Origin of the sequence: Rhodococcus sp. P-2, from assembly GCF_016598535.1 — a bacterium.
Taxonomy (GTDB): Bacteria; Actinomycetota; Actinomycetes; order Mycobacteriales; family Mycobacteriaceae; genus Rhodococcus_F; species Rhodococcus_F baikonurensis.
On record NZ_CP066779.1, the window covers coordinates 4,284,340 to 4,399,682 of the forward strand.

96 protein-coding genes and 1 pseudogene (2 of these 97 only partly in view) are annotated in these 115,343 nt (G+C 63.0%); 61 read left to right on the forward strand and 36 right to left on the reverse strand.

Going from position 1 to position 115,343, the window contains the following annotated elements; genetic code table 11:
• The 19 genes from I7X09_RS20295 to I7X09_RS20385 all read left to right on the forward strand — a co-directional run.
• On the forward strand, positions 1-1,422 hold the 3' portion of the coding sequence (locus I7X09_RS20295) for a UDP-N-acetylmuramoyl-L-alanyl-D-glutamate--2,6-diaminopimelate ligase (RefSeq protein ID WP_124569357.1). The gene continues 213 nt to the left of window position 1, outside the view; 1,422 of the gene's 1,635 nt are visible here — the last part of the coding sequence; its start codon lies off the left edge, out of view; it ends in the stop codon at positions 1,420-1,422.
• Positions 1,419-2,987: a UDP-N-acetylmuramoyl-tripeptide--D-alanyl-D-alanine ligase gene (locus tag I7X09_RS20300; RefSeq protein ID WP_200313385.1), complete on the forward strand. Its 1,569-nt coding sequence runs from the start codon at positions 1,419-1,421 to the stop codon at positions 2,985-2,987. The genes I7X09_RS20295 and I7X09_RS20300 overlap by 4 nt, the downstream gene beginning before the upstream one ends.
• Entirely contained in the window at positions 2,984-4,066 is a 1,083-nt protein-coding gene (gene mraY / locus I7X09_RS20305; RefSeq protein WP_003941699.1) for a phospho-N-acetylmuramoyl-pentapeptide-transferase, read from the forward strand. The genes I7X09_RS20300 and mraY overlap by 4 nt, the downstream gene beginning before the upstream one ends.
• Positions 4,067-4,071: 5 nt before the next feature.
• Complete coding sequence (gene murD, locus I7X09_RS20310) at positions 4,072-5,595, forward strand: UDP-N-acetylmuramoyl-L-alanine--D-glutamate ligase (protein ID WP_200313386.1); 1,524 nt, start codon at positions 4,072-4,074, stop codon at positions 5,593-5,595.
• Positions 5,592-7,070: a putative lipid II flippase FtsW gene (ftsW, locus tag I7X09_RS20315; RefSeq protein ID WP_200313387.1), complete on the forward strand. Its 1,479-nt coding sequence runs from the start codon at positions 5,592-5,594 to the stop codon at positions 7,068-7,070. Before murD ends, ftsW begins: the two co-directional genes overlap by 4 nt.
• Positions 7,067-8,236 (forward strand): undecaprenyldiphospho-muramoylpentapeptide beta-N-acetylglucosaminyltransferase, encoded by a 1,170-nt coding sequence (gene murG, locus I7X09_RS20320; RefSeq protein ID WP_166810503.1) that lies wholly within the window; start codon positions 7,067-7,069, stop codon positions 8,234-8,236. Before ftsW ends, murG begins: the two co-directional genes overlap by 4 nt.
• Positions 8,233-9,741: a UDP-N-acetylmuramate--L-alanine ligase gene (gene murC, locus I7X09_RS20325; RefSeq protein WP_095969886.1), complete on the forward strand. Its 1,509-nt coding sequence runs from the start codon at positions 8,233-8,235 to the stop codon at positions 9,739-9,741. The genes murG and murC overlap by 4 nt, the downstream gene beginning before the upstream one ends.
• On the forward strand, positions 9,738-10,544 hold the full coding sequence (locus I7X09_RS20330; RefSeq protein ID WP_019748870.1) for a cell division protein FtsQ/DivIB: 807 nt from the start codon (positions 9,738-9,740) through the stop codon (positions 10,542-10,544). The genes murC and I7X09_RS20330 overlap by 4 nt, the downstream gene beginning before the upstream one ends.
• Before the next feature lie 258 nt (positions 10,545-10,802).
• Positions 10,803-11,990 (forward strand): cell division protein FtsZ, encoded by a 1,188-nt coding sequence (gene ftsZ / locus I7X09_RS20335; RefSeq protein WP_095969887.1) that lies wholly within the window; start codon positions 10,803-10,805, stop codon positions 11,988-11,990.
• A 108-nt stretch (positions 11,991-12,098) separates the two neighbouring features.
• Entirely contained in the window at positions 12,099-12,866 is a 768-nt protein-coding gene (gene pgeF, locus I7X09_RS20340; RefSeq protein WP_095969888.1) for a peptidoglycan editing factor PgeF, read from the forward strand.
• A gap of 6 nt (positions 12,867-12,872) precedes the next feature.
• Positions 12,873-13,622: a YggS family pyridoxal phosphate-dependent enzyme gene (locus I7X09_RS20345; RefSeq protein WP_166810502.1), complete on the forward strand. Its 750-nt coding sequence runs from the start codon at positions 12,873-12,875 to the stop codon at positions 13,620-13,622.
• A gap of 85 nt (positions 13,623-13,707) precedes the next feature.
• Positions 13,708-14,358 (forward strand): cell division protein SepF, encoded by a 651-nt coding sequence (locus I7X09_RS20350; protein ID WP_003941752.1) that lies wholly within the window; start codon positions 13,708-13,710, stop codon positions 14,356-14,358.
• A 189-nt stretch (positions 14,359-14,547) separates the two neighbouring features.
• Positions 14,548-14,826 carry a YggT family protein gene (locus I7X09_RS20355; protein WP_003941780.1) on the forward strand — a complete coding sequence of 93 codons (279 nt, stop codon included), beginning with the start codon at positions 14,548-14,550 and terminating at the stop codon, positions 14,824-14,826.
• A 126-nt stretch (positions 14,827-14,952) separates the two neighbouring features.
• Complete coding sequence (wag31, locus tag I7X09_RS20360; RefSeq protein ID WP_003941722.1) at positions 14,953-15,780, forward strand: DivIVA-like cell division protein Wag31; 828 nt, start codon at positions 14,953-14,955, stop codon at positions 15,778-15,780.
• Between the two features lie 49 nt (positions 15,781-15,829).
• Entirely contained in the window at positions 15,830-16,138 is a 309-nt protein-coding gene (locus I7X09_RS20365) for a hypothetical protein (RefSeq protein WP_124569363.1), read from the forward strand.
• A gap of 332 nt (positions 16,139-16,470) precedes the next feature.
• Positions 16,471-19,584: an isoleucine--tRNA ligase gene (gene ileS, locus I7X09_RS20370; protein ID WP_166810501.1), complete on the forward strand. Its 3,114-nt coding sequence runs from the start codon at positions 16,471-16,473 to the stop codon at positions 19,582-19,584.
• Positions 19,585-19,651: 67 nt separating this feature from the next.
• The gene (locus I7X09_RS20375; RefSeq protein WP_095969892.1) at positions 19,652-19,990 is read left to right on the forward strand and encodes a TfoX/Sxy family protein; all 339 of its coding nucleotides are present in this window, start codon (positions 19,652-19,654) and stop codon (positions 19,988-19,990) included.
• Positions 19,991-20,026: 36 nt separating this feature from the next.
• Complete coding sequence (locus tag I7X09_RS20380; protein ID WP_019748863.1) at positions 20,027-21,391, forward strand: DNA polymerase IV; 1,365 nt, start codon at positions 20,027-20,029, stop codon at positions 21,389-21,391.
• Between the two features lie 131 nt (positions 21,392-21,522).
• Positions 21,523-22,017: a hypothetical protein gene (locus tag I7X09_RS20385; RefSeq protein ID WP_240952285.1), complete on the forward strand. Its 495-nt coding sequence runs from the start codon at positions 21,523-21,525 to the stop codon at positions 22,015-22,017.
• An 83-nt stretch (positions 22,018-22,100) separates the two neighbouring features.
• Here the strand turns inward: I7X09_RS20385 and I7X09_RS20390 are convergent, their stop codons facing one another.
• From I7X09_RS20390 to I7X09_RS20400, 3 genes are all read right to left on the reverse strand, one after another.
• Entirely contained in the window at positions 22,101-23,492 is a 1,392-nt protein-coding gene (locus tag I7X09_RS20390; RefSeq protein ID WP_200313388.1) for a glutamate decarboxylase, read from the reverse strand.
• A 142-nt stretch (positions 23,493-23,634) separates the two neighbouring features.
• Positions 23,635-24,402, reverse strand: coding sequence for a sensor domain-containing protein (locus I7X09_RS20395; RefSeq protein WP_234036646.1), 768 nt, complete (start codon positions 24,400-24,402; stop codon positions 23,635-23,637).
• On the reverse strand, positions 24,399-25,325 hold the full coding sequence (locus tag I7X09_RS20400) for a hypothetical protein (RefSeq protein WP_200313390.1): 927 nt from the start codon (positions 25,323-25,325) through the stop codon (positions 24,399-24,401). The genes I7X09_RS20395 and I7X09_RS20400 overlap by 4 nt, the downstream gene beginning before the upstream one ends.
• Positions 25,326-25,393: 68 nt before the next feature.
• Between I7X09_RS20400 and lspA the strand changes: the two genes are divergently transcribed.
• The 5 genes from lspA (at position 25,394) to dnaE (ending at position 32,242) form a co-directional block, all read left to right on the forward strand.
• Positions 25,394-26,080: a signal peptidase II gene (lspA, locus tag I7X09_RS20405; RefSeq protein WP_021344550.1), complete on the forward strand. Its 687-nt coding sequence runs from the start codon at positions 25,394-25,396 to the stop codon at positions 26,078-26,080.
• Entirely contained in the window at positions 26,077-27,003 is a 927-nt protein-coding gene (locus I7X09_RS20410; protein WP_007733161.1) for an RluA family pseudouridine synthase, read from the forward strand. The genes lspA and I7X09_RS20410 overlap by 4 nt, the downstream gene beginning before the upstream one ends.
• Complete coding sequence (locus I7X09_RS20415; RefSeq protein WP_200313391.1) at positions 27,000-27,671, forward strand: hypothetical protein; 672 nt, start codon at positions 27,000-27,002, stop codon at positions 27,669-27,671. The genes I7X09_RS20410 and I7X09_RS20415 overlap by 4 nt, the downstream gene beginning before the upstream one ends.
• Positions 27,668-28,606, forward strand: a complete 939-nt coding sequence (gene rarD / locus I7X09_RS20420) for an EamA family transporter RarD (RefSeq protein WP_124569370.1) — start codon at positions 27,668-27,670, stop codon at positions 28,604-28,606. Before I7X09_RS20415 ends, rarD begins: the two co-directional genes overlap by 4 nt.
• Positions 28,607-28,705: 99 nt before the next feature.
• The gene (gene dnaE / locus I7X09_RS20425; protein ID WP_007733155.1) at positions 28,706-32,242 is read left to right on the forward strand and encodes a DNA polymerase III subunit alpha; all 3,537 of its coding nucleotides are present in this window, start codon (positions 28,706-28,708) and stop codon (positions 32,240-32,242) included.
• 95 nt (positions 32,243-32,337) lie between these two features.
• Here the strand turns inward: dnaE and I7X09_RS20430 are convergent, their stop codons facing one another.
• Positions 32,338-32,571 (reverse strand): hypothetical protein, encoded by a 234-nt coding sequence (locus I7X09_RS20430; protein ID WP_095969899.1) that lies wholly within the window; start codon positions 32,569-32,571, stop codon positions 32,338-32,340.
• A 234-nt stretch (positions 32,572-32,805) separates the two neighbouring features.
• Between I7X09_RS20430 and I7X09_RS20435 the strand changes: the two genes are divergently transcribed.
• From I7X09_RS20435 to ilvA, 3 genes are all read left to right on the forward strand, one after another.
• Positions 32,806-33,240, forward strand: coding sequence for a nitroreductase family deazaflavin-dependent oxidoreductase (locus I7X09_RS20435; RefSeq protein WP_065456581.1), 435 nt, complete (start codon positions 32,806-32,808; stop codon positions 33,238-33,240).
• A 114-nt stretch (positions 33,241-33,354) separates the two neighbouring features.
• The gene (locus I7X09_RS20440; protein WP_200313392.1) at positions 33,355-35,130 is read left to right on the forward strand and encodes a pyruvate dehydrogenase; all 1,776 of its coding nucleotides are present in this window, start codon (positions 33,355-33,357) and stop codon (positions 35,128-35,130) included.
• 78 nt (positions 35,131-35,208) lie between these two features.
• Positions 35,209-36,564, forward strand: coding sequence for a threonine ammonia-lyase IlvA (ilvA, locus tag I7X09_RS20445; protein WP_200313393.1), 1,356 nt, complete (start codon positions 35,209-35,211; stop codon positions 36,562-36,564).
• A 13-nt stretch (positions 36,565-36,577) separates the two neighbouring features.
• On the opposite strand, the gene I7X09_RS20450 is transcribed toward ilvA, so the two are convergent.
• Entirely contained in the window at positions 36,578-37,099 is a 522-nt protein-coding gene (locus I7X09_RS20450) for a TetR/AcrR family transcriptional regulator (protein ID WP_095969902.1), read from the reverse strand.
• Between the two features lie 128 nt (positions 37,100-37,227).
• On the opposite strand from I7X09_RS20450, the gene I7X09_RS20455 reads away from it, so the two are divergent.
• Positions 37,228-38,772, forward strand: a complete 1,545-nt coding sequence (locus I7X09_RS20455; protein WP_095969903.1) for an MFS transporter — start codon at positions 37,228-37,230, stop codon at positions 38,770-38,772.
• Between the two features lie 41 nt (positions 38,773-38,813).
• Here I7X09_RS20455 and treZ read toward each other — a convergent pair whose 3' ends face one another.
• Both treZ and I7X09_RS20465 read right to left on the reverse strand, forming a co-directional pair.
• Complete coding sequence (gene treZ / locus I7X09_RS20460; RefSeq protein WP_200313394.1) at positions 38,814-40,535, reverse strand: malto-oligosyltrehalose trehalohydrolase; 1,722 nt, start codon at positions 40,533-40,535, stop codon at positions 38,814-38,816.
• A 70-nt stretch (positions 40,536-40,605) separates the two neighbouring features.
• Complete coding sequence (locus I7X09_RS20465) at positions 40,606-41,967, reverse strand: NAD(P)-binding domain-containing protein (protein ID WP_124569373.1); 1,362 nt, start codon at positions 41,965-41,967, stop codon at positions 40,606-40,608.
• A gap of 94 nt (positions 41,968-42,061) precedes the next feature.
• On the opposite strand from I7X09_RS20465, the gene I7X09_RS20470 reads away from it, so the two are divergent.
• From I7X09_RS20470 to I7X09_RS20485, 4 genes are all read left to right on the forward strand, one after another.
• Entirely contained in the window at positions 42,062-42,946 is an 885-nt protein-coding gene (locus tag I7X09_RS20470) for a helix-turn-helix domain-containing GNAT family N-acetyltransferase (RefSeq protein ID WP_200313395.1), read from the forward strand.
• A gap of 67 nt (positions 42,947-43,013) precedes the next feature.
• Positions 43,014-43,400, forward strand: a complete 387-nt coding sequence (locus I7X09_RS20475; RefSeq protein WP_200313396.1) for an ArsR/SmtB family transcription factor — start codon at positions 43,014-43,016, stop codon at positions 43,398-43,400.
• On the forward strand, positions 43,397-44,497 hold the full coding sequence (gene arsB / locus I7X09_RS20480) for an ACR3 family arsenite efflux transporter (protein WP_200313397.1): 1,101 nt from the start codon (positions 43,397-43,399) through the stop codon (positions 44,495-44,497). Before I7X09_RS20475 ends, arsB begins: the two co-directional genes overlap by 4 nt.
• Complete coding sequence (locus I7X09_RS20485) at positions 44,494-44,898, forward strand: arsenate reductase ArsC (protein ID WP_095969909.1); 405 nt, start codon at positions 44,494-44,496, stop codon at positions 44,896-44,898. The genes arsB and I7X09_RS20485 overlap by 4 nt, the downstream gene beginning before the upstream one ends.
• On the opposite strand, the gene I7X09_RS20490 is transcribed toward I7X09_RS20485, so the two are convergent.
• Genes I7X09_RS20490 through I7X09_RS20500 form a run of 4 tightly spaced genes read right to left on the reverse strand, consistent with a single transcriptional unit; the run spans position 44,882 to position 48,074 of the window.
• Entirely contained in the window at positions 44,882-45,283 is a 402-nt protein-coding gene (locus I7X09_RS20490; RefSeq protein WP_095969910.1) for a VOC family protein, read from the reverse strand. The two genes, I7X09_RS20485 and I7X09_RS20490, sit on opposite strands and share 17 nt — an antisense overlap.
• Before the next feature lie 48 nt (positions 45,284-45,331).
• The gene (locus I7X09_RS29605) at positions 45,332-45,463 is read right to left on the reverse strand and encodes a hypothetical protein (RefSeq protein ID WP_260395768.1); all 132 of its coding nucleotides are present in this window, start codon (positions 45,461-45,463) and stop codon (positions 45,332-45,334) included.
• Positions 45,460-46,050 carry a TetR/AcrR family transcriptional regulator gene (locus I7X09_RS20495; protein ID WP_095970006.1) on the reverse strand — a complete coding sequence of 197 codons (591 nt, stop codon included), beginning with the start codon at positions 46,048-46,050 and terminating at the stop codon, positions 45,460-45,462. Before I7X09_RS20495 ends, I7X09_RS29605 begins: the two co-directional genes overlap by 4 nt.
• A gap of 11 nt (positions 46,051-46,061) precedes the next feature.
• On the reverse strand, positions 46,062-48,074 hold the full coding sequence (locus I7X09_RS20500) for an MFS transporter (RefSeq protein WP_200313398.1): 2,013 nt from the start codon (positions 48,072-48,074) through the stop codon (positions 46,062-46,064).
• A 180-nt stretch (positions 48,075-48,254) separates the two neighbouring features.
• Here I7X09_RS20500 and I7X09_RS20505 point away from each other — a divergent pair, with 180 nt between their 5' ends.
• Genes I7X09_RS20505 through I7X09_RS20515 form a run of 3 tightly spaced genes read left to right on the forward strand, consistent with a single transcriptional unit; the run spans position 48,255 to position 49,544 of the window.
• A complete protein-coding gene (locus I7X09_RS20505; protein ID WP_095969911.1) occupies positions 48,255-48,449 on the forward strand; it encodes a DUF1918 domain-containing protein in 195 nt (64 codons plus the stop codon).
• A gap of 57 nt (positions 48,450-48,506) precedes the next feature.
• Entirely contained in the window at positions 48,507-49,130 is a 624-nt protein-coding gene (locus I7X09_RS20510; RefSeq protein ID WP_095969912.1) for a TetR/AcrR family transcriptional regulator, read from the forward strand.
• A gap of 57 nt (positions 49,131-49,187) precedes the next feature.
• The gene (locus tag I7X09_RS20515) at positions 49,188-49,544 is read left to right on the forward strand and encodes a PLD nuclease N-terminal domain-containing protein (RefSeq protein WP_003941757.1); all 357 of its coding nucleotides are present in this window, start codon (positions 49,188-49,190) and stop codon (positions 49,542-49,544) included.
• 1 nt (position 49,545) lies between these two features.
• On the opposite strand, the gene I7X09_RS20520 is transcribed toward I7X09_RS20515, so the two are convergent.
• Positions 49,546-50,436 carry a LysR family transcriptional regulator gene (locus tag I7X09_RS20520; protein ID WP_166810486.1) on the reverse strand — a complete coding sequence of 297 codons (891 nt, stop codon included), beginning with the start codon at positions 50,434-50,436 and terminating at the stop codon, positions 49,546-49,548.
• Positions 50,437-50,519: 83 nt separating this feature from the next.
• Here I7X09_RS20520 and I7X09_RS20525 point away from each other — a divergent pair, with 83 nt between their 5' ends.
• Positions 50,520-51,416 carry an EamA family transporter gene (locus I7X09_RS20525; RefSeq protein WP_200313399.1) on the forward strand — a complete coding sequence of 299 codons (897 nt, stop codon included), beginning with the start codon at positions 50,520-50,522 and terminating at the stop codon, positions 51,414-51,416.
• A 19-nt stretch (positions 51,417-51,435) separates the two neighbouring features.
• Here I7X09_RS20525 and I7X09_RS20530 read toward each other — a convergent pair whose 3' ends face one another.
• On the reverse strand, positions 51,436-52,029 hold the full coding sequence (locus I7X09_RS20530; RefSeq protein ID WP_200313400.1) for a TetR/AcrR family transcriptional regulator: 594 nt from the start codon (positions 52,027-52,029) through the stop codon (positions 51,436-51,438).
• Positions 52,030-52,084: 55 nt separating this feature from the next.
• On the opposite strand from I7X09_RS20530, the gene I7X09_RS20535 reads away from it, so the two are divergent.
• Positions 52,085-52,531, forward strand: coding sequence for a PaaI family thioesterase (locus tag I7X09_RS20535; protein ID WP_234036647.1), 447 nt, complete (start codon positions 52,085-52,087; stop codon positions 52,529-52,531).
• Here the strand turns inward: I7X09_RS20535 and I7X09_RS20540 are convergent.
• The 5 genes from I7X09_RS20540 to I7X09_RS20560 form a co-directional block, all read right to left on the reverse strand.
• Positions 52,521-53,450, reverse strand: a complete 930-nt coding sequence (locus I7X09_RS20540) for an NADP-dependent oxidoreductase (protein WP_200313401.1) — start codon at positions 53,448-53,450, stop codon at positions 52,521-52,523. The genes I7X09_RS20535 and I7X09_RS20540 overlap by 11 nt on opposite strands.
• A 66-nt stretch (positions 53,451-53,516) precedes the next feature.
• Positions 53,517-54,329, reverse strand: a complete 813-nt coding sequence (locus I7X09_RS20545; protein WP_200313402.1) for a mycofactocin-coupled SDR family oxidoreductase — start codon at positions 54,327-54,329, stop codon at positions 53,517-53,519.
• 94 nt (positions 54,330-54,423) lie between these two features.
• Entirely contained in the window at positions 54,424-56,790 is a 2,367-nt protein-coding gene (gene treY, locus I7X09_RS20550; protein WP_200313403.1) for a malto-oligosyltrehalose synthase, read from the reverse strand.
• 13 nt (positions 56,791-56,803) lie between these two features.
• Entirely contained in the window at positions 56,804-59,155 is a 2,352-nt protein-coding gene (gene glgX / locus I7X09_RS20555) for a glycogen debranching protein GlgX (protein WP_200313404.1), read from the reverse strand.
• Between the two features lie 57 nt (positions 59,156-59,212).
• Entirely contained in the window at positions 59,213-60,505 is a 1,293-nt protein-coding gene (locus I7X09_RS20560; protein ID WP_200313405.1) for an adenosylmethionine--8-amino-7-oxononanoate transaminase, read from the reverse strand.
• Between the two features lie 38 nt (positions 60,506-60,543).
• On the opposite strand from I7X09_RS20560, the gene I7X09_RS20565 reads away from it, so the two are divergent.
• The 3 genes from I7X09_RS20565 (at position 60,544) to I7X09_RS20575 (ending at position 63,973) form a co-directional block, all read left to right on the forward strand.
• Positions 60,544-61,689: an 8-amino-7-oxononanoate synthase gene (locus I7X09_RS20565; protein ID WP_200313406.1), complete on the forward strand. Its 1,146-nt coding sequence runs from the start codon at positions 60,544-60,546 to the stop codon at positions 61,687-61,689.
• Positions 61,686-62,369: a dethiobiotin synthase gene (bioD, locus tag I7X09_RS20570; protein ID WP_200313407.1), complete on the forward strand. Its 684-nt coding sequence runs from the start codon at positions 61,686-61,688 to the stop codon at positions 62,367-62,369. The genes I7X09_RS20565 and bioD overlap by 4 nt, the downstream gene beginning before the upstream one ends.
• Positions 62,370-62,554: 185 nt before the next feature.
• A complete protein-coding gene (locus I7X09_RS20575; RefSeq protein WP_234036648.1) occupies positions 62,555-63,973 on the forward strand; it encodes a GGDEF domain-containing protein in 1,419 nt (472 codons plus the stop codon).
• 55 nt (positions 63,974-64,028) lie between these two features.
• On the opposite strand, the gene I7X09_RS20580 is transcribed toward I7X09_RS20575, so the two are convergent.
• The 7 genes from I7X09_RS20580 to I7X09_RS29610 all read right to left on the reverse strand — a co-directional run bounded on the left by I7X09_RS20580 (position 64,029) and on the right by I7X09_RS29610 (position 71,051).
• A complete protein-coding gene (locus tag I7X09_RS20580) occupies positions 64,029-65,411 on the reverse strand; it encodes a tripartite tricarboxylate transporter permease (protein WP_124569388.1) in 1,383 nt (460 codons plus the stop codon).
• On the reverse strand, positions 65,408-65,959 hold the full coding sequence (locus I7X09_RS20585) for a hypothetical protein (protein ID WP_234036649.1): 552 nt from the start codon (positions 65,957-65,959) through the stop codon (positions 65,408-65,410). Before I7X09_RS20585 ends, I7X09_RS20580 begins: the two co-directional genes overlap by 4 nt.
• Positions 65,960-66,037: 78 nt before the next feature.
• Complete coding sequence (locus I7X09_RS20590; protein WP_200313409.1) at positions 66,038-67,006, reverse strand: hydroxymethylglutaryl-CoA lyase; 969 nt, start codon at positions 67,004-67,006, stop codon at positions 66,038-66,040.
• A gap of 5 nt (positions 67,007-67,011) precedes the next feature.
• Positions 67,012-68,310 carry a hydroxymethylglutaryl-CoA reductase, degradative gene (locus tag I7X09_RS20595; protein ID WP_200317951.1) on the reverse strand — a complete coding sequence of 433 codons (1,299 nt, stop codon included), beginning with the start codon at positions 68,308-68,310 and terminating at the stop codon, positions 67,012-67,014.
• A 111-nt stretch (positions 68,311-68,421) separates the two neighbouring features.
• Entirely contained in the window at positions 68,422-70,395 is a 1,974-nt protein-coding gene (locus I7X09_RS20600) for a helix-turn-helix domain-containing protein (RefSeq protein ID WP_200313410.1), read from the reverse strand.
• A gap of 10 nt (positions 70,396-70,405) precedes the next feature.
• The gene (locus tag I7X09_RS20605; protein ID WP_234036650.1) at positions 70,406-70,939 is read right to left on the reverse strand and encodes a tail fiber domain-containing protein; all 534 of its coding nucleotides are present in this window, start codon (positions 70,937-70,939) and stop codon (positions 70,406-70,408) included.
• A complete protein-coding gene (locus I7X09_RS29610; protein WP_003941742.1) occupies positions 70,923-71,051 on the reverse strand; it encodes a hypothetical protein in 129 nt (42 codons plus the stop codon). The genes I7X09_RS20605 and I7X09_RS29610 overlap by 17 nt, the downstream gene beginning before the upstream one ends.
• A gap of 288 nt (positions 71,052-71,339) precedes the next feature.
• On the opposite strand from I7X09_RS29610, the gene I7X09_RS20610 reads away from it, so the two are divergent.
• Entirely contained in the window at positions 71,340-71,504 is a 165-nt protein-coding gene (locus I7X09_RS20610; RefSeq protein WP_166810477.1) for a hypothetical protein, read from the forward strand.
• A 5-nt stretch (positions 71,505-71,509) separates the two neighbouring features.
• On the opposite strand, the gene I7X09_RS20615 is transcribed toward I7X09_RS20610, so the two are convergent.
• The 3 genes from I7X09_RS20615 to I7X09_RS20625 all read right to left on the reverse strand — a co-directional run bounded on the left by I7X09_RS20615 (position 71,510) and on the right by I7X09_RS20625 (position 73,031).
• A complete protein-coding gene (locus I7X09_RS20615) occupies positions 71,510-71,884 on the reverse strand; it encodes a VOC family protein (protein ID WP_095969924.1) in 375 nt (124 codons plus the stop codon).
• 29 nt (positions 71,885-71,913) lie between these two features.
• A complete protein-coding gene (locus I7X09_RS20620; protein WP_095969925.1) occupies positions 71,914-72,327 on the reverse strand; it encodes a VOC family protein in 414 nt (137 codons plus the stop codon).
• Positions 72,328-72,428: 101 nt separating this feature from the next.
• The gene (locus I7X09_RS20625; protein WP_166810476.1) at positions 72,429-73,031 is read right to left on the reverse strand and encodes a helix-turn-helix domain-containing protein; all 603 of its coding nucleotides are present in this window, start codon (positions 73,029-73,031) and stop codon (positions 72,429-72,431) included.
• Between the two features lie 64 nt (positions 73,032-73,095).
• Between I7X09_RS20625 and I7X09_RS20630 the strand changes: the two genes are divergently transcribed.
• Together I7X09_RS20630 and I7X09_RS29485 are read left to right on the forward strand one after the other, a co-directional pair.
• Positions 73,096-73,791 carry an AzlC family ABC transporter permease gene (locus tag I7X09_RS20630; RefSeq protein WP_200313411.1) on the forward strand — a complete coding sequence of 232 codons (696 nt, stop codon included), beginning with the start codon at positions 73,096-73,098 and terminating at the stop codon, positions 73,789-73,791.
• Between the two features lie 123 nt (positions 73,792-73,914).
• A complete protein-coding gene (locus I7X09_RS29485; protein ID WP_234036651.1) occupies positions 73,915-74,100 on the forward strand; it encodes an AzlD domain-containing protein in 186 nt (61 codons plus the stop codon).
• Here I7X09_RS29485 and I7X09_RS20640 read toward each other — a convergent pair.
• Positions 74,086-74,742, reverse strand: coding sequence for a TetR/AcrR family transcriptional regulator C-terminal domain-containing protein (locus tag I7X09_RS20640; RefSeq protein ID WP_095969928.1), 657 nt, complete (start codon positions 74,740-74,742; stop codon positions 74,086-74,088). The two genes, I7X09_RS29485 and I7X09_RS20640, sit on opposite strands and share 15 nt — an antisense overlap.
• Positions 74,743-74,906: 164 nt before the next feature.
• Between I7X09_RS20640 and bioB the strand changes: the two genes are divergently transcribed.
• The 3 genes from bioB to I7X09_RS20655 are packed head-to-tail and all read left to right on the forward strand — an operon-like array spanning position 74,907 to position 76,728.
• Positions 74,907-75,920, forward strand: coding sequence for a biotin synthase BioB (gene bioB / locus I7X09_RS20645; protein ID WP_024487821.1), 1,014 nt, complete (start codon positions 74,907-74,909; stop codon positions 75,918-75,920).
• Entirely contained in the window at positions 75,917-76,141 is a 225-nt protein-coding gene (bsaP, locus tag I7X09_RS20650) for a biotin synthase auxiliary protein BsaP (RefSeq protein WP_095969929.1), read from the forward strand. Before bioB ends, bsaP begins: the two co-directional genes overlap by 4 nt.
• Before the next feature lie 11 nt (positions 76,142-76,152).
• Positions 76,153-76,728: a DUF2567 domain-containing protein gene (locus I7X09_RS20655; protein WP_200313412.1), complete on the forward strand. Its 576-nt coding sequence runs from the start codon at positions 76,153-76,155 to the stop codon at positions 76,726-76,728.
• An 11-nt stretch (positions 76,729-76,739) separates the two neighbouring features.
• On the opposite strand, the gene I7X09_RS20660 is transcribed toward I7X09_RS20655, so the two are convergent.
• On the reverse strand, positions 76,740-77,570 hold the full coding sequence (locus I7X09_RS20660; RefSeq protein WP_200313413.1) for an SDR family NAD(P)-dependent oxidoreductase: 831 nt from the start codon (positions 77,568-77,570) through the stop codon (positions 76,740-76,742).
• Between the two features lie 83 nt (positions 77,571-77,653).
• Here I7X09_RS20660 and I7X09_RS20665 point away from each other — a divergent pair, with 83 nt between their 5' ends.
• Positions 77,654-78,256, forward strand: coding sequence for a TetR/AcrR family transcriptional regulator (locus I7X09_RS20665; RefSeq protein WP_200313414.1), 603 nt, complete (start codon positions 77,654-77,656; stop codon positions 78,254-78,256).
• A gap of 115 nt (positions 78,257-78,371) precedes the next feature.
• Positions 78,372-78,704, forward strand: coding sequence for an SDR family NAD(P)-dependent oxidoreductase (locus I7X09_RS20670; RefSeq protein ID WP_200313415.1), 333 nt, complete (start codon positions 78,372-78,374; stop codon positions 78,702-78,704).
• 14 nt (positions 78,705-78,718) lie between these two features.
• Here the strand turns inward: I7X09_RS20670 and I7X09_RS20675 are convergent, their stop codons facing one another.
• The gene (locus tag I7X09_RS20675) at positions 78,719-79,447 is read right to left on the reverse strand and encodes an NUDIX hydrolase (RefSeq protein WP_325100591.1); all 729 of its coding nucleotides are present in this window, start codon (positions 79,445-79,447) and stop codon (positions 78,719-78,721) included.
• 102 nt (positions 79,448-79,549) lie between these two features.
• On the opposite strand from I7X09_RS20675, the gene nadA reads away from it, so the two are divergent.
• From nadA to nadC, 3 genes are read left to right on the forward strand one after another with little or no spacing between them, the layout of a single operon-like run.
• Positions 79,550-80,587 carry a quinolinate synthase NadA gene (gene nadA / locus I7X09_RS20680; protein WP_095970016.1) on the forward strand — a complete coding sequence of 346 codons (1,038 nt, stop codon included), beginning with the start codon at positions 79,550-79,552 and terminating at the stop codon, positions 80,585-80,587.
• On the forward strand, positions 80,584-82,155 hold the full coding sequence (locus tag I7X09_RS20685) for an L-aspartate oxidase (RefSeq protein ID WP_200313416.1): 1,572 nt from the start codon (positions 80,584-80,586) through the stop codon (positions 82,153-82,155). Before nadA ends, I7X09_RS20685 begins: the two co-directional genes overlap by 4 nt.
• Positions 82,155-83,027, forward strand: coding sequence for a carboxylating nicotinate-nucleotide diphosphorylase (nadC, locus tag I7X09_RS20690; RefSeq protein ID WP_200313417.1), 873 nt, complete (start codon positions 82,155-82,157; stop codon positions 83,025-83,027). The genes I7X09_RS20685 and nadC overlap by 1 nt, the downstream gene beginning before the upstream one ends.
• 6 nt (positions 83,028-83,033) lie before the next feature.
• Here nadC and I7X09_RS20695 read toward each other — a convergent pair whose 3' ends face one another.
• A complete protein-coding gene (locus I7X09_RS20695) occupies positions 83,034-83,942 on the reverse strand; it encodes a LysR substrate-binding domain-containing protein (protein WP_200313418.1) in 909 nt (302 codons plus the stop codon).
• 71 nt (positions 83,943-84,013) lie between these two features.
• Between I7X09_RS20695 and I7X09_RS20700 the strand changes: the two genes are divergently transcribed.
• The 6 genes and pseudogenes from I7X09_RS20700 to I7X09_RS20725 all read left to right on the forward strand — a co-directional run bounded on the left by I7X09_RS20700 (position 84,014) and on the right by I7X09_RS20725 (position 90,808).
• Complete coding sequence (locus I7X09_RS20700) at positions 84,014-84,907, forward strand: dihydrodipicolinate synthase family protein (protein WP_200313419.1); 894 nt, start codon at positions 84,014-84,016, stop codon at positions 84,905-84,907.
• Positions 84,908-84,954: 47 nt separating this feature from the next.
• Positions 84,955-86,250: pseudogene (locus I7X09_RS20705) on the forward strand (DUF222 domain-containing protein).
• Positions 86,251-86,371: 121 nt separating this feature from the next.
• Positions 86,372-86,884 (forward strand): GNAT family N-acetyltransferase, encoded by a 513-nt coding sequence (locus I7X09_RS20710; protein WP_200313420.1) that lies wholly within the window; start codon positions 86,372-86,374, stop codon positions 86,882-86,884.
• Between the two features lie 93 nt (positions 86,885-86,977).
• Positions 86,978-88,960 (forward strand): ArnT family glycosyltransferase, encoded by a 1,983-nt coding sequence (locus I7X09_RS20715; protein ID WP_200313421.1) that lies wholly within the window; start codon positions 86,978-86,980, stop codon positions 88,958-88,960.
• A gap of 31 nt (positions 88,961-88,991) precedes the next feature.
• Entirely contained in the window at positions 88,992-90,230 is a 1,239-nt protein-coding gene (locus tag I7X09_RS20720; RefSeq protein WP_200313422.1) for a hypothetical protein, read from the forward strand.
• Between the two features lie 74 nt (positions 90,231-90,304).
• Positions 90,305-90,808: a GbsR/MarR family transcriptional regulator gene (locus I7X09_RS20725; protein WP_003942377.1), complete on the forward strand. Its 504-nt coding sequence runs from the start codon at positions 90,305-90,307 to the stop codon at positions 90,806-90,808.
• 36 nt (positions 90,809-90,844) lie between these two features.
• Here I7X09_RS20725 and I7X09_RS20730 read toward each other — a convergent pair whose 3' ends face one another.
• Complete coding sequence (locus I7X09_RS20730) at positions 90,845-91,876, reverse strand: iron-siderophore ABC transporter substrate-binding protein (protein WP_200313423.1); 1,032 nt, start codon at positions 91,874-91,876, stop codon at positions 90,845-90,847.
• A gap of 182 nt (positions 91,877-92,058) precedes the next feature.
• Positions 92,059-93,918 (reverse strand): DUF4012 domain-containing protein, encoded by a 1,860-nt coding sequence (locus tag I7X09_RS20735; RefSeq protein WP_200313424.1) that lies wholly within the window; start codon positions 93,916-93,918, stop codon positions 92,059-92,061.
• 192 nt (positions 93,919-94,110) lie between these two features.
• Here I7X09_RS20735 and I7X09_RS20740 point away from each other — a divergent pair, with 192 nt between their 5' ends.
• On the forward strand, positions 94,111-110,307 hold the full coding sequence (locus tag I7X09_RS20740; protein ID WP_200313425.1) for a non-ribosomal peptide synthetase: 16,197 nt from the start codon (positions 94,111-94,113) through the stop codon (positions 110,305-110,307).
• Positions 110,308-110,657: 350 nt separating this feature from the next.
• Here the strand turns inward: I7X09_RS20740 and I7X09_RS20745 are convergent, their stop codons facing one another.
• Positions 110,658-111,227, reverse strand: a complete 570-nt coding sequence (locus I7X09_RS20745) for a DUF5655 domain-containing protein (RefSeq protein ID WP_200313426.1) — start codon at positions 111,225-111,227, stop codon at positions 110,658-110,660.
• A 41-nt stretch (positions 111,228-111,268) separates the two neighbouring features.
• Positions 111,269-111,922, reverse strand: coding sequence for a GNAT family N-acetyltransferase (locus I7X09_RS20750; protein ID WP_200313427.1), 654 nt, complete (start codon positions 111,920-111,922; stop codon positions 111,269-111,271).
• Between the two features lie 123 nt (positions 111,923-112,045).
• Here I7X09_RS20750 and I7X09_RS20755 point away from each other — a divergent pair, with 123 nt between their 5' ends.
• The 3 genes from I7X09_RS20755 to I7X09_RS20765 all read left to right on the forward strand — a co-directional run.
• A complete protein-coding gene (locus I7X09_RS20755) occupies positions 112,046-113,443 on the forward strand; it encodes an MFS transporter (RefSeq protein ID WP_200313428.1) in 1,398 nt (465 codons plus the stop codon).
• A complete protein-coding gene (locus I7X09_RS20760) occupies positions 113,440-115,005 on the forward strand; it encodes a pyridoxal phosphate-dependent decarboxylase family protein (protein WP_200313429.1) in 1,566 nt (521 codons plus the stop codon). The genes I7X09_RS20755 and I7X09_RS20760 overlap by 4 nt, the downstream gene beginning before the upstream one ends.
• A gap of 117 nt (positions 115,006-115,122) precedes the next feature.
• Positions 115,123-115,343, forward strand: partial view of an SAM-dependent methyltransferase gene (locus I7X09_RS20765; RefSeq protein ID WP_200313430.1) — the 5' end (the start) only. 1,111 nt of this gene lie beyond the right edge of the window; 221 of the gene's 1,332 nt are visible here — the first part of the coding sequence; it begins with the start codon at positions 115,123-115,125; its stop codon lies beyond the right edge, outside the window.

Consider the following 115,343-nt stretch of genomic DNA (forward strand, 5'->3'; position numbering starts at 1 on the left):
CCCGGCGCGAGGACCCACGGCGCTCAGTTCGCCGTCGACGCTCTGGGGCGTGGTGCGACCGCGATCTTGACCGACGAGGCCGGCCTCGAATTGATCGAGGCCGCTGACAAGGCGCCCGACCGGTCCGTCCCGGTTCTCGTTCATCCGAACCCGCGGGATGTGCTCGGTGAGATCTCAGCGGAGATCTACGGACGGCCCTCGGAGAAGATGCAGGTCGTCGGCATTACCGGCACATCCGGCAAGACCACGACGTCGTACTTGCTCGAAGCGGCGATTGCCGGAGCCGGCCGCAAGCCGGGGCTGGTTGGCACCATCGAGACTCGGATCGACGGCCGTCGGGTGCCCAGCGCTCTGACCACTCCGGAAGCTCCGCAACTCCATGCTCTGTTCGCCGTGATGGCAGAGCAGGGGATCGATACCGTCGTCATGGAGGTGTCCAGTCACGCGCTAGCTCTCGGACGCGTCGACGGCATCCGCTTCGACATCGGCGCGTTCACCAATCTTTCGCAGGATCACCTGGACTTCCATCGGGACTTCGAGGAGTACTTCCAGGCCAAGGCTCGGTTGTTCGATCCCGAGTCGACGGTGCGAGCCGAGCATGCCGTCGTCTGTGTCGACGACGTCTGGGGTCGACGGATGGCTGAGCTGGCCGCGACCGACGAGAGCGATGCGGTGACCACGGTCTCGACCTCGACGGCCGAGGCCGAGTGGAAGGTCGGCGCAGTCGAGGTTGCCGAGGACGGCTCGCAGACCTTCGAATTGGTCGGGCCGGACGGACAATCGTGGCCCGTCTCGCTTCGCCTCCCGGGTCGATACAACGTGGCCAACGCAGCCTTGGCGCTGACTGTCAGCTTCGCGGCCGGACTCGATCCGGACGCTGCTGTTCGAGCACTCGGAACGGTGGATGTCCCCGGACGCGTCCAGCGGATCGACCGCGGGCAGAGCTTCTTGGCGGTGGTCGACTACGCCCACAAACCGGCAGCGCTCGAAGCCGTGATCGCCACCCTGCGCAATCAGGTTCCCGGTCGAGTGGCTGTGGTCGTCGGTGCGGGCGGTGACCGCGACGCCGGCAAACGCACCCTCATGGGCGAAGCTGGTGCGAGGGGCGCAGACCTGCTGATCGTCACCGACGACAACCCGCGCACCGAGGATCCGGCGAAAATTCGCGCTTCGGTGATGCGAGGCGCCGTCGACGTTCCCGAATCCGAACGAGGCGAGGTTCGCGAAGTGGGGGACAGAGCGCTCGCGATCGAGCAGGCGGTTCGGTGGGCGCAGCCAGGCGACGTAGTTCTGGTCGCAGGCAAAGGCCACGAAGTGGGTCAAGAAATCGACGGGGTCAAACACCCATTCGACGACCGCGAGGTGTTGGGCGAAATGATCGGCCGATTCGCGATCAACACAGCACATGGAGGCAAGCAATGATCCCGATGACGCTCTCTCGGATCGCCGAGATCGTCGGAGGAACCCTGCATGACGTCGACGATCCGTCGACTCAGGTGACAGGAACCGTCGAATTCGATTCGCGCAAGGCTGGTCCAGGTGGACTGTTTCTCGCACTCCCCGGCGCACGCGTCGACGGTCACGACCATGCGGAAGCGGCGGTGGCAGCCGGTGCTGTGGCGGTGCTCGCGGCGCGGCCGGTCGGGGTTCCGGCGATAGTTGTCCCGTCGGTACCGAGCGACGGTCCGAGCGCGGTGATGTTGCTCGAACACGACACAGACGGATCGGGGGCTGCCGTCTTGCATGCCCTCGGCCTCCTGGCCAGGGCCGTGGTCGACGAACTGGCGGCAGAGGGGTCGGCTTCGGGGGGCGGGCTGACTCTGGTCGGTGTCACCGGTTCGGCAGGCAAGACCTCGACCAAGGACCTGATTGCGGCGCTGCTTCGCGAGCGCGGCGAGGTGGTCGCTCCACCAGGCTCGTTCAACAACGAACTGGGTCTGCCGTGGACCGTGCTCCGCGCCGACGAGAAGACCCGCTTCCTCGTCCTCGAGATGTCGGCCCGTGGAGTCGGTCACGTCGGCGAACTGACCAAGATCGCGCCGCCGAAGATCGGCGTCGTTCTCAACGTGGGTACCGCCCATCTCGGTGAGTTCGGTTCGCGTGAAGCGATCGCGGTCGCCAAAGGTGAACTGGTGGAAGCACTCCCGTCGGCAGCCGACGGTGGAGTTGCGGTGCTCAACGCCGACGATCGCATGGTCGCCGCAATGGCGAGTCGAACCAAGGCCCGGATCGTATTCGTCGGTCAGTCGGAAGACTGCGACGTTCGGGCGACCGACGTGGTTGTCGACGACCAGGCCAGGGCTTCCTTCACGCTGAACTGTTCACAGGGTTCTGCACGTATTCGATTGGCCGTTCACGGCGAACATCACGTGAGCAATGCTCTTGCCGCTGCGGCCGTCGCACTCGAGAACGGCCTCACGGTTGCCGACATCGCACGTGTCCTCGAGGGCACGAGGGCAGCGTCCGCGAGGCGGATGGAAGTCACCGAGCGCGCCGACGGCGTCACCGTCGTCAACGACAGTTACAACGCCAATCCCGATTCCATGCGCGCCGCCCTCAAGGCGTTGGTGTCCATGGCGCGATCGGATCGGCACTTCGGGCGCCGTAGCTGGGCTGTGCTCGGTGAGATGGGTGAGCTCGGACCGGAATCGGTTGTCGAGCACGACGCGATCGGTCGCCTTGCCGTCAGACTCGATGTGAGCAAGTTGATCGTCGTCGGAACGGGCCGCACTTCGCGTGCGATGCATCAAGGAGCGGTGATGGAGGGGTCGTGGGGTGACGAGTCCGTCGTCGTGCCCGACGCAGCTGCGGCAATCGCCATTCTCGAAGCGGAACTCGAACCGGGCGATCTCGTCCTGGTGAAGGCGTCCAAGTCGGTCGAACTGTGGACGGTCGCCGAAGCGATTCTGGCCGCAACACCCAGCGCCGACAGCGACAACACCGGTGATGAGAACAGCGATGGCGAGAACGGCGGGGATTCGCAGTGATCCAGATTCTTCTCGCCGCAGGCATCGCGCTGGCGGTCTCCATCATGCTCACGCCGATCCTGATCAAGGCGTTCTCGAAACAAGGTTTCGGGCAGGAAATCCGAACCGAAGGTCCAGCCAGTCACCAGGCCAAGCGCGGCACTCCGACAATGGGTGGCGTCGCGATCCTGACCGGAATCTGGGCCGGCTATCTCGGCTCACACCTCATCGGTCTCGGCATGGACAACGCGGAGGGGCCATCGGCGTCCGGCCTACTCGTTCTCGGTCTGACCACCGCGCTCGGTGGAGTCGGTTTCCTCGACGACTTCATCAAGATCCGCAAGCAGCGCAATCTCGGACTGAACAAGACAGCGAAGCTGGTCGGCCAGTTCGTCGCTGCCATTGCCTTCGGAATCTTGGCCCTTCAGTTCCGCGGTGACGACGGGCTGACTCCGGGCAGTGTTCATCTGTCGTACGTTCGCGACATCGCTACCGTCTCACTCGGGTCCGTGGTCTTCATCGCTTTCTGCTACCTACTGGTCAGCGCGTGGTCCAATGCCGTCAACCTGACCGACGGACTCGACGGACTGGCCGCCGGAGCAATGAGTTTCGTTCTCGGCGCCTACGTCATCATCACGTTCTGGCAGTTCCGCTACTCGTGTGAGACCAACCCCGGCAAGGGTTGCTACGACGTCCGAGATCCCCTCGATCTTGCGGTGCTCTGCGCGGCCGGCGCCGGCGCGTGCATCGGTTTCCTCTGGTGGAATGCCGCACCCGCCAAGATCTTCATGGGCGACACCGGTTCTCTTGCCCTCGGCGGCATGCTCGCCGGGTTGTCGATCACCACCAGCACGGAACTGTTGATGGTTGTCATCGGTGCGCTGTTCGTCGCGGAGGCCGCGTCGGTGGTGATCCAGGTAGCGGTGTTCCGGTCCAGCCGACGGCGGGTCTTCCGAATGGCGCCGTTCCATCACCACTTCGAACTCGCCGGGTGGGCTGAAACCACGGTGATCATCAGATTCTGGTTGCTGGCTGCTATTGCGTCGGCGATCGGATTGGCACTCTTCTACAGCGAATACCTCGCAGCGCTCGGAGGCTGAAAACCATGACCAGCTCAGCGGATTCCGAGAACGATCTGTCCTGGCTCCGCGGTACGCGAGTGCTGGTCGCCGGTGGGCGGGTGTCCGGTCAAGCGACCATCGAACCACTCGTCGCTCTCGGTGCTGTCGTGACAGTGGCCGATTCGACCTTGGACTTCGCGCAGCGCTGCGCCGAGCTCGGTGCGGACATGGTGACCACCACCTCGATCGAGGATGCCCCGGATTCGATCACCGAGTACGGGCTCGTCGTCACCAGTCCTGGCTTTCGGCCGGATGCACCGATCCTTGCAGCTGCCGCCGGTCACGGGATTCCCATCTGGGGAGACGTCGAGTTCTCGTGGCGCGTCGACCACAGCGGACACTTCGGCGGGCCCCGTAAATGGCTCGTGGTGACAGGGACGAACGGAAAGACCACGACGACGTCGATGCTGGCCTCGATTCTCGACGCCTCCGGAGTCGTCGGCCGAGCCTGCGGAAACATCGGACTGCCGATTCTCGACGCACTCGCCGAGACGTCGCCGCGCGTGGAGTACCTCGCTGTCGAACTGTCGTCTTTCCAATTGCACTGGGCACCTTCGGTGCGTCCGGATGCCGGCGTGGTCCTCAATGTCGCCGAGGATCACCTCGACTGGCACGGCGGAATGAGCGCGTACGCCGAGGCCAAGTCGCGGGCGCTGAGTGGAAAGGTTGCGGTGGTCGGCCTCGATGACGCAATCGCTTCCGAACTGGGAACTCGCGCAACGGCAGACATTGTCACCGGATTCAGATTGGGTGAACCGGGCGAAGGAGAACTGGGTGTCGAAGCGGGACACCTCGTGGACAACGCTTTCGGCGATCACGTCCGCTTGGCCGAAGCAGCTTCCATCGATCCGGCCGGCCCGGCAGGCGTCATGGACGCGCTTGCCGCTGCAGCCTTGGCGCGGGCACTCGGATTCGAAGCAGACGTCGTCGAACGCGGTCTGGCCGCACACAAGGTCGGCCCACACCGCGGCGCCCTGGTCGGCCGTGTCGGATCCGTTGTGTACATCGACGATTCCAAGGCCACCAACCCGCACGCAGCCAGACCGTCGATACTCGCGCACGACCGCGTCGTCTGGGTTGCAGGCGGTCTGCTCAAGGGAGCAAGCGTCGACCAGTTGGTGAGCGAAGTGGGACCGCGATTGTCCGGCGCTGTACTTCTCGGCCGTGATGCCGGTGTGATCGAGGACGCGCTGGCGCGACACGCGCCCGATGTTCCCGTGGTGCACATGCTGTCGGGGGACGATGAAGCGGTGAGCGAAACCAGCAGCAACTCGACTCTCACCATCCGACTGCCGTCGGGTGCCGACGCGGATGCCGTCATGGCGGCAGTGGTAGTCGAAGCTGCCGAGTTGGCGTCCCCCGGTGATGCGGTTGTACTCGCCCCGGCCGCCGCGTCGCTGGATATGTTCGCGAGCTACGGACATCGTGGTGACAGCTTCGCCGCCGCTGTAGCAGCATTACCCGATCCGTTCACCGATTCGCCTGGCGAAGCCGGGAACTTGCGATGACCAAGGGTCCCAAGACCCGAATCGGTGCCTGGTTGTCGCGGCCGTTGGCGTCGTTCCACCTGGTGGTGACGATTGCCACGATGTTGACCGTCTTGGGGCTCGTGATGGTTCTCTCGGCGTCGAGCGTCGAGCAGTACGTGTCCGGTGGATCGGCATATTCGCTGTTCACTCAGCAGTTGATCTTCGCGATTCTCGGGGCGGTGCTCTTCTACGTCGCGCTGCGCATCCCGGCGAGAGTGCTCCGGCAGTATTCGTTTCCGCTGTTCGTCGTCGTGCTCATCATGCTGGTACTCGTCCTGATTCCGGGCATCGGCACCGAAGCGCAGGGCGCGCGTCGCTGGTTCAACGTCGGTGGGTTCTCGGTGCAGCCGTCGGAAATCATGAAGGTCGCGCTGGCGATCTGGGGCGCACATCTGTTGGCCTCGAGGCGGCCGGACGACCGATCCGTGAAGTCGATCCTGATTCCGCTCGTGCCCGCTGCGATGCTGGTCTTCGCCCTGGTCGTCGCGCAGCCGAACCTCAGTACGACCATCGCATTGGGGATCATCGTCGGCGCCTTGCTGTGGTTCGGTGGGCTGCCACTGAAACTTTTCGGCTCGATAGCGGTGACGGGCGTCGTCGTGGCGGGCGTGCTGGCCATGACGGCTGGTTATCGTTCCGATCGAGTTCAGGCCTTCTTCAACAAGAGCGACGACCTGCAGGGCAACAACTATCAGGCCAAGCAGGCTTTGTATTCGCTCGCCGACGGGGGCTTTTTCGGACGCGGACTCGGTCAGAGCGTCGCAAAGTGGAACTACCTACCCAACGCGCACAACGACTTTATCTTCGCGATCATCGGCGAAGAGCTGGGATTTGTCGGCTGCGCGGTCGTGATCGGTTTGTTCGCCGTGTTCGTGTACACGGGATTGAGAATCGCAGCGCGCAGCATCGATCCGTTCTGGCGCCTCCTGTCGGCTACCGCGACTACCTGGATCGTCGGCCAGGCGATGATCAACATCGGTTACGTCATCGGACTGCTGCCGGTGACCGGACTCCAGTTGCCCTTGGTCTCCGCCGGTGGTTCGTCCCTGGCGATCACGCTGTTCATGTTCGGCGTCATCGCCAATGCAGCCCGACACGAGCCGGAAGCAGTTGCCGCTCTGAACTCCGGGCAGGACGGCAAGATCTCGAAGTTGCTCAGACTGCCCAAGCCGGTGTTGTACCACCCGCCGTCAGGGGGTCGGCCGATCCGTCGACCGAAGCCCGCACGGCAGATCGAACCGGCGCGCGGACGCGACGGCCGGCGCGCGATCGAGACGGGTGATCGACGCAAGCGGGCAGATCAAGGTGCTCGCACATCCGCGGATTCCACACGAGGTGCGGCCGCTGGGTCACGGAAGCGCACCGCGGGAGGGCAGAATGGTCAGCGTCGGCAGGCGCCGACACGTAGGGCACAAGATCCACGAGAAGTTCGAGAGCGAGGAATTCGTAGGTGAGCGGCAACAAATCGGCTCTGTCGGTAGTGGTGGCAGGGGGAGGCACGGCTGGTCATATCGAACCCGCACTTGCGGTCGCGGACGCGGTCAAGGCCGCTCAGCCCGATACCAGGATCACCGCACTCGGGACAGCGCGTGGTCTCGAAACCACCTTGGTTCCTGCTCGCGGGTACACCCTCGAACTCATTCCGCCGGTTCCGCTTCCCCGTAAGCCCACGATGGATCTGGTGAAACTGCCGACACGCATCCTGGCCTCGGTGCGCAGGACGCGCGAGGTACTCGATTCCGTCGACGCTGACGTGATCGTCGGTTTCGGCGGCTACGTCGCGCTTCCGGCCTACCTTGCCGCCCGCGGTGGTGTTCTTCGGCGCCGCCGCAAGATTCCGATCGTCATCCACGAGGCGAACGCCAGTGCCGGCATCGCGAACAAGATCGGTGCCCGCCTGGCGACGCGTGTGCTTGCTGCCGTTCCGGGGTCGGGTGTGAAGAACCGAGGCGATCAGGACGCCGAGATCGTCGGCATTCCGGTGCGGGCGTCGATCGCGAATTTCGATCGAGCAGGTCTCCGCTCGCAAGCGCGCGAGTACTTCGGACTGCCGCAGGACGGTCCCGTTCTGCTCGTCTTCGGTGGATCGCAGGGCGCGAAGTCGCTCAACGACGCGGTGTCCGGAGCAGCGGAAGAACTGGCCAAGGCCGGGATCTCGGTGCTGCACGCTCACGGTCCCAAGAACTCTCTCGAGGTCACGCAGTACTCGGAAACGGCACCGTACGTGGCTGTTCCTTATCTTTCACGGATGGATCTCGCGTACGCCGCAGCCGACGCGACCATTTGTCGTTCCGGCGCGATGACGGTTGCCGAGGTCTCTGCCGTCGGGCTTCCGGCTGTCTACGTTCCGCTGCCGCACGGCAATGGTGAGCAGGAGCTCAACGCGAAACCCGTTGTCGCAGCGGGCGGCGCGATCATCGTCTCCGACAACGAGCTCACGCCGACGTTCGTCGCCGGTACTGTCGTGCCGATGCTGAGCGACAGCGCGCGCCTCGACAAGATGAGCAGTGGCGCTGCCAATGTCGGACACCGCACGGCGGCAACCGAGATCGCACGGATAGTGCTCGACATCGCGGCAAAGGAAAACGCCGTCCAGGAAAACGCAAGGGGAAACCGATGACCGCGCTGCCCGCCCACCTCGAGCGAGTACACATGGTCGGAATCGGCGGTGCCGGTATGTCCGGCATCGCGCGAATTCTGCTTTCCCGCGGGGGCCTGGTATCGGGTTCGGACGCCAAGGAGAGCCGAGGGGTCCTGGCGCTTCGTGCACGCGGGGCGCAGGTTCGGATCGGCCACGACGCCGATGCTCTCGACCTGCTGCCCGGTGGTCCGACCGTCGTCGTCACGACGCACGCAGCCATCCCGAAGGACAACCCGGAACTCGTCGAGGCCGCTCGCCGCGGAATCCCGGTGATTCTTCGACCGGCTGTCCTTGCTTCGCTCATGCAGGGCAATCGCACGTTCCTGGTTTCGGGTACACACGGCAAGACGTCGACGACCTCGATGCTCGTGGTCGCCCTGCAGCACTGTGGTTTCGACCCGTCTTTCGCCGTCGGTGGCGAACTCAACGAGGCGGGAACGAACGCCCATCACGGTAGTGGTGACGTCTTCGTCGCCGAGGCGGACGAGAGCGACGGGTCACTGCTTCAGTACGACCCCAACGTGATCGTCGTGACCAACATCGAGGCCGATCACCTCGACTACTTCGGCAGCGTCGAAGCCTACGTGAAGGTGTTCGACGATTTTGTCGACAAGCTACGTCCGGGCGGACTCTTGATTGCCTGCCTCGACGATCCGGGATCTGCAGACCTCGCGAAGCGAATCGTGGCCTCGGGTCGTTCGGACATCCGGGTACTCGGTTACGGATCAGCAGACGCGCAGGAAGTGGAGGCGGGCACTGCCTTCGAGCCTGTCGACGGCGTCGAGGTCGGAGTCCGACTACTTGGCTTCCATGCACACGACGTCGGGGGAGTCCTGCAGTTCCAGCTCGCCGGCGAGAGCGCTGCGCGAACCGTGCGGATGGCAGTGCCGGGTCGTCACATGGCGCTCAATGCACTTGCCGCTCTGCTGGCCGCCCGTGACGCCGGCGCCGAGACGGAGGAAATCGTCGAGGGGCTCGCCGGATTCGGCGGCGTCCACCGCCGATTCCAGTTCACCGGCCGCGAGCGTGGTGTCCGCGTGTTCGACGACTACGCCCACCATCCGACCGAAGTTCGGGCGGTCCTCGGCGCGGCGGCGGATCTGGTTCGACCGGAAGACGATTCGTCGTCGACCAATTCGGCCGCCGGACGCGTGATCGTGGTCTTCCAACCTCATCTCTATTCGCGCACAGCCGCGTTTGCCGAGGAGTTCGCGCAGGCACTGGACTTGGCCGACGAGGTAGTGGTTCTCGACGTCTACGGCGCTCGCGAAGAGCCGATGCCGGGCGTCAGCGGTGCGCTGGTCGCTCAATCGGTCACCAAACCTGTTCACTATCAACCTGATCTGTCGCAGGCGCCGAAGCAGGTTGCGGCGTTGGCTCACCCCGGCGACATCGTCATCACGATGGGTGCCGGCGACGTCACCATGCTCGGCAAACAGATCCTCGATGCTTTGCGTTCGGCGCCGCATCCCGCGCCGCGATGACACCCGACGCACGAAGTCGGCGCGGGCGTCGAGACCCTCAAGCCAGACGCGCCACCAGCACGCGTCGGCGTAGTACTCGCACCGAATCGCGATACTCGACGCGGTCGACGGAGCCGGCTCCCGAACCCACACCGACTCGTAAGTGGTTCAAGCGACCGCTGATCGTGGCCCCGCTGGCAATCGTGCTGGTGGTGGGGATCGCGCTGACGGCCTGGTTGTCTCCGGTGCTCTCGGTCCGGGGCACCGAAGTTCTCGGTGCGACGACCGTCAGTGAGGAACAGATCCTTTCGCTCCTGGCCGTACCGACCGGTCAGCCGTTGATGCGGGTCGACACCGGCGCCGCCGCGGCACGTGTCGCGACGATTCCGAAGGTGGCCTCTGCTCGTGTGCAGCGGATGTATCCGTCGACCATCCGCGTCACCGTCACCGAACGGGTACCGGTTGTCTTCGTCGATTCACCTGAGGGCGCACACCTGCTGGACGAGAAGGGTGTCGATTTCGAGATGGGCGTCCCGCCGCCCGGGGTTCCGCGTCTGGTGACACCGACGCCCGGGTGGAACGACGAGCCGACGCTCGCTGCTCTCGAGGTGTTGTCGGTGTTGCCGCCGGATCTGAGATTTCAGGTGGGAGAGGTTGCCGCTCGGTCGATTTCGAGTGTCACGCTGACACTGCTCGACGGTCGCGTCGTAAACTGGGGCGGTGTCGAGCACTCGGATCGTAAGGCTGCCGTGACGCTTCCGCTGTTGACTCAGCCGGGGCAGACGTACGACGTGTCCAGTCCTGATCTGCCGACGGTCCGATAGCGCGCGGTGCACTCGTGCGTCGGTGCGTGGCAAATACTTCGGTGTGTCCCGGCGCGCCTAATGGCGGAACGCGACGACGGTGCATAGCGTTTCGTTTCAGATCGAATACTTGACATAACTCTAACCCTGTGGTTGAGGTTTAGAGTTTATCTCGAACACCAGCAGTAACAAAGACCCAGCAGTTACAAAGACAGCAGCAGTACCAAAGACAGCAGCACTGACAAGCAGCGTGAAACACGACACGGAAGGCGAGAGCCGATGACGCCCCCGCACAACTACCTCGCCGTAATCAAGGTCGTCGGCATCGGCGGCGGCGGCGTGAACGCAGTCAACCGCATGATCGAACAGGGACTCAAGGGAGTCGAGTTCATCGCGGTCAACACGGACGCGCAAGCCCTTCTGATGAGTGACGCCGACGTCAAGCTCGACGTCGGTCGTGAATTGACCCGTGGCCTCGGCGCCGGTGCTGACCCTGAAGTGGGTCGCAAGGCAGCCGAAGATCACAAGGACGAGATCGAAGAGGTCATCAAGGGCGCCGACATGGTGTTCGTGACCGCAGGCGAGGGTGGTGGCACCGGAACCGGTGGTGCCCCTGTCGTGGCAAGCATCGCCCGGAAGCTGGGCGCACTCACCGTCGGCGTCGTGACTCGGCCGTTCTCCTTCGAGGGCAAGCGTCGTGGGGGACAGGCGGATACCGGAATCCAGGCGCTCCGCGAGTCCTGCGACACGCTGATCGTCATTCCCAACGATCGCCTGCTCCAGCTGGGTGACGCGGCCGTCAGCCTCATGGATGCCTTCCGCAGCGCCGACGAGGTTCTCCTCAACGGCGTCCAGGGCATCACCGACCTCATCACCACCCCGGGCCTGATCAACGTCGACTTCGCGGACGTCAAGGGTGTCATGTCCGGCGCCGGCAGCGCTTTGATGGGCATCGGATCCTCACGTGGTGAGGGACGCGCTATCAAGGCGGCAGAATCCGCGATCAATTCCCCGCTCCTCGAAGCATCGATGGAAGGCGCCCGCGGCGTTCTCCTGTCGATCGCCGGCGGCAGCGATCTGGGTCTGTTCGAGATCAACGAGGCGGCTTCGCTGGTGCAGGAAGCTGCGCACATCGACGCCAACATCATCTTCGGAACGGTCATCGACGATTCACTCGGCGACGAGGTTCGTGTGACGGTCATCGCTGCAGGATTCGACGGAGGAGCTCCGGCTCGCCGTCCCGTGGAGTCGACCGCGCAGGGACGTGGGGCAATCGGTGCCGGGCGCGCAGGTGAGGTCGGCCGGTCACCGGTGGCCGCCGAACCTGCTGGCGAGCAGCCGATTTCCGCAGCGCGCGAGACCACCGGTTCGGGCAGCTTGCCTCCGATCGGTGGCCCACGCCATGCGCCGGTCCAGGAAGACGACGGCGACGACGACGTCGATGTGCCGGTCTTCATGCGTCGCTGACGTAGGGCTACAAACAGTTTCGCGAACAGGGTGCCCGGAATTTCTGGGTACCCTGTTCTTGACTGGATGTCCGGTCACGTCTGAGCCGGACGACAACTTTCGACGTTTGTGAGCACACATATCTTGAGTACCGAGAAGTCGACCACCCGCACCCGCATTCGCCGCGTCGTGACCAGCCGAGCCGGTGGTGTTTCCGCGTCACCGTACGAGTCGTTCAATCTCGGCGATCACGTCGGAGACGATCCGGCGGCCGTCGATGCGAATCGCCGTCGCCTGGCACGCGAAATAGGCGTCGAGCCTGACCATCTCGTGTGGATGGAACAAATCCACTCGCGCAACGTCACTGTCGTGACGGAACCGACCGACGAAGTGATTCCGGTGACGGACGCTCTGGTCACCACCGTTCCCGGCCTGGCGCTCGCCACTCTCAGTGCTGACTGTGTTCCCGTTCTGCTCTCCGACGAGGAGGCCGGTGTGATCGCGGCCGTTCATGCCGGACGGATCGGTGCCCGCATCGGTATCGTCCCGCGCGTCCTCGCGGAGATGGTGCGACAGGGCGCGGACGTCTCACGTATCGGCGCCTTCCTCGGTCCGGCAGCCAGCGGACGCCAGTACGAGGTTCCCGCCGCGATGCGCGCAGACGTGGAAAAGCACTTGCCGGGCAGCGCAACTCGCACCGAGAAGGGCACGCCGGGACTCGATCTACGTGCGGGACTGCGTAAGCAGTTGCTCGCCGCGGGTGTGTCCGGTGTCGCCGAGGACCCCCGGTGCACGATCGAGGATCGCGCGTTGTTCAGTCATCGCCGAGAATCTCTGACCGGGCGTCAAGCTGCAGTGATCTGGATGGAAGCGCCCGCAGCGCAGGAAACCGTCTAGGCAGAAATGCGCCAGACGGATATGCGGCTGACAGAAATATCGACGGCACTCGACTCGGTGAGGGCGCGACTGGCGGCCGCCTGCCTTGCCGCCGGTCGTGAAGTTTCCGACGTAGCACTGCTGCCAGTTACCAAATTCTTTCCGGCGTCCGACGCCCGAATCCTGTACGAACTGGGTTGCCGTGAATTCGGTGAGTCTCGTGAGCAGGAAGCAGTGGAGAAGGTTGCGGACTTCGACCGCGCTGCAGAGAGCGGCGCGATCGACGATCCGGTTCGCTGGCACATGATCGGGCAGTTGCAGCGCAACAAAGCGCGTTCGGTAGCGAAGTGGGCCTACGCAATTCACTCGGTGGACAGTGCGCGACTGGCCGATGCGCTCGATCGGGCGGCGCTCGGAGCTTTGTCCGACGGAGAGCGCACAGCGCCGCTGCGGGTGCTCATCCAGGTAAGTCTGGACGGCGACCCTGCGCGTGGCGGAGTTCCGACGGGAGAGCTAACCCCTCTTGCCGAGCGGATCGAATCAGCCGAAGGTCTCGAATTCGCGGGACTGATGGCCGTCCCGCCGCTTGGGTCAGAACCGGACGAGCAGTTCGAAATCCTCCGCAGGGCACATCTTTTGATTCTCGAATCGCATCCACGGGCAACCGAACTCTCGGCAGGAATGACCGGTGATCTGGAGGCCGCAGTGCGCCATGGATCAACCTGCGTGCGTGTCGGAACCGCACTGCTCGGCTCACGACCAGTAATCTCGAGGTGATCGCTCAGGTGATCGCCCAACCCGTCCACACCGCTGCGACCGGTCGCAGTCGGATTGATTCCGCCGCGCCAAGGAAGGTCGATCAATGAGCAACCTGCATAAGTTCAAGGCTTACTTCGGCATGGTTCCCCTCGATGACTACGAGGACGAATACGTGGAGGAGCCCGATCAGGCTCGCCGCGCACCCCGTCGTAGTCACGACGGCTATGCCGAGCGCGACGACCGCGAATTCGTCGAACCTGCCTTCTCGAAGGCGAGCTACGCGCCCAGTCGTCGTGACGAAGAGGACGCGGAGTTCGATCGCTACGATTCCCGGCCCCGCGTCGACACCGTTCCCAGTCGCAGTAGCCGCCCGGCGATGGCGCCGCGCCCGGCAAGCCGCGGCAACCTCGCGGTCGACGCTCGTGCAGAGCGTCCCGAAGCGCGACGTGCACCTGTTGTCGATGACGGCGGCCCGCTCGCCAAGATCACGACGCTGCGTCCGCAGAGCTACGCAGAGGCCCGCACCATCGGTGAGCGGTTCCGCGACGGCACTCCCGTCATCATGGATCTGGTCGACATGAGCAACGCCGACGCGAAGCGTCTGGTCGATTTCGCGGCCGGCCTGGCGTTCGCATTGCGTGGTTCTTTCGACAAGGTAGCCACCAAAGTGTTTCTTCTCTCACCGGCCGACATCGACGTTTCCGCTGAGGAACGCCGTCGGATCGCCGAGACGGGTTTCTACAGCCAGAAATGATGGTCTCGACCGCAGTCCGGCCCCTGAGCAGGGGTGACGTGAGCACATTCGAACGGCGGCCCGTCTCGGCGGGCGCCGCATTCGGACCCATCGCCGGCCGTTACAAGGCGGACGCGATGCGGACCGGTTCCGGAATTGCTGCGGTGTGTCTGTTTTGGACACAACGCAGAAGTCAGGCAGAGTGAGGGTGTGGACGCGCTTCTCTCTGTGATCTATCTGGTGCTGGTTGTCTTCTGGCTGTTGCTGATCGGCAGAGTGATCGTCGAGTTCGTTCGTTCGTTTGCCAGAGATTGGCGACCGACCGGATTGGTCGCTGTCATTCTCGAAACCATTTTTACGATCACCGATCCTCCGGTGAAACTGCTCCGCAGGTTGATCCCCCCGATCAACCTCGGTGGAGTTCGCTTGGATCTATCCATCATGGTCTTGCTTTTCATCGTCATCATCCTGATGTCGGTTGTTCGCTGAGCGCAGTCCGAGTGAGTGGTGTGCCAGAATGGAACCCATAACTCATACGGTGGTTCGCCACTACGTAGACTGTGTTGCAACTGAATGCTTGCTAGACCGCCAAATGACGCGTGAAGGGATCCTTCCATGCCGCAACTGACTCCAGCTGACGTGCACAACGTTGCGTTCAGCAAGCCGCCTATCGGCAAGCGTGGCTACAACGAGGACGAGGTCGACGCATTCCTCGACCTCGTCGAACAGGCGCTGTCGCAGCTCATCGAAGAGAATGCGGACCTGCGCCAGCGCGTAGGTGAGCTGGATCAGGAGCTCGCGGCTGCCAAGAAGTCGCCGGCACCGGCTCAGCAAGCGGCACCCGTCGCAGCGCAGCCCAAGCCGGAGCCCGCTCGGGTCGTCGAGCCGCCCAAGCCTGCACCTGTTGCAGCACCGGTTCCCGCCGCCGCTGCCGTCGCAGCGCCGCAGAGTGGCGACACCCACATGCAGGCCGCGAAGGTCCTCGGACTGGCTCAGGAGATGGCGGATCGTCTCACCAACGATGCGAAGACCGAGTCCGAGCAGCTGCTCGGCAGTGCTCGCACCAACTCCGAGCAGCTCATGAGCGAGGCTCGCAGCAAGGCCGACGGCATGATCGCGGATGCGCGCAACAAGTCGGAGGCAATGCTCACCGACGCTCAGACCCGCTCCGAGACCCAGCTTCGCCAGGCTCAGGAGAAGGCAGACGCTCTCAAGGCGGACGCCGAGAAGAAGCACACCGAAATCATGGCGACCATCAACCAGCAGCGTTCGGTCCTCGAAGGCCGTATCGAGCAGCTGAAGACGTTCGAACGTGAGTACCGGGTGCGCCTGAAGTCCTACCTGGAATCGCAGCTCGAAGAGCTCGAACAGCGTGGCTCGGCCGTTCCGGTCGACGGCGGACAGGATTCCTACAGCCCGTCCTTCGCCAAGGGGAACAGCTGACCGAGAGCGCCCCGTCGGCTCAGCTATCGGACCGGACAAAGGTTGATACGTGCTGGTCGTGACGTTGGTTCTCGCGGGAGTTGGCTTCGCACTCCTGATCGTTGCCCTGACCACAGGGTCGCTGATCTGGGCGTGGGCATGTATCGCGATTTGTGTAGCAGGTGCCGTCCTTCTGCTGGTCAGTGCGCTGACCAGCAGGAAGGCGGTTCCTTCGTTGGATGACCCGGTATCGGGCAGTGGCATGTCGTCGCCGTACGGTCGAGGCGAGAGTTCCTCGGATTCCTCGACCGGTGATGCAGCCACTGTCAACGACGACAATCCGGGAAACCATGGCGAAGCGTCGGGCGGCAAGACCTAAGCTCTACCGAAGTCCTAGGCTGTACCGAAGTCCTGGCCATACCGAAGTCCTGGGCAGTACCGACACGTCGTAGGACAAGTATTAGACTGTCGATCACGAATACCTGGCTTTGATCCGGCAATCACCGGGGAGCTTTCGGAAGAACGGTTCTTGCCGCTTCAGGCGACGAGAACTCAGTAGAACCGAACGGGTGAGCCCGTCACAGCTCGATCGAGTGGCACCTCGGGATCCAAGCGCGGATCGGCGGGGTGCAAACGGGGTGGTACCGCGGTGTCGGCGCACAAGCGCCACGTCGTCCCCGTGCCGAGTCCGACTGGCACGAGGAGATCGCCATGGCGAGTAACGGGTATCCCAAAGTCGACTACGGTGTCCCCGCCGACACCGGAGTCAAGTTCCCCGATCTGGAACAGAAAGTCCTGAAACAGTGGGACGACGACGACACCTTCCGTGCGTCGGTTGCCAATCGGGACGGTAACGAAGAGTTCGTTTTCTACGACGGACCGCCATTCGCAAACGGTTTGCCGCATTACGGTCACCTGCTGACGGGGTACGTCAAGGACCTGGTGCCGCGCTTCCAGACCATGCGTGGACGCAAGGTCGAGCGACGCTTCGGCTGGGATTGCCACGGCCTGCCCGCGGAACTCGAAGCGGAGAAGCAACTCGGCATCAAGGACAAGGCCGAGATCGAAGTCATGGGTCTGGCCAAGTTCAACGAGTACTGCAAGGCCTCGGTGCTCAAGTACACCGACGAGTGGCGTGACTACGTCACCCGCCAGGCACGTTGGGTCGACTTCGACAACGACTACAAGACCCTGGACGTCGACTTCATGGAGTCCGTCATGTGGGCCTTCAAGGAGCTGCACGACAAGGGCCTGATCTATCAGGGCTTCCGCGTGCTGCCGTACAGCTGGTACGAGCAGACTCCGCTGTCCAATCAGGAGACTCGCCTCGACGACGCGTACAAGATGCGTCAGGATCCCGCAGTCACGGTCGACATGCCGCTGGTCGCTCCGGGTTCACCCCTCGACGGCGCAAACGCGATCATCTGGACCACGACTCCGTGGACCCTGCCGTCCAACTTGGCGACTGCGGTGCATCCCGAGGTCGACTACGTTCAGGTGCTCGGTGAGGACGGAAAGCGGTATGTGCTCGCGGAAGCGCGGGTGGCTCATTACGCACGTGAGCTGGGGGAGGACCCCGAGGTCGTGTCCCGTCACAAGGGCACCGAGTTGGTCGGACTGTCTTACACGCCGCCGTTCGACTTCTTCCTCGGACATCCGAACGCACACGTCGTGCTCTCGGCCGACTACGTGACAACCGACTCCGGAACCGGAATCGTCCACCTCGCACCGGCTTTCGGTGAAGAGGATATGGATGTCGCCACGGCAAACGGCATCGAGGTCGTGCAGCCACTCGATCCAGGTGGAAAGTTCACCTCGATGGTTCCGCCGTACGAGGGCTTGATGGTCTTCGACGCCAACCCCGTCATCATCAAGGACCTCAAGGCTGCCGGAAAGCTGCTGCGGCACGAGACGATCGAGCACTCCTACCCGCACAGTTGGCGCAGTGGGCAGCCGCTCATCTACATGGCGGTTCCGTCGTGGTTCGTCGCGGTCACCAAGTTCCGCGACCGCATGGTCGAGCTGAACAAGGACATCACCTGGGTGCCCGAGCACATCCGTGACGGCCAGTTCGGCAAGTGGCTCGAAGGTGCCCGTGACTGGAACATCAGCCGAAACCGCTACTGGGGCAGCCCGATCCCGGTGTGGGTGTCGGACGATCCGCAGTACCCGCGTACGGACGTGTACGGATCGCTCGACCAGTTGGAGGCAGACTTCGGTGTGCGTCCGACCGATCTGCATCGGCCGATGATCGACGACCTGGTCCGCCCGAATCCGGACGATCCGACCGGGAAGTCGATGATGCGCCGTGTTCCCGAGGTGCTCGACTGCTGGTTCGAATCCGGTTCGATGCCGTATGCGCAGGTGCACTACCCATTCGAGAACCGTGAATGGTTCGAGGGCCATTTCCCGGGCGATTTCATCGTCGAGTACAACGGCCAGACTCGCGGCTGGTTCTACACGCTGCACGTGCTGGCCACCGCACTCTTCGATCGTCCGGCGTTCAAAACCGTTGCCGCGCACGGCATCGTGCTCGGCGACGACGGACTGAAGATGAGCAAGTCCAAGGGCAACTATCCGGACGTGAAGGAGGTGTTCAACCGCGACGGCAGCGATGCGATGCGATGGTTCCTGATGTCTTCGCCGATCCTGCGCGGGGGAAACCTCATCGTGACCGAGCAGGGCATCCGCGAAGGTGTGCGTCAGGCGTTGCTCCCGCTGTGGAACGCCTGGAGCTTCCTGCAGTTGTACGCGCCGGAATCCGGTGTGTGGCGTACCGATTCGGAGAACATCCTCGATCAGTACATCCTGGCCAAACTCGCGACCACCCGCGACGTGATCACCGAGGCCCTCGAGGTCAACGATATTGCCGGCGCGTGCGACGAGCTTCGGTTGTTCTGTGACGCGCTCACCAACTGGTATGTGCGACGTTCTCGTTCGCGGTTCTGGGACGAGGATCGCGACGCGATCGACACCTTGCACACCGTGCTCGAGGTCGTGACGCGTCTCGCCGCGCCGCTGTTGCCGTTGGTGTCCGAGGTGATCTGGCGCGGGCTGACCGGGGAGCGCTCGGTTCACCTGGCTGATTGGCCGGAGGCGTCGGAGCTCCCGGCGAACCCCGAGCTGGTAGCGGCGATGGACGACGTCCGGACCGTGTGCTCCACGGTGTTGAGCCTGCGCAAGGCACAGAATCTGCGTGTCCGCCTTCCGTTGCCTGAGGTCACGGTCGCGGCGCCCGACGCCGAGCGTCTGCGTCCGTTCCTCGGACTGATCGCCGACGAGGTCAACGTCAAGAAGGTCGATCTGACCGATGACGTCGACGTGCACGGGCGCTTCGAGATCGCAGTGAACGCGCGTGCTGCAGGACCGCGTCTGGGCAAGTCCGTACAGACCGTCATCAAGGCGGTCAAGGCGGGCGACTGGACCGAGAACGCGGACGGCGTCGTGGTTGCGGCGGGCATCGAACTGCTGCCAGAGGAGTACACGCAGAAACTGGTTGCAGCCGAGCCGGATTCGACGGCTGCACTGCCCGACGGTGCGGGACTGGTCGTACTCGACTCCGCTGTGACGGAGGAACTCGAAGCCGAGGGCTGGGCCAAGGACCGTATCCGTCAGTTGCAGGATGCGCGTCGTGCCGCCGGTTTGGATGTCTCGGACCGGATCAACGTCGTGCTCGAGGTTCCGCAGGACTGCAAGGAGTGGGCGGAGCGTCATCGCGAATTGATCGCCGGTGAGGTTCTGGCCACCTCGTTCTCGGTGGGTGAAGCAGGAGACGACGCCGTCGATCTCGGTGACGGTATCCGCGCCGCGATCACGAAGGTCTAGTACCGACGCGACTACTCCGGCTCCCGATGAATGTCTGTATGTCGGGGTGCCGGAGTAGTTTGCTCTCATGGGTACGAGCAAGGAAACCGTGGCGCGCATTCTCGAGCAGTTGGAACCGCTCGACGTGCGGGCAAGGGCGATGTTCGGCGAGTACGGATTGTATTGCGACGAGAAGATCGTGGGCTTGATCTGCGGAGACGTCTTGTTCGTCAAACCCACCGAGGTCAGTGCTGATTTCGGGTCAGAGGCCGATCTGGCTCCGCCGTACCCGGGGGCAAAGGATTACTACCGGGTGCCGGAGGAACGGCTGCAGGACCTCGATCACCTGCACGCCTTCATTCAACGGACTGCCGACGTACTACCCCTGCCGAAGAAGAAGTCGCCCAAGAAGAAGGCGCGGACGTAGATTCTGCACCTACTTTTGAGAGAACCGTAACGCCCGATGAATCAAGGTGATCCCACACGAAGTCGCAGGTGGGTGCTGCATCTCGACATGGATGCGTTTTTCGCTTCCGCCGAGCAGTTGACGCGTCCCACGCTGCGAGGTCGGCCGGTGCTGGTCGGCGGCTTGGGCGGGCGCGGAGTGGTGGCCGGGGCAAGTTACGAAGCGAGAGTTTTCGGTGCGCGTTCGGCAATGCCGATGCACCAAGCACGCCGGATGGTCGGTGGCGGAGCGGTGGTATTGCCACCGCGGATGTCGTTGTATTCGGTTCTGAGTAAACGCACCTTCGACGCGTTGCGCCTTCGTATGCCGATCCTCGAGCAATTGTCGGTGGACGAGGCCTTCGGCGAACCAGTGGAATTGGCCGGAGTCGGCGCCGACGAGGTCCGCGCGTTTTGCGAGGACCTGCGGGCGTTGATCAAAGCCGAGACCGGGTTGGTGGCCTCGATCGGTGCCGGCGCAGGTAAGCAGGTCGCCAAGATCGCGTCGGGACTGGCAAAGCCCGACGGCGTCGCAGTGATTCCTCCCGGGATGCAGCACGAGTTGCTCGATCCACTTCCGGTGCGAAAGCTGTGGGGGATCGGTCCTGTTGCCGAGGAAAAGCTCAAGCGTCTCGGCATCGAAACCATCGGAGGGTTTGCCCGCACTCCCATAGCCGAGGTGGCGTCGATACTCGGAACCACTGTCGGACCGGGGTTGCATCGGCTCGCGCAGGGGATCGACGATCGGCCGGTCGCCGAGCGTGCCGAATCCAAGCAGATCAGCGCGGAATCCACGTTCGCCGCGGACATCGTCACGATGGCGCAACTGCGCGCAGCCGTCGAAAGTAGTGGTCGTGCAGCATTTTCCAGGCTGGAGAAGGACGGAAGAGCTGCCCGCACCGTCGTACTGAAGCTCAAGAAGTCCGATATGAGTATCTTGACTCGATCCGTGACGCTGCCGTTTGCCACGATCGACCGCCAAATCCTTGTCGCGACCGCGCAGAAACAGGTCATCGATCCACAGGAATTGGGGCCGATTCGCCTGGTCGGTGTGGGATTCGCCGGTTTGTCCACCGTTCGGCAAGGATCACTTTTTCCCGAGTTGGATCAGGACGTTCCCGGCTATCCGGTCGAGACTCTCACGGGCGCCCTCGATGAGGCCGAACTCGACGTTCCGGTGGCCGCACGCGTGCCTCAGCGCTACTGGCACCCTGGTTTGGACGTGAAGCATCCAGAATACGGACACGGTTGGGTGCAGGGTGCCGGGCACGGAGTGGTGACAGTTCGCTTCGAAACCCGTTCCAGCGGAACGGGAATAGCCAAAACCTTCGCCGAATCGGATGAGGTGCTCGAGGTAGCAGATGCGGTCGACAGCCTTCTCTGAGGATGTCCTTAGACTTTTTCCGCTTACCGTTGGGTAATGTTGTCGACGATCCTCGAGCAAGCACGATGTTCGACTGACGCTCGAATGTGAACACCCGAATGGATAGGACTGAGAAGTTGAAGCTTCAGAAGATGACCGTTGCAGCCGTGGCGATCGCAGCAGCCCTGACGATGACCGCTTGTGGGTCGGATGACAAGACCGACTCACCCACAACGTCGTCCAAGACCACGACGACCACGACGGCCTCGGACTCGACAGATGCACCGGTCGCGTTGCCGACCGCCCCTGAGCTCAACGCGAAGGTCGCCCAGGCACTCGACGAGAGTGTTCCGGCCGCAGACAAGGTCAACCTCGTCCAGGGAGCTGAGGCTGATCCCGAGCTGATCAACCAGGTGGCCGCTGCCGCCAAGGCTGCCGGCGCGCAGGTCGAGATCCTCGACCCGGTCACCGACACGGGTAGCGAGACGGCCGCAGCTTCGCTGAACATCGTCGTCAACGGCCAGCCGCTGCAGCAGGGTCTGCAGGCTTCGTTCGTCTACGAGGACGGCGTCTGGAAGCTCTCGAAGACCACCGCTTGCCAGATCGTCGGCGTTGCAGGTCTGACCTCGCCTGCTTGCGCTGCTTGATCTCTGCGCAACACCTGAAACACCAGAGCGGCCGTCGACTCCCGAAAGGGAGTCGGCGGCCGCTCTTCATGCAGTGAGCGTCGTCAGTGATGGAATCCCTCGGTGACGCGTGGCCGCGGCATCGGGCTGTCGAGTTCGTCGAGGAACGCGGTTTCTTCTTCGATGATGCGCAGCAGATTGGCTGCCAGGTCCATGCTCAGTCCGTTACGAACCACGATGCGCTGCACTGTCAGATCCGCGAGATCGTCCGGCATGGGATAGGCCGGCACCAGCCATCCCTTGCCGCGTAGTCGGTCCGACAGGTCGTACAGCGTCCAGTTGGACGTGTGGCCCTCGGCGAGGCGCCACGCGAAGACCGGGATGTCGGAACCGTCGTTCCACAGTTCGAACGCGTCGAGCTTCCCGATCCCTTCGGCGAGGAATTTCGCCACGTCCTGTGAGGACTGCTGGATCGCGCGATAGCCGTCGTGGCCGAGACGCAGGAACAAGTAGAACTGCAGGATCACCTGAGCACCGGGTCGCGAGAAGTTCAGTGCGAAGGTGGGCATACTGCCGCCGAGGTAGCTCACCTTGAAGACGAGGTCGTCGGGAAGTAGATCCTGAGACCGCCACACCACCCATCCGAGGCCCGGGTAGACGAGCCCGTACTTGTGCGCCGAGGTGTTGATGGAGTGCACGCGCGGGAGGCGGAAATCCCATTCGAGTTCGGGCTGGAGGAACGGGGCGATCATTGCACCGGAAGCGCCGTCGACGTGTATGGGGACATCGAGGCCCGTCTTCTCCTGAATGGCGTCGAGAGCCTTCGAGATTTCCAGGACCGGCTCGTACATCCCGGTGTACGTGACGCCCATGATCGCGACGACGCCGATGGTGTTCTCGTCGACGTACTTGTCCAGATCGTGACCGTCGAGGGTGCGGTGTTCCTCGCTGATCGGCACGTAACGCGCTTCGACGTCCCAGTAATTGCAGAACTTCTCCCAGCACACCTGGACGGCGGAACTCATGATGAGATTTGGCGTTTCGGTGGACTTGCCCGCGGCTTTTCGCGCGTGCTGCCAGCGTCGTTTCATCGCCAGGCCACCGAGCATGCAGGCTTCGGAAGAACCGATCGTCGAGGTACCGATTGCGTCCTTGGGGGACGGTGAGTGCCAGAGATCGGCAAGGATGCGCCAGCAGTAGGTTTCGATCGCGGCGGTCTGCGGATACTCGTCCTTGTCGATCATGTTCTTGTCGAACGACTCGGCATACAGTTTGGTGGCGTGATCGTCCATCCACGTGCTGACGAACGTCGCGAGATTGAGCCGCGCATTGCCGTCGAGCATCGTTTCGTCGTGGACGATCTGATAGGCGGTCTCGGGAAGCATGCCGTCGGGTTCGAGTGTGTACTTCGATGCAACCGAATCCTCGCCAGGCCTCGAGAAGATCGGATTGACGGCTACGTAATCGGTGTGATCTGACCTTCTGGGTTCCGGCATGAACTTCTGCTCCTCACATCAGTGTGTCGCGTTGGTCTGTTTCGTACCTACTCTCACCGTTCAGTGTGGACGGGCAGTTGTCAAAGGGTCTGTGGTCCCGAATCATTCGCGTAAGGCCGAGACGGGACGAATCCGCTCGTTGTCAGGGCGTTTGTGCGCGCAGGCGATCTGCGGCGGCCGACGCCATCGAGTGCAGAACATCGGGGGCGATCGGACTCGGCGCCGTCGCGGACACCTGAGTCAACGTAGTCCCGACTGCGGCCACGATTGCATCGGCGACCAAGGTGAAACCGCCACTCTCCGTGATGATTCGGAAGGCGAAAGACGCGTCGCCGACGTTCGGGTTCGTGGCTCCGCCGACGCGATAGGTGATTGTCGTTCCGTCGGCATCGGTTCCGGAATATTCCGCACACCCGTCCAGCGTGGTCTGAAGTTTCTCGAAAGCTGCTGCTGCCGCAGCGCCGTCGGCGTACGAAGCAGAGTCCTGGTCGATGCTCGTGAAATCGGGACCGGTGAACATGTCGGAGAGGTCGGCGACCGATCCGGCAGCCTGGGTGGCTATCGGCGCCAGAACCTGGGCGCAGACGGCGGGGTCGGTGCTCGACTTGTCCGCCTCCGAACTTTCCGGCGCCGGTGCGAGGCCGAGGTCGTCAACCGGGTCGGGAACTACGTCGAAGTCGGCAGGTAGTTCGGAGAGGGTGAGCGCGGCTCGCTGCAGCGCGTCACGGTCGAGCGGAGCCCCGCTCAGCGGTGCGGCCGGATCAGCCGTGAACGGCGCCAGACCGACCTGTGGGGCGGAAACATGCGTAGTTGTGTCAGCACTAGGAGAGTCGTCCGAGCCGCAACCGGTCACGACGAACAGGGCTGCCGTTGCCGTCAGGCCCACTGCGAGAAGCGATCGGCGTGTCACGATTCCCACCGAATACTGTTGGAGATGGTCTGCCGGATCACCGAGGAACTGTCCGGGTCGCCGTATGCCTGGTCGCCGCCGACGGTCATCTGCCCGTCGATCGGCAAGGGGAGTGCGAGGTCGACGGTGAGGTTGCCTGCGCCGGCCATGACGTACTGATCGATGTTGAGCGTTCCGGCGTCACCGGCCAGGTTCCAGACCGGGCTCTGCGGGGTCTGCGATACGTCCACCGCGAGCGAAAGCCGATTTCCCTCCCGCGCGGTGAGCGTGACGGTGGTTGTCTGATCGAGCAGGATCTCGCTGCTGACTTGCTGCCGAACCACCCAACGTGCGCCGACACCGACCGGTGCGTCGGGGAGTGCAACGGTCCGGTAGACCGCTTGGCCCAGCGCCTGTTCGATTGCAGCGCGGGCAGCATTGGCCGAGTTGGCGGACGGCTTCAGCCGTAGGGCGGTGATGGCGCCCGAATCCGTGACCGACAATCCGGCAGCAGATCCGTCGGCCCCGCTCAGTGCTGCCTGCAGCGTTGCATCGGGCGAGGTCATCGACGACAGCGTCAGGTCCACTACAGCGGTGGGGTCGTCCGCGGTCACGTTTGCCGAGAGCGGGATCGTGATCTCCGGCGAAGAGAAATCCTGCGCGGGCTGTTGATCGATCTGCTGACTCACGACGGCCTGGGTGACGAGCGTCGCCGTCTGCGTGGTGCCGACAGGCAAGTTCGTACGCAAAACCTCGCGCGGCTCGCTTCCCGCCTCGAGTACTTCGACCGTCGCGGCGGTCACCGGAACAGTGACTTCGCTCGGCGACGAGGTGGGTGTGGTGGGAGGTTGATCCGAGTCGCCGCAAGCGGTGAGAACGGTGGTGAGAGCGAGGGCAGCGAGGGCGAACGGAACTCGTCGGCCGGTCGTGGACAGCAGTGGCACGCGCTCCAGGCTAGCCGCAGTTGCAGAGTGCGTGACCCGGTGCGGTGAACATGAGGGATGATGGTTGCGTGAGTACAGACCACCCAGACCGAGATGTCAACGCGGAGGATCAGCCGATTACCGAAATCTCGAAGGCCGACGAGCCCGAAACCGTGAAACCGGAAGCCGTGAAATCGGAAGACGGTGACTTGGCGGTTGCGCCGGTCGCAAAGCCCCGCCGGCTGACCATGCTCATTGCCATCGCCGCTGTCATCCTGCTCTCGGACATTCTCACGAAGGTGTGGGCCGTCGCCGCGGTCAAGCCGGGGCAGCCGATCGAAATCATCGGTGACGTGGTCACATTCACGATGGTCCGCAATCCGGGAGCAGCGTTCTCGATGGCGACGTCGATGACGTGGATCCTCACCCTTGTCGCCATCGGTGTCGTCATCGGTGTGATCAAGATCGGTCGCACGCTCCGATCACCGTGGTGGGCGCTGGGTCTCGGCCTCGTGCTCGGCGGCGCGCTGGGTAACCTCGTCGACCGATTCTTCCGCTCTCCCGGAATCATGCGCGGACATGTGGTGGACTTCGTCTCCGTCGGTTGGTGGCCCGTGTTCAACATCGCGGATTCCGCGATCGTCTGTGGCGCGATCCTGCTTGTCGTACTGACTCTTTTCGGCTTCGAACCCAACGGTGAACGCCTGCGTGATCACAAGGCGGACGACAAGAAGCTCACCGAATCGAAGGCCGCAGCCGAGGGAGAAACCAAGTGAGGGAATCCCGTTCGATGCCCGTGCCCGACGGCCTCGACGCCATGCGGGTCGATGCCGGCCTCGCGCGCCTTCTCGGACTCTCGCGCACCGTGGTCGCGACACTCGCGGAAGAAGGCTCGGTACTCGTCGACGGTGTGGCGGTCGGCAAGTCCGATCGTCTGACCGCAGGGTCGTGGCTCGAGGTTGTCCTGCCCGAACCGCCGCGGCCCCTGACCATCGAGGCGACGCCCGTCGAGGGGATGGAGATCCTCTACGCCGACGACGACGTCGTGGCAGTCGACAAGCCCGTCGGAGTTGCCGCGCACGCCAGCGTCGGGTGGACGGGACCGACGGTCATCGGCGGACTTGCCGCGGCCGGTTTCCGTATCTCGACGTCCGGTGCCCACGAGCGTCAGGGCATCGTCCACCGTCTGGACGTCGGAACGTCGGGTGTCATGGTGGTTGCCACCTCCGAGCGCGCGTACACGTTGCTCAAGCGTGCGTTCAAACAGCGGACCATCGACAAGCGCTACCACGCTCTCGTTCAGGGACACCCCGACCCGAGCAGCGGAACGATCGACGCGCCCATCGGACGCCACCACGGGAACGACTGGCGGTTCACGGTCACGGCCGACGGCAAGCCCAGCGTCACGCATTACGACACCATCGAGGCGTTCCAGGCAGCGAGTCTGCTGGACGTGCACCTCGAAACCGGTCGCACACACCAGATTCGCGTCCACTTCTCGGCGTTGCGCCATCCGTGCTGCGGCGACCTGACCTACGGCGCGGACCCTCGACTTGCCGAAAGGCTCGGTCTCGAGCGCCAGTGGCTGCACGCAGTCTCGCTCGGCTTCGCACACCCGGCGGACGGTCGCTGGGTCGAGATCAAGAGCAAGTACCCGAAGGATCTCGAACACGCACTCGAAGTTCTCCGGTCCTCATGACACCGCGCGGGCTCGCTCCCGCGCTGGCCGTCGTCGCAGTGGCGGCGGTGGTCGGTGTGGGGTTCGCGAATCCCGTGCCGACCCCGCCGATCAGGACGGACACTCTGGGCCCGGACAGTGGGGAAGCTGTGCCGGATTACCTCGAGCGAGCGCGAGATTCGATTGCGGCCCTCGACGGGCCGGTGTGGGCGTTGGTCTCCTTCACGAAGGCACTCACCGTCGACGAGGTCATCACGACGACCAGCAGTTCTCAGGTTTCGAGTGTTCGTGGGCCCGATGTTCGGGTGGCGAGGGTCATGTACCGAGTACCGATCGAGCGCGTCCAGACGCCGCTCATGTCGGTGCCCGTTCCCGACAACGACGAAGCAGTGCGCAGATCGCCCGGTGTGGCAGCAACGCGACTGGCCTCGCTCGGCGGCGACACCGACCGTCAGCAACAGGTCGCTCTCGCGTCGGCGAAGCAACTGTCCGCAGGGTGCGCCTGTGCGGTAGGTGTACTGGTGCGAGCTACTCCCGAAGGACTCGACGCGATCGCACGTGAGTCGAACGTCCGTGCAGTGGAAGCATTGCCGTCTGACGCCTCGCCCTGGTTGGCGGCCGTCCGTCCCTTGCTGCCGGAGTACGTGGACGTCGTTGCTCCCGGTCCCGACGACGGTCCGGTCCCGTGAGCGAGGACAAACGCGCTGATTCCCGTTCGTCCTCGGGAATCTTCTACGGCGTAGCGGCTTTCCTGTTGTGGGGAACGTTTCCGGCTTTCTTCGGGCTTCTCGACTTCGCCGATCCGGTCGAGATCCTTGCGCACCGTGTGGTATGGACCCTTCTGTTGATGCTGATCGTGTTGGCCTTTGCCGGCCGTCTCGGATCGCTTCGCGGAATCAGCGCACGCACCTGGCTGCTGGTGACCGCGGCGTCAGCGGCGATCGCAGTGAACTGGGGGACGTACATCTATGCCGTGGTGTCCGGCCGCGTCGTGGAGGCGGCCCTCGGGTACTTCATCAACCCGCTGGTCACCGTTCTGCTCGGTGTCGTGATCTTCCGCGAGCGATTGCGTCCCGCCCAGATCGCGGCGCTCGTCCTCGCCGCCACGGCAGTTGTCGTGATCACGGTCGACTTCGGTAAACCCCCGATCGTCGCTTTGCTTCTCGCCGGTTCGTTTGCCACCTACGGGTTGGTCAAGAAGGTGGTTCCGCTCGATCCTCGAACCAGTTTGACCGCCGAGGGAGTCGTTGCTGCACCGTTCGCGGTCGGCTACCTCGTGTTTCTCGGCCTGACCGGTGCCGGTGCATTCATCAGCAGCGGCGCCGGACACAGTCTGTTGCTACTTGCCGCCGGCCCGGTCACCGCGCTGCCACTGCTCCTGTTCGGCGTCGCCGCGCAGCGAGTTCCGTTGGCGACGATGGGCATGCTGCAGTACCTCACCCCGGCACTGCAGATGGCGTGGGGAGTGGCCGTCATGCACGAGGACATGCCGGCGTCACGCTGGATCGGCTTCGTTCTGATCTGGGCCGCGCTGGTGATCTTCACGACAGACACCTTCGTCGCCGGTCGGCGTTCTCGGCGTTCGATGAGGTCGAGCGTCGAACCTGAGGTTCCGGTCACGTGATCCGAGGCGGCACGCTGCGACTCCACGATGGCGGTCGCCGAACGTGTCGGCAACGCGGCATACACTCGATCTCGCTCCCAGACCTTCAGAGAGGCGCACGTGGCTGACTCGTTCGTACATCTTCACAATCACACCGAGTACTCGATGCTCGACGGTGCGGCCAAGGTCGGCGCCATGTTCGAGGAGGCCGCTCGTCTCGAAATGACCGCCGTCGGCATGACCGACCACGGAAACATGTACGGCGCCAGCCAGTTCTACAACGAGGCAAAGAGTGCCGGCATCAAGCCGATCATCGGCATCGAGGCCTACATCGCGCCGGAATCCCGCTTCAACACCAAGCGAGTTCTGTGGGGAGATCGCAGCCAGAAGTCCGACGACGTCTCCGGTAGCGGCGCGTACACCCACATGACGATGGTGGCCGAGAACGCGACCGGGCTCCGCAACCTCTTCAAGCTGTCTTCGCTCGCATCCATCGAAGGTCAGCTCGGCAAATGGCCGCGCATGGACGAAGAGCTCATCGCCGCGCACGCCGAGGGCATCATCGCCACCACGGGTTGCCCGTCCGGTGAGATCCAGACCCGTCTTCGTCTCGGCCACGATCGCGAGGCCCTCGAAGCTGCCGCGAAGTGGCAGGAGATCTGGGGACCGGACAACTTCTTCCTCGAACTGATGGATCACGGTCTCTCGATCGAGCGCCGTGTGCGCGAGGGTCTGCTCGACATCGGCAAGCAACTCGGTATCCCGCCACTTGCCACCAACGACTGCCATTACGTCACCAAGGACGCAGCCGAGAACCACGAGGCGCTGCTCTGCATCCAGACCGGCAAGACGCTGTCCGATCCCACTCGCTTCAAGTTCGACGGCGACGGCTACTACCTCAAGTCCGCTGCCGAGATGCGCGCCATCTGGGACAACGAAGTACCGGGGGCATGCGACAACACCGTTGCCATCGGCGAGCGCGTGCAGTCGTACGAGGACGTCTGGGCGTTCCACGACCGCATGCCGATCTTCCCGGTCCCGGAGGGTCATACACAGCAGACCTTCCTGCGCGCCGAGGTGATGCGCGGACTCGACCGCCGCTTCCCGAGCGGACCTCCGCAGGAGTACCTCGCCCGCGCCGACTACGAGATCGGCGTCATCAACGAAATGGGCTTCCCGGCCTACTTCCTCGTGGTCGGCGACCTGATCAACCACGCCAAGGACGTCGGAATCCGCGTCGGGCCCGGCCGAGGATCGGCCGCCGGTTCGTTGGTGGCCTACGCGATGGGTATCACCAACATCGACCCCATCCCGTACGGGTTGCTGTTCGAGCGATTCCTCAACCCCGAGCGCGTGTCCATGCCCGATATCGATATCGACTTCGATGATCGCCGTCGCGGCGAGATGGTGCGTTACGCGACGGACAAGTGGGGCAACGACAAGGTCGCCCAGGTCATCACCTTCGGCACCATCAAGACCAAGGCTGCCATCAAGGACTCGGCTCGCGTCCAGTTCGGCAAGCCGGGCTTCGCCATCGCTGATCAGATCACCAAGGCACTCCCGCCGCCCATCATGGCCAAGGACATCTCGGTCTCCGGTATCACCGATCCGAAGCACGAGCGGTACAAGGAGGCCGTCGAGGTTCGGGCGCTCATCGATTCCAGCCCCGACGTCGCGAAGATCTACAAGACCGCGGTGGGTCTGGAAGGGCTGATCCGTAACGCCGGCGTCCATGCCTGCGCGGTCATCATGTCGTCCGAACCGCTCACCGACGCGATCCCGGTGTGGAAACGTGCCCAGGACGGCGCCATCATCACCGGGTGGGACTACCCCTCGTGTGAAGCCATCGGTCTGCTCAAGATGGACTTCCTGGGTCTGCGAAACCTCACGGTCATCGGCGACACGCTCGAGAACATCAAAGCCAACCGCGGCATCGACCTCGACCTCGACACATTGCCGATGGACGATGCTGCAACATACGAACTGCTCGCCCGCGGCGACACCCTCGGTGTGTTCCAGCTCGACGGCGGCGGTATGCGCGAGTTGCTGAAACTGATGCAGCCCACCGGATTCGGCGACATCGTGGCCGCTTTGGCACTGTATCGCCCGGGACCGATGGGTGTGGACGCCCACATCTCGTACGCCAAGCGTAAGAACGCCTTGGAAGACGTCAAGCCGATTCACCCCGAGCTGGAAGAGCCGCTCGCGGAAATCCTCTCCGAGACCTACGGCCTGATCATCTACCAGGAGCAGATCATGCAACTGGCGCAGAAGGTGGCCGGGTACACCCTGGGCCAGGCCGACTTGCTGCGTCGCGCCATGGGTAAGAAGAAGCTGTCCGAGCTGGAAAAGGCGTACGCCGGGTTCCGTCAGGGCATGCTGGACAACAACTTCAGCGAGGCGGCCATCAAGGCGCTGTGGGACACCGTCCTTCCGTTCGCCGGCTACGCGTTCAACAAGTCGCACTCCGCCGGGTACGGCCTCGTGTCGTACTGGACTGCGTACCTCAAGGCGAACTACCCGGCCGAATACATGGCGGGTCTGCTGACCTCCGTCGGTGACGACAAGGACAAGTCCGCGATCTACCTCGCCGACTGCCGCAAGTTGGGCATCACCGTGCTCCCGCCGGACGTCAACGAATCGCGAGTGGACTTCGCGACCGTCGGCGACGACATCCGTTTCGGTATGGGGTCGGTGCGCAACGTCGGCGCCAACGTCGTCGCCTCGATCATCAAGGCGCGCACCGAGAAATCGAAGTTCACCGATTTCTCCGACTACCTCGGCAAGATCGACGCGATGGCTTGCAACAAGAAGGTCACCGAATCTCTCATCAAGGCCGGTGCTTTCGACTCGTTGGGTCATCCGCGCAAGGGCCTGATGTTGGTTCATGCCGACGCCATCGATTCCGTGATGAGCACCAAGAAGGCGGAGGCGATCGGACAGTTCGATCTCTTCGGTGGTGCCGAGGCCGACGAGTCGATCACCTCGGTGTTCGACGTCAAGATTCCCGAGGAGGAGTGGGACTCCAAGCATCGCCTGGCACTCGAACGAGAGATGTTGGGGCTGTACGTCTCCGGTCACCCGCTCAACGGTGTCGAGCACATTCTTCGCCAGCAATCCGACACGTCCATCGCTGCGATACTCGAAGGCGGCGTTCAGGACGGCGCCCAGGTGACTCTCGGCGGCATCATTGCCTCGGTGGACCGCCGGGTCAACAAGAACGGTCTGACCTGGTGCATCGTGCAGCTCGAAGATCTCGTGGGTGGAATCGAGGTGCTGTTCTTCCCACAGGCGTACGCCGTGTACGGAATGGACATCGCCGAGGATGCCATCGTGTTGGTCAAGGCTCGCGTCTCGATCCGAGACGATCGGATGTCGCTGATCGGCAACGACCTCGCGGTGCCTGATATTTCGGCCATCGGCGTCGCACGCCCCCTGTCGGTCTCGCTGCCGCTTCGGCAGTGCACCAAGGACAAGCTCAGTGCTCTCAAACAGGTGCTGACCAGACATCCGGGAACGTCCGACGTCCATGTCCGGCTGATCGGCGGAACCGAGATCAGCCTGTGGAAGGTCGACGACGTCCTTCGGGTCGAACCGTCCTCGGCGCTGATGGGCGACCTGAAGGCATTGCTCGGGCCAAGCTGCCTGACGGTCTGACCACCGATCGAGCGCACCTGAACCACACGAAGGGACCTTGCTGCATCAGCAGCAAGGTCCCTTCGTGGTCCGCTGGAGTTCGGGGAGTGAAGTGATCAGGTGGTGCGCGAGTAGTACACGCGCCGTGCCCACCAGGTGATCACAGCGGCTGTTGCGGCAGTCAGCACTGCAACCTGCATCGACTGGGTGACGGCGCCTGCTATGACGAACAGCACGAAGCCAACCGCGAGAGCTTCGATCTTGTACAGCGGCCAGCGAGTACCGGCGAGATCGATGCAATGGTCGGACGAGGGGCGTGATTCGCGAGTGGAGATATCTGCGGTGGTCATCTCGTCCCTTTCTCGGTGGTGCCGGTTCTCGGTGGTGCCGGCTTCTCGGTGACGCCGGGGCGATACGGCTGTTCGAAGCTGTGGTTTCAGAGTAGCCAGAGATGAGAGTTCGGGCAAGCGAACTTTAATGATCGGCAGCTCACTTAATCGATCAACCAGGGGGAGATGTCGGCTACAGACCTGGTCGGCGCGGTTCGGTGGCCAAGGCAGTCGAGGGGGTGTTCACTGGTACACATGCCAATCACAGGTGAGTACGAACCCAGTCCAGCGTCGTGGGCCGCCGATCAGGTCGCACGCATCGAGAACTCCGGTGGCACCGAGGGAAACGACATGAACGGCATGCCCGTCGTCGTTCTCACGACAATCGGGGCAAAGTCCGGCAAGGTCAGGAAGACGCCGCTGATGCGCGTCGAGCACGACGGCTCGTATGCCGTTGTGGCTTCGCTCGGTGGTGCTCCGAAGAATCCGGTCTGGTATTACAACGTCAAGGCCGATCCGCACGTCACCCTGCGTGACGCGACGCAGGTCTTCGACCTGGTTGCTCGCGAAGTCACCGGCGACGAGAAGGCGATCTGGTGGGAGCGCGCTGTCGCTGCGTACCCCGACTACGCCGACTATCAGACGAAGACCGATCGCGAGATTCCGGTGTTCGTGCTCGAACCCAAGTAGCGCCGGCATTCCACAAGAAACCATTTCACAAGAATCACTGCATAAATCACAAGTAAAATCGTCACTCGCGGGGGTCGGCGATCCCGACTCCCGTGAGTGTGTCATGGAGGTCTGATGAGTCCGAAAACCGTTGCAGATCAATTGGTTCAGCAGCTCGTCGACGCGGGTGTCAGTCGGATCTACGGCATTGTCGGTGACAGTCTCAATCCCATCGTCGACGCGGTACGTCGCACCGATGGTTCCGAAAAGGGCGGAATCGACTGGATACACGTCCGTCACGAGGAAGCAGCCGCGTTTGCCGCCGCAGCGGATGCCCAGATCACCGGGAAACTCGCAGTGTGTGCGGGATCCTGCGGTCCCGGAAACCTTCACCTGATCAACGGCCTGTACGACGCTCATCGTTCGGGAGCCCCGGTCCTCGCGATCGCCTCACACATCCCCAGCGCCCAGATCGGAATGGGCTACTTCCAGGAAACGCATCCCGAGCGGATTTTCATCGAATGTTCGAGTTACACCGAACTCGTCAGCACGGCAGTCCAATCACCTCGCGTGGTGCAGTCGGCGATTCAGCATTCGGTAGCTCGAAACGGCGTCTCGGTGATCGTGCTTCCCGGGGACATCGCCGATTGTCCGGCCGAAGGAACCCCGCCGACGCTCGTTGAAACTCGTAGGCCGACAGTCGTTCCGGACGCCGGTGACGTGAAGGCGTTGGCAGACGTGATCAACGGCTCGCGCAAGGTTGCGATCTTCGCCGGCGCGGGTGTGCGAAACGCACGGGAAGAGGTGTTGGCGCTGGCCGAAACCGTCGGTGCTCCCATCGGGCATTCGCTGCGTGGCAAGGAATGGATCCAGTACGACAACCCGTACGACGTCGGGATGACCGGATTGCTCGGTTACGGTGCGGCGCACGACGGTATCCACGGCGCCGATCTCCTGCTCCTGATCGGCACGGACTTCCCCTACGATCAATTCCTGCCCGATGATGTTCGCACTGCTCAGATCGACATCGCGGCCGAGCGGTTGGGGCGTCGAACCAGCCTGGACCTGGCTGTGCACGGCGACGTCGCGAGCACATTGAGTGCACTGATTCCGCAGCTCGATCGGAAGACCGACCGCGGGTTCCTCGAGGACACCCTCGCCAAGCACAACACTCTGATGACCAAAGTGGTTGGTGCATACACGGATCCGGTCAAGCAGCGCACGCCCATCCATCCCGAGTATGCGGCCTCGATCCTCGACGATCTGGCTGCGGACGACGCTATCTTCACCGCCGACACCGGAATGTGCAATGTGTGGACGGCGCGCTACCTCAATCCGAACGGGTCGCGGCGCTTCATCTCCTCGGCATTGCACGGATCCATGTCCAACGCGCTCCCACACGCGATGGGTGCGGCATGGTCGAGTCCGGGACGTCAGGTCATCTCGGTGTCCGGCGACGGCGGATTGTCGATGCTGCTCGGTGAGTTGGTCACCGTCGCGATGTACAAGTTGCCGGTCAAGATCGTGGTGTTCAACAACTCGACACTCGGAATGGTCAAGCTCGAGATGCTGGTCGACGGCCTTCCGGATTTCGGGGTCGACGTGCCCGCTGTCGACTACGCGGCGGTTGCTGCTGCGCTCGGTATCTTCTCGCGCCGAATCGAGAATCCCGCGGACATCGAAGCGGGCCTACGCGCCGCGCTCGATCACGACGGTCCGGCCTTGGTCGATCTGGTGACCGATCCGCTGGCATTGTCGTTGCCGCCCACCATCACCGGTGGTCAGATGAAGGGCTTCGCCCTGGCGATGTCGAAGATGGTGATGAACGGCGGCGTCGGCGAGGCAGTACAGATGGCCAAGTCGAATCTGCGGAACGTGCCGCGCCCCTCGCAGTTGGATCCTCGCGGCTGACCTACTCCCGCCCTGCCCTGCCGACGATGCGGGGCGGGGCGGTGGGAAGGTTGATCCCCGACGTGCGAAAATGGCGGAGTGTCTAACTCGCCCGATGTCGTAGTAACCAAGTCCGCCCTCCCCGCGCTCGACGCGCAGGAGATCGACGCGGCCATCGAGCGAATTCAGCACGTCATTGCGGCTACCCCCTTGCAGTACAGCGACCGCCTTTCGGCGTTGACCGGCGCGCACGTGTACCTCAAGCGCGAGGACCTCCAGGGCGTTCGTTCGTACAAGATTCGCGGCGCGTACAACCTGATCGCTCAGCTCAACGAGGCCGAGCGTGCGGCAGGCGTGGTGACCGCCAGCGCCGGAAACCATGCTCAGGGTGTTGCCTTCGCGTGCCGAACCATGCAGATCAAGGGTCGGATCTATGTTCCGGCCAATACCCCCAAGCAGAAGCGTGATCGCATCCGCGCCCACGGCGGAGCGTTTGTCGAACTGTTCATGATCGGCGAGACCTATGACGCCGCCGCTGCTGCCGCAGCAGGGGACGTAGCCGAAACCGGCGCAACCATGGTCCCCCCGTTCGACGACGTGCGCACCGCTGCGGGGCAAGGAACCATCGCAGCCGAGATCCTCACGCAACTGGACGCACCTCTCGACACGATCGTGGTGCCGGTCGGCGGCGGCGGTTGCATCGCGGGGATAGCCACCTACTTGCACGAGCGGTCGCCCAAGACGTCGATCGTCGGAATTGAACCGTCCGGCGCGGCATCCATGACAGCCGCTCTCGTTGCCGGCGGCCCGGTAACTCTTCCCGACGTCGATCCGTTCGTGGATGGCGCCGCCGTCAAGCGGATCGGCGACGTTCCCTACGAGGTCGTCTCACGTCTGGGTGCTGCCGTCGTGTCGCACGCGTCGTTGCCGCTCGTGGCTCGTCAACTTCAGACGCGCTCCGGTTCGGGATCGTTCGTCGTCAATCAGATCGACGAGGGCGCTATCTGCACGGCGATGCTCGAGCTATATCAGAGCGAGGGCATCATCGCCGAACCGGCGGGGGCGCTTTCCGTTGCGGCACTTCAGAATCTGACGTTCGAGCCGGGATCGACCGTCGTCTGTCTGATTTCCGGTGGCAACAACGACGTCTCCCGTTACGGCGAAATCCTCGAGCGCTCGCTCGTTCACCTCGGGCTCAAGCACTACTTCCTGGTGGACTTTCCGCAGGAACCGGGAGCGCTCCGTCGCTTCCTCTCGGACGTGCTCGGGCCGGACGACGACATCGCACTGTTCGAGTACGTCAAGCGAAACAATCGCGAGACGGGCGCCGCGTTGGTGGGTATCGAACTCGGTTCCGCCGACGGGTTGGCGTCGTTGCTCGAGCGGATGGAGCGCGCGCCGATGCAGTCCGAGAGGCTCGAGCCGGGAAGCCCGGCGTACCGCTATCTGACGTAAGGGACGCCCCCGGTCAGGGCCTGAGCCGCTCGACAACCTGTCGATGCAGCTCGGGGTCGGGCTGGGGGAGCCCGAGCATGGCCGCCAGGTACAGGCCGTCGCCGACGAGGCGGATGATCTCGGCCAGTACGGGATCGGCGATTTCGGTCTGGAGACCCTTGTCCCAGCTCCGCATCACATGTGTGACAGCCTTCTGGATTTCGTCGTGTTGTCCGTCGACCGTTCGGAGCGCGGCAATGATGGAGCGGAAGAGGGAGAGTTCTTCGCTTTCGTTGGCATCGGGAATCTGTAGATAGAACTCGGTGACAGTCGTACCGCCGGCAACGGCGTCCTCGAGTTGCTGATCCGAGCGTTCGCCGAGTCTGCGGACCATCGCCGCGAGGAGTGCTTCCTTGCTGGGGAAGTGATAGAGCAGCCCGCCCTTGGAAACCCCCGCCTCGGCGGCAACGCCTTCGAGCGTGACTTGGGCGACGCCGCTGACCAGCAGCAGCTTCTCCAGTGCGTCGAGAATTCGATCGCGAGTGTCGGCAGCCATGTGATGTGACCCTACCCGGAAATAACTTTACCGCTCGGACGGTTCACTGTTACCGTAGACCTACTGTACCGGCTGGACGGTTCAGTGAAATCTTTTCGAAAGAACTCAGAGAAAGTCGCAGGGGAGCAATGTCAGTGTCGGCAGATCACACGTCTGCAATCAATCCCGACGAGGTTCGGGCGACAAAGCGTGACTGGGCGGGCTTGATAGTCCTTGCCTTTGCTGTGTTGCTCATCGCAGTCGACGGCACGGTGCTCGATCTTGCGCTTCCGTTCATCAGCGCGGACCTCGAACCGAGCAGCACGCAGTTGCTGTGGATCATCGACGTCTATTCGTTCGTGCTCGCCGGTCTGCTCATCACGATGGGTACGCTCGGTGACCGGATCGGCAGGAGAAAACTGCTCCTGATCGGCGCCGTGGGCTTCGGTCTGGCCTCGATCATCGCGGCCCTCGCAGTCAGTCCGGAAATGCTCATCGCCGCCCGCGTGCTGCAGGGCATCTCCGGTGCAACGCTGATGCCGGCCACCCTCGGTCTGATCCGCACGATCTTCGTCAACCCGCGTCAGCGCACCGAAGCCATCGGTGTCTGGGGCGCGATGGCAGGTGGCGGTACCGCAGCCGGCCCGTTGGTCGGTGGTTGGTTGCTCGAGCACTTCTGGTGGGGCTCGGTCTTCTTGATCAACATCCCGGTCATGATCGCGCTGGTGGTACTCGGCCCGATTCTGATCCCGGAGTCGAAGGACCCCAATCCGGGTCGATTCGACCTCATCAGTGCAGGTCTGTCGATGGCGACCATGTTGCCGCTCGTGTACGCGGTCAAGGAATCCGTGGTGCACGGCGTCAGTGGCACGCTGCTGGTCATCGGCCTGGTTGGTCTCGCGGCGGGTTACGTGTTCGTGCGTCGTCAGCGGATGCTGAAGGATCCGATGTTGGATCTGAAACTGTTCGCCAACGCGTCGTTCTCCACCGCGGTCATCACCAACCTGCTCTCGATCTTCGCGCTGGCCGGCGTGCTGTTCTTCGGTTCGCAGTACCTGCAGTTGGTACTCGGTAACTCGGCGTTCAACGCCGGCTTGTTGATGCTTCCGGGCATGTTGCTCAGCGCGTTCACTGCGGTTGCGGCGGCATGGTTGATCCGCCGGTGGTCGGTGTCTCACGTGCTCAGCGCAGGCCTCGCGGTTGCCGGTATCGGTGCTGCGATGCTGCTCGCCCTCGGCGTCGACAGCGGCCCGCTGATGTTCGTGATCGGCTTCGGTCTGGCCGGTGCAGGTGTCGGTGTCGCACTGACACTGACGTCGGATCTTGTGGTCAGTTCGGTGGAACCCGAGCGTGCCGGTGCTGCGTCCGCGGTGTCGGAGACGGCGTACGAACTCGGTATCGCGCTCGGCGTGGCGATCCTGGGCAGCGTGGTGATGGCGATCTTCCGCAAGGGAATCGACACGTCGATGCTCGAGGCAGATCAGGCGCACGCCGCGCAGGGCACTTTGGGTGGTGCGCTGCAGGAAGCGACGTACCTGCCCGGTGAACTCGGTTCGGTGCTTGCCGATTCCGCGAAGTCGGCGTTCGTCGACGGTATGCACGTTGCTGCCGGCGCTACCGCTTTGGTTCTCTTCGTCAGTGCCGCCTTGGTGTTGCGGATGCTGCGGAGTACACCAGAGAACGCGAAGCGTTGACCCGTGTAGAAGTAGCGCTGACTCTGACGGAATCCAGGTAGTCAGCGTTCGAGTACGACGAACGAGTGTCCAGGCACGACGGTTGCGGACGCGGTCTCGTCCTGTCTCGGCGGATCCCACCATAAAATGGGGGTTCCGCCGGCCGGGACCGAGGCCGCGTCCGTTCCCAGATTGCACACGATCTGTAATGCGCCGCGGCGCAGGGTGATCCACTGGCCGTCCTCGTCGTAGTCGACGTGCAAGTGCCCAAGCCAAGGATCGGTGATCTCGATTCGCTTCTTGCGCAGGGCAAGTAAATCGCGATAGCACGCCAGGACACGAGCATGCGTCTCGTCGGCTCGCTCGTCCCAGTCGAGTTTCGATCGCAGAAATGTCTGTGGATCTTGCGGATCCGGAATGTCGTCGCTGTTCCAGCCGTGTGCCGCGAACTCCGCCTTGCGGCCTGTGGCGGTGGCTTCGCCGAGTTCCGGTTCCGGGTGCGAGGTGAAGAACTGGAACGGGGTGGTGGCTCCCCATTCTTCGCCCATGAACAGCATCGGCGTGTACGGCGAGAGCAGGACCAGCGCCGCCTTGATCGCCAATTGGCCTGGCGTCAGATAGGCGCTCGGGCGGTCGCCGATCGCGCGGTTGCCGATCTGATCGTGGGTGCACGTGTAAGCGAGCAGAGCACTGGCCGGCTGATGCGTGATGTCGATCGGCCGACCGTGAACCCGCTCACGAAACGACGAATAGGTTCCGGCATGGAAGAAACCGCGCCGCAACGTATTCGCAAGTGACTCCAACGAACCGAAGTCGGCGTAGTAGCCCTGGCGTTCACCCGAGACGGCCGCGTGAATGGTGTGGTGGATGTCGTCGTCCCACTGCGCGTCCAGGCCGAACCCGCCTGCCGCGCGTGGCGTGACGAGAGTGGCGTCGTTGAGATCACTTTCGGCGATCAACGTGAGCGGTCGACCCAGATGGGTCGACAGTGTTTCCGTTCGGACGGCGAGTTCCTCGAGGATGTGCGTCCCGGTGTGATCGACCAGGGCATGGACTGCGTCGAGGCGTAGGCCGTCGATGTGGAAGTCGCGCATCCATCGCAAGGCGTTGCCGATGATGTACTCGCGAACCTCGCCCGACTGCGGGCCGCCGATGTTGATGGTTCGGCCCCAGGTGTTCGCCCCGTCCGCGATGTAGGGACCGAACCGTTCGAGATAGTTGCCCGACGGGCCCAGATGGTTGTAGACCACGTCCAGGATCACGCCGAGTCCGCGTTCGTGGGCAGCGTTCACCAGACGTTGCAATCCGTCCGGACCGCCGTAGACCTCGTGGACGGTGTACCAGAGCACACCGTCGTAACCCCAGTTGTGAGTTCCGTTGAAGCCGTTGACCGGCATGAGCTCCACGAACCCGATGCCGAGGTCTACCAGGTGATCGAGGCGCTCGATCGCGGCGTCGAAAGTTCCTTCGGGGGTGAACGTTCCGATGTGCAGTTCGTAGACGGACGATCCCGGAAGTTGCCTTCCGGTCCACTGAGAGTCGGTCCAGGACGACTCGTCCAACCGGTGCAGTTGGGAGCGAAGGTGCACGCCCTCGGGCTGTCGCGGTGATCGCGGGTCCGGCAGCGTTTCGCCGTCGACGACAAACCCGTAACGGGCCTGGCTGTCGCAGTCGACCTCGGCTCGCCACCACCCGTCGTCGGTGCGTTCCATGTCGTGAGTGACTCCGTTGACGTCGACCCGGACCGATTCCGGCGTGGGCGCCCAGACCTCGAAAGTATGCACACGATCAGCATGCCTTGTTCGGTCGGATGCGGCAGCCTGGCGGGGCGGGATCGGTCGTCATGGACGGTTTCTATCCGCAGGTGTTGCCGGACGGTGCGGACAGCGTGATCAGTTCCGGAGTGGGTGCGCCGCAGCATCCGCCCTCGGCTTTTCCTGTGCCGGTTTCTGCTGTGTCAGGTTCGTCGAAAACGCCTGCGCCGCCGCAGACCCCGGTCTCCGGAAGGATCAACTCGACGCGGGCCGCGGCTTCGTGATCGCCGGCGAGTTCGGCTGCGATGCTGCGAACCTGCTCGTAGCCGGTCATCGCCAGGAAGGTGGGTGCCCGGCCGTAGCTTTTCATTCCTGCCGAGTACACGCCCTGCTCCGGATGGCGAAGCTCCTTCGCACCGTGCGGATACACGGTGCCGCACGAATGGACGTTCGGGTCGATCAGCGGAGCAAGCTCGACCGGCGCCTGTAAGACCGGGTCGAGGGCGAGTCGTATTTCCGAAAGCCAGGACAGATCGGGGCGGAATCCGGTCAGTGTGACGACGTTGTCCACGTCCTGGATGTGCTCACCGGCGTCGGAGGTAAGTCTGAGTCGCCCCGACGGGATTGTTGACACAGCGGCTGTACGGAAGCCGGTGACCACCCGAAGAAATCCCGCATCGACGGCCTTCTTCGCGCGCAACCCCAGGGCGCCGCGTGCGGGGAGTTGATCAGCGTCGCCGCCGCCGAATGCCGAGCCGACGTTTCCTCGGCGGACTGCCCAGGTGATACGGGTGCTCGGATCCTTCTCTGCAAGCCCCGACAGCGCAACGATCGCGGTCAGCGCAGAGTGGCCGCTTCCGGCGACGACAGTGTGCGTGCCGGTGAACTGTGCGCGCACCGTCGGATCGTCGAGATCAGGAACTCGGTACCTGATCGCGGACCCAGCAGCGACTTCGCCCAATGCTGGCAGACCTTCACCGCCGAGCGGGTTGGGAGTGCCCCAGGTGCCGGATGCGTCGACAACGGCCTGGGCCAAGACGCGATCCTCGGTTCCGTCATGGCGGCGGAGGTGAATCGAGAGGGGTTCGGTGTCGCGACCGGCGTCGACGACCAGGTCACGCCCGCGCCGCGCTATGCCGCTCACTTCGGTGTCGAACTGGACCAGGTCGCCGAGTGCAGCGGCGAGTGGTTCGAGATAGTGCTCGCGCCATTGCCGGCCGGTCGGGTACGTCTCACCGTCGGGGGAGTCCCATCCATTCTGGTCGAGGAGTCGGCGTGCGGCTGGGGAGACGAGTTCGGACCAACGTGAGAACAGTCGAACGTGATTCCACTCGGAGATCGCGGTACCGGCTGCGCCTCCGCGCTCGAAGACGAGCGGGGTGAGTCCACGTTCGCGCAATTCGGCTGCGGCTGCCAGGCCGATCGGGCCTGCTCCGATCACGACCACGGGTAGGGGGTTCATGTCGTACCTTTCATCGACGATTATCGATCTATTCGGACTGTATCGACAATCATCAATGTAGGCAACCATCGACGGCTGTCGATATAGTGAAGCGATGACATCGCTGCAGACGCCAACGGTGCGCGTCGGAGATTCGGGCCCGGAACAGGTGGGTACTTCCGTCCTCGCGCAGGGCGACGCCGATACCTACGCACAGTGGTTCGCCTGCCTGGCGGAGCCGATGCGGGTCCGATTGCTTCACCGGGTGGCGAGCGCGGTCGGTGGTATTACCGTCGGAGCGCTCGCCGAGGCATTGGGGATCGGGCAGCCGACGGTGTCGCACCACCTGCGCAAGCTCGCCGACGTGGGTTTCGTGAACCTGCGTAGGGAAGGGACCAGCACGGTCGTCGCGGTGAATCCGACGTGCTGTGTTGCGCTGCCGCAGGCGGCGGATGTGGTGATGGGGGTGCTCGGACCGCGTCCATGTTGCCCGAGTGATCTGCCTGACGACGTCGCTGTCCGGGCGATGGCCGACGACGACTGGTATTCGGTTCTTCGGATTTGCGGCGAGGGTATCGATACTCGAAATGCCACCTTCGCCACGGAGGTCCCCGTGCGCGAGTACCTCCAAGATCAGTGGCTGCTGCATCATCGATGGGTGGCGACTATCGAGGGCACTGTAGTCGGCTGGGCGGCGCTGAGTTCAGTCTCCGAGCGTGACTGCTATCGCGGGGTTGCGGAGAATTCCGTGTATGTCGCGGACGGCATGCGTGGTCGGGGCGTCGGAAAAGCGCTGTTGCGCAAGCAAGTCATGGCCGCCGACGCTGATGGTTTCTGGACTTTGCAGACGTCGATCTTTCCGGAGAATCGTGCCTCCATCTCACTGCATCATTCGGCTGGATTCAGAACTATCGGTCTCCGGGAAAAGATTGCCCAACTCGACGGTGTCTGGCGTGACACTGTTCTCCTCGAACGACGTGCGGTGGCCGCCCCCGTTTGACGGGCCGGGGTCCGTAATCGCGGATCACTTGATTGCGCCTTGATTCGAAGTCTGTCAATATCGAAGAATGTCGAATCAAAGCGCCCCGGAGTACGAAGCGTGCTGCACCCCACTCGTGCGTGAACCGTTGACCGAGGATTGGGCCGGCGACCTGTCTCGGATGTTCAAAGCGCTCGGTGACCCGGTCCGCCTCCGTCTGCTCAGTTTGGTGGCGAGTCACGAGGGTGGTGAAGCCTGCGTCTGCGACATCTCCGACTCGTTCGACCTGTCCCAACCGACTATCTCGCATCACCTCAAGGTGTTGCGCCAGGCCGGGCTACTCGACTGTGAACGACGCGGGACCTGGGTGTATTACTGGGTGATTCCGGCTGCGCTGCAGCAGCTTTCCGCGGTACTCCTGGTTGAAGGTACGAGCGTGAGTGCTGCAGGCTCTTGCGCTGAGGTCACGGCATGAGCAAGGCTGCCGGCGTCGACCACCCTGCAGTGGTCGGCAAACTCTCCACCCTCGACCGCTATCTACCGGTGTGGATCGGCGTCGCCATGGTTGCAGGACTCCTGCTGGGGCGGTGGATACCCGGCGTCAACACGGTCATCGAGAAGGTGCAGATCGACGGGATCTCGTTGCCGATCGCACTCGGCCTGCTGATCATGATGTACCCGGTGTTGGCGAAAGTTCGCTACGACCGACTCGACACGGTCACCGGCGACAAGAGACTACTCGCGAGCTCGCTGGTCCTGAATTGGGTTCTCGGGCCCGCATTGATGTTCGCCCTCGCCTGGCTGATGCTGCCGGATCTCCCCGAATACCGCACCGGACTGATCATCGTCGGCCTCGCTCGCTGCATCGCGATGGTCATCATCTGGAACGACCTGGCCTGCGGTGACCGTGAAGCCGCCGCCGTTCTGGTCGCGATCAACTCGGTATTCCAAGTCTTCATGTTTGCAGTTCTCGGCTGGTTCTACCTGTCAGTCCTACCCGGTTGGCTCGGCCTCGAACAAACCACGATCGACACGTCACCCTGGCAGATCGCCAAATCTGTTCTGATCTTCCTCGGAATCCCGCTGGTTGCCGGTTTCCTGTCCCGCTACTTCGGCGAAAGGGCAAGGGGGCGTGACTGGTACGACAACAGGTTCATCCCGGCGATCAGTCCGTGGGCCCTTTACGGTCTTCTGTTCACGATTGTCGTCCTCTTCGCCTTGCAGGGTGAACAGGTCACCTCGCGACCATGGGACGTCGTCCGGATCGCGCTGCCGTTGCTCGCGTACTTCGCACTCATGTGGGGCGGAGGCTACATCCTCGGCGCCGCAATCGGATTGGGTTACGAACGCACCACGACCCTCGCGTTCACCGCTGCGGGCAACAACTTCGAACTTGCAATCGCCGTTGCCATCGCCACCTATGGCGCCACTTCGGGACAGGCGCTTGCCGGTGTCGTCGGGCCGCTGATCGAGGTGCCGGTGCTCGTCGGTCTGGTGTACGTCTCCCTTGCTCTACGCAAACGCTTTGCAGCCGAAGAGGTTTCACCTGGTCGAGAAAGCGCGATGTCATGAGTACGCCATCCGTGTTGTTCGTGTGCGTCCACAACGCCGGCCGATCGCAGATGGCAGCCGGGTTTCTGAGCCATCTCGCGGGTGATGCTATCGAGGTCCGTTCCGCCGGATCCGCACCCGCCGAGGCCGTCAATTCGGCAGCGGTCGAGGCGATGGCAGAGCGCGGTATCGACATCTCAGCTCAGTCTCCGAAGATCCTCACAGCCGACGCAGTCCAGGACTCGGATGTCGTCATCACCATGGGCTGCGGCGACACGTGCCCGATCTTTCCCGGTAAGAGCTACCGAGACTGGGTTCTCGACGATCCGGCCGGACAGGGCCTCGACGCGGTTCGCCCGATCCGCGACGAAATCGAGCGTCGCGTTCGAGCCCTGATCGCCGAACTCAACCAGATTCGCTAGGCATTGACCACGGCGACAGATTCGGACCCGCCAGACACAAACAGAACGGATGACCAGCGGGATCGAGCAGCACCCGGCAACGCTCCGGCGCGTTCTGCCGTCTACCGAGTTGGGCGCCGAGGCTGACAGCTTGCTCCTGCGCGATGTCCAGATCATCGACCACTAGATCCAGATGAATCTGCTTCGGTATTGCACCCGTCGGCCACGTGCTCGGGCGATGTTCGTCGATGCGGATTGCGGTGATCTGGCCACCGCCTGCGCTGACGGTCGCAAACTTCTCAGTACTGTGCGTGATTTTGCCGCCCAGCATATTTCGCCAGAATTCGGCAAGGCGTTGTGGATCATTGCAATCGAGGGTGATCGATCCCAAGCGAGCTACAGGCATGGGCTCGACGCTACAGAATTCCTTGGTTCGGCTTCCTTCGCGGAGGCGTTATCCGTCGGCAGGCTCGATGTGTTCGGCACCGAGGACCGAGAGCCGGTATTCCTGTGCGTCCTGCTCGGTTTCGAAATCTTTCTCTTCGAGGAGGTTCCGATCGGCGTCGAGGTATCGGTAGGTAGTCATCCCTCCACCGTGCCATTGATGTCCGGTTCCTGCTCGGATACGGGTTCGATCTCGTCGACGATCGTTTGTACGAGTCTCCCGTACTGCTTGATCAAATCCTTCGACGACAACGAATCCTCGCCGAGAAGGTCCAGCGTTCGCATACCTGTGGCAAGCCCGAGCACGAGTGAGACGACCAGCTGGCTACGAACCAAATCCGGCGAGGTGTCGCCGATGCGTCGCGCGATTCCGTGAACGTATCGTTCCTTGATCTCAGCCCTGGCTGCGCCGGGATCCGGGGCTTCGTGAACATGTACGGCGAGCATTGCCCACGGATCGGTTTCGTCGGCTTCTCTACGGGCAACGAGTCTCTCGACCAGCCAGTAGCCGAAGCCACCTGAGGAGTCGCCGTTCGGCTCCTCGTCCATCGGAGGTGCGGACGGGATCGCCGCCGAATACAACCGAGCTTTGCTGCCGTAGATCTTCATGACCAGCGCGGGGGAGTATCCGGCCGCTGCCGCAACATCTTTGATCTTCGTCGAGGCATACCCGCGTTCCGCGAACAAGGATGTCGCGGCTGTGAGGATGCTCTCTTCAGCGGTGCTCATGGCAGGCCTGCTCATACGGTCGTCAGCGGCTCTGCATCGAGGGGAACGTCGAAGTCGACGACGGTGGACTGCGCGATGACCGCGATCTGCCTCGCGAGTGTGCCGTGTCCGCTCGCGGTCAACGCGGTGAGGATGTATCGACCGGATGTGGGGAGAGCGATTCCGTAGTGTCCGGCTCCGTCGGTGACGGTGGATGCGACGAACTCGCCGGTCGGTTTGGTGAGTGTGACGACAGTTCCCGAAGTTGTCTGCCCACCCACACCGACCTTGCCGGAGATGGTAAGGCGCTCACCGAGTTCGACGGTGTGCGTCGATTGCGCGTTGTCGAAACCGACCACCTGTGAGATCGGGGACCAGCCGTCGGCGCTCGTCACCACCAAGTACCGTCCGGGCTGCGGAAGAGCGAGGGAGAAATTGCCCTCGTTGTCGGCGCGGCTCCAGTCGATCGGACGCCCGTCCATGTCCATCACGGTGACCACGGCCTGCCTGATGGGGCGACTGTCCGCTCGGACGACGCGACCGGCAACCACTATTTCCGTATCGCTCACGGCGGCGTCGGGAAGCTCGAAACCTTCCGGTGTGACCGGGCGAAGTGCCGTTTCCGGTTTTGCGCCGCGGCGAGGAATGAAGGCAGCGGCACCGGCAGCGGCAACCGCGGCCAGGGCGGCGAGCCAGAAGATGTTCTTGAAGGCGTCGATCGACGGAAGGCCCTCGCCGGGTCCGGATGGAATGACCATCGAGGTGAGCATGGCGGCGACCACCGCGCTGGAGATCGAGGTACCGACCGAGCGAAGGAGCGAGTTGAGGCCGTTTGCCGACGCGGTTTCCGTGATCGGGACCGAGCGCATGATCAGCATCGGCATCGCGGAGTACGCGATTGCAGTTCCGATGCTGACCACCGCTGCGCTGATGATGATCAGTGCGATCGATCCGGTCAGGAACACGCGCGCGATGTAGGCGAGCGCGAGCACCGTGCCGCCGACGATCAGGGTGGTTTTCGCCCCGAATCGTTTGGTGATGTTCGCGGACACGGGAGCGAAGAAGACCATCGCGAGTCCTGCCGGAATCATGCAGAGCCCAGCCGCCATCACGCCCAGTTCGAAGCCGTAGCCGGAGATTTTCGGCATCTGAAGTTGTTGTGTTGTCGAAAGGTTGTTCGCGTACATCGAGAAGCCGACGAGGATCGACGCGACGTTGGTCAGCAGTACTGGCCGCTTGGCTGACGTGCGCAAGTCGACCATCGGCTGGGTGACGCGTAGTTCGTAGGGGAACCACAGTGCGAGCGTCACGACCCCGATGACGAACATCAGCAATGTCGGTTCACTGGTCCATCCCCAGCGGGCGCCCTTGGAAATGGCCAGGAGGAGTGCGGCGAGTGAAACCGAGAGCATGACTGCGCCGAGGAAGTCGAACTTGCCGCGGGTGCGAACACTTGATTCCGGGACAACGACGGCCACTGCGACGATCAGTAGGACGCCCACGATCGCCGAGAGCCAGAAGATGGCGGGCCAGCCGAGGTGTTCGAAGATCAACCCCGACAGCGGGAGTCCGAGTGCGGCACCGACTCCGAGAGTGGCGCTCATCAATGCGGTTGCCGACGCCACCTTCTCCTTGGGGAGTTCGTCGCGCATGATGCTGATTCCGACCGGAATCATCGAGATGGCGAAGCCTTGAAGTCCGCGCCCGATGAGGAGGGAAACGAAGTTGCCGCCGATCGCTGCGATCAGTGATCCGACCACGATCGTGGTCATCGAGATCAGCATCATGCGTCGTTTTCCGAACATGTCCGCCAGGCGGGTGACGATCGGGGTGGCGACGGCACTGGTCAGCAGGGTGACGGTGACCAGCCAGGAAGCGTCGTCCGCGCTGACGCCGAGGATCTTCGGAAACTCGGGCAGCAACGGAATGACCATGGTTTGTTGCAGTGCGACCACGGTGCCGGACAGACAGAGGATTGCGGTGATGAGCCGACTCGAACGGCGAGGGGTCGGAGACGAGTGCAATGCCAAGAGACGGTCCTTCACGAGGCGTGGGGTGAACGGTAGTTCACCCCTGAGTGAATCACTGTTCACCCCTGATTGTCACATCGGTAGATTGTGTCTTCGGTCACGACTTCGGTGATGTCACTGGTTTCCCTGCCGGTATCGCGGGAACAACGACAGTGGTGTTCTGTGCCTGCGCTTGGCGGGCAGCGAGGAGGAGTGATGCGTGCCGAAGTAGGTGACCGCCTTCATGTTCAGGGGCGAGTGGTCGGTCAGTCCGAGGTGACGGCCGAGGTCCTCGAAGTTCACGGTGAGGATGGGGGACCGCCCTATCTGGTCAGGTATGACAACGGACACGAGGCACTCGTGTTTCCCGGCAGTGACGGTTGGATCGACCACCCTGGAAAAGGCTCCTGATCTGCACTCTTCTTTCCCTGCACGGCTGTTGCATCGAATGCGGCTAAAGTGTGCGCAATGGAGGGTAAACGCCAGTATCACTCCCGTGTGCGTGAGGCTTCCGCGCAACGAACCAAGGAACTCATTCGTGATGCGGCGACGACTCTGTTCGTGCGCGACGGGTATGTCAGCGCCACCGTCAAACAGATTGCCGACGCCGCCGGTGTGGCCAATCGGACAGTGTTCACGGCGTTCCCCGGCGGAAAGCTCGAGATCTTCGAAGCGGCACTTGCTGCAGCGCTGGACGCCGAGCCCTTTCCTCTCGGTGCGCCGAGTTCGGCCTCGGACCCCGATGACGTTCGGCGGATCGTCTCGCAGATCGTCGCACAGGGCATCGGCATGCTCGAGCGTGCCGGTGCTCTCATGATGGTCACCGTGGAATCGTCAGGTGCCGATTCCGACATGCGACGTCTGTCCGAGGAGTCGGCCGAGCAATCGGCAGCCAATGCGATGTCGATAGCGGAGGGTCTGTCGGAACACGGTTTGCTGAGGCCGGAGATCTCGCTCGAGAAGGCCGCGGGAATACTTGCCGCCTTCGTCTCGCCGCAGCTCCATCAACAACTGCGTCGAGTCAGTGGTTGGGATCTCGACGCATACCGCTCGTGGCTGGAGTTCAACATTCGACAGAATCTAATGTACTAATTGGTCTGTTTTGGTTAGCATGGCGAGGGTTTTTTATTCTCGGGAGGAATCGCCAGCGTGCCCTATGCCTTGTTCGGCCTCATCACGATGCTGCTCTGGATCTTTTGCATCGTCGACGCCATCACGAGAGATGACGCCTATATCCAGTACCTGCCCAAGGTCGTCTGGATTCTGATCATCATCTTCCTTCCCACTCTCGGTTCGGTGCTCTGGCTCGTGGTGGGTCGCGGGCAGAATGCACCTCGTGGGTACGTCGGCCCCACCGGCTACGGCGAATACGAGCGTCCGGGACGCGCAGTCGCGCAGGATCCGGCGGCGGACGAAGCCTTCCTTCGTCAGTGCCGTGAGCGGGCGGAGGAGCAGCGCCGAATCGCCAAGCAGCAGCGCCGCGACGGAGACGCTGATCGAATGTGAGTTATCGATACGTCATGAGCTGGTCCAGCACGAGTCGAAGTGGCGGCCAGGACGTTCGGCCACGACGGGTTACCGCGTAGGCCGTGAGGATGACGGGCGGATCGATGAGTGGTTCAACCCGCACGCCTTCGCGAGTTTTACGTTCGAGCGGCATCAGTCCGACACCGTAGCCGCTGAGGACCAATAGTTCGACCAAGTCGAGACTGTCGATCTGGTGAGTGATCCGTGGGGTGAATCCAGCCAGCGACGCGAGGGTTCGCACGGCGCGCTCGTCGGCAGTGTTTCGTGAGTTCACGATCCATGGGGTGTCTGCGAAGGCCCGGAGATCGATCCTGGAATTCGTTCCCTCGTCGGGCGTTCGGGCGTTGTCGGGAACGCACAGTCCCCACGGCGTCGACCAGAGCGGAACTGCTTCGAGAAGTGGACTCGGCGACGCGGGGGCGAGGTTGTAGTCGTACGTCAGTGCGAGGTCGAGGTCGTCGCGTTCGAGGAGTGCGAAGGCCTCGACTGGTTCGTATTCGTAGATCACCACGTCCACCAGCGGATGACTGTGTTGCAGGCTTCGGGCGACGGGGAGCATGGCGGTTCTGATGGCAGTTGCGAATCCGCCGACTCGCAGCGTTCCCACCGGTTCGGCGTCCGGATCGAGGTCCAGCCGAGCGGCGTCGAGCGCCGCCAGGATAGTGACCGCATGATCCGCGAGTCGTTGCCCGGCGGGGGTGAGGCGAACGCGTCGGCCGTCCGGCTCGATCAACGCTGTTCCGGTTTCGGCCGTCAAAGCAGCGAGCTGTTGGGACACTGTCGACGTCGTGAGGTTGTGCGCTTCGGCGACGGCGCGCATCGAACCCAAACGCGAGAGTTCGAGAAGAAGGTGAAGTCGACGGGTTTCCATTCGTCGATCATTCACTAATCGTGAACATAATGTGGGTCGAAATCGCGTGGACGCGAACGGTTGGTGTCCCGTTCAATGCAAATATGGATACGAGAGCGCGAGCCGGCGTCGGTCTGGCTGTTCTGGCGATGTTGTGCGTACAGCTCGGCCTCGCCGTCTCGGTGAGTCTGATCGATCAGCTCGGCGCGGACGGAGCGGCGTGGGTGCGCCTTGCCTGGGCGGGCATCATTCTTTTGATCATCGTCAGGCCCCGGCCGTCCGCGTTCACCCGCAAGGCGTTTCTGGCTTGCGTGGTCCTGGGTGTGGTGACCGCCGGGATGACGCTCTTGTTCATGGCGGCCGTGGAGCGTCTGCCGCTGGGCACGGCAAGTGCCTTGGAATTCTTGGGTCCGCTGACAGTTGCTCTGCTGCGCGGGCGCGGCCGTGTTCTGTGGCCGGTTCTGGCCGGTGTCGGCGTAGTCCTTCTGACCGAACCGTGGGCGGGCACGGTCGATCTGGCCGGAGTGGGATACGCGCTCGGCGCAGCGCTCTGCTGGGCGATGTACATACTGCTCACCCAGCGTGTCGGCGACGAGGTTGCCGGTATCAACGGGCTGGCGGTGTCGATGGCCGTAGCTGGTTTGGCCGCAACAATTGCCGTGGGGCATTCGGCCATCGGGCGGCTGACCCCGCACCTGATCCTCGTGGGCCTCGGGCTCGCGATTCTGCTGCCCGTCGTGCCCTTCGTCTTGGAGATGGTCTCGCTGCGGCGGCTGTCGACGGCAGCGTTCGGCACGCTGATGAGTCTCGAACCCGCGTTCGCTCAGCTCATCGGTTTGATTGTGTTGCAACAGGTCCCGAGCCTTCTGGCCGTGGCAGGTATCGCGTGCGTCGTCGTCGCCGGTATCGGCGCGGCCCGAGGTGGCGCGAGAGATCGTGCTCAGGGGCCGGCCGCGCCACCCACCGATTCCGAGCGAACGTACCTTTCGGCGCCTTCATGAGACCGAGAGTGCCGTTCGCTCAGTGCACGGCTGCCGCAGCGATTGCTCCGTCGAACACGTCGGCGACCTCGCCGAGTGAATCGAGAATCGGCTGACCTGATCGTTCGACTCGAGCCCGCACCAGCGAACCCTCGAGCGCGGACACTGCAAGGATGGCAAGTCGTTCCGCTCGCGTACGTGCGACGCCGGATTTGACCAGTGAGTCGCGCAGTAGCGAAGTCCACTGTCGGTAGACCGCCTGTCCGGCGGCTGTCACGCTCTCCGAATCGGGGGCAAGTTCCAACAACACCGTCGTGATCGGCGAGCCTTCGTGGAAGTCCGAATCGCTGACCCATCCGGTGAGCAACCGCGCGTACTCGCGCAGCAGCGATCCGGCGTCTGATTGGCTCTCGCCGAGTTCGGTCAGAGTGTCGGTGACCAACTGCCCGCCGACGCGGACGACCTCTTCGCCGATCTGCTCCTTGCCGCCGGGAAAGTAGTGGTAGAGCGAACCTTTCGGCGCCCCGCTCGACTTGAGGATCTCGTTGAGGCCTGTTGCCGCATATCCCTGGCGGCGAAACAGATCGGCCGCAGCTCGTACAAGTGCCTCGCGGTGTTTCGGGGGAGTCGCCACGCGTTGGAGCTTAAACACACCAGCGAACCATCACAATCTATGTAGACTGGTCTACATGGAGAATGCGGAGATACTCGAGCAATTGCGCGCGGTCAACGCGTCGGCGGCCTTCAATCGGTGGGCGGGCTTCGAGGTCACGGAAGCAGAACCGGGTCGCGTGCGCCTGCGGCTCGAATGGCGTGAGGATCTCGGCCAGTACTCCGGACACCTGCACGCTGCGCTCGTGGCGGGGCTCGTGGACACCGCATGTGGGTTTGCCGCCTTCACACAGGTGGGCGTAGTGGCCGCATCCAACTGTGCGGTCAACTTCGTGAGCCCAGGAGTCGGAACCGCATTCGTCGCCACGGCACGCTCGGTCAAGGCCGGGCGTAAGCAGGTGTTCGTCACTGCCGAGGTACATGCCGAACGCGAAGGCGAATCCGTGCTCGTCGCGTTCGGCACCACTCTGTTGGTTCCACTCGGCGCTCAATCTCAGGGAACCCCAGGCAAAGTCAGGGAATGAGGATGAACTTCCCGGCGGGATGAGAACTCTGCAACTCGGTGTGAGCGAGCGCGACGTCCGTCAGTGGAAAGGTCTTGGCGATCTTCACGGTGAGATGTCCGGAACCGGCTTGTTCGACCAGTTCGGATCGTGCCTTCAAACGTGCTTCGGCACTTGCCGGATTGCCTCCGCCGACAGACGCGAAGCCGTCGGTCTGGGCGCGTCCGAACGCGACGATGGTGACGATACGGCTCTTGTCGGTGACCAACGCCAGAGATGTATCGACGGCTTCGTCAGTTCCGGCGGTGTCGAAAGCGGCGTCGACACCGTTCGGTGCTAGTTCACGAACGCGGGCTTCGAGGCCGTTGCCGTAGACCACCGGGGTAGCGCCGAGTGAACGCACGTACTCCTGATTGGAGGCTCCCGCAGTGCCGATCACGGTGGCCCCGCGAGCTACTGCCAGCTGGACGGCAATCGCGCCGACGCCGCCGGACGCGCCGTGGATGAGAACGGTATCGCCGGAGCCGACTCTAATCGTGTCGAGGGCGTCGACTGCAGTTCCGCCGACGAGAAGGAGTCCGGCCGCCTGCTCCCAGCCGATGCCGGCGGGCTTCGCGGTCACCGAGGAGGCCGGAACGACAACCTGTTCGGAATAGAGACCGTTGCCCGGGCTGACGATCACCTCGTCGCCGACTGCCACGTCCGCGACAGCGTCACCGACGGCAGAGACGACGCCCGCCGCCTCGCCGCCGAGGCGGATCGGAAGTTTCTCGGGATCGGTGCCGAAAGCACCGCTGTAGAGCTTGAAGTCGAAGGGATTCACCCCGATCGCCTTCACGTCGACCAGGACTTCGCCTGATTTCGGTGCCGGTAAATCGATGTCCACCAGCTCCAGGACCTCGGGCGTGCCGTACGTCTGCGCTACAACAGTTTTGCTCATGTCTCGCGCAACCGTCCTCGGGGAAGCGATATTCCCCGAGGACGGGAAAAACTCGAGAAGATTCGATCAGCGGATCAGGGTGCCCAGATCGAGCGGCATCGCGATGCCGGTGATGTGATGGGCCTCGTCAGAACCGAGGAACGCGACGGCTGCGGCGATGTCCTCCGGCTGGCTGACCGGGTCGGGCAAGGTCTGCATGAAGATCGGACCGAGGGTGTGAGCGTTCGCGTCGATGAGCGGCCGCATGTCCGTCATCTGCATTCCGGTTTCCACGCCGTGCGGGTGGATGGTGTTGACCCGAATGTTGTACTGCCCCAATTCCGAGGCCATCGTCTTGGCCAGACCGGTGATGCCGTGTTTGCTCGCGACGTAGTGGCCGAGGAAGGGGAGCCCACGCAGGCCGGCGACGGAACTGGTGAAGATGATCGAGCCACCGGTGCCTTGCTTGATCAGGTGCGGGATCGCTGCCTTGGCGGTGTGGAAGACGCCGGTCAGGTTGACGTCGAGCGTTTCCTGCCACTGCTCGGGCGTGATTTCCCAGGACATGTTGGCAGAACAGATTCCGGCGTTCGCGACGACGACGTCGAGGCGCCCCAGTTCGTCGATGCCGGCATCGAGCGCCGCGGACAGCGCAGCGAAGTCGCGTACGTCGGTCTTGCCGGCAACAATTCGACGGTCCAGGGCCTTGACCAGTTCGACTGTCTCGGCCAGGTCGTCTTCGGTGGCGCCGGCGTAAGACGTGGATTCGAATTGAACACACGCGTCGACGGCGATGATGTCTGCGCCCTCTTCTGCCAGCCGGACAGCTTCCGCCCGCCCCTGACCGCGGGCTGCTCCGGTGATGAAGGCAACTTTTCCGGTGTATCGATTGGCAGTCATGCTCAAACCTCCGAATAGTGGTGACGATCTGCTCTTCGGAAGTTAGCGCGACGAAGTTCTTTTCGGGGGTGAATGCCCAGTCAGCGGAAAGCGCTCAGCTCACCCTGGTCAACAGGGCACATGGCCCGGCGGCGAAGACATCGCGTGCATCGGCGGATGTGACGGGTTGTCCGCTCAGTGCGTCGACCCATTCGCCTTCGGGAAGGTCGATTCGTGTGTCTCGCCAGCCGTGCGACGAGAGTCCGAGCGAATGTCGCGTCGCCAGAGCAACGACCATGGGTGGATCTCCCGCGGGGCCCCGCGAGAAGCCGACCAGATGACCGGATCCGGAACCTGAGGCGAAGACCGGCCGATATGCGCCGCGTTCGAACCACGCGGGGTTCTCACGCCGCAGTGTCAGTGCCGTGCGAACGAGGTGCAATTTTGCAGTTCCTGTCGCGTCGATCGGCGTGCCACCGGTATCGAGGAGGGAACGCCTCGCCGCGTAGTCGACAACGCGCCGGTTGTCCGGGTCGACCAACGAGTCCTCCCAGAGCTCGGTGCCCTGGTAGACATCGGGAACGCCGGGCCCGAGGAGTTGGAGCAACTTTTGGCCCAGAGAGTCCGACCAGCCGTGACGCGCTATCCGGCCGACGAATTCGCTGACCGAATCAGCGACAGGACCGTCGATCGCCTGGTCGATCCAGTGATGCACCGCCGACTCGAAGCCGACGTCGGGATCGTTCCAGGACGTCTTTGCGCCGGATTCACGGACGGCCTTTTCTGCATAGGCGTGTAAACGTTCGCGCAGTTCTGGAAGCGAGGACGCAGGGCTACCGTCGGCCGGCCAAACACCGATGATGTTCTGCCACAAAAACAATCCGGTCAGCGGATCAGGGCTGGGGCACACGCCTTCCCACTCGCGAATCATCCTGGACCACAGGGTAGGCACCTGAGACACAACACCGATCCGTGCCCGCACGTCCTCGCCGCGTTTGGTGTCGTGAGTGGACAGACTCGTCATCGCACGCGGCCACCGCTTCGCTCGGTCCGCGTTGTGGAGATGGAATTCGGCGACGGAGACGGCAAGCGACGCCGGGTTGCCGCCGACTTCCTGACGTGAGACCAGGCGCGCCGTCCGATAGAAGAGACGATCCTCGACGGACTTGGCCATGACAGCGCCGCACACCTGCTGGAAGCGAACTGCCGCTTCACCTCCGTTCACCAGTGACTGCGCCAACACGTTGAACGCTGCTTCATGCCCGGGAGCCAATTCGTGCATGTCGCCGACGATACGAGCGGCCAATCCGGCGAGGGGACTGTAATCGGATCGGTACACCGGCATCCGAGCGATCGCGACCACCACGGCGTCGTTCAGTTCGGTCTCACTGCAACGACTTCCGGTTTCACGTCGAATTGCGCGCACGAGCCTGCGAACCTCGGGGGCAAGGTCACCGCGCCCGGTGTCGCGTTTGAACTGACGTTCGGTGTGATGCAACCACGTACTGTCCCCGTCGTCGCCGGTCAGATCTGCCGAGAGTTCGGTCAATTCGAGTTCGGCGGCGGGATCGACGAAAATGCCGCCCAGATGATTGAGCGCGTCGTATCCGGTGGTGCCGTCGATCGGGAGCAGCGGATCGAGTGGCTCAGTGTGGCCGAGGATCTTCTCGATCACGAGCCACTGATCTGGTCCGATCAGTTCTCGCAGGCGCCCGAGATATTCCGCCGGATTTGCGAGTCCGTCCGGGTGATCGATGCGAACGCCGTCGATCAGTCCTTCGTCGACCCACGACTTCACTTGCCGATGGCAGAGTTCGAAGACTTTGGGGTCCTCCTGGCGCACTGCAGCGAGTTCGTTGACGGCAAAGAACCGTCGGTAGTTGATGATCCCGGCGTTCCACGGTACGAGTCGGTACGACTGCCGGGCGTGGACCTCCTGTGGAGATCCGTGTTCGGTGCCCGCCGCGACGGGGAAGCGGTGCTCGTAGAAAGCGAGAAGTGTTTCCTCACCGTCTTTCTCGACGGTCAGTGCGTCGAGATCGTCCGGGCTGCCCAGTACCGGGAGCGAGAGCTTGCCCTCGGCGCCGTTGGCTCCGTTGTCGTCGGCCCAATCGATGTCGAAGAAGTCTGCGTATTCCGACGACTGCCCGTGCGTGAGAACGTCCCACCACCAGGCATTTTCGCGAGGTATGGCGACACCGACATGGTTGGGGACCAGATCGACGATCAGGCCCATCCCACGTGATCGAACCGCGTGCGAGAGCTCTACCAACGCCTCGCGGCCACCAAGTCCTTCGGACACGGTTGTCGGATCGGTGACGTCGTAGCCGTGCGTCGACCCGGATGTTGCCGTGAGGATGGGGGAGAGATAGAGGTGCGAGACCCCCAACGCCTCGAAGTAGTCCACTTGCGCGGCCGCATCACGAAGGGTGAACGCGTCCGGGCGCAACTGCAGTCGGTAGGTGCTGGTTATCGGGGCCATCTGCACGTCTCCCTCAGGCCGTTCTGCGAAGTACCGTCAATGCTCGGGCTTTTACATCCAATGTCGTTCCGGCTTTGACCACGGTGTCGCTCTCACCGGTGGGGACCGAGGTGTCGAGTACGACGGTCCACTCCGACGCGTAGTCCGCGTTGGGGGTGGAGAATTCGAGATCTTCGTAGTGGGCGTTGAAACAGAGAAGGAACGAATCTCCCGTGACGCGCTCGCCGCGGTAGTTCGGTTCCGGGATCACGTCACCGTTGAGAAAGACGGCCAACGACTTTCCGAAACCGCTGTCCCAGTCGGCCGGAGTCATCTCCTCGCCCGACGGCGTGAGCCAGGCGATGTCGCGACTTTGATCGCCACTTCGAATAGGTCGACCCTCGAAGAATCGACGACGCCGGAAGACCGGGTTCTTGGCGCGCAAGGCAATTGCGCGCTTGGTGAACTCGACGAGATCCGCGTTGGTTTCCGCGAGAGTCCAGTCCATCCAGGACAGTTCCGAATCCTGGCAGTAGACGTTGTTGTTGCCCTGCTGAGTTCGGCCCATCTCGTCGCCGTGAGCGAGCATCGGGGTGCCCTGGCTGAGCATCAGCGTCGCGAGAATATTCCGGCTCTGACGTCCACGCAGGTCGAGGATCTCCGGGTCGTCGGTGGGGCCTTCGACGCCGCAGTTCCACGATCGGTTGTGCGACTCGCCGTCGTTGTTGTTCTCGCCGTTGGCTTCGTTGTGCTTCTCGTTGTACGAGACGAGGTCGTGCAGGGTGAAACCGTCGTGAGCGATGACGAAATTGATGCTCGCGCCAGGGCGACGTCCGGTGGCCTCGTAGAGATCAGAGGATCCGGTGAGGCGGGAAGCGAACTCGCCCAGCGTTGCCGGTTCACCGCGCCAGTAGTCACGGACGGTATCGCGGTACTTGCCGTTCCATTCGGTCCACAGGCCGGGGAAGTTGCCGACCTGGTAACCGCCCTCGCCGACATCCCACGGTTCGGCGATCAGCTTCACCTGACTGACGATCGGATCCTGTTGCACCAGATCGAAGAAGGCGGAGAGGCGGTCCACGTCGTGCAGTTCACGGGCGAGTGTCGAGGCGAGGTCGAAGCGGAAACCGTCGACATGCATTTCCGTGACCCAGTACCGCAGCGAGTCCATGATCAGCTGCAGTGTGTGCGGATGACGGGCGTTGAGGCTGTTGCCCGTTCCGGTGTAGTCCATGTAATGCGCTTCGTCGCCGTCGACCAGGCGGTAGTAGGCAGCATTGTCGATGCCGCGGAAGCTGATGGTCGGCCCCATGTGGTTGCCCTCGGCGGTGTGGTTGTAGACCACGTCGAGGATCACCTCGATGCCTGCCTGGTGGAAGCTGCGCACCATCGCTTTGAATTCCGCTACGGCCGCATCGGGTTTTGCGGCCGACGAGTAGTCGGTATGCGGAGCGAGAAAACCGAAGGTGTTGTAACCCCAGTAGTTTCGCAGTCCTTGGTCGAGAAGCACCTGATCGTGCATGAACTGGTGGACCGGCATCAGTTCGATAGCAGTGACACCCAGATTGGTGAGGTGCTCGATGATCACCGGATGCGCGAGTCCGGCGTAGGTGCCGCGCAGTTCCTCCGGAATTCCGGGGTGCGTCGCGGTCATACCCTTGACGTGCGCTTCGTAGATGACCGTCTCGTGGTACGGGCGCTTCGGCGAGCGATCGGACGCCCAGTCGAAGAAGGGATTGATGACGACGGTCGACATCGTGTGGCCGAGCGAATCATGTTGGGGGAAAGGGATGGTGGCGGGTTCGTCGGTGAGTGGGGCGGGATCGAAGGGTTCGGGGTCGAGGATCTCGTCGGATTCCTGATCGCCCGTGGGTGACGTGTCTTCGACCTCGCCCTCGAGGACCACCTCGCCCGATTCGGCTTCCGAACTCGTCTCGTCGGTCGCGTCTTCCGGCTCCGCTGCAGGAGTGTCGTCGTCTCCCGAAGGTTCGGGATCGCCTGCCGACTCGACGTCGTACGAGAACAGTGAACGGTCTCCGTCGAAGTCTCCGTCGAATGCTTTTCCGTACGGGTCCAGCAACAGTTTGCTCGGATCGCACCGCAGGCCTGCCGCCGGATCGTACGGTCCGTGGACGCGGTAGCCGTATCGCTGGCCGGGGGATACGGACGGAAGGTATGCATGCCAGACGTAACCGTCGACCTCGTCCATCCGGATCCGGGTTTCGGTTCCGTCCTTGGCGATCAAGCACAGTTCCACGGCTTCGGCGACCTCGGAGAAGAGCGAGAAATTGGTCCCCGCACCGTCGTAGGTGGCACCGAGTGGGTACGCACTGCCAGGCCATACCGGGATGGGAGTGGCTGAGGTCTCGCTCGGCGGTTGATCCATGAATCAGACCCTATCGGGTGCAGCCGATCGAATCTTGTCGACTGTCTACGGCGCTGATCACCGTTTTGCCTGGCTGCGGGCGGTTGCCAGCATTCCGGCTGTGATCTGTTCCACCTCCGCCTCCGAACACAGGTACGGAGGCATCGCGTAGACGAGGTTTCGGAACGGTCGCAGCCACACTCCGGAGTCGACGGCTGCATCGGTGGCGCTCTGCATCTCGACCGGCTGCTCGAGTTCGATCACTCCGATCCCGCCTTTGACGCGGACATCGACGACCCCGGGAATTGTGACGGCTTCGGCGAGGCCACGAACGAGGCCATATTCGAGGGCTGCGACATCACGCCGCCAATCCATCGCGAGCACCAGTTCGGTCGATGCGACTGCGACGGCGCACGCGAGTGGATTGCCCATGAAAGTGGGGCCGTGCATCAGCCCGCCACCTTCGCCGGCGGTGATCGCCTCCGCTATCTCCGTGGTGCACAGCGTCGCCGCCAGGCTCATGTATCCGCCGGTGAGGGCCTTGCCGACGCACATGACGTCGGGGCTGACGCCGGCGTGATCGGCGGCGAACAGCTCGCCGGTGCGTCCGAATCCGGTGGCGATCTCGTCGAAGACCAGGAGGACTTGGTACTTGTCGCAGAGATTACGTAGGTCGATCAGGTAGGCGGGGTCGTGGAAGCGCATTCCGCCGGCGCCCTGGACTACAGGTTCGACGATCACCGCGGCCAGTTCCTCGTGATGCTCGGCCAGCAGTGCTTCCAGCTCCTGTGCGTACTCGGGTCGATAGTCCGCGGGGGGAGTCTGCGCGAAGACCTGCGCGCGCAGGACATCGGTCCAGAGAGAGTGCATCCCGCCGTCGGGGTCGCAGACGCTCATGGGGGTGAAGGTGTCACCGTGGTATCCGCCCCGCCAGGTCATCAATCGGTTCTTCGACGGTTTGCCGAGACTCCGCCAGTACTGCAGGCACATCTTCACGGCGACCTCGACGGCCACCGAACCGGAATCGGAGAGAAACACCTTGTCGAGGCGTGGTGGTGTGATGTCGACCAGTAGTCGTCCGAGGCGAGCGGCGGGTTCGTGCGTCAGTCCACCGAACATGACATGGCTCATCTTGCCCAGCTGCCGCGCGGCCGCGGCGTCGAGCACAGGATTGCGGTAGCCGTGAATGGCGGCCCACCACGAGCTCATCCCGTCGACCAGTCGGCGGCCGTCGGAGAGCGTGAGGGTAGCCCCCTCGGCAGAGTCGACGATCAGCGGACGAGTCGACGAGGGAAATGATCCATACGGATGCCAGAGAACATCGGCATCGATGGCGGAGACGTCTTGGGGATCAAGTCCGGTTGTGAGCACGGATGCACCCTAACCATTGAGTTGAACGGTGTTCAAGTATGGTCGGAAAAGTGAACACCTCGCTGAATTGGCTCTCTGCCGTCGAAGCGGACCGTAGGGCCGCTGGACTGCGTCGCGAACTCCGTCCTCGCACGGTCGACTCACCGTTGATCGACCTGGCGTCGAACGATTACCTCGGACTTGTGCGGCACCCCGATGTGATCGAGGGTGCAACGGCGGCACTGCGCCGTTGGGGCGCGGGCGCCACGGGCTCGCGTCTGGTCACCGGCACCACCACCGAACATGAACTGCTCGAAGTCGAACTGGCCGAGTTCGTCGGGGCGGACTCGGGGCTGGTCTTCTCCTCCGGTTACACAGCCAATCTCGGTGCGGTGACGGCGCTCTCGGGTCCCGGATCGTTGATCGTCTCCGATGCGGGATCGCATGCTTCGCTGGTGGATGCCTGCCGCCTGTCACGCGCGCGGGTCGTCGTTGCCCCGCATTCGGACGTGGGCTTTCTCGCCGACACGTTGCGTAGCAGAGTGGAAGAGCGAGCTCTGGTCGTCACTGATTCGGTTTTCAGTGCCGACGGAGACCTCGCGCCGCTGCGGGAGATGCATCAGGTGTGCCGGGAGTACGGGGCGATCCTGCTGGTCGACGAGGCGCACGGCATCGGTGTGCGCGGTGCCGGTGGACGCGGACTCGTCCACGAGTCGGGCCTGGCCGGTGAACCCGACGTCGTCGTGACGGCAACACTGTCCAAGTCGCTCGCCAGTCAGGGCGGAGTTGTGCTCGGTGACAACAAGATCCGCGCGCATCTCGTCGACGCGGCAAGAACGTTCATCTTCGACACCGGTCTCGCACCGGCCGCCGTCGGCGCGGCCAGAGCCGCACTCGCCGTACTCCAGCGCGAGCCGACGCGAGCGCTCGACGTCCTGGCCCGGGCATCCGAGTTGGCGGACGTCACCGGTGCTCCGTCGCCTGAATCTGCTGTCGTCTCGGTCGTTCTCGGTGATCCGCAACGGGCGTTCGATGCCGCGTCGGCGTGCCGGGACCAGGGGTTGCATGTCGGATGCTTCCGCCCGCCGTCGGTTCCGGAGGGAACGTCACGGCTGCGTCTGACGGCTCGAGCGACGCTGTCGGCCTCCGAAATGGAGCAGATCGCTCTCGTCCTGCGCGAAGTATTGGCAGGGGCCCGAGCATGAGCATTCTCCTGGTGACCGGAACGTCGACCGACGTCGGAAAAACAGTGGTGACAGCCGCATTGGCATCGCTCACCGTGCAGTCGGGTAAGTCGGTTGCAGTGCTCAAGCCGGCCCAGACCGGCGTCGACGTGGACGGTGCGGGTGATCTGGCCGAGATCGAGCGTCTGACCGGTGGCGGCGTGACGCTGGTCGAGTTGGCGCGATATCCCGAACCGTTGGCGCCGGATACTGCTGCACGTCGAAGTGGTCTGCCGTTGTTGGCGCTCGACGACGTAGTCCGAGTTGCTCGCGACCTGGACACCACCCACGACATGACCCTGATCGAAGGTGCCGGCGGCTTGCTGGTCCGGTTGGGGGTCGACGGGTTCACCGCGCGCGATCTCGCGGCAGCGCTGGGTGCACCTGTAGTGCTGGTGGTTGCGTCCTGCCTGGGCACGCTCAATCACACGGCTCTGACGGTGGAAGCGCTGGGTGCTGTTGGCGTGGAATGCGCCGGGTTGGTGATCGGTTCGTGGCCGCAGGAACCGGACCTCGCCGAGATATGCAATCGCGAGGATCTTGTCTCGGTCAGCGGTGTTCCCCTTCTCGGGTTGATGCCTGCCGGAAGCGGCAGCGAGAATGCCCAAGAGTTTGCTCGGACTGCGTCACTCGCGCTCGGTAAATCTCTTTTGGCCAACTGACGCCGTAACATCCGTTTTGTCTGCATCGATAGCCAAGGCACAGTGGGGCGCCTTGGTTTCGACGTCTCTCGCGTACGATTCCGGTCGGTATATTTCGGCGGGTGTCTTGGGCGACCCCGCATCCGGGGCACCCGGGACGCCGACGGTGGTTGTCGAATTGTGAGTAGGTCAGTCGGATGTAGGTGGTGAGCACGGTCGAAAAGTCGTTGTCGTCATCGGCCGTACGTCGCGCACTGCTTGTCGGCGTAGTCGTCTTCGTCTCGTGCCTGGTCGGAATTCTGAGCCGTCTGCCGGGCACGCTTGCTGTCTTCTGGCCGGCCAACGCGCTGCTACTCGGGATTCTCTTTCGCTCGCCGCGTTCCGCCACACTGCTCACCTGGATTTGCGTAGTAGTCGGTTATGTCGGAGCCGACCTGATCACCGGTGGGGCGTGGGAGTCCACGATGTGGCTCAACGCCGCCAACATCGTCGGGGTTGCCAGCGGCTTCTACGCCTTTCGCTGGGTCGACGGTGAGGATCGTCGTCTGAACAGTATCGAGTCTGTCGGATATCTCGTGGCGACGACGGTCGTCGCCGCGTCGATGGCAGCACTCGTCGGCGGAATCGCGAACCGCGTGCTGTTCGGCGGGCAGTGGTGGGACGGCTGGTTGCTCTGGTTCTCGAGCGAGTTCGTCAACTACATGACCATCGTCCCGTTGGTGCTGACATTCCCTTCGCTTCGGCGAGCGGATCGGGACCCGAAAGCTGTTGCCGCACTTCTGCGTCGATCTGTGGTTCCGACAGCGCTGCTGGCCGTCTGCATCATCTTGGAGTGGGTGATCGGCGGTGCCGGAGCGATCGCGTTTGCCATGCCGGCCCTGGTGACTGCCGCCTTGCTCACCAATGTCTTCGTCACCTCGGTGCTCACAGCCGTATCAACTGCCTGGACGTTGGTACTGACGGCCGACGGTCATCTCGGATTGTCCAGCGAGGGCGTCTCGCCCGTCAGTGCGTCGGTCCAGATCGGATTGTCGCTGCTGGCGGTAGCGCCGATCGCGGTGGCCTGCGTAATCCTCGAGCGCCGCCGCGCGCTCGAGGCACTCACCCAGGCAGTCACCCACGACGATCTCACCGGTGCGCTGCGTCGGGACGAGTTCTTGCGGCGAGGCGGCAGCGTGACGGGTGCGACCGAACCGCGTCGGCACTCTGGACGTCCGGTCAGCGTCCTGATGATGGATCTGGATCACTTCAAGATGGTGAACGACAACCTCGGTCATCGCGCCGGCGACACCGCGTTGGGGAGTTTTGCCGATCAGGTGCGGCGGAATCTCGACGACAAGCATCTGTTCGCCCGTTTGGGCGGCGAGGAGTTCGTCGTACTGATGGCCGGTGTCGATCTGGCGGGTGCGACCGAGACGGCCGAGATGATTCGACGTGCGCAGGCCGAGAGTTCGTCGGCAGTGTTGGGTGAACTCGGGCCCACCGTCAGTATCGGTGTCGCATGTTCACCTGCAGGCGGTGCGGATCTGACGCAACTGGTCGACTGCGCCGACGAAGCGTTGTACCGGGCGAAGAAACTCGACCGGAATCGAACCGTGTCGCTCACGGTCGGAGAAGCGAAGTAACCCGTGCGGACCCGCAGTGCTTGCAGGTCCGCACGGGTTGGTGGTGTCGGGCGATTCAGAACAGGTTGATCAGAGCCGGGACGCTGAACAGCGCGACGTAGTAACCCATGAACAGGACACCGCCGTGGATCTTGAACAGACGCCCGAGCAAGCCGCCGACGAGGCCGACCGTCACGGTGATCAGAAGCCCGAGGATGCCGCCCTCCCAGATGCTGATGACCACGACCAGTCCCGTGAACACCGCGATCACAGCTTCGTGACTGATGTGTTTGACCACCGCTGACGCAGCGCGGTACGCGTAGTTCATGGCAAACGGATATGCGATGACCGTCGCGGTGACGACTGCGAGCAGGCCGTAGAGCAGGAACTCCCACTGGGTCAGGTACGTGGAGAGATTGTTGATCACTCCGGTTTCCTGATTGGTTTCGAAGACCGGCGGAGCGTTGAACAGAGGCGCCGCGGGACCTGCTGCCAGCGGGCTGAGCGGAAGGCCGAAGGCCACGAGAGGGATGAGGGTTTCCGCGATGTACGTGGATTCCGTCGTACCGTTCTTTGCCGAGACCATGGTGGTCAGCCGGTGGTAGCCGTTCTTGATCCGCGCACCCACCAGCTCACCCATCAGAACGGTCATGGCAACGGGGCTGAAGACGAACGTTGCGCTGGAGACCGTGGAGGCCGCCGCGGTGTAGCCGATCTGCTTACGATCGAGGACCTTCAGAGGATTGGGGAAGTATCCCTTCCACCCCTTGATGTCCGGGGCCAGTGCGACGGTCTTGGGTTCGCTGCGCTCCATGTCCTTGCGACTCGACGGCCCCAAGGTCAGCGCGAGGTCCGCGATCAGCGGCCCGACCGCGATGGCAAGGAAGTAGCTGATGTTGAGCGACACATCGTAATTCGACGTCAACGCGCGTGCGCCCAGGATCAAGATCACGAAGGGAACGAGAGCGACCACTCCGGCCCAGCGGCCCGGCGAGGCGTAGGCGATGCCGACGGCGGCGACCAGGAACAGCCACGGTGCTATCGACTGAACGGTGTCGGCGAACGGAGCGAGGATGGTCGCGAACAGGACGGCAACCGGCACAGCGACGAACGCCGAGATCACTGCTCCCGAGATCGCCTTGCGGAGTGCGATGTGCGGGATGCCGAGTGAGCGCATCATCTGCGCCTCCGGCAGGAGTGGAATCGCCATCGTGTCACCGGGAATGCCCAACAGCATCGTCGGCACCGCGTGAGTCATGTGTTTGGCGATCGCACCGGAGAGGAAGAACGTGAAGACTGCCGCCGGGGGAGCACCGAGCAGGATCACGAGCAGAGTCAGCGGTGCGATGGTGGCTGTCTCGTCCGTGCCGGAGATCAATCCGATGAACGTGAACGCGACCGCACCGATGATGCCGAAGAGGACGGCAATCAGAATTTCGTTGGTCAGAACCGAACTCATGCGAGCCCACCGTCCTTCGGTGCTTTCGAGGCCGGTGCTTTCGAGGCCGGTGCTTTCGAGACCGGTGTGTTCGAGACCGGTGTGTTCGAGACCCGCGCGTGCTCGGCCTCGGCAGCGGCGAAGTGGTCGTACAGACCGAGTTCGCGAAGTTCCAGTTGGCTCTGTTCCGGAATGTCGGCGAGAGTCCCGAGACCCTGGCGTTGTTCACTCATCATCGTGATGACACCGTCGATCGACTCCGCGTCGGCGGCCGCCAAGGCGACTATCCGCTTCGGCTTGATGAAGATTCCGCAGACGACGCCGGCGAGCAGGCAGGCCGCGATGCCGACCAGCAGGCTGTACGCCTGGGCCAACGACGGCTCGCTGACGACCCGTTCGAACAGTGCTTGGGCTGCGAGAAGAGCCGAGGCGCCGACGACACTGCCGACTGCGACAGAGATCGCGAGGTGTCGACCGTTGACGGTGTCGCCCCAGACTTCGAGGTATGTCTGCTGCTCGGTCGGCTCGGTTGTGGTGGTCGGCGTCGTTGCCGACTGCGGTGGTGACATCAGTCTTCTCCAGTGTCATACAGGGCGAGGTCATACAGGGCGAGAGGCTTGGGAGGCGGGGGACTTGCTTGGCGAATGTCAGGTGCGTGCAGCGCGGAGGGCATTGACAACCCGGGACGGGCTCGAGTGTCCGATCTGTTCGGCCATCCAACTACTTGTGTCGGTGAGCGAATCCAGGTCGATGCCGGTGTCGATCCCGAGGCCGTGGAGCATCCAAACCAGATCCTCGGTGGCGAGATTTCCGGTCGCGCCCTTGGCATACGGGCACCGTCCGAGACCACCTGCGGAACTGTCGAATTCGGATACTCCGGCGGTCAACGCCGCGTAGACGTTCGACAGTGCTTGCCCGTAGGTGTCGTGGAAGTGCATCGCGATCTGCGATGTGGGGATGCCACGTTCGCGGATCGCGCCGAGTAGAGCGAGCGCATGACCAGGGGTGCCGACGCCGATGGTGTCGCCGAGGGAGAGCGACGTGACGCCGCTGTCGATCAAGGCCTTGGCGATGTCGGCGACACGCTCGACGGACACGACGCCTTCCCACGGGTCTCCGAAGCACATCGATATGTACCCACGGACGGGAAGTCCCAGGGCTCGAGCGGCGGTCGTGACCTCGGCGGCCGCGGCGATCGCGCCGTCTACCGTGGAATTGAGGTTGCGTTTCGCGAATTCCTCTGTGGCGCTGACGAATACTGCAACTTCACGCGCCCCGGCGGCGACGGCCCGCTCGAGACCTTTGCGGTTCGGGACGAGAACGACCGTACGTACCGAGTTCGGCAGGTGGAGTCGACCCATCAATTCTTCCGCGTCCGCAAGTTGCGGGATCCATCGAGGTGAGACGAAACTCGTCAACTCGACAGTGCGGGAACCGGCCGCGACCAGGCGTTCGATGAACTGGGCCTTCGTCTCGGTCGGGATCACCGCCGTTTCCGCTTGAAGTCCGTCTCGAGGCCCGACTTCGTAGACCCGGACCGAGGTCGGTAGGCCCGGCGCCGACACTCGATGAGGCGCCGGTTTCCACACTGGTGATCCTGCAACTGTTTCCGTCATTGTCGTCAGTTTCCGCCGCGGATCTCGGCGAGAACCTTCTCGGCATGCTCGACGCGAATGCTCTTGTCCGCGATCAGGCGTGCGACCACGGCGTCGATCTCGCTCTTCTGCGCTCCGGCGGTGGCAGCGATGTTGCGGGCGTGCAGTCCCATGTGTCCGCGCTGGACACCCTCCCCGGCGAGAACGCGGACAGCAGCCAGGTTCTGTGCAAGACCGACTGCAAGAATGATGCCGGCGAGTTCCTCGGCACTCTCGACGCCGAGCATCTTGATCGCGGCCTGCGCTACGGGGTGCACCTTGGTGGCCCCGCCGACGAGGCCGACCGGCATGGGTAGCTCGAGGGTGCCGACGATGTTTCCGTCGGCGTTCTTCTCGAAATGCGAGAGCGAGGAGTAGATTCCGTCGGCGTTGACTGCGTGAGAGTGGCACCCGGCTTCGACTGCACGCGTGTCGTTTCCGGTCGCCAGCACCACGGCGCTGATGCCGTTCATGATGCCCTTGTTGTGTGTCGCGGCGCGGTAGGGATCCAGCTCGGCCAAACGTGCGGCATGGATCAGGTTGTCCACTGCTTCTGCGCCGCCGATCAATTCGGCGTCGAACACGGCGCGAACACGCGTGAGCCGCAGATCTGCCTTGTTGGTGAGAATACGCAGGACGACGTGCCCGCCGCCGATCTCGGACACTCGATCCGCGATTGCTTCCGCCATCGTGTTGACTGCGTTGGCGCCCATCGCATCTCGTACGTCGACATGAAGGTGGAGGACGACGTAGGTGGCCTGGTCCGAGGACACGACGCGAACCGAAATATCCTTCACGCCACCGCCGACGCTGACCAGCTTCGGGTCCTGCTCGTTGGCGAGTGCCATGATTTCTTCACGCGCCTCGAGGAGCCGGATCCGGGCCGCCTGCGGATCCACGACGTCGACGAGTTGAATCTGGGCTTGCATGATCGGCTGGGTACTGGAGGCGTGAAAGCCGCCCAGTCCGCGTGCGATGCGAGCGGCGTTGCTCGCAGCTGCGACGACCGACGGCTCCTCGGTGGCAAGAGGGATCAGGTAGTCCTCGCCGTTGATCGTGAAGTTTGTGGCCACGCCGACCGGAATGCCGATGACGCCGAGGACGTTCTCGACCATGCGATCGGCCTGGTCGATGGTGAGGCCGTCGGCGGCGTCGTAGACCGCGATGTCTGCTTCGGTCAGGTCGGTCTGGCGGACGATCTCGGCGCGCCGGGCGGCGACGTCGTAGGACCGGAAATCGGCGATACGGCTGTTGACAGACCGGTTGTTCTTGGACCGATTGTTCATAGACACGGGGGTTGTCCTCCTGAAGTGGTTCTGTGCTCCGCTTCACAGTAGGGAGGTTGATGCCTGCCAAGCCACGTGCTCACAGCACATCGATCAGTCGAATTTGTGGTGTCAAGCACCATTACCGCTGTCGGTGTTGTCGCTTACGCCTTCTTCGGTTCCCACTTCCCGAAGTTCGTCGAGCCTCGTCGCCATGGATACCCGGAAGAAGTTCTCGTCTTCACGCCACGAGTGACCGAGGAGTGTACGGATGCGGTCGAGACGCTGAACGACGGTGTTCGGGTGATAGTTGAGTGCGCGGGCAGCCTTGGTCGGGCTCCCGTCGTTGCGGACCAGGGCCCGAAGGGTCGCAGTGAGATCGGTGTCCTTGTCATGGTCGTAGGCGAGTACCGGGCCGATGACTTCGTCGATGAACTGATGGAGTGATTCCGGATTCTCGCCGAACAGAACGCTGTACGGCAGATACGACGCAGTCGTGACCGCGCCGTCGGTCTTGCCCAACGCGGTGATCAGGCGGGCCGTGCGCAGCGCAGAGGTGAAGCGCGCCGGGAGTTCTTCGGGGCGCTCCGCCGTCGCCGGCGCAATGACTACTGCGTGGGGTCCTACCGAACCGGTGATCTGGCGGTGAATGACGGTCGCCGCTGCTGCCGGGTTTCCCGAGCGCGAGACCACCGCGATCAGTCCGGCGTGCTGCGCCGCCAATGCCGCTACCGGCAGATTCTGTCCGATTGCGCGGAGCGCGGCCGTCCGGAGTTCCGGAGCGACCGAGACCACGAGGACAGTGTCGAGTTCGCCGAGGGAGATGCCGAGGTTGCGGGTCCGACGTTCGAGATCGCGCCTGCGCTCGGGCGCAGTGCTCAGCAAGTCGGCGACCAGTTCGTCACGTGCGCGCCGGTCCGCTGCTGCTGCCGCCGAGTGTTGCAACACGAGGATGGCAGTGACCTGAGCTGCCCGTTCCACGGTCCGGAGTTCGACGGGGCCGATCGGCGCGTCCGAACGATTCAGCAAGATGGCCCCGAGGAACGATTCTCCGGCGGTGACAGCGCTGACGAGTTGGATGGCGGTCTCACTGTCGTCGGTGACAAACGTGCATCGGCCGCTGCGGCGACTCTGGTCGATGGCCTCGGACACGGCGCGAGGTAGCGACAACGGCACCGTCGTGATCTGCTCGCCCGAGGATTTCACGAGAGGGCGTAACTCACTGTCGACCACGACGGTGCTGCGCTCGAGTGAGCTGCTGAGGGTTCGTGCAACCTGGGCGTATCCGCCGCCGCGGAGAACGGCATGGATGAGATCCTGGTGGACGATGTTCGACTTGTCCCGCGCGGACACGTGCTCACGCAGCTCGTCGAGTGCTCGCCCGGTCTCGGCGGCGGATTCCTCGGCGCGGTCGAGGGCCCGTGCGGTTTGCAGGACCACCGAGGCGTGATCCGCCAGCGCCGAGAGCAGGGCGATCTGATCAGCAGTGAAGCGGCGTTCCCGGCGGTCGGCGGCAAACAAGACTCCGAGGATCTGGCCGTCCGAGAGCATCGGCACGCCCAGAATCGCCACCAGACCCTCGGCGACGATCGCGGCATCGACTACTTCGTCATGGCGCGACTGCGTGTAGTCGCTGTAGTTCTGAACCCATTGGGCTGCTCGAGATTCGGCAATCGCGCTGACCAGTCCCGCGCCGGCAGGAACCTGCAGATGCTGGAGTTCCGGCGAGACCGCGCCGGCCGTCTTTCGAACATTCAGGTCACGAGTGATCACGTCGAACTCGGACAGGTACGTGACGTCGGTACCCATGATGTCGTGCGCGCGGTTCACCAGCCTCTGCAGCAGAGTGTCCACGTCGCGAACTTGCGCAAGCTCACGCGCACTCGAATAGAGGACCGCCAATTCGTTTTCGCGACGGCGCAGTCGGCGAAATTCCGACCGACTGGCCCGGATGCGGGCCGCTGTCTCCGCGATCTCCGTTGCGCCAACGCCGAATTCGGCCAGTACCTGTTCAACGTGTTCGTCACCGACGGCGTCGGATGTCACGTCGAACAGCGCGGCAATCACGTTGGGTGCTGAGTCGGAGTCTGAATCAGGGGCGGTCACACCGAACAAACTACAGACCGGTGGATCCACCGAATTCGTCGAGCGGCGTGGATGTGTGATTGTTGTTTACTTCCAATGCATTCCGAGTCGTGCTCGTGTCTCTCGTCTCCCTTCTCAGTCTGTTCACGGCCTTCTCGAGCGCGCTGATTTCTGTCTCGAGAGCACTGATTTTGCGATTCAACGCTTGGATGCTCGCCATGCAGACGCCGTTCGCGTCGACGGCGGAGATCCGGCGGGTGTTGGATCCCAAGCCGAAAATCGCCGCAAAGTCTTGCGCCATCGGACCCAGGTGACGGACCGACTTGTGGTCGAATCCGTAACTCCACGTGCTTATTCGGAGTGCCGCCAACCGGTCGAGCACGTCCTGAGCGCTCGTCGGAACATCTACGCCGGTATGCACGCCACGTCGATGCGCGGCCCGTGCGAACACCCACTGCGCGGGATGTCGCAGCGCGGCGTTCACCCGAGTGCTGACTCCGACACCGACGTATTCGGTGCGCTCGCCGTCTTCAGTGCTCTCGCCCTCGTCAGGCGGTGAGTTCACGTCGTGCGGTTTTGACGGTCTTGTCGCTCAGCAGAATTCCGGCTCCTGCGCCGAGCAGTCCGAGGCCGATTCCGACAGCGGCGCTGCCGAGGCCCAAAGCAATTCCCAACATGATTCCTCCAAAAATTGTGCAGTGAATTGAGGGGCCAGGTGTCCGACGAAAGTGCTGCCGACCTGCTCCGCGCTCATCTTTCACATTGCTCCAGCACGCGGGCGATGACAACCCGTCTGGACCGAATTTCTCGTGGAAAACACAGGCGTGCAACACTGGGTGAAGAACTGCTGGGTCATCGGCGTCTTGTCGGCGCCGTACGGGCGGCAGTAATCAAGTAGCCATCGACCGATCTCTAACGCAGGTTTATCTGCGCGCGGTAACGATGACCAGGCAAAAGGGTGGCATGTGAACGAATCGAGCAGTGGCTTGTTTTCCGACCTCAGTGCGGCGGAGTCCGTTGTCGACGCAAAAAGCGCCGAGCAACTGGCGGCCGAGCGTGAAACTGCGGCAGCGGAACGGTCCAATACCGACACCGCTGAACAGCGGCAGTCACAGCTGTTCAGCGGTTAAACACGTCAGGACTCCTTGATTACCGACAGAACATTGCCGGCGGGGTCGGTGAACCACGCGATGTCGGGACCGTTGCCACGCATGATGCCTCGCGCATCTTGAGGGAATCCGTCGTATTTCAGAAACTCCACGCCACGTGCGGTCAGTTGATCGACCGTCGTGTCGATGTCGTCGACGACGAAGTTGAGGATCGTGTACGTCGCGGGTTCGTGATTCGGCTTCGGGTAAACCAAGATCTCGGTTCCACCGGCAAGATGTAGGCGCACAAGTCCCATGTCTTCGTCGGTCACTTTCAGCCCGAGTGTTTCGCCGTAGAACTTCTTTGCAGCATCGATGTCTGTCACCGAAAAACCGCTGAACGCTTTGGTGTCCGCAAGCATGACTGTCTCCGTTCCTGGCTGTTGTCCGACTAGGTAGGTTCGGAATCCGTCATTCCGGATTCCATCTCGGCCCGGGCCGCCTCACTGAACTCGATGATCTGAACGTAGTTTCCGTCGGGGTCGATCGCGGTGGCGAACAAACTGCCGTCGCGGTCTTCGAGTGGGGCGAGCCAGTTTCCGCCGAGTACGTCGATGCGTTGCGCGATCGACCGGGCGTCGTCGGTCTCGACGTTGAGGAACATCCGGCCGGGCTGCGGGTTGGTCTCGCCGACGTCGTCGCGTCTGTCGAGCATCACGTAGAAACCGTTGAAGTCGAGAACGTCGTAGCCGGGTTCGCCCGGAGTGCGGTCGACTTTCGGAGCGAACGCCTCGGCGTACCAGTCGCGCAAGCGTTCGGGGTCGGTGCTCGAGAGCAAAATACTGCTGATGCTGGATCCGGACATGGGTCCTCCTGCTGTTGGTCGTTGCTGCCGTCGGCGATCGAGGCACTGGCCACATCACCTCGCAGGTACAGACTTCCCGCAGCGACGAAACTCATCGCGGCTCAGGTGTGCTCCGAAACCAGGATCGCCGTCGTGCCTGGTTCGAGTGCCCGAAAGATGTGCTCCTCGTCACCGGGATACGCGAGATAGTCGCCCGGCCCGAGCTCGATCGGATCTGCAGTGGGCCCGACCTCCGCCCGCCCGGTGCCGATCACAACGTGTTCGGTGGTGCCGCGCGCATGCGGCGTCGAAATGCGGGGCTCGCCCGGTTCTGCAACTATCCGATACAGATCGCGGCGCGCGTTCGGTGGGCTGGGAGCCAGGAGGGTCGCGATGTACGACGCGTTCGCCGACGCAATCGCGGGCCCTTCCCCGGCTCGAATCAACTGAACGGTCTGTGCTTGCGAGTCGACGAGTTGTGAGAACGGCACACCCAGGGCGTTGCCGAGTGCCCACAGTGTTTCGAGGCTCGGGTTCCCGAGGCCGGATTCGAGTTGGGAGAGTGTGGATTTGGCGATGTCAGCGCGTCGGGCGACCTCCGAGAGGCTCAAGCCCGCTCGGGTGCGCTCACGTTTGAGTGCGACTGCCACCAGCTTTTGAGGACTCTGTTCAGTACCAATTCCGGCACCGTCAGGTACACCACTGTCAAATCCACCACTAGCCATCGTTCGATTCTCCGATCGATCGTTTCCCTTGATGAACGGTCTTGCGTCGTCCAACATAGAATACATGCGTTCTTTATGGCGAACAGTTGATCGCGACACGCTCCGGGTGAGCGTGCTGATCTGTCTCTCCGTGGCCATCGTCGGTGTTTCCTACGGTGTGACGGCGGGATCGGCCGGGTTCTCGATGTGGCAGCTCCTTGCGTTGGCCGTGCTCGTTCTGGGTGCCTCGTCGGAGTTCTTGTTCATCGGAATCATCGCGGCCGGGGGGAGTGCCCTCGCCGCGGTTGCAGCCGGTTTGTTGATCAACTCGCGAAACTTCGCGTACGGATTGTCGGCGGGATCCTTTCTCGACAGGGGTCGGCACAGAGGCTCAGGTTGGCGCAAAATGGTCGGCGCGCACCTGGTCAACGACGAAAGCGTCGCGGTCGCCATGGCGCAAGCAACGGTGAAGCAGAAGCGTGCTGCTTTCTGGTTGTGTGGGATCGGGATCGCGGTGGCGTGGCCCATCGGAGCGCTGCTGGGCGGTCTTCTCGGGAGTGTCGTCCAGGATCCGGGCGCGTTGGGGTTGGATGCCGCTTTTCCGGTTGTCATTCTGGCCCTCGTCTTGCCGGCGCTGAGGGAGAGGGTGACGCTGCTTGCCGCCGTGGTCGGTGCAGTGATCGCGGTGGCCGCGTCGCCGTTCCTGCCGCCCGGTACCGCGCCGCTCGTGGCCCTGCTGAGTATTGCGGTGACGATACCGTTTCGGGAGAAGGTCCGATGAATACGGCAACGGTCTGGATCGGCATTCTCGTATTCGCCTGCGGCTCTTACGCTTTACGGGTGAGTGGCGTTCTGCTCCGCGCTCGGGTGATGCTTTCGGGCTTTGCCGAGAAGACTCTCGATCGTGCTGTCACTGCTCGCAGTGGTTGTGACCTCGACGATCTTCACCGGCCATGACGTTGCCGGACCGGCGCGAGTGCTCGGGGTGGTGGCCGGAGGCATCTGCGCCTGGTTCAGGGCGCCGTTGGTGGTCGTGGTGATTGTCGCGGCCGGTACTACTGCATTACTACGACTGTCAGGAGTGTCGTAGAGCCGATTCGGTGCGCGTTGAATGTGGGGTCGAATTCAGGCGGGTGCGGATGCCGTCGATGAACAGATCCAGGCCGAACTGGAAGCGTACCGTCGGATCGCCGTCGAGGAGGTCCTCGTCGGAACCGCCGCCGATCACCTCGGGGGAGTCGGGGGAAATGGGTGCTCGGGTGAGTGCCCCCATTTCTTCCATCTGCGCTCGGGACTGCTCGTCGACGGTATGGCCGAGTACGTAATACAGCAGGGCGTATGCCGCGAGTTGGGCGTGCTCGCGTGAGAGGCCGGATTCCTGCCCTGCTTGTACGAAGTGCTCGCGTACCTTGCTGCTCGTCATCCGCGAGGCGAAGGTGGCGCTGACCAACTCGGCGCCGTCGCGGTGCGCCAGCAGTGCAGATCGAAGCCTGTGTGCCAGTTCGGAATACGCCTCTTGCCACGTGTCCGCGTCAACGGGGGAGTCGAGGTCTTCGAGGATCTTGTCGACGACCGCACCGAGCAGGGTCTGCTTGTTCGGGAAGTGCCAGTAGAGAGCTCCGGGTTGGACACCCAGGGACGTTGCGAGCCTGCGCATCGTGAGGTCGGCAAGTCCGAACTCGTCGAGTATCGCCATGGCGCCGTCCAGCACGTCGCCGCGTCGCAACTGCACTTGTTGTTCCCCTCGTTTCGTCCCGCTGTGGGCTGCTCGCGATCGAATGTCGATCGGACCCGCCTTTGACAGTATTCCACCACGTCTCTAACGTGAACACCGTTCAACTTGTACGGTGTTCAATTTTGCTGGTTTCGAAGGAGACGTCTGTGACCCCGCCCCCGATTAGCACGGCCCCTGCGACGGTCGACATCCTCGACCAGGCTCGCGAGCAAGTTCTCGAAAGAGGAGTCGGCCTGACCGAAAGCCAGGTGCTAGACGTACTTCGACTCGACGACGACAGGCTCGAAGACCTGCTCGCTCTCGCCCACGATGTGCGTATGAAGTGGTGTGGACCGGAGGTCGAGGTCGAGGGCATCATCAGCCTCAAGACGGGCGGTTGCCCCGAGGACTGCCATTTCTGCTCGCAGTCCGGACTCTTCCAGTCGCCGGTTCGCGCGGCCTGGTTGGACATCCCGAGCCTGGTGGAAGCTGCCAAGCAGACCGCGAAGTCGGGCGCCACCGAGTTCTGCATCGTGGCCGCCGTCCGCGGACCCGACGCCCGGTTGCTCGCTCAGGTGGCTGCCGGCATCGAGGCGATCCGCAACGAGGTCGACATCCAGATCGCCTGCTCGCTCGGCATGCTGACCCAGGAACAGGTCGACCAATTGGCCGCCATGGGTGTGCACCGGTACAACCACAACTTGGAGACCTCCAAGTCGCATTTCCCGAACGTCGTCACCACGCACTCGTGGGAAGAGCGGTGGAACACCCTTCGGATGGTTCGGGAAGCAGGCATGGAAGTGTGCTGCGGCGGAATCCTCGGCATGGGCGAATCGTTGGAGCAGCGTGCAGAGTTCGCGGCCAACCTGGCTGAACTGGAGCCGGACGAGGTTCCGCTCAACTTCCTCAACCCGCGTCCGGGTACCCCGTTCGGTGATCTGGACGTGCTGCCCGCCAGCGAGGCGCTCAAGTCCGTTGCGGCATTCCGTCTCGCGCTGCCTCGCACGATCCTGCGCTTCGCGGGTGGACGTGAAATCACTCTCGGTGACCTGGGGGCCAAGCAGGGCATCCTCGGCGGAATCAACGCCGTCATCGTCGGCAACTACCTGACGACTCTCGGACGTCCCGCCGAGAAGGATCTGGATTTGTTGGTTGATCTGCAGATGCCGATCAAAGCTCTGAACGACACTCTGTGAGTGTTCCGGTGACCGAGGAGCGGTACAACCCGTTCACCGGGCGTCGGATCGTCGACGGCGTCGACGATCCGACGCCGACAGCGGCGTCGATGGGCCTCGAGCCTCCTCGCTTCTGCGAGCAGTGCGGACGGCGCATGATCGTTCAGGTCAGTCCTGACGGTTGGTGGGCGAAATGCTCCCGTCACGGTGTCGTCGACTCGATCGACGCCGCCCGCAGGTAGCGTCACTCTGTGTGATCCCTCTTCGGCAGACTCGACTGCGCACCGCGATCGTGATCGCCGCAACCAGTGCGGGCGTGAGCGTGCTCGTCGGTGTGCTGTGGGCGTTCCTGGCTCCGGCAGAGCACCTGTTGGTGGTGTCCGAGGGGCGCGGCGTCGCGTTGACGGGTGAGAGCCTTCACCAGTTCGACGCCAGCGCCGTATTCATCTGGCTGGCACTGATCGTCGGCGTGCTGTCAGCGGTGGCGGCCTGGCTGGCACGCCTGAGTCGAGGCCCGTATGCCCTGGGTGGGTTGATCGTCGGCTCAGCGGTGGGAGCCGGCCTGATGGCACTGGTGGGTTCGGGTGTGACGAAACTACGTTTCCCTGCGGCCGACAATCCGGCGGTGGGGGAGATCGTCGCGCGAGCACCCAACATCGGAACCCTGCTGGTCCTGTTGTTTCAGCCGCTCGCGGCGTGCGTCGTGACTTTGGTTCTCGCAGTGCTCAATCCGTACGACGACCTCGGTGTGGGGGACCATCCGGAATCTGAGGATCCGGCCGCCGAGGTCGAACGGACCGACGACGAGGTCCAGCCGAAACTCCCGTAACCGTCGTGTCGCTAAACAGCCGAGGTCGACGGACGGTTCGCAGCGGACTTCATTCGCACGTCTCCCAAGAGTCGACCCGAAATCAACGCCCCCAATCGGCGGGTCGCGAAGCGAGTGCTGATCGAGGACACCCAATTCGGCAAACCTGATACCACTGTCGGCGGTGCGTTGCGTCGATCCAGTGCCCGGAAAGCTGTGTCCACCACCTGAGTTGCCGTCTGCATTCGTCCGACTGCAGCATCTTCGGACCCGACGACGTCGAAGAACTCGGTGCGCGTCGGACCGGGGCATACCGCCAATACGGTCAATCCGCTACCGCGAGCTTCTGCCCACAGTGCTTCCGTGAAGTTGAGTACAAAGGCCTTGGATGCGCCGTAGACCGCCATGCCCGGTGTCGGCTGGAACGACGCGGTGCTGGCGATGTTGACCAGTGCGCCGCGTCCGGTGAGAAGGTCAGGCAGGAATGTGTGCGTCAACTCGACGAGTGTGGCGATGTTCAGTTGAATTTCGGACGTGACGCGCTCGAGGTCTTCGTCTACGAACGCGCCGTGCGTTCCGAACCCGGCGTTGTTGATCAATGACGTGGCGGTGATGTCGCGGCCGGTCAATTCTCGGTGAAGGGTCGCGCCGACGCCGGGTGCTGCCAGATCGGCGGGCAGCACTGTCACGGTAATGCCGTGGGCGACGCGGAGTTCGGTAGCGAGGGCTTCGAGGCGATCTGCCCGCCTGGCGACGAGAACCAGATTTGCACCGCGAGCGGCAAAGCGGTGAGCGAATTCCACGCCGAGCCCGGCGCTGGCTCCGGTGATCAGGACGGTGGTTCCGGCTACGTCGATGGCCATGGTGGCTCCTTCGGTTCGGGTGGTCCCAAATGTAGGCACTGACACCATAGTTGTCAATGACAACATTTTGATAAGGTGCCTCCATGCCCGCCCACGAACAGCCGTACCACCACGGCAGTCTGCGACAGGAACTCTTGGCGTCGGCTGAAGCTACCCTCGAGCGAGACGGCGTCGACAAGCTGTCGCTGAGGCAACTTGCGCGCGAGGCGGGCGTGAGTCACGCGGCTCCGGGCAAGCATTTTCGGGACCGTCAAGCGTTGCTCGACGCCCTGGCTGAAAGCGGCTTCCACCGGATGACCGGTGCGCTCGAGCGAGCAGTTTCGGAGGCTCCGCCGACCGCGAGGGCCAGGTTCTCCTCGCTCGCCAACGCCTACGTGGATTTTGCACTCGAGCATCCCGGCCTGTTGTCTCTGATGTACAGCAACAAGCATGCACCCGGTGCGGCCGCAGCCGTCGTGAACGCGGGGCACGCGACGATGGACCTGACCGTCCGGCTCGTGTCGGAAGCTCAGGTCGCGGGTGACATTGCTGCCGGTGATCCGGAAAGCATTGCGCTCGTTGCCTTTGCGACGTTCCATGGAGTCGCGACGCTGGCCGCGGGCGGAATGTTGGGCGACGTGCCGGTCGGCGATGTGGTGAACGCTGCGTCGACGGTCTTCTGGGCGGGGTTGTCTCGATCTGTCTGACGTCCGGGACACGCGCGGAATTCCCCAGAGTTCTCACAGAACCAGCACAAGGGGAGCACAAGATTGCGGACTTACATAGGAGTCAAGAAGTTTGATTCCGAGTGGAGGTTCCGCAATGAGCGTTTCAGAGATCGCCCCCAACAGGGGAGTTGTACTGGTCACGGACATCGGATTCGAGCACGGTGCGCGCATCGCCACAGAGTTTCTCGACGCTGGTTGGAGCGTGGCGGTCACGGCGCGGACGGTAACCGAGTTGGTACGCATCATGGCTGGGAAACCCGCCCATCGCTTCTTTGCGATAGTCGCCGATCCGACGGATCGTTGGCAGGCCGACCGGATTCTCGACCGCGTGACGACACGATTCGGCACAATAAATCGGGTTATCGATCCGGCGGGCGCCGTGACCTCGGTGTGGACGCAGCGTGGAAGTCTCGAAGCCGTTGCCTGACAACGTGACCGGCGTCAGCTCGGTGGTCGTAGGGCGGCGAATTCGTCGGTGACCCGCAAGGTGGAGTCGGTGAAACGGTACAGAGCCGGTGGACGTCCACCCGACTTGCCCGACGGTGCGGTGTTGCCTGTGGGAGTCAGGACGCCTCGACGCCCCAGTACGCGTTGCAAGTTGGTGGCGTCGACTTGGTAACCGAGTGCGGCGCAGTATATTTCCCGCAGTGTGGACATCGCGAACTCTTCGGGAGCCAGCCCGAATGCGATGTTGGTGTACGAGAGTTTTGCGGCCAGTCGATTGCGCGCGTGCCGTACGACGGTTCCGTGGTCGAACGACATCTCCGGCAATTTCGAAACAGGGTGCCAGGCGGTGTCTGGTGGGAGTTGTGGATCGGCGCTGAGAGGGACGAGTCCGAGAAAGGTCGACGCGATGCGGCGTGGGCCCGGCACGCGCTGTGGGTCGCTGAAGACGGAGAGTTGCTCGAGGTGAGCGACTTTTCGTAGGTCGACCTTCTCGGCGAGGAGTCGTCGAGCGGACGTCGTCAGGTCCTCGTCGTCGCGCAAAGTGCCTCCGGGCAGGGACCAAGTGCCCTTCTGTGGGTTGAGCGCGCGCTGCCACAGCAGAACGGCCAACTCTTCACGTCCTTGCGGGCAGTGATCGCCGTCACCTGCGGCGATGCATGCGGGGAAGGTGCGAACTTGGAACACCGCTGCAAGCACTTCGTGGGTGGTGTTACTATTGGGCACGTTTTCGATCCTAAGTCGAAAACCTCGAATACGGAAATCCGGGCCAGCCCGTCCGGATTTGAACTGGGTGACGAGCCCGGGTTCACGGTGAAGGAGAACGCCATGACGACCACGACGTTATGGGAGGGATCGGCCTCGCAGATTCACGACGGCCCTGGCGGATACAGCGGAGTCGAAGCGACCCCCGAATGGGCCGCTGAGATCAAACGTCTGGCTCGCGAACGCGGCGCGACGATTCTTGCGCACAACTACCAGCTGCCCGCGATTCAGGACGTCGCCGATCACGTCGGCGACTCCCTGGCGCTCTCGCGAATCGCTGCCGAGGCGCCCGAGGACACGATTGTCTTCTGCGGCGTGCACTTCATGGCGGAGACCGCGAAGATCCTGTCGCCGTCCAAGACCGTCCTGATCCCGGACGAGCGAGCCGGCTGCTCGCTGGCCGACTCGATCAATGCCGAGCAGCTCCGTGAGTGGAAGGCCGACAACCCGAACGCGCTGGTGGTGTCGTACGTGAACACCACGGCGGAGGTGAAGGGTCTCACCGACATCTGCTGCACGTCGTCCAATGCCGTCGACGTGGTCAACTCGATCGATCCCGACCGCGAGGTTCTGTTCCTGCCCGACCAGTTCCTGGGAGCGCACGTCAAGCGCGTGACCGGCCGTACCAACATGCAGATCTGGGCTGGTGAGTGCCACGTGCACGCCGGCATCAACGGCGACGAGCTGACGGCCAAGTCCAAGTCGCATCCCGACGCCGAGCTGTTCGTGCACCCTGAATGTGGTTGCGCTACTTCGGCTCTGTACCTCGCCGGTGAAGGCGCGGTCCCCGCGGACAAGGTCAAGATCCTCTCCACCGGCGGAATGCTCGACGCTGCACGCGTCACCAAGAGCAAGCAGGTTCTGGTCGCGACCGAGATCGGGATGCTGCACCAGTTGCGCAAGGCGGCGCCCGACGTCGATTTCCAGGCCGTCAACGACCGCGCGTCGTGCCCGTACATGAAGATGATCACGCCCGCCGCGTTGCTTCGCTGCCTTCTCGAGGGCAAGGACGAGGTCCACGTCGATCTCGAGATGGCCAAGCGTGCACAGAAATCGGTGCAGCGCATGATCGAGATCGGTAATCCGGGCGGCGGCGAGTGACCAGCCCTGCCGGGCGTTTCGCCTGGGAGGCTCATGCCGACCTGGTCGTCGTGGGAGGCGGTGTCGCGGGCCTCACCGCTGCGCGCACCGCTTCTCTGCGGGGGCTGAAAGTGCTCACTGTCAGCAAGGGGGGCCCGACGGACACCGCGACTCAGTACGCGCAGGGTGGCATCGCGGTCGTCGACGATCTGAATACGGATTCCGTCGAGTCGCACGTTGCGGATACGTGTGAGGCCGGCGTCGGTTTGTGCGACGAGGAAGCCGTCTACTCCATCGTCGAAGCTGGTCACGATGCTGTTGCTGCGCTGGCCGCGTTGGGTGCGGTCTTCGACCGCGGGCGGGACGGCGAAGTGTCACGCACCCGTGAGGGTGGGCACAGCACGCGTCGGATCATCCACGCCGGTGGTGACGCCACGGGCGCGGAAGTGCAGCGAGCTCTCAATGCTGCCGGCCTGCCCGTTCTGTTCGGGGCCGCGGCAGTTCAGGTGGTGACCAACCGCCGCGGGGTGTGCGGACTGATCGTCTCCTCGCCGGAAGGGCTCGGGGTGATCCATGCGCCGGCGGTCCTGCTCGCCACCGGTGGACTCGGTCAGCTGTATGCCTGCAGTACCAATCCACCCGGCGCAACTGCCGACGGAATCGCGTTGGCGCTCGAGGCTGGTGCGGCAATCGCGGATCTGGAGTTCGTTCAGTTCCACCCGACGGTGCTCTTCACCCCCGGTGGACTAGGTCGTCGACCCTTGATCAGTGAGGCGGTCCGCGGTGAGGGTGCGATTCTTGTCGACACCAACGGCGATTCGGTCACCGCAGGTGTTCATCCGCTGGGTGATCTCGCCCCGCGTGACGTGGTCTCGCGCGCAATTGCAGCACGCCTACGCGATCTCGGCACCGATCACGTCTACCTCGACGCCCGCAAGCTCGACGGTTTCGATTCGCGTTTCCCGACCATCACTGCGTCCTGTCTCGAAGCAGGCATCGATCCACGGACCCAACTCATTCCGGTCGCTCCGGCCGCGCACTACTCGTGCGGTGGAGTCGCCACCGACGTCCATGGACGCACTGGAGTGCCGGGACTCTACGCAGCAGGAGAAGTGGCGCGCACGGGATTGCACGGCGCGAATCGTCTTGCGTCCAACAGCCTTCTGGAGGGGTTGGTGGTCGGGGAGCGCGCCGGAATCGCAGCTGCCGAGCGTCGCGAGGTTCATGCCGAGGTAGTCAATGTGGTGCGCAAGCCGATGCCGATCCTGCCGCGAGAGACCGTGCAGTCCGTCATGACGGCACACGCGTCGGTAGTTCGCGACGGAGGTGGTCTCCAGACTGCGCGAGCCGCGCTTGCCGGCGCTCGGCAGACGGTGGCGGTGGTTGCTGCGGACCTCGAAGACGCGGCGCTCACATTGACCGCGACTGCATTGGTCGACGTGGCCGTGGCGCGAACCGAGAGCCGTGGTTGCCATACCCGCACCGACTATCCTGAAACAGATCCGAATCAGCGTCGCAGCACTCGGATCAAGATGGGCGCCGATGGAACGCTCGAAATACCCGACATGTTGTTGACAGGAGTTCATTGATGACCGAGCAGAAGATCCTGCCCGCGCCGCTCGACCGTGACGAGCTGCTCACGTTGGTCAGGCTCGCTCTGGACGAGGATCTGCGCTATGGCCCTGATATCACTTCTACCGCAACGGTTCCCGCCGATGCGGTCGCGAAGGCCTCGGTCGTGTCGCGCTCATCGGGAACGGTCGCCGGCATCGACGTCGGACTGCTTGTTCTCGACGAAGTGATCGGCGCGGGTAACTACGAGATCGTCGATCGGGTGTCCGACGGAACTCGGGTCGCGCCAGGTCAATCGGTCCTCACCGTTGTCGCGCCCACCCGCGGACTTCTCACGGCAGAGCGGACGATGCTCAACCTCGTCTGCCATCTCTCGGGAATCGCCACGGCGACATCGCAGTGGGTCGACGCCATTGCCGGCACTCGTGCCAAGGTGCGCGACAGTCGAAAGACGCTGCCCGGCCTGCGTTCACTGCAGAAATATGCAGTCCACGTGGGCGGCGGAGTCAACCACCGGATGGGGTTGGGTGACGCGGCGTTGATCAAGGACAACCACGTGGCCGCTGCCGGTTCGGTGGTTGCCGCACTTCGCGCCGTCCGTGAACTCGCGCCGGACATCGAGTGCGAGGTAGAGGTCGACAATCTCACTCAGCTCGATCAGGTGCTGGCGGAAAAAGTCGAACTTGTTCTGCTGGACAACTTCCCGCTGTGGCAGACGCAGATCGCAGTCCAGCGCCGAGACGCTGTTGCTCCCGAAACCAAGCTCGAATCCTCCGGTGGTCTCACCATCGACGTTGCCGCAGAGTACGCCAGAACCGGTGTCGACTACCTGGCCGTAGGTGCACTGACGCACTCGGTGACGGTGCTCGACCTCGGACTCGACATGTAATAGCCGCTATTGCTCGGCGTCCAGCAGTGGCGGGACTGCCGAGCGAAGCGCGCGTGTGACGGTTGCGACCGCTGGGTGTGCGTCGGAGCCTGCTCGGTGAGCGATCTTGGTTCGCCGTCGAATCGGCATCGGCGTGAGCCGCACCCCCGGAGGCGGATGACTCGCTCCGAGTTCGGGGACCAGTGAAACTCCTTGTCCTGCAGCAACAAGAGCGAGAACTGTGGCGAACTCGTCTATGTGGTGACGTACTTTAGGTGTGAACCCGGCAGCTTGGCACGCGCGAATAGTCATTGCATGACAAGCAGTTCCGGGAATCGCGGTAATCCACGCACGTTCCACGCAGTCGGTCAGCGAAGCGACAGCCTCGTCGGAATCCGACTCGGTGTCGCTCGAGGCCAGGTACACGGATTCACTGCACAGTGGTAACGCCGTCAGGCCCGGTTCCGTAGGGCGAGGGACGAAGTCGTAATCGTGAATCAACGCCAAGTCCAGATTTCCGGCTCGTAACGCGTCGGCGACGTCAGCTGGGTCGATCTCCGAGACCATCGGTTCCAGCCCCGGATGTTCGTGCGACAGTGCGATCATGGCCTGAGGGAGGATCGCTCGTGCTGCGGTCGGGAACGTGCCGATTCGAAGCGGCCCGGCGAGTCCACGCCGGGCGTCGACCAATTCACCCGACGCCTGCTCCAGGCGTTGCAGGATGACTTCGGCATGACGAGAGAGGTTCTCACCGGCAGGTGTGAGGCGCACACGGCGTCCCGTGCGTTCCAGCAGAGGTACTCCGGCTTCACGTTCGAGAACCGCCAACTGCTGCGACACCGCGGAGGGGCTGAACGACAACGCCTCGGCGACGGCAACAATGGTTCCGCGCAACGCCAGTTCGCGTAAGAGCCTCAGTCGACGAACGTCAAGCATCAGCTCAGCTTACGCTGGAAGACGGAAATACGAACTAGACCTGCAAGGTTTGTTCGGTGAGGCTGAGTTGTATGACTACGACTCGAGTCGACCTCGCCGGAATCCATGTCCCGCTGATCACCCCGTTCGAGAGCGACGGGCGTGTTGCAACCAATGCGCTCGAGCAGCTCGCGCACCAGGTCCTCGACGATGGCGCGGTCGGACTCGTTGCACTGGGGACTACAGCGGAAACTGCAACGCTCACGGAGTGGGAGAGGGAGACCGTTCTGGATATCTGTGCGAGCGTGTGCCGTGCGAGAGGTGCGACGTTGATCGTCGGCGCGGGCAGCAACGACACGGCGAGCAGTGCGCAGGCGCTCGGGAGGCTGGCTCGGTGGCCTGAGGTCTCGGCGGCCTTGGTGCCGGTTCCCTCCTTCACGAGGCCGTCGAAAGCCGGTGTGGTGGCGCATTTCGCGCATCTGCAGTCGTCGAGCCCAGTGCCGCTGATCGTCTATCACGTGCCGTACCGAACTGCGTGCGATCTGGATAGTGGCACTTTGTGGGAGCTGGGTACTTTGCCCGGGGTTGTCGGTGTGAAGTATGCCGCGGGCGGTATCGACTCAGCTGCCGTCGAACTCTTCGCGGACCTTCCGCACGACTTCGCCGTACTGGCGGGGGATGATCTGTTTCTGGCGCCGCTTCTTGCCTTGGGTGCCTCGGGCGGCATTTTGGCGTCCGCTCATGTGTCGACCGCGGAGTTCGTTCGCTTGGTAAAGGCTTGGGACAGTGGCGATGTCGACGGCGCCCGTGACCTCGGGCGGCGGTTGTCGACGCTGTCCGGAGCTCTGTTCTCCGAACCGAACCCCACTGTCATCAAGGGCGTGTTGCACGCGTTGGGGCAGATTCCGACTCCCCATGTGCGACTGCCGTTGCTGGCTGCGAGTCACGAATCGGTAACGCGGGCACTCGAGGTCTACCGCTCTTGACTCGAACGTGTGTTCGAGTATGCTTGAGGTGGGGATCGGGGGATTCAATGAGTGTTCTGTCATCGGATGTGGTGTCGGGCTCTGCGGTGGGGTTACGCGGACGCCTGTGGCAGTTGACGGCTGCGGAGCTACGTGAGGCTGCCGTGTCCGCGAGCGCGGAGATTCTGCGTCTCGAGGCCATTCGGGTGGCAGTGGTCGACGAGCTCTCGATGCGACCCGATGATCAGGTGATCGCCAGCCGCGGGGTGGGTGCGTGGTTGGCGGCGAACACGATGCTCCAGGTGCGGGACGGGAAGAAGATCGCCGCCCTCGGTGCGGCGCTGCGGCCCTTTCCCGCGGTGGCAGCCCGGTTCGATTGCGGGGATTGATCGTTCGATCATGCCGTTTTGATTATCTCGTTTTGTGAGTCGCCGCCGAAGGGGATGCCGGACGAGGCATTGCCTCGCTGTATCGATTTGTTGTTGGCTGCCGCCTCGGGAGTGGAAGCAACGACCACGAAGGTCCGATATGTGATCGCGACGTTGGAGCGAATCTTCGAATCCGATGAGATTCCACCCGCCGAAGACGTCGACCGCAACGAACTCCGCATCGCGTCGACGTTGAATGGTCGGGTGGTGGTGCGTGGGGATTTCGATGCCCTCACCGGCGAAATGTTGTTGTCGGCGTTGTCGAATTTGACGGTGCCGACCCCGGCGCCGGATGGGACGCCGGATTCTCGGTCGGCGGCGAAGCGGACCGCCGACGGGTTCACCGAACTGATCCGCCGGTATCTGGACTGCGCCAAAACCGGCATGGATGGCGGCCAGCGGCCGCACGTGAACGTACACATCAACGCCCGTGATCTCGCCGAGCACCGCGATTGCGCCACGACCCCCACTGATGGTGGGTCTGTGTCGGATCTCGATGTCGGGCACATGCCCTGGCTCGGACCACTCTCGGTATCGCAGACCAGGCTTCTCGGGTGTGATTGTTTCCTGTCCACTGTTCTGCTGGACGATCATGGCGCGCCGTTGGATGCGAAACCCGGGAAACGGTTGGTCACCGCCGAACAACGTATCGCGCTGATCGCGAGAGACAAAGGCTGCGCGTTCCCCGGCTGCACATGCGTGCCCGCCTGGACCGATGCGCACCACATCCGGCACTGGGCCAATGGCGGTCCGACGGTGATGAACAACCTGGTCCTGCTGTGCCGTTCGCATCACCGATTGATGCACCGAAAATCCGGGTTCGTCGGAAAGTGGGAGATCCGGATCGGGGTCGACAACAAACCCTGGTTCATCCCACCACCCTCGATCGACCCGCAGCGGCACCCGCGGCCGGCGAACACCACCTTCACAACCTGAGCGGGTGGTGAGACCCGGACAGCCACACAACTTCACGCCGATAGGCTCCATCTCGCAGGTATATCCGAGGTGGAGCCTGGAGGCCGTGTTGTTCTGAACGGCCACAGATGTGGGGAGGCGCATGATTGTGGACGTTGTGCGGGCAGTCGACACCGATGGTCCAGAGATTCTGGCGCTACGGCACTCGGCAGAGGATTGGTTGGCAGAACGCGGAATCATCCAGTGGCATCCGCGTGAAATAACTCTCGAGCAGATCAGGGCCCAGATCTCGCGTGGCGAGTTCGTTGTCGCACGAGACCGCGTGCAGTCGAGAATTGTCGGCGCGTTGCGGTTGATCTGGTCGGACCCTGCGGTCTGGCCGGATTCGGATGAGCCTGCTGGCTACGTGCACGGGTTGGTCATCGATCGAGCGTTTTCGGGCACCTCGATGGGTGAACGGCTACTCGGCTGGGCGCTTCGACGGTCCGCGGAGGAAGGCGCGCAGTACCTACGGCTCGATTGTGTGGAAACGAACGTGCGATTGCGCCGCTACTACCGGGACGCGGGTTTTGTCGAGGTCGGGCGTCGTGATTTCGGAGATGTTGTCGACAACGGTTGGTTCAGCGTCGTGTTGTTCGAGCGCTCCCTGACCTGATTCATTCACAGCAACTTTCCAGCCGGCTCCCAGTGCCGCCGGGGTTGAAAGCGCGATCGTTGGCAGGACAGTAACTCGTGAAGGGACTTCCTGATGACCGCCGTTCTGCATCCGGCCCCGCCTCATCGGCCGGCAACAACTGCCCATCGAGCCGAGCCCTCGCCGTCGTGGTTCCGCACTCGCCGTACAGGTTTGGCGCTGGCGATCCTGTTGGCAGCAACGGCGGTCTTGTATTTGTGGAATCTGACCGCGAGTGGCTACGCCAACACCTTCTATGCTGCGGCGGCGCAGGCCGGCTCCCAGAATTGGAAAGCGTGGTTCTTCGGTTCCCTCGATACCTCGAATTTCATCACTGTCGACAAACCTCCCGCCTCATTGTGGGTGATGGGTCTGTCCGGACGAATCTTCGGATTCTCGAGTGCCAGCCTCCTCGTTCCGCAGGCGTTGATGGGCGTCGGATCGGTTGCGCTCGTGTATGCGGCTGTCAAACGAGTGGCGTCGCCTGCTGCGGGTCTTGTGGCGGGAGCTGTGTTGGCAGCTACGCCCGCTGCCGCTCTGATGTTCAAGTTCGACAATCCCGATGCACTGCTGGTTCTGCTCATGACTCTTGCCGGCTACTTCGTGGTGCGGGCCATGAGCACGGTGGCGGGTCGACGAGCGGCGATGTGGACAGCCCTCGCCGGTGTTGCACTGGGATTCGCTTTTCTCGCCAAGATGTTGCAAGGGTTGATGGTATTACCTGCATTCGGAGTTGCGTACGTGATTGCCGGACAGACACGGCTGCGAACTCGTTTGGTCCACTTGGTGATCGGAGCCGCGGCGGTGATCGTATCGGCCGGGTGGTGGGTACTTGCTGTCTGGCTGTGGCCGGCCGATTCTCGCCCGTACATCGGCGGGTCGACCAACAACAGCGTCATGGACTTGGTGTTGGGATACAACGGGTTGGGTCGACTTTTCGGCAACACCGGTGGCGGAATGAACGGTGGCGGTGCAGGTTCGAGCTTCGGGGGGAGTACGGGACTCGATCGACTGTTCGGCAGCGAGATGGGCATACAGATTTCCTGGTTGATCCCCGCGGCACTGATCGCGTTGGTGTTCGGCCTCCTCGCCTGTGGGCGCGCACCGCGCACAGATCTACTCCGTGCGTCGTTGATCCTGTGGGGTGGTTGGTTTCTCGTGACCGGCGTGATCTTCAGCTACATGTCCGGCACGATCCATCCCTATTACACAGTTGCGCTTGCGCCTGCCGTCGCAGGAATGATCGGGACCGGTGGATACGCGCTGTGGGCGGTTCGTGCCCGCTGGATCGGGCGTTGCGGCTTGGCGGCGATGATGCTGGCCGCAGGAATCTGGAGTTGGGTGTTGTTGTATCGCAACGCCGACTGGCTGCCGATGCTGAAATGGATTCTGTTGGCAGGCACAGTCGTCGGCGCGATCCTGATTCTGATGGGTGCGCAGGATCGATTCCGGAAGCTCACTGTCGCTGGATTGATCATCGGCTCGTTGGCAGGGATAACCGGTTCGGCGTCTTACGCAATTGCCACCGCTGCAACAGCGCACGGCGGGTCCATCCCCACAGCTGGACCAACAGGTGCGGTGTCCGATTCCGGACTGGGTGGGGGAGGAGCCATCGGTGGGGGCCCAGAGCAGCGAGACGGTGAGGCCCCACCGATTGAGACGACCGGTAATCTCGTGTCAAGTGGGCCAGAAGCGGGCGGTGGCAGCGAAAGTACTTCAGAGTTGACGGCAATGCTGGTCAATGCGGGCACCACGTGGTCGGCTGCGACCAACGGTTCGCAAAGCGCAGCAACCTACGAGTTGGCCAGCAATACTGCGGTGATGGCCATCGGCGGTTGGAGTTCTGATCCCGCACCGACGCTGGACCAGTTCATCCAATACGTGGCAGACGGCGAAATCCACTACTACATTGCCGGTGGCCAGGGCGGAAGCCAGAGAAACAGCCAAGGCGGGGACGGCACGTCGAGTGCCATCCAGGACTGGGTCGAGGCCAATTTCACGTCGACGACGGTGGGAAATTCCACGGTGTACGACCTCACTGGGTATGTCGGACAGTGACGTAGTTGTTGCCGTAGGCCATGATCGAGACATGTCTGGGCGCACTGCACACGAGCCGAAACGTCGTCGCGAGCAATGGACCTGGCGCGACGGGTTGGTGATCGTCTCGATCGTCGCCTTGGGAATTGTCGTTGCGGCGGTGACGAACGAGGACACGGGCCCGTCGATTCCTGGCTGCGATTCGGTGGAATCGCCGGGTCCGCCGGTGCGATTCAACTACGGTTCTGCGGGCGAGCCTGGCTATGACGATCCGGATTATCAGTGGTTCTCGGGGCCGAAGGCCACCGCTATGAGCGATGCACTACTCGAATCGTTACCTTCCGATGTCGAGGTTGTATTTGCGAGTCCGTCGCAATCGCTCGAGTTTGCGCCGATCCAGAATTACCGGGGCGGTTCGTTTCCCGATGGAGTCGACCCGATCGAGTTCAGCGGTTCGACGTCGGCGAACGGAACCTTGACTCGAACCGGACAGAGTGCGGATATCTCGGTTCAGGTTCGTGCATGGGCTCAGGCGGTGCCGCCGTGCTTGGAGGGACTTGTGGATCGGCGCGAGCACCTCGCGAACGGAACAGTGCTGGACATTGCAGAGTTCGAAGACAGAGACGGTTCGGAAGTCGGGGGCGAGCGCGGTGTTGTCGCGTATCTCGGTGACGGATCCAGAGTTGTTGCGAGCATCGACACGTCGACCGGCACTTCTACGGGTAGCGGCCCGCTTTTGACTATGGACGAACTGATTGCGGTCGCGACCACGCCAGGACTTGCGGTGACCGCACCGGTTCCAGACTCGACGCCGCCACCGATGGCATCCTGCTACACCGATTCCGTGAATGCGGGCCCAACTGCGACGCGAATGGATATCGACCGACTGAACCAGGCACTGGATGCACGTTGGAGGGATCTCGGCGCGGCAGGTGTCACCTTGGAACGTCCGCTCGGTTCGTTGGTTCCAGACGATTACGGGCAGGGTGGGGCGTGCGAGCGAATCGTCGTCTCGACTGCGGACGACCGCGGGGATGTCGAGATAGCGATTGGTACGGCCGTGCCGGAACCAGGTGAGACACTCACGTTGCCCGACGCCACCGTGGTGACTCGCCTGGTCGATCCCGATGGCTCGGGCGGCGACACGGTCCGGGTTGTCCACCCCTCCGGCGAAACCGTGGTGGTGACCCAGTTCGTGAAATCGGCTGCCTCCACGACAGCGCCACCCTTGGCAATCGAGCAACTCGAGTTCATTGCAACTACACCAGGACTGATGCTTTCGGCTCAGTGAGGGTGCTGCTGGCAGAATAGCGGGGAATTGTTCGTACCCAGTTTTTGTACCCAGAGACGTCGGAGGCTCAACGAATGGGCGATGCCAGCCCTGCTCGCGGTGACGATTTCTCCACTTGGTTCATCGACCAGTTCTCCGTGTACTGGCAGTCCGGTGGTGGGGCTCGCATCGAAGGACGCATTGCGGGCTACCTGTTGATCAGCGAGTCGCCGGGAGTCAGTGCGGAGGAGTTGGCGCAGGCGCTCGGGGCCAGTCGCGGATCGGTGTCCACTTACATCCGCAGGTTGATCGACCGGGGCTTCGTCAAGCTCACGCGCAAGCCTCGCGACCGGACCCATTACTACGTCATGGATTCAGACGTGTGGGGCGGATTCCTCGAAACAGAGCACGTGTATCTCGAGAATCAGCGCAAGCTCGCGACCGAGGCGTTGCAGTATGCAAACCCCAACGGCCCCGCGTACATTCGCGTGCTCAATATGCGGGACTACATGGGGTGGATCATCGACAATCGCATGCTGAGCAGCGAATGGATGCGGTTCAAGGCCGAACGTGACGGCAAGAAGCCCGCATCCGAATAGGACGCGGGCTTCTCGATCGCACGATACTGATCTACATCACTTGTTCAGCTTCGCGATTGCCTCGTCGATCATCGGAACGTAGCGCTCGAGAGACCAGGGCACGGTCAGTGGGTTGATCATCGACGAACCCGTGACGAAGGGCTGCTCGGTCGGAGCGATGACAGTTCCCCGAGCCACAGCGGGGATGGCCTGGTAAGCGGGCTGCGCTTCGATCTCGGCCCGATTGGCCGGGTCCGAGTAGAAGGTGAAGAGCAGATCGGACTTGTCGAGGAGGTTTGCGTTCTCGAGGCCGATGACGGCGGAGTCTGTTCCTTCCGACTCCGTCAAGGTGTAGACGACGGGATCCACCTGTAAGCCAAGTGCACGCACCATGGCCACGCGCTGCTCTTCCGCGAAGAAGACGCCGAGGGTTCCTGGGCCCGTGTTGTAGATGAAGGAGAAGTTGACGTCGGCGTAGTTCGGATGCGCTGCAGTCGATTCCGCGAACTGCGACTTGATCTTGTCGATTTCGGCTGTTGCCTTCTCGGATTCGCCCATGGCTTTGCCGATGACGTTGATCTGCTCTTCCCACGTGATGGTCCACGGACTCTCTGCGTAGGCCACAGTCGGCGCAAACGCGTTGAGCGAGTCGAACTGCTGCTGTGTGATGCCGGACCAGGGGGCGAGAATCAGATCGGGTTCGAGAGCGATGATCGCTTCGATGTTGAGGTCGGTTCCGCCGGTGAACTGTTCCGGCAGTTCTCCACCTTGCTTCGTGACCGCTTCGTGCACCCACGGCAGATACCCGGTGTCGTCGCTGCCCCACGCGTACTTTTCGACGCCGACCGGGATCGTGCCCAGTGCGATCACGGTCTCCGCCGATCCCATTCCGAGTGTCACGATTCGCTCGGGCTTTTCGGTGATGACGGCGTTTCCGAGCGCACTTTCGATGGTGACGGTCTCGAAGTCGGTGCTGCTCGAATCGGTTTCGGTGTTGTCGCTACTGCATCCACCGACCACAAGAGCGGCAATGACCAAGCTGCTCAGAGCCAGAGTTCGGCGAAGTGAGCGCACACGGGCGTATCGCATGGAGAACCTTCCGTTGTCGATGCGCCGAGGAGTGTGACTCCGACGGATCACAGCCGACGGCCGGTTCCAGGCGCGTCAGGAAGCATAGGCTAGCCTTCGCTAAAGTTTCAAATCTGTTGAAAGTTCACGGACCGGCAAACGTCGACATATCCGGGGAACCCGTCGACGCTTGCCGATCGCGTTCAGCAGGTAGGCACGTCGACGGTGATCTTCGGCTCGTCGACCAGCGGCTGGACGGGAACGCGGGCTTCACCCTCGGTTGCGGGTTCGGTCAGATCGAACTTCAGTTCAACAGTCTGTCCTCGGGGAATGACCGCCCTGGTCATGAAAGTCGGGTGACCCTGCTCTGATCCGTTGACGGCAAACGAGATCTGTCCGCCCACCGAGACTGCGTCGAGTTTCGCTCCGGCCGTTGCCAGTAGTGTGACTGCAGCCACATTGGTGCCCTTGGGTAGTCGACCGGGGTTGTCGACGATCCCACTGACATATTCGGTCAGTTCGGCGTCGGGTGCGTTGTTTGTCAGTCGAACGGTGACCGTCGTCTTTCGGGTATCGCCGGTGCACGTCTCAGCGGTGTAGTCGATTTCTCTCGTGAGGTAGTAGTCGAGCTTGTTGCCGGCCTGGTTGTTGATCACCACACCCGCATAGGGCGCCGCATCTCCGGGAATCGTATGACCGAGAACCGTGTCGGCAAGAACCGATTGTTCGTCGGGGTGAGAGCTCCACACTGCGATTCTGCCCTCGCTGACGCCCTTGCCCAGAGCTTCCAGCAGTGCGCTCGGTGACTTGATGTTCCCGGTCATCTTCTCCACGACACGAGCCGCGATGGTCTGCAGATACTGCTTTCGTGCCTTGTTGTCGGTGGGAAAGCGTGCGTACGCGGTCGACTCGGTCAGTTCCACGACGTTGTCCGCCGTCACCGACTCGCCGTCGGGCATTTTGATCGGTCCCACCGCTTCGAGGATGTAACTCAGGGCGATCGGATCGGTCGCTATCGCACCGTCGACCATCTCGCCGCCGGACTCCTGTGACCACAGGGACTGCCAGATCTGCGCCGCGTAGGGAAAGTGTGAGCTGAGGTTGCTGTTGCGAGAATCAGTGGTCGGGCGACTTGTTCCGTACAGCTGGTTGAAGTCAGGACCAAGGTCTATCGGTTGATTGTCCAGTGTTAGTTCGGAGTTGGGGGAGAGTGTGTCCACACGAGCGGCGCCGTCGTCGACTCGGACGATGCCGTATCCACCCAACAGGCCGCCGGTGCCTCGGGCCTCCGCATTGGTCTGGAAGCCGATGAAGTAATTGCGTGGTCCGTCGGTGCCGAGCATCGCCGGTGCGATGCGCGCCGCGGTTGCGGTGTTCGTCAGGAGGGTAGCCAGTTCGCTTGTCTGCGACTGCAATTCTGCTCGGGCATCGTTAACTCGGCCCAGGTACTTCGATTCGGGAACTTCCTGTGCCTGCGACGACAGCAATTCAGCAGCGATAGCTGTTTCGGCCAGTTTCGGTTCCGCTTCGCGTAACGGTGCGAGTGCCAAGCGTCCACCAGGCTGCACCAATTCCGTTGGTGCGAGTGAGGTTCCGACAGTTACGGCAGGGCCGAGAACGTCACGCGTGAGTCCCTGGACGACCTCGGTCATCTGGCGTGTCGAGTCGAAGGGCGAGCCGATGACCGGAATTGCGGCGGTGATGTTCCAGGGGAGTGAGTGAGTGTTGTCGTATGCGTCGGATGCTTTTCGATCGGCCTCCGCCGCAGCGGACTCTGCGACCGGAGTATCCCCGGCAAGGAGTGCGCTCTTCGCCGATTGCGCATGGTCGCGAGCTGCTTCAAGGTTGTCTTGCGCCTCGTATGCCGTGTACCCGAGCCAGGCCACGAAACCGCCCACGACCAGCGTCGTTCCCGCGATTGCAACCGCAATTCGACGGCTTCGCGGAAACGCAGTCGTCCCCTTGGGTTCGCGCTCCGGTGCGCTCGGTGGGATGGTGCCGGAGCCCTTCGGTTCAGCCCCGGAATCGTCGTCGGACTTTGGTCCCACCGTGTCGTTGTTCATCCGCTGAAGCTCCTGACGTTTGAGTGCGTGAAAGCTGCGTCGACATGTCTAGCAGGCTTGGACCAGTGGTGAAAACTTAGACGAGACAGTAGGGTTCGGTTCGGCCGTTCGTGGTGTTCGCTCCCATGGATTCACGTGATCAGCCACCGAACGTTCGTGAAAAACAAGGCTGGTGAAATGTGAGGTGACGGGTTGAGTGCTTTTCCGTTGTCTCGGGCTCAGCTCGCGCTGTGGTTCGCGCAGCAACTGAGTCCGTCCACTCCGTTCGTGGTGGCTCAATACGTGGAGCTACGGGGGCCGGTTGACGTCGACGCGCTGATCGAGGCAACGAACACGGCATGTCATGAATTGGAGTCGGCGTTCGTTCGCCTCGTCGCCACGGACGCCGAGCCGCACCAGGTCGTCGATCACTCCATCGTCGACGATCTCGAATACCTCGACCTGCGTAGCGACGACGACCCGGTTCAGCGCGCGAACGAGTGGATGACAGCGGAATACTCACGGCCACTTGACGTGATGTCGGATCGTCTTATCTCGGCGACCTTGCTTCAGCTGGCAGAGAACCACTACTACTGGTACTCGCATGCCCATCACCTCGTGCTCGACGGACTTGCGGCGATGACACTCACCATGCGAGTGGCCGAGCGCTATTCGCACCGTGTCCAGGGCACGGCGCTGACTCCTTTCGCCGGTCTGGGGGTGCGCGCACTGCATGACCTCGATGTCGACTACCGGTCCTCTGCGCGATATCGATCGGACAAGCAGTACTGGACGGAGATGTCCGAGGGGCTGCCTCGCCCGGTTCGTCTGGCCGAGGGCGCCGGGCTGACGTCGATGCCGCAGCGCATGATGGTTCAATCACTTAATCAATCACTTGCACAACAGCTTTCGAGTATCGCCGGGGAGTGGAACACGTCGGAGGTGGCGATCCTCGTCGGTGCATTCGCGTCCTATCTCGGCCGGATGGCCGATTCCGACGACGTAGTCCTGAGCTTGCCGGTGTCCGGCCGCACCACCGCGAAGTCGAGACGTTCAGGCGGAATGCTGTCCAACATCGTGCCCGTCCGTGCGCAACTGGAACGGGACATGTCGCCGCAGGAGTTGGTTCGGCAGATCTCGGTGCAGATGACCGGCGCGCTGCGGCACCAGCGATTTCGCTACGAGGACATGGGTTTCCAGGGAGATCGGGGCGGATCCCGCGAGTCGGCGGGTCCGGCCGTGAACGTCATGATGTTTCACGAAGCGATTCGGCTCGGTGACGTCGTCGGTGAGTTTCACGTCCTGACATCCGGACCCACCGAAGACCTGTTCTTCAGTATCTATCCCTCGATCGCGGGGGAGAACCTCCGACTCTCCTTCGAAGCCAATCCGCGTCTGTACAGCGAGCGCGACCTGGCGATGCACCATCGTCAGTTCGTCCGACTACTCGAGGGATTCCTCGACTCTGCCACTCGTACGCTCGGTGACCTCCGCGTCCTCGCAACGGACGAACTGGAAGATCTGGTCCCCGCGCTGGGTCGGCAGGCAGACACGTTCGCAACGCTCGGCGTTGTGCTCGAGGAAGGCTTGGCGCAGGGGAGTGCGGTCGCGATCCGCGAGCAGGGTGGGGACGTCACCTACGCCCAGCTCAGTGCCCGCGTGGAGGCACTGAGCGCCTTGCTCAGGGAGAACGGCGTCGGCCGAGGTGACGTCGTCGGGATTCTCGTCGAGCGCTCGACCGATTCGGTCGTCGCGTTTCATGCAGTAGTGCGGACCGGTGCGGCCGTTCTCTTCGTGGATCCTCGAACACCCTCCGAGCGTGTCACTTTCATTCTCGACGATGCCGACGTGTCCGTCGTGGTCGGGAACGGTCCGGTGGACGTGCCGGCTTGGATCTGCGTCGTGAATCCCAACCTCGACGAGACGGTCCACGAGACTGTCGACGGGCCGATCGATCGAGGATCGGGGACCGGTTCATGCGTCGCCGACGTGTCCCTGGACGACACCGCCTACGTGATCTACACCTCGGGATCGACCGGCCGGCCGAAGGGCGTCGCGGTCACGCACCGAGGCATCTCGCCGTTGCTGCGTTCTCACTCACGGCGACTGAAGATCGATAGTTCTTCCCGCATCGCGCTGCTGGCGGCTACTTCGTTCGACGTGGCGATCCTCGAAATTCTGCTTGCACACGGCTGCGGCGCGACCGCCGTGATCGTTCCTCCTGGATTGATCGGTGGAGTGGACCTCGAAGACTATTTGCGGCTCGAGGGTGTCACGCACCTGATCTCGACACCGTCGGTTCCGCTGACGATGGATCCTCGGAAACTGCCGGATCTTCGAATGTTGAACGTCGGCGGCGAGCGACCGCCGGCGGCGCTGGTGGATGCGTGGTCGAGTCATGTCGACCTCGTGAACTCGTATGGACCTAGTGAAGCAACCGTCGCGGCATTCATGAGCGAACCTCTGGAGTCTGACGGCGATACGCCGATCGGGCGTCCGATCGACGGCGTTGCCGCTGTGGTGTTGGATTCGTTGTTTCGTCCGACTCCGGTCGGCGCAGCGGGTGAGCTGTACGTGATGGGGCCAGGACTGGCGCGCGGGTACCTTGCGCCGACGCTGACCGCGGAGCGATTTGTCGCCGCGCCATTCGGTGCCGGCGGCGCCGGCGAGCGCATGTACCGCACCGGCGACGTGGTTCGGTGGAACGACGCCGGTCAACTCGAGTTCCTGGGCCGTTCCGACCAACAGGTGAAGATCCGTGGAGTACGCATCGAACTGGGCGAGATCGAGGCTGTGCTCTTGTCCACGCCTGGCGTCGCGCAAGCAGCGGTGATCGAGTGGGCGGGGTCCATCGCGGCGTATGTGACCGCGACGGAACTCGGGGATGGCAGACCTCATCCATTGAGCCAGGCGATGGTGCTCGATCACCTGACGTCCCTACTCCCTCGTTCCATGCTTCCGAGTTCGGTGACGATTCTGGCAGCGTTGCCCGTCACAAGCCATGGAAAGACAGACCGATCAGCGCTTCCTGAACCGACGTCTTCTGCGGTCGCCGAGCAGCGCGCGGCGGCGCACCGTCCGATCGAGTACGACGAAGAATTGATTGCCTCGGTGATGGCCGAGGTCCTCGGCGTCGGAGTTCTCGGACCGCACTCCGATCTGTTCGCCTGGGGCGGTAGTTCTCTCGACGCCGTGTATGTCGCTGCTCGCGTCAGTTCCGCCTTCGGGAGAAGGGTGGGTGTCAGGGATGTGTTCGGTGCCCCGACGCCGGCGCAGTTGGCCCGGAAGATCCGTGAGGGTCGGGCGGAGTGGGTGGTGGAGCCCGAGCGCATTTCGGGCGACGTCATCGTGGAAATTGCTCCGGCGCAACAACGTCTGTGGCTTCTCAACCGTCTGGATCCGCAGTCGTCGGCGTACAACATCGCGTTCGAGGTCACGTTCAGCGGTGCGCTGGATGCAGTGGCGATGAGCGCGGCGGTTGGTGACCTGACCGATCGCCATCTCGTTCTGCGTACGGTGTTCTCGTTCGACCAGAATCACGACGCGTGGCCGATCCAAGCACCATCTGCGGGGTCCGTGACCCTGATCGAGGTTCCGTCCGCGGATTACGACTCCGCGTCAGCGGATTTGGTTGCGGCAGGGTTCGACCTGTCGACCGATGCGCCGCTTCGTTTGATCCTCACCTCGGACAGCGATCTCGACCACCGCTTGACCGTGGTTGCGCATCACATCGCCTTGGACGGCCTTTCGTTTGCAACGATCGTTGCGGATCTCATCGCGGCGTACGACGCCCGCGCCGACGGGCGATCGCCGACCTGGCCTTCGACCTCGCTCGACCACCGCGACTATTCCGCTTGGCACAGAACCGTTCTCGGTGATCCTGCGGATCCGCAGAGCTTGGCTGGGCGGCAGTTGGAATTCTGGTCCGGCGCCCTCGCGGGCGTTGATCCGACTCTTGCTCTCCCCGCGGACAGGTCCCGCCGGCCGGGCCGGCCTGCGTCGGCGCGAGACCTGACGTTCGAGTTGCCCGCGCCCGTCCATGCAGCGCTGAACGAGATCGCCAGAGCCCACGACTGCACTACCTTCATGGTGTTGCACGCCTGCCTTGCGATCGCGCTGAGCAAGATCACCGGTGCGCCCGACATTGTCATCGGAACGCCGACCTCCGGTCGAACGCATCCTTCGTTCGACGGCGCCGTCGGTATGTTCGTCGGCACCGTGGCGCTGCGAACGCTCCTTCGCGGCGCAGGGACTTTCGGTGAGTTCTTGAGTCGGGTGCGCGAGGTCGATGTGGCGGCTCTGTCCAACGCCGACGTCCCGTTCGACTGGGTGGTCGAGCACGCGGTCGGTGGGGCCGCAGGAGAGAAGAATTCGTTCCTGCGAGTGGTTCTTGCCGTCGATCCGCTGTCCTCGATTCCCGAGATCGCGTTGGGAGCGATGACGGCCCACGGCGCTGCGCTGCCCCCGGCACACCCTCGTTTCGATCTCGAAGTGACTGTGCGCGAGGACCGCACGGTTGACGGCGACACGAACGGTATTCACGGCATCTTCCGGTTTGCCGACGATCTATTCGATACGGCCACCGTAGGCGGCTGGGTCGAGCGACTGCGCCGAGTGTGCGACTCGGTATCCGAGAACTCGTCGATCATGTTGCGTGACATCGATGTTCTCAGTACCGCGGAGCGTGAGGAGCTGCTGGCTTGGGCGCCGGCGCCGGCAAGTGTCGCGCAGTCGCTGCCGGACCTGTTCGGGGCCGTCGCAGCGCGGCGTCCGAACGCAACCGCCGTGACGAGTGGAGACAGTCGCGTCACCTATGACGAGTTGCGAGTCCGCTCGGAGGTGCTTGCTGCCGTCTTGATCGATCGAGGCGTTCGAGTCGGGGATCGCGTGGCAGTCGCCCTGCCTCGATCGGTCGACCTCGTCGTAGCCATTCTCGCAGTCGTCCGCGTGGGCGCCGCCTATGTCCCGATCGACGTGCAGTATCCCGACGCTCGTATCCAGTACATTCTGGCCGATGCACGCCCGACGTCGATCTTGTCGACGGCCGAATCAGCTGTGCGGTTCGCCGGGTACGACCAACCTGTCATCTTCGTGAACGAGACGAGTGACACGATTGCCGACTGGCCTGTTGCGCATTCGGAGTCCGCCGCCTACGTGATCTACACCTCGGGATCGACCGGAGCGCCCAAAGGCGTTGTGGTGTCTCAGGGAAACGTGTTGGCTCTTCTCGCCTCGACACGCGAGATCTTCGACTTCGGGCCCGAAGACGTATGGACGATGTTTCATTCGTACGCATTCGACTTCTCGGTGTGGGAAATGTGGGGTGCTCTGACCACCGGCGGATCCGTGGTGATCGTGGACAGCGACGTCGCACGCTCGCCCGAAAGATTCGTGGATCTGATTGTGCGGGAACGAGTCACCGTTCTGAATCAGACGCCGGCCGCGTTCTATGCGTTGGCGGAAGTTGCAGAAGAAAAGCCGCTTCCGCTCCGGTCGATTGTTTTCGGCGGTGATCGTCTCGACTTCGGGCGCGTCCAGACATGGTTCGAACGGCACCCGGATGTGCGCGGCGTCAACATGTTCGGTATCACCGAAACAACGGTCCACGTAACGAGTTTCGAGCTTTCGTCCGGCGACGAGGCTGCCTCGCCGATCGGATCTCCGCTACCAGGACTGCGCGGCTACGTACTCGACGCGTCGTTGAAGCCTGTCCCGCCGGGATCTGTCGGCGAACTGTACGTTGCCGGTCCGCAGGTGGCCGAAGGCTATCTGGGGCAACCCGGGACGACGTCTTCGCGATTTGTGGCTGAACCCGGATTCGACGGATCGCGGATGTACCGCAGCGGCGATCTGGTCCGTTGGCGAGCCGGTCGACTCGAATACGTCCACCGCGCCGACGGTCAGGTTGCCTTGCGTGGTTACCGCGTCGAACCGGGTGAGGTCGAATTCGCACTGCTGGCTCACCCGTCGGTGGCGCAGGCCGCGGTGATGGTGCGAGAACTCGACAGTGGACCGACATTGGTCGGTTACATCACCCCGGAGAGCGGGCACGACCTCGATGGCGTGTTACGGACAGCTCGTTCTTTGTTGCCCGCGCACATGGTCCCGTCGGCTTTGATGCCGCTCGCGTCTCTACCGGTCACGATCAACGGCAAAACCGACCGAGCGTCGCTGCCGGACCCGACGTCGCTCACGCAGTCGTCTCGGCAGTCGCGAGACTTCTTCGAGCAGACAGTCGCAGCCATACTGAGCGAATTGATGGAAGTTCCGCATGTAGATCCGGTTCGTGATTTCTTCGATCAAGGGGCCAATTCCTTGATCGCCACTCGGCTCTCGTCGCGTGTGAACGCCGTCCTGGGCAGCAATCTCGATGTCCGCGACGTGTTCGAGCACCCGTATGTCGATCAGTTGGCCGGCATCGCTGTTGCCCGAATCGGCACGGGGCACGCGTCTCCGTTGTCTTCGGTACCTCGTTCGGGCGTTGCGGACGTGCAATTGTCGGCTTCCCAGTATCGAATGTGGATCCTGAACCAGCTGGATACAGAGTCCGCCGGATACAACATCCCGATCGTAGTGCGACTGACGGGTGAATTGGACGTAGTGGCAGCCGAATTGGCAATTCGGGACCTGATCGATCGCCATCGCACTCTGCGGACCGTGTACCCGGTTGTCGGTGAGCGCCCGGTTCAGAAGGTGCTCGACGTCGAGGTGGCGAGTCCGCCACTTCAGCTCGAAACATTGGCCGGCGACGATGCCGGGAATGCCATTGCAGGACTGGTGGGTTCGGGATTCGACGTCACTGTGGATCCGCCCGTACGGGCGGCGCTCTTCCAAGGTTCACCGGACGAACACGTCCTGGTCGTCGTAGTCCATCACATTGCCGCCGACGCTCGATCGCTGGAAGTGTTGGTACGTGACTTCACGCTCGCGTACCTCGCTCGCTCGGAGCAGCGCGCTCCGCAGTGGTCACCGCCGGCGCTCGAATACTCCGACTACAGTGCCTGGCAGATAGAAGCGGGGATTCCGGACACGGTTTCCAGCTACTGGAAGCAGGCTCTCGAAGGTCTTCCCGAGCAGGTGACACTACCCCTGGACCGCCCACGCTCGCCGTCCGCCCGTGCGTCGAGTCGTCGGGTCGAGATCTCAGGTTCGGTACGTGAGGGTCTGCAATCAGTGGCACGATCGAACAACGCGACTATCTTCATGGTTGTTCACGCTGCTTTCGCGGCACTGCTGGCGAGGTACAACGGCAGCAGTGACGTGGTTGTCGGCACCGTGGTCGCCGGACGCGTCGCACCTGAACTCGACGACATCGTCGGCATGTTCGCCGGCACGATTGTTCTCCGAACCGAAGTCGATCCGTCGAGGTCGTTCGGACAGTTGGTCGAGCAAGTTCGTCAGCGCGACGTAGCGGCGTTCGCGCACGCAGAGATGCCCTTCGAATCGCTGGTCGATCTGATCGACCCGCCACGATCGCGTTCGCGACACCCGTTGTTCCAGGTGGCGCTCTCGTTCCAGACAGCCCATTCCGCTACGTGGTCGTTGCCAGGGTTGACGGTTACACAGATTGCGCCTGAGGTCAGGCAGGCGAACTTCGATCTGCAACTCAACGTCGTGGACGAGGGGATCGGGGGCGGACTCGGTCTCGAATTCGTCTACAACGCTGATCTATTCGACGATCTGACAGTGTCGAGCTTTGCGAGTCGGTTCGAGCGCGTCCTGAATCACGTGTCGATCGACCCGGACGTCGTCGTCGGGGGAATCGACCTTCTTGATCGTGCGGAACGAGCACTTCTCGTCCCCGCACACGGCGCGGCCGAACGTCCCGATCCATCTCGGCGGTCCGGTACGACGCTTGCCTCGATGCTGCGATACGGGGTCGAATCCGCTCCGGATGCCGTAGCTGTCGAGGGCGAGGGCAACACACTCACTTACCGGGACCTCGATGCACAGTCGGATGTTGCGGCCGACGAGTTGCGTTCCGGGGGAGTCGGAGTCGACCAGGTCGTTGCCTGGACTGCCGATCGGTCCATCGCGTCGATCGTGCGATTGTGGGCGATCGCGAAGGTCGGTGCAGCTCCGGCATTGGTGGACCCGGAACAGCCGCAGGCGCGAGTACGTGAAGTCCTCGAGACACTGAGCGCACCGAACGGCGGCACTGCAGGCGGTTTCGTGGACGGTGGAAGCGCGCGTGAACACTCCGACAGCCTGACGGCTTACGTGGTCTTCACCTCGGGAACGAGCGGAACGCCGAAGGCTGTGGTCGTGACCAACGGCGGGCTCGGTGTGATCGGCCAAGACCTGCCCGCTCGATTCTCGGCCGGGCCAGGTTCTCGCGTATTCCATCGCGGCGCGCCAGGGTTCGACATGACGTTGCTCGAGGTGCTCATTGCGAGTGCGTCGGGGGCGACGCTCGTCCTTGCGAAGAACGACGAGTTGTTCGGCTCGGCACTCGCAGCAGCACTCGGGCGCGAGCGAATTACTCATCTCTGCGCCACACCTACTGTCGTCGCCTCGATCGGCGATCCGGCGCTGCCGGACCTTGCAACGGTGATGTTCGGGGGCGAGCGACTCGGCGGCGCCTTGGCGAAGCGCTGGCAGGCCGGACGCAGAGTGATCAACGGATACGGACCTGCCGAGTCGACGATGTATTCGCTTGCTACCGAGCCTCTGTCGGTTGAACAATTGTCAGCTGACACTCACGACGGATCCGTCGGGTATCCACTGGCCGGGGTCGACGCCGTTGTCCTCGATGATCGACTCGAACCGGTGCCGCCGGGAGTCGCCGGCGAACTGTATCTCTCAGGTCGAATGATTGCGCGCGGTTACGCCGGGCAACCTGCCCGAACTGCGGAACGATTCGTGGCAACCAGTTCAGGCGCCCGGATGTACCGAACCGGCGACCTGGTGATGTGGAAGCCTGAAATCTCCACATCCGAAATCTCCACATCTGAAGGCAACACGTATCGCCTGCACTATCTCGGGCGAACCGACTCGCAGGTGAAGGTCAATGGTGTCCGGATAGAACCGGGCGAGATCGAGGCAGTCATTCACTCTGTCGCGAACGTCGATTTCTGCGTCGCCGGGGTACGGACGACCGAAAGTGGAAGTCCGCTCTTGGTCGCCTACGTGAGAAGTTCAGGCGCGGAGAGAGTTGACACGGGTGGACTGCGCGCCACCGTTGCAGAACTCCTTCCGACGTACATGGTTCCGCATGTCGTCGTCGAGCTCGAGGGCGAGCTTCCGATGCGGAACGGCAAGGTCGACTTCGCCGGTCTACCGTTGCCGGCGCTCGATGCTTCCCGAACCGAGGGCCCGGACACCGCCACCGAGTACCTGGTGGCTGAGGCCTTCGCCGCGGTTCTGGGCGGCGACGGGGGCGATCGCGACGCAGACTTCTTCACGCTCGGGGGCAACTCGCTGTCCGCTGCCGAGGTCACCTCACTCCTGAGTAGTTCTCTGGGACACGTTGTTCCGCTGAGGACCGTATTCGAGCATCCAACAGTTGCGGCGTTGGCGGCCCGGCTCGATTCGCTCGAGCGGAGCAGCACGGCGACCGATGTTGTCCGACTGGAACCGCGCCGCGACTCCACGCCCGCACCCCTGTCACGGAACCAGCGCTCGATGTGGGTACTCAACCAGCGGAACACGGCGAGCGGTGCGTACAACCTGCCGATCTGCATCGAGATCGACGGTGAACTGGACGTGCCCGCGCTGCGTCAGGCAATGACGGATCTTGTCGGCCGACATGACGTCCTCAGAACCCGGTATCCGGGCACCCCACCGGTTCAGGTGGTAGATCCTCCGTCCGCCGTGACAGTGGAAACGCGACTGGTCGGCGACATCGAGGTCGAGGCCCTGCTGCAAGAGTTCGGCTCGCGCGGTTTCGATTTAGCAGCAGACCTGCCGGTGCGCTGGATGCTGCTCCAGGTGTCACCGGTCAGGCACGTTCTGGCAGTGAGTTTTCATCACATCGCAGTCGACGGGGTGTCGATGCGAACGGTGGTCGGCGACCTGCTGACCGCTTACGGCAAGCGACGAGTGGGACTGGATCCGCAATGGTCTCCGCTGCCGATCCAGTACGGGGATTTTGCCGCGTGGGAGGCAGCACGTGACGTTTCACCTGTCGTCGAAGAGTTCTGGCGCCGAACGCTCGACGGTGTGACATCTGTGTCGCCGCTGACGGTGGATCACTCTGATGGCGGGCCGGATTCCGTGGCGCAGCGAGTGAACTTCGTGATACCAGCCGTCATCACCTCGGCACTGCAGACGCGAGCCGACCGATTGAAGGTCTCGCTGTTTGCGGTGGTTCATGCGGCGTTGTCCGTGGTGCTTGCCAAGCTGAGTGGAAATCCCGATGTCGTGATCGCGACAGCTGTCGACGGACGGCGGACGCCTCAGCTCGACGGCGTGGTCGGCATGTTCGTGGATACGGTGCCTCTTCGCCTTCGGGTCGACGGGGATGTGCCGATCGATCTTCTGTTAAGTGCAGCTTTCGATGCTGATGTGGCTGCGTTCGAAAACAGCTCTGTTCCTGCCGAATTGCTTGGTGATGTGCTCGGCGGACGAACTCCGCAGGTTGCGCTCGGTCTGCAGAATTTCGCGGTTCCTGCCGTGGAGGCGGCGGGTCTGAGGATCGAGGCTCGCGAAATCGAGACCGCAACGACGAAGTTCCCCATGCATGTCTCGTTCTCACCCGCTGTCGACGGATCTTTGACCGGCGCTGTCATCTATGCCGCGAGCGCTTTCGATCCTTCGAGCGCCGACGCAGTTACTCGACAACTGTCGAGAGTGCTCGCCTCGATCGCCGAGGATGTGCCTGTACTCGTTTCGGATCTCGCGGTGGGCGCGGCGCCCAGTTGGGCTGCTGTCGACGTCGATTCGTCCCGGACACTGACCGACATCTTCACCGCCACCGCGGCGCGATTCCCGAACAACGTTGCTCTCGACGACGGACAGCGCACGGTGACGTATGCCGAACTCGACTCTGCCTCGGATGCGCAAGCCTGGGAACTGGTGGCTCGCGGAGCGGGACCTGGTGCGGTGTACGAGATTCCGGCGGTACGGACTATCGCGTACCTGGTCCGAATGTTGGCGATCTCGAAAACGGGCGCGGCATTCGTGCCGATCGACCCCGACCTGCCGCCGGCACGGTTGAAGCAACTGCGCACAGTGCTCGCCGACCGCAGTCCCGTTCCAGGTCGGCAGTATCCGGATTCAGTCGCGTACGTTGTTCACACGTCCGGGTCGACTGGTGAACCGAAAGGCGTTGCAGTCACGCACCGAGGACTGGGCCTGCTGACCGACGATGCTGTCCGGAAGTACGGCGTGACGTCGGACTCGGTTGTGCTGCACGGATACAAACCGACGTTCGATGCAGCGATCCTCGAGATGATGTTGGCGATCGGCGCCGGGGCTACCTTGGCTGTCGCTCCTCGCGAGGCTTTCGGCGGACGGGCACTCGAAGAATTCGTTGCAGAACGCGGCGTCACTCACATGCTGTCCACTCCAGCCGTACTCGACACGATGGCTCCGGAGCGGTTCGATTCGTTGGAGGTGGTGGCAGTCGGTGGCGATGTGCTCTCACCGTCCACCGCGCGAGCGTGGAGTCGCCGCGCGCGGATGCTCAATGCGTACGGACCGACGGAATGCACGGTGGTCACGACTGTCGCCGAGGTGGATCATCGGGTCACCATCGGAGTCCCGCTCGCCGGAATCGGTGCGGAGGTACTCGATACTCGACTAAGTCCGGTGCCGTGGGCCGGGATCGGTGAGTTGTATGTCAGCGGGCCCGGGCTTGCGATGGGCTATGCCGGAGATCCCGCCGGCACCGCCAGCTCGTTCATCGCAGCACCAGGGGGACGCCGACGTTATCGGACCGGTGACCTGGTCCACCGCCGCACGGATGACACGCTCGGATTCGTCGGACGCTCCGACCGCCAGATGAGCGTGCGCGGAATCCGCGTCGAGCCTGCCGAAATCGAATCAGCTCTGCGTCGATGCACGGGCGTCGAGGCCGCTGCGGTTGTCCTCGTCGACGAGATCGCCGTTGCGTGTGCGGTCGGCGATTGTTTGGAATCGGATCAGCTGACAATCGAGTTGGCCTCGATGTTGCCTGCGTATCTGATGCCCGGCCGAGTTGTCGTGCTGGAGTCGATCCCACTCACGTCGAACGGAAAGTTGGACGCAGATGCGTTGCGGCGCCACGTGTTCGAGAGCCAGGCGCCCGATGCCGCAGTGACGGTCTCGGAGGAACTCGTCACCGCTGTCATGTCGGAACACGTGTCCGGAAGTTTCGGCGCTCTGCACAACCTGTTCGAATCAGGTGGTGATTCGTTGGCCGCGGCAGCGGTGGCAGGTCGACTTGCCTCGATCTTCGCGCGGGATGTGCCCGTTCGCGCGGTCTTCGACAATCCGTCGCCGCGAGCGATGTCTCAGTGGCTGTCGGCAAGCGCGACCGATGACAAGCGCCGCGAACTGACTCGACGTGATTTTGGCATGCCGGCACCTCTGGCTCCCTCGCAACAACGGCTCTGGCTGATCAATCAGCTCGAGCCGGAATCGACTGCGTACAACCTGACGTTTGCAGCGGTCCTGGCAGACGAAGTCGATCGTTCGGTCTTGCGCAGCGCCCTCGGTGACGTCGTCGATCGCCATGCCGTATTGCGAACTGTGTTTGTTCCGGGTGAATTCGGTCCACAACAGGTTGAAATAGGCTCTGTCGCATTCGATCTCACGACAGTGTCCGTCGACGATCTCCAAGCGAGCGCTCGGGCCTTCGCGACTGTGCCGTTCGACCTCGAACGCGATGTTCCGTTCCGAGTGCGTGTATTCACCGAGAATGGCGGAGTCGACTCTGCAGGAGTGACTGTCCTGGTGATCGTGGTTCACCACATTGCCGTCGACGGTGCGTCGATGGACCCGATCCTGGCCGATTTCGCGTCAGCCTTCGAGGCCAGGGCTGTTGGAAAGGAGTGGGTCCGCTCCACTGACGGAGTCAGCTACGGCGACTACAGCCACTGGGCGCGAGAGAGTTTGGGTGATCCCGAGGATTCTCTCAGCGTGGCTCACCGGCAACTCGACTATTGGTCGAGCGCACTTCGTGGCGTCGAGGATGTGCTGGCTCTACCCGTCGACAACCCCCGGAGTGCCGTGTCTTCACGATCCGAGGAGATGGTGACGGAAGTCCTCGACGGCGCCACCTACGACGCGTTGTCGGCGTTGGCTCGTTCACATGGCGTCACGGTATTCATGGTCGTCCACAGCGTGATCGCCGTACTGCTCGCCCGCGAGTGCGTCACGGACGACGTCGTGGTGGGAGCAGCTGTGAGTCTGCGGAACGATCCGGCGCTACTGAACGTCGCCGGCATGATGGTGGGCACCGTCGCATTGCGCACGAGAATCAACTCCGCCGACCGCTTCACCACGGTGTTGGACGAGGTGCGCCGCGTCGATCTGGAAGCAATGGCGAACGCGGACGTCTCGTTCGACGACGTAGTCGCGAGGGTCGATCCGCCGCGCAGGATGAACGAGCATCCGCTGTTCACGGTCATGCTGGCCTATCGACGAGCGCTCGACGTGCCGCAGATCGACGGCATCACCGTCTTCGACATCGACAACGCAGGGTCCTCGACCGGCTACGACTTGACGTGGGACCTGGTCGACACCGGTGACAGTCTGACGATTCGATTGCTGTATGCCACGGACAAGTTCCGCGAGTCGACCGCGGAACTGTTCATGCAGCGGGTGGCACTTATCACCGAATCAGTGACAGGTGAACCCGAGATCGTGGTCGGGGAGATCGAATTGCTGTCCAGTTTCGAACGCTCGGCGCTGACGGCTGCGAATCCTCGCCATGTCGAACCTCTGACGATTGCGGACATTTTCGAACGCGCGCTGCGGCAGGTACCCGACGGCATCGCGCTGGAGGAGAACGGCCGGCGCTGGACCTATCGCGACCTGCACGAGGAGTCGTCGTACTGGGCGCGCGAGTTGGTGGTCCGAGGAATCGGACCCGATGACGTGGTGGCCGTTGCGCTCGGTCGCGGGCATCTGTGGATCGTTGCGTTGTGGGCGGTAGCGAGGGCAGGCGCAGCGTGGCTGTCGCTCGATCCGGCGCTGCCGACAGCGCGTCGGCAGACCATGATCGAGGAGTGCGGTTCGGTTGTCGGTTTGACGGCGGACGCTGCGGCCGCAAGTCTGCCTGCCTGCGTCGAGTGGCTGGCAATGGATGAATCCCGCACTGCGAGTGAGCCTGCCGCGGTTTCGGCGAGTAGGGCTGACCTAGACAACCTTGCCTACGTCATCTACACGTCGGGTTCCACGGGAAGACCCAAGGGTGTCGAGGTTTCACACCGCGGAATCATGAATGTCTGCACCGCGCACGCCGAGATCGCTCAGCTCGATCGTGGCCCCCGCGTCCTGCAATTGGCATCGTCGACGTTCGACGCGTCGGTGATCGAGATCCTTCTCGCGGCTGCAGGGTGTGGAACGCTGATTCTGGCTCCTGACTTCGTCTACGGGGGAGAGGAACTCACGAATCTGGTGATAGGTGCCGACGTCACGCATTTGATCGTGACGCCGACCGTCCTGGCCACGATCGATCCGGATGCAGTACCCCCGCTGATCGTCGAATCGATGGGGGAACCACTCTCTGCCCGCCTTGCGTCGGCTTGGTCGAGCCGACATTGCATCGTCAACGGATACGGACCGACCGAATCAACGATTGCGGCATCGATTTCCGCTCGGATCACTGACGGGGACGTCACTGTCGGCACCCCGGTACCTGGCACGACGGCATTTGTTCTCGATCAGAGGCTCCGACCGGTTCCGGATGGCGTTGCGGGAGAACTATTCCTCGCCGGTGAGAATGTGGCACGCGGGTACATAGCCTCCCCGGGTCTGACTTCCGAGCGTTTTGTTGCCAATCCTCACGCGGTGGGGACTCGGATGTATCGCACGGGTGACCTCGTGCGTCGTAGGCGTCACGACCGAGCGCTCGAGTACCTGGGTCGCAACGACGCACAGGTGAAGGTGCGGGGTGTCCGCGTGGAACCGGCGGAGGTCGACGCGGCTCTGTCAAGCCATGGAGCAGTGACCTTCTCGGTAACCGTTGTCGCTGACGACGGACACGGATCCGCTGAACTCCGTTCGTATGTGACGTTGGCGGAAAACGGTTCGGCGACGGAATCGGAGCTTCGCGGGTTCGTCTCCGGCCTGCTGCCGAAGCACCTGCTGCCTTCGTCGGTGACGGTAGTGGGCGAGGTACCGTTGCTCGCTTCGGGGAAGATAGACGCAGCGGCACTTCCTGCTCCTGCACCGCAGGTAGGGTCGAGTGTGGATCGACCTGTCTCGGATACCGAACGTCACGTGGCACAGGCATTCGAAGGTGTGACCGGCGCGAAGTCGGTCGGTCGCTACGACGACTTCTTCGAGCTCGGCGGGACATCCATGGGTGCAGTTCAAGTGGCTTCGCGCTTGCGTGAGACCTTGAACAGGGAATTCCCGGTTCAATGGATTTTCACCGATCGAACTGTGGCGGGGCTTGCGTCTCGGATGGACCTCGTTCATGACGATGTCTTCGAGGGTGATTCGCTTCATTCGGATCCGCTGGACACGGTCGTCATGCTCGGCGGCGACCCCGACGACCAACGGCCGCCGTTGTTCTGTGTGCATCCGGTCAGCGGAATTGCCTGGTGCTACGCCGGACTCGTCGGTCACTTGCGGGGTCGACGGGTGTACGGCATCCAGGCAACGGGTGCAGGTGAATTGCCAGGCACGGTGGCGGAGTTGGCGTCGGGGTACGTCGATGCCGTACGGACGGTGCAGCCGTCGGGTGAATTCCATCTGCTGGGCTGGTCAGCCGGCGGAACGATCGCTCTCGAGATGGCGAGCCAGCTCGAAGAGGCCGGCGATCTGGTCGGTTCGGTCGTGATGCTCGACGCGCTGCTGCCCGAGATGATGCCGTCTGTGCAATCAGCCCCGAAGCCTTCCGAGTTGTTCGCGCAGATCGGACTGGCCGAGGTCGAAACTGATTCTGCGCCAGTGACTTTTGCGGAGGTTGCGGCAGAGATCCGACGGCAGACCGATATGGATTTCCTGACCGATACTGTTCTGGAATCAGTAGTGGGGCGGGTGGAAAAGCTGTCACGGATCGTTCGGGACCACAGGCCCAGACCCTATTCGGGCTCCGTGGAACTGTTTGTGGCGCAGCACGATCTGCCTGAGCATCGTCACCTGGTCGAACATTGGTCCGAACTGGTAGGGCCGTTGCGGGCGTACCTGGTCGACTGCTCTCACTCGGAAATGTCGAGCACGGAGGTGTTGGCGGAGGTCGCCCACGTTCTCGTCGGCGATCATGGCGGTGACGATTCCGATTCGAAGGATCGCAATCATAGTGGGGTGCAATAGATCTAACGGGCCGGGACTTTGGTCCGGAATTGTCACCCTCAGGGTCCCCCCACTTATCTTTGGCGAGAAGAATCTGTAGCATTTCCCTTGTGGCAGTAAGCCATTCAGAAACTATCTCCGGAGGATCGTATGTTGGGTTCCCTTTTTTCCATCAGCTCTGAAATCGGTGTCCCGTCCGTCGACGCGCTCTTCGAGGCTGCTCGGACCATCATCGGCGCGCTCTTCGGCCTGAGCTGACACGTCGCAGCGACCTTCCCCCGCGGTGAAGAAAGTCCCTGTTCTCCGACAAGGAGAACAGGGACTTTCGTGCAGCCTGCCGGTCAGCGGCTGCGTGGCGGTGAGTGAGTGTCCTACCGGCCGTTCTGCTGATACGCGATCGCTATCAGCGATCCGACTTCGTCGTTCACGTCCTCGGTGCTGGTGAGCCCGATCTTGTGACTCGACTGCCCGGGTGCTTTGGCCGGCACCAGAAGTTCGGAACCGGGGGCCTCGACGAAACGTAGTCCGAGGTCGACTCGGGCTTTGGTGGCCGCTGCGATGGCAGCGAATTGGCGAGCGCGGACAAAGGGCGTGTAGGTTCCGCGGCCTTCGACTCGAACATCGGTTCCGAGTTCTTCGATCAGACGTCGGGCTGTATCGAAGATGGGTCGCAGCGCCGCCTTCGGGCCGCTGTACTGCTGGTCGATGTACTGCTCGACGGTCGGCTCCACCCATCCAGCCTGTGTGGCGGCCTCGAACGCGATTGCCCACTGCGTATTCTGCGGTACACCGTGCTCTGCTTTCAGCCACTTGCGGACTTCGTTCTGATCGAGCGGGTCGACCCCGGACGTCCGTACAGCCTCGACCCATTCTTCGAGAGTGTGCCCGGTACGGTCGCGCATGGACGAGGTGACTGCGGCCATCATGTCGGAGGGTTCCATGCGTCCGTTCTACCGGTTGTCGCTGTGCACGGGTAGCTCGCTCAATCGATGCCCAGCATCGCCTTGAGCGCGTCTGCGCCGGTCACTTCGACGGGATACGGCGGTGCGACAAAATCTTCGCGGCTGAGGGTGAAAAGTCGACGTACGGTCATGCGACCGTCGGCGGACAACTCCTCGACCGTGCCGTCCGCGCGGTACCCGACTTTGGCCGACACAGTGATCGAGGCAGGGTTGTCCGTGAACGCCGACGACACGACGCTTCGTGCGCCCAAAGAGTCGAATGCGAATGCGCAGATTGCCTGTCGGGCAAGAGTGCCGATACCCCGGCCTTGGAAGCCTCGCCCGATCCACGAGCCGGTTTCTCCGGTACGACTTTCAGGGAAGTCCGTCGCGGCGAACGCCTGGCAGCCGACGATTTCTCCGTCGACGACAATGGCTGTCTCGAATTTCCAGTCGGCCATGTTCATCGCTCCGCGGACCGACCAGTGGTATTGGATGAATCTTCGCGACACTTCGTCGGGAGTGCCCACCGTCCAGGGGACGAGAAACGGCATCTGTTCGGCAGGGTGAATGCCGGCCCGGACCAGCGCAGCGAGTTCGGGGAAATGGTCGTCGCGCACGGGGACCAAGCTGACGGGCCCACACGTGATCGTGACTCCGTACGGAGGCCAGATCTCTGTCAGTGGATCAACCATCGTCTGCAGGCTTTCGTTCGTGTGCGAATCGGGTCACAGTCTGGCATGCCGGGCCCGTCCGAGTGAGGGACTTCTGGTCATCGAGATTCTTTTGCCCTCGCGGTGCCGAGTCGTGACATTAGTGTGTGGACGGTGACTACAGACAAACCGGTACGTCTTCGTGAAGGTAGATCGCCTGACAGGCTTTCGCGCGGCGTGGTAGCCGGATATGCAGCGGGAAGTGTCGGTACGGGCGGCTTCGGCGTGCTTCCAGGTCTGGTACTGGCGTACTACCTGACCGACACGCTCGGGGTAGCCGCGGCGCTCGCCTCGCTCGTGGTCATCGTCCCGAAAATCGCCGACGTGCTGATCGATCCGCTGATCGGGTCGATCAGCGATCGAAGCTCCCATCGAACTGGTACGCGAGTGCCACTCATGCTCGCAGGCGCTCTGGGGCTGCCGTTGCTCTTCATCCTCACGTTCTCAGCCCCCGTGTCTGCCGGCCCCGGAGTCGGTGCGTTGTGGGTGCTCGTCTTCTTCCTGCTCGCGGCCAGTGCTTACAGCCTCTTTCAGGTTCCGTACATCGCGTTGCCGACCGAGCTGACCGGCGATTACCACGAGCGCACTCGTTTGGTATCGGTTCGAATTGCGGTGCTGGCCCTGACAATTCTGGTCATCGGCGCTGGTGGACCGGAACTGCGCGATGCTGCCGGGGGCGGAGCACGCGGTTATCTGGTCATGGCGATCGGGGTGTCGGCGCTGATGTGTGGGGCAATGATCTGGGCAGTTCGCGGAGCGGCGCGCCACACGGTGACTCACGCGGACGCGCCGGTCGGTTCGTTGCTCTCGCAATACCGGGACGGGTTCGACGCGATACGACGTACCCGCGCGTTCCGATTGCTGGTCATCGTCTTCGTGCTTCAGGCTCTTGCCACCGCTGTGATGTTGGCGGGTGCGCAATATCTGGCGACCTACGTGATGGGCAAGGAAGGCGCGCTCACCGGTCTGTTCGTTGCACTCGTCGGACCAGCTCTCGTCGTCATGCCGCTGTGGTACCGGTTCTCGCATCGGTACGGAAAGCTTCGCGGTTACGTCGTGTCTTCCATCCTGTTTGTCGTCGCGACTGCGTTGTTGACGCTGGCGGCTGTCGACGCCGGGTCGTGGATCTACGGTGCCGTCGCTCTTGCCGGCGTTGCCTACGCAGGGATGCAGGTGTTTCCGCTGGCGATGCTTCCGGACGTCATCGAGGACGACGCGCGAATCGGTGGACGCCAGCGTGGTGGTTCGCTCAGCGGTATCTGGACCGCCTCGGAAACCGCGGGCCTTGCCCTGGGGCCCGCGGTGTTCTTGGGTGTACTCGCGGTCACCGGCTTCGTCTCGAAAACTGCGGGCGAGACTGTCGTGCAACCGCAATCAGCGCTGACCGGAATAGCTCTCGGCTTCTCGGTCGTGCCGGCGATCCTGGTTGCGATCAGCCTGCTCGTATTGCGGAATTACCGCACCGAACAAGAATCCACTCACGAGAACGTAGGTGAACGATGAGTTCCACTCAGGCCGAGGAACTTCAGGGCAAGAACGCAAACCTCGAGAAGAGGGCGGCCGACATCTTGACTCGTTTGCGTTCGCTTCGTGAGCAGGACGCTCCGACGCACGGCGGCCGGGTTCTGTCGTACGTGTACGACAGCGGCCTCGCAGCGCTCGACGAGTTGGCAGCGGACGCAGCTCGACTGGTTCAGCCGGTCAACGGTCTCGACCCGACCGTGTTCCCGTCCACCGCGGTGATGGAGCGTGAGTTGGTTGCGTTTGCTCGCGAGTTCCTCCATGGGGCTTCAGGCACAGCCGCAGATAGATCCGCGGATACAGACACAGACGCCGGTGAGGTGGTAGTCGGCAATGTCACCAGCGGCGGAACGGAGAGTTGTGTGTTGGCCGTCAAGGCAGCTCGCGACTTTCGTGGGCTCCCGCCGGGTGAGGGTTCGCTGGTTCTTCCGACCACCGCGCATGCCGCTTTCCACAAGGCAGCGCACCTACTCGGACTGGAACTCATCCTGGTACCTGTAGATCCCACGTCGGGGCGCGTGGGCGCACACGATATTGCGACGGCAGTTCGGAAGGACACGGTTCTGATCGTCGTCTCTGCGCCCAATTACCCGTTCGCGGCGCTCGACCCGATCGCCGAGGTCGCGAAAGTTGCCCGTGCACAGTCGATTCCACTGCATGTCGACGCCTGCATCGGTGGCCTTGCGTTGCCGTGGTGGGGTGATCTGCCGCCCTGGGATTTCCGGGTGCCTGGTGTCACCAGCATGTCGGTCGACTTCCACAAGTACGGATACTCACCCAAAGGCGTCTCGGTCTTGCTGCACCGAGGGCGCGACCTGCATCGCAAGCAGTATTTCGGACTCACGGACTGGCCGGGGTATCCGGTGGTCAATCCCACCCTTCTCGGTTCCAAATCCGTTGCTGCGCTGGCCGGAGCGTGGGCGATCTCGCAAGTTCTCGGTCAATCGGGATACGCCGAATTGGTGTCCCGAGCTCAGCGGGCGACGCGCGCGCTGATCGACACGGTCCAGAGCATCGACGGGCTTCGCGTCGTGGGCACGCCGGTGGGGCCACTGTTCGCGGTCGCCACCGACGATTCCGTGCCGCTCGAACGTCGAGTCGATCCGCATCGCTGGGTGAGTGCCGTCGGTGCCCGGGGTTTCGTCCTTCAGGGGCAGCCGGCGTCGACGCAATCCGACGGGACGACGTTGCCTCGAACCACCCACCTGACCGTCACCCCGGTGACGGAGTCCGTGCTCGGCGAGTTGACCAGCGCGCTCGTCCTCGGCGCCGACGACGTTCGCGGCTCGGCGGCAGCCTCGGCGCCGCCGGCCCTGGCAGAGTTGGCCGGAGCATTCGAACGTGGCGATGTCACCGTGGCCGATGTTCTCGCGTTGCCCAGTGACGCCGTCGCGGCGGCGTTGACGTCGGCGGGGCTGGATCCTCGGGGTTCTTCTGATTCTCCGCTGGACATGGCGGCAGTCCTCGCGGCGGTGGAATCGTTGCCCCGCGAGGTCACGAAGCGCCTGCTGGTGGAATTCCTGGCCGGACTGGTGGAGCCGTGAGGAACGGGAAACCTCGATGAACACTGCCCGAAACTCGGACAAATGGCGCGAAAGATTTGCGAATCGGGCGTAAGTTTTCTGTCATCGGCTAACCATCTTTTGTCGGAGGGTTGATTTGTGACTGGCGCCGCGACCAAGATTCTGACGGTTTTCGAGGACGTGATCGGGGTTCCGCTTCCGATTCGGGTGCGGTGTTGGGACGGTTCGGAAGCAGGTCCGCCTGACGCCGCTGCGCAGGTACATTTCCGGAATCGGCGTGCCCTACGCCGAGTCCTGTACTCTCCCAACGAATTGGGGCTGGCGAGGGCGTACGTGTCCGGTGATCTGGACGTAGACGG

Excerpts from the sequence above, each read along its gene's own strand:
- I7X09_RS20300 (WP_200313385.1), top strand. The coding sequence starts at position 1,419 with ATGATCCCGATGACGCTCTCTCGGATCGCCGAGATCGTCGGAGGAACC.
- murD (WP_200313386.1), top strand. The coding sequence starts at position 4,072 with ATGACCAGCTCAGCGGATTCCGAGAACGATCTGTCCTGGCTCCGCGGT.
- ftsW (WP_200313387.1), top strand. The coding sequence starts at position 5,592 with ATGACCAAGGGTCCCAAGACCCGAATCGGTGCCTGGTTGTCGCGGCCG.
- murC (WP_095969886.1), top strand. The coding sequence starts at position 8,233 with ATGACCGCGCTGCCCGCCCACCTCGAGCGAGTACACATGGTCGGAATC.
- I7X09_RS20330 (WP_019748870.1), top strand. The coding sequence starts at position 9,738 with ATGACACCCGACGCACGAAGTCGGCGCGGGCGTCGAGACCCTCAAGCC.
- ftsZ (WP_095969887.1), top strand. The coding sequence starts at position 10,803 with ATGACGCCCCCGCACAACTACCTCGCCGTAATCAAGGTCGTCGGCATC.
- I7X09_RS20345 (WP_166810502.1), top strand. The coding sequence starts at position 12,873 with ATGCGCCAGACGGATATGCGGCTGACAGAAATATCGACGGCACTCGAC.
- I7X09_RS20350 (WP_003941752.1), top strand. The coding sequence starts at position 13,708 with ATGAGCAACCTGCATAAGTTCAAGGCTTACTTCGGCATGGTTCCCCTC.
- wag31 (WP_003941722.1), top strand. The coding sequence starts at position 14,953 with ATGCCGCAACTGACTCCAGCTGACGTGCACAACGTTGCGTTCAGCAAG.
- ileS (WP_166810501.1), top strand. The coding sequence starts at position 16,471 with ATGGCGAGTAACGGGTATCCCAAAGTCGACTACGGTGTCCCCGCCGAC.
- I7X09_RS20375 (WP_095969892.1), top strand. The coding sequence starts at position 19,652 with ATGGGTACGAGCAAGGAAACCGTGGCGCGCATTCTCGAGCAGTTGGAA.
- I7X09_RS20380 (WP_019748863.1), top strand. The coding sequence starts at position 20,027 with ATGAATCAAGGTGATCCCACACGAAGTCGCAGGTGGGTGCTGCATCTC.
- I7X09_RS20385 (WP_240952285.1), top strand. The coding sequence starts at position 21,523 with ATGACCGTTGCAGCCGTGGCGATCGCAGCAGCCCTGACGATGACCGCT.
- I7X09_RS20390 (WP_200313388.1), bottom strand. The coding sequence starts at position 23,492 with ATGCCGGAACCCAGAAGGTCAGATCACACCGATTACGTAGCCGTCAAT.
- I7X09_RS20415 (WP_200313391.1), top strand. The coding sequence starts at position 27,000 with ATGACACCGCGCGGGCTCGCTCCCGCGCTGGCCGTCGTCGCAGTGGCG.
- I7X09_RS20430 (WP_095969899.1), bottom strand. The coding sequence starts at position 32,571 with ATGACCACCGCAGATATCTCCACTCGCGAATCACGCCCCTCGTCCGAC.
- I7X09_RS20435 (WP_065456581.1), top strand. The coding sequence starts at position 32,806 with ATGCCAATCACAGGTGAGTACGAACCCAGTCCAGCGTCGTGGGCCGCC.
- I7X09_RS20440 (WP_200313392.1), top strand. The coding sequence starts at position 33,355 with ATGAGTCCGAAAACCGTTGCAGATCAATTGGTTCAGCAGCTCGTCGAC.
- I7X09_RS20450 (WP_095969902.1), bottom strand. The coding sequence starts at position 37,099 with ATGGCTGCCGACACTCGCGATCGAATTCTCGACGCACTGGAGAAGCTG.
- I7X09_RS20455 (WP_095969903.1), top strand. The coding sequence starts at position 37,228 with ATGTCAGTGTCGGCAGATCACACGTCTGCAATCAATCCCGACGAGGTT.
- I7X09_RS20465 (WP_124569373.1), bottom strand. The coding sequence starts at position 41,967 with ATGAACCCCCTACCCGTGGTCGTGATCGGAGCAGGCCCGATCGGCCTG.
- I7X09_RS20470 (WP_200313395.1), top strand. The coding sequence starts at position 42,062 with ATGACATCGCTGCAGACGCCAACGGTGCGCGTCGGAGATTCGGGCCCG.
- I7X09_RS20475 (WP_200313396.1), top strand. The coding sequence starts at position 43,014 with ATGTCGAATCAAAGCGCCCCGGAGTACGAAGCGTGCTGCACCCCACTC.
- arsB (WP_200313397.1), top strand. The coding sequence starts at position 43,397 with ATGAGCAAGGCTGCCGGCGTCGACCACCCTGCAGTGGTCGGCAAACTC.
- I7X09_RS20485 (WP_095969909.1), top strand. The coding sequence starts at position 44,494 with ATGAGTACGCCATCCGTGTTGTTCGTGTGCGTCCACAACGCCGGCCGA.
- I7X09_RS20490 (WP_095969910.1), bottom strand. The coding sequence starts at position 45,283 with ATGCCTGTAGCTCGCTTGGGATCGATCACCCTCGATTGCAATGATCCA.
- I7X09_RS29605 (WP_260395768.1), bottom strand. The coding sequence starts at position 45,463 with ATGACTACCTACCGATACCTCGACGCCGATCGGAACCTCCTCGAAGAG.
- I7X09_RS20495 (WP_095970006.1), bottom strand. The coding sequence starts at position 46,050 with ATGAGCACCGCTGAAGAGAGCATCCTCACAGCCGCGACATCCTTGTTC.
- I7X09_RS20505 (WP_095969911.1), top strand. The coding sequence starts at position 48,255 with ATGCGTGCCGAAGTAGGTGACCGCCTTCATGTTCAGGGGCGAGTGGTC.
- I7X09_RS20510 (WP_095969912.1), top strand. The coding sequence starts at position 48,507 with ATGGAGGGTAAACGCCAGTATCACTCCCGTGTGCGTGAGGCTTCCGCG.
- I7X09_RS20520 (WP_166810486.1), bottom strand. The coding sequence starts at position 50,436 with ATGGAAACCCGTCGACTTCACCTTCTTCTCGAACTCTCGCGTTTGGGT.
- I7X09_RS20525 (WP_200313399.1), top strand. The coding sequence starts at position 50,520 with ATGGATACGAGAGCGCGAGCCGGCGTCGGTCTGGCTGTTCTGGCGATG.
- I7X09_RS20535 (WP_234036647.1), top strand. The coding sequence starts at position 52,085 with ATGGAGAATGCGGAGATACTCGAGCAATTGCGCGCGGTCAACGCGTCG.
- I7X09_RS20540 (WP_200313401.1), bottom strand. The coding sequence starts at position 53,450 with ATGAGCAAAACTGTTGTAGCGCAGACGTACGGCACGCCCGAGGTCCTG.
- I7X09_RS20545 (WP_200313402.1), bottom strand. The coding sequence starts at position 54,329 with ATGACTGCCAATCGATACACCGGAAAAGTTGCCTTCATCACCGGAGCA.
- treY (WP_200313403.1), bottom strand. The coding sequence starts at position 56,790 with ATGGCCCCGATAACCAGCACCTACCGACTGCAGTTGCGCCCGGACGCG.
- glgX (WP_200313404.1), bottom strand. The coding sequence starts at position 59,155 with ATGGATCAACCGCCGAGCGAGACCTCAGCCACTCCCATCCCGGTATGG.
- I7X09_RS20565 (WP_200313406.1), top strand. The coding sequence starts at position 60,544 with ATGGTCGGAAAAGTGAACACCTCGCTGAATTGGCTCTCTGCCGTCGAA.
- bioD (WP_200313407.1), top strand. The coding sequence starts at position 61,686 with ATGAGCATTCTCCTGGTGACCGGAACGTCGACCGACGTCGGAAAAACA.
- I7X09_RS20580 (WP_124569388.1), bottom strand. The coding sequence starts at position 65,411 with ATGAGTTCGGTTCTGACCAACGAAATTCTGATTGCCGTCCTCTTCGGC.
- I7X09_RS20585 (WP_234036649.1), bottom strand. The coding sequence starts at position 65,959 with ATGTCACCACCGCAGTCGGCAACGACGCCGACCACCACAACCGAGCCG.
- I7X09_RS20590 (WP_200313409.1), bottom strand. The coding sequence starts at position 67,006 with ATGACGGAAACAGTTGCAGGATCACCAGTGTGGAAACCGGCGCCTCAT.
- I7X09_RS20595 (WP_200317951.1), bottom strand. The coding sequence starts at position 68,310 with ATGAACAATCGGTCCAAGAACAACCGGTCTGTCAACAGCCGTATCGCC.
- I7X09_RS29610 (WP_003941742.1), bottom strand. The coding sequence starts at position 71,051 with ATGTTGGGAATTGCTTTGGGCCTCGGCAGCGCCGCTGTCGGAATCGGC.
- I7X09_RS20615 (WP_095969924.1), bottom strand. The coding sequence starts at position 71,884 with ATGCTTGCGGACACCAAAGCGTTCAGCGGTTTTTCGGTGACAGACATC.
- I7X09_RS20620 (WP_095969925.1), bottom strand. The coding sequence starts at position 72,327 with ATGTCCGGATCCAGCATCAGCAGTATTTTGCTCTCGAGCACCGACCCC.
- I7X09_RS20625 (WP_166810476.1), bottom strand. The coding sequence starts at position 73,031 with ATGGCTAGTGGTGGATTTGACAGTGGTGTACCTGACGGTGCCGGAATT.
- I7X09_RS20630 (WP_200313411.1), top strand. The coding sequence starts at position 73,096 with ATGCGTTCTTTATGGCGAACAGTTGATCGCGACACGCTCCGGGTGAGC.
- I7X09_RS20660 (WP_200313413.1), bottom strand. The coding sequence starts at position 77,570 with ATGGCCATCGACGTAGCCGGAACCACCGTCCTGATCACCGGAGCCAGC.
- I7X09_RS20665 (WP_200313414.1), top strand. The coding sequence starts at position 77,654 with ATGCCCGCCCACGAACAGCCGTACCACCACGGCAGTCTGCGACAGGAA.
- I7X09_RS20670 (WP_200313415.1), top strand. The coding sequence starts at position 78,372 with ATGAGCGTTTCAGAGATCGCCCCCAACAGGGGAGTTGTACTGGTCACG.
- nadA (WP_095970016.1), top strand. The coding sequence starts at position 79,550 with ATGACGACCACGACGTTATGGGAGGGATCGGCCTCGCAGATTCACGAC.
- nadC (WP_200313417.1), top strand. The coding sequence starts at position 82,155 with ATGACCGAGCAGAAGATCCTGCCCGCGCCGCTCGACCGTGACGAGCTG.
- I7X09_RS20695 (WP_200313418.1), bottom strand. The coding sequence starts at position 83,942 with ATGCTTGACGTTCGTCGACTGAGGCTCTTACGCGAACTGGCGTTGCGC.
- I7X09_RS20700 (WP_200313419.1), top strand. The coding sequence starts at position 84,014 with ATGACTACGACTCGAGTCGACCTCGCCGGAATCCATGTCCCGCTGATC.
- I7X09_RS20710 (WP_200313420.1), top strand. The coding sequence starts at position 86,372 with ATGATTGTGGACGTTGTGCGGGCAGTCGACACCGATGGTCCAGAGATT.
- I7X09_RS20715 (WP_200313421.1), top strand. The coding sequence starts at position 86,978 with ATGACCGCCGTTCTGCATCCGGCCCCGCCTCATCGGCCGGCAACAACT.
- I7X09_RS20720 (WP_200313422.1), top strand. The coding sequence starts at position 88,992 with ATGTCTGGGCGCACTGCACACGAGCCGAAACGTCGTCGCGAGCAATGG.
- I7X09_RS20725 (WP_003942377.1), top strand. The coding sequence starts at position 90,305 with ATGGGCGATGCCAGCCCTGCTCGCGGTGACGATTTCTCCACTTGGTTC.
- I7X09_RS20730 (WP_200313423.1), bottom strand. The coding sequence starts at position 91,876 with ATGCGATACGCCCGTGTGCGCTCACTTCGCCGAACTCTGGCTCTGAGC.
- I7X09_RS20735 (WP_200313424.1), bottom strand. The coding sequence starts at position 93,918 with ATGAACAACGACACGGTGGGACCAAAGTCCGACGACGATTCCGGGGCT.
- I7X09_RS20745 (WP_200313426.1), bottom strand. The coding sequence starts at position 111,227 with ATGGAACCCTCCGACATGATGGCCGCAGTCACCTCGTCCATGCGCGAC.
- I7X09_RS20750 (WP_200313427.1), bottom strand. The coding sequence starts at position 111,922 with ATGGTTGATCCACTGACAGAGATCTGGCCTCCGTACGGAGTCACGATC.
- I7X09_RS20760 (WP_200313429.1), top strand. The coding sequence starts at position 113,440 with ATGAGTTCCACTCAGGCCGAGGAACTTCAGGGCAAGAACGCAAACCTC.